The 89,089-nt window shown below is 41.7% G+C and carries 94 protein-coding genes, 1 pseudogene and 4 riboswitches; of the genes and pseudogenes, 63 read left to right on the top strand and 32 right to left on the bottom strand.

From position 1 onward, the window contains the following. Positions 1 to 785 precede the first annotated feature (785 nt). The 8 genes from nikA to ACIQYG_RS03365 all read left to right on the top strand — a co-directional run bounded on the left by nikA (position 786) and on the right by ACIQYG_RS03365 (position 7,927). Complete coding sequence (gene nikA / locus ACIQYG_RS03400) at positions 786 to 2,315, top strand: nickel ABC transporter substrate-binding protein (RefSeq protein ID WP_402835472.1); 1,530 nt, start codon at positions 786 to 788, stop codon at positions 2,313 to 2,315. Next, a complete protein-coding gene (nikB, locus tag ACIQYG_RS03395) occupies positions 2,316 to 3,269 on the top strand; it encodes a nickel ABC transporter permease (protein WP_402835471.1) in 954 nt (317 codons plus the stop codon). A gap of 53 nt (positions 3,270 to 3,322) precedes the next feature. Beyond that, positions 3,323 to 4,099 carry a nickel transporter permease gene (nikC, locus tag ACIQYG_RS03390; RefSeq protein ID WP_402835496.1) on the top strand — a complete coding sequence of 259 codons (777 nt, stop codon included), beginning with the start codon at positions 3,323 to 3,325 and terminating at the stop codon, positions 4,097 to 4,099. After that, on the top strand, positions 4,096 to 4,893 hold the full coding sequence (locus ACIQYG_RS03385) for an ABC transporter ATP-binding protein (RefSeq protein WP_402835470.1): 798 nt from the start codon (positions 4,096 to 4,098) through the stop codon (positions 4,891 to 4,893). The genes nikC and ACIQYG_RS03385 overlap by 4 nt, the downstream gene beginning before the upstream one ends. Next, positions 4,890 to 5,654, top strand: a complete 765-nt coding sequence (locus ACIQYG_RS03380; protein ID WP_402835469.1) for an ABC transporter ATP-binding protein — start codon at positions 4,890 to 4,892, stop codon at positions 5,652 to 5,654. The genes ACIQYG_RS03385 and ACIQYG_RS03380 overlap by 4 nt, the downstream gene beginning before the upstream one ends. A gap of 301 nt (positions 5,655 to 5,955) precedes the next feature. Further along, complete coding sequence (locus tag ACIQYG_RS03375) at positions 5,956 to 6,360, top strand: DoxX family protein (RefSeq protein WP_402835468.1); 405 nt, start codon at positions 5,956 to 5,958, stop codon at positions 6,358 to 6,360. A 4-nt stretch (positions 6,361 to 6,364) separates the two neighbouring features. After that, positions 6,365 to 7,210 (top strand): VOC family protein, encoded by an 846-nt coding sequence (locus ACIQYG_RS03370; RefSeq protein WP_402835467.1) that lies wholly within the window; start codon positions 6,365 to 6,367, stop codon positions 7,208 to 7,210. Between the two features lie 30 nt (positions 7,211 to 7,240). After that, the gene (locus ACIQYG_RS03365; protein ID WP_402835466.1) at positions 7,241 to 7,927 is read left to right on the top strand and encodes an FMN-dependent NADH-azoreductase; all 687 of its coding nucleotides are present in this window, start codon (positions 7,241 to 7,243) and stop codon (positions 7,925 to 7,927) included. Between the two features lie 192 nt (positions 7,928 to 8,119). Here the strand turns inward: ACIQYG_RS03365 and ACIQYG_RS03360 are convergent, their stop codons facing one another. Next, positions 8,120 to 9,532: a sigma-54 interaction domain-containing protein gene (locus tag ACIQYG_RS03360; protein ID WP_402835465.1), complete on the bottom strand. Its 1,413-nt coding sequence runs from the start codon at positions 9,530 to 9,532 to the stop codon at positions 8,120 to 8,122. A gap of 382 nt (positions 9,533 to 9,914) precedes the next feature. On the opposite strand from ACIQYG_RS03360, the gene pruA reads away from it, so the two are divergent. The 18 genes and pseudogenes from pruA (at position 9,915) to ACIQYG_RS03270 (ending at position 28,927) form a co-directional block, all read left to right on the top strand. Further along, on the top strand, positions 9,915 to 11,462 hold the full coding sequence (gene pruA, locus ACIQYG_RS03355) for an L-glutamate gamma-semialdehyde dehydrogenase (RefSeq protein ID WP_402835464.1): 1,548 nt from the start codon (positions 9,915 to 9,917) through the stop codon (positions 11,460 to 11,462). An 18-nt stretch (positions 11,463 to 11,480) separates the two neighbouring features. Then, positions 11,481 to 12,674, top strand: coding sequence for an ornithine--oxo-acid transaminase (locus tag ACIQYG_RS03350; RefSeq protein WP_402835463.1), 1,194 nt, complete (start codon positions 11,481 to 11,483; stop codon positions 12,672 to 12,674). A 22-nt stretch (positions 12,675 to 12,696) separates the two neighbouring features. Continuing rightward, on the top strand, positions 12,697 to 13,962 hold the full coding sequence (locus ACIQYG_RS03345) for a Glu/Leu/Phe/Val family dehydrogenase (RefSeq protein WP_402835462.1): 1,266 nt from the start codon (positions 12,697 to 12,699) through the stop codon (positions 13,960 to 13,962). Positions 13,963 to 13,999: 37 nt separating this feature from the next. Continuing rightward, positions 14,000 to 14,254 carry a biotin/lipoyl attachment domain-containing protein gene (locus ACIQYG_RS03340; RefSeq protein ID WP_076364404.1) on the top strand — a complete coding sequence of 85 codons (255 nt, stop codon included), beginning with the start codon at positions 14,000 to 14,002 and terminating at the stop codon, positions 14,252 to 14,254. A gap of 107 nt (positions 14,255 to 14,361) precedes the next feature. Then, a pseudogene (locus ACIQYG_RS03335) lies at positions 14,362 to 14,606 on the top strand (hypothetical protein); the annotation flags it as partial. Positions 14,607 to 14,986: 380 nt separating this feature from the next. Then, positions 14,987 to 15,658 (top strand): DUF975 family protein, encoded by a 672-nt coding sequence (locus ACIQYG_RS03330; RefSeq protein ID WP_402835461.1) that lies wholly within the window; start codon positions 14,987 to 14,989, stop codon positions 15,656 to 15,658. A 124-nt stretch (positions 15,659 to 15,782) separates the two neighbouring features. Next, entirely contained in the window at positions 15,783 to 15,962 is a 180-nt protein-coding gene (locus ACIQYG_RS03325; protein WP_034309467.1) for a hypothetical protein, read from the top strand. Between the two features lie 516 nt (positions 15,963 to 16,478). Then, positions 16,479 to 17,714, top strand: a complete 1,236-nt coding sequence (locus tag ACIQYG_RS03320) for a cytochrome P450 (RefSeq protein WP_402835495.1) — start codon at positions 16,479 to 16,481, stop codon at positions 17,712 to 17,714. A gap of 290 nt (positions 17,715 to 18,004) precedes the next feature. Next, complete coding sequence (locus tag ACIQYG_RS03315) at positions 18,005 to 18,655, top strand: phosphatase PAP2 family protein (RefSeq protein WP_402835460.1); 651 nt, start codon at positions 18,005 to 18,007, stop codon at positions 18,653 to 18,655. An 82-nt stretch (positions 18,656 to 18,737) separates the two neighbouring features. Next, the gene (locus tag ACIQYG_RS03310) at positions 18,738 to 19,349 is read left to right on the top strand and encodes a DedA family protein (protein ID WP_402835459.1); all 612 of its coding nucleotides are present in this window, start codon (positions 18,738 to 18,740) and stop codon (positions 19,347 to 19,349) included. Positions 19,350 to 19,526: 177 nt separating this feature from the next. Beyond that, positions 19,527 to 21,164 (top strand): spore germination protein, encoded by a 1,638-nt coding sequence (locus tag ACIQYG_RS03305; protein ID WP_402835458.1) that lies wholly within the window; start codon positions 19,527 to 19,529, stop codon positions 21,162 to 21,164. After that, a complete protein-coding gene (locus tag ACIQYG_RS03300; RefSeq protein ID WP_402835457.1) occupies positions 21,154 to 22,380 on the top strand; it encodes a Ger(x)C family spore germination protein in 1,227 nt (408 codons plus the stop codon). Before ACIQYG_RS03305 ends, ACIQYG_RS03300 begins: the two co-directional genes overlap by 11 nt. A gap of 21 nt (positions 22,381 to 22,401) precedes the next feature. After that, positions 22,402 to 23,511, top strand: a complete 1,110-nt coding sequence (locus ACIQYG_RS03295) for a GerAB/ArcD/ProY family transporter (protein WP_402835456.1) — start codon at positions 22,402 to 22,404, stop codon at positions 23,509 to 23,511. Positions 23,512 to 23,538: 27 nt separating this feature from the next. Beyond that, on the top strand, positions 23,539 to 23,769 hold the full coding sequence (locus ACIQYG_RS03290; protein WP_402835455.1) for a YczF family membrane protein: 231 nt from the start codon (positions 23,539 to 23,541) through the stop codon (positions 23,767 to 23,769). 169 nt (positions 23,770 to 23,938) lie between these two features. Continuing rightward, positions 23,939 to 27,148 (top strand): SNF2 helicase associated domain-containing protein, encoded by a 3,210-nt coding sequence (locus ACIQYG_RS03285; protein ID WP_402835454.1) that lies wholly within the window; start codon positions 23,939 to 23,941, stop codon positions 27,146 to 27,148. Positions 27,149 to 27,348: 200 nt separating this feature from the next. Further along, positions 27,349 to 27,831 carry a DUF2975 domain-containing protein gene (locus ACIQYG_RS03280; RefSeq protein WP_402835453.1) on the top strand — a complete coding sequence of 161 codons (483 nt, stop codon included), beginning with the start codon at positions 27,349 to 27,351 and terminating at the stop codon, positions 27,829 to 27,831. A gap of 10 nt (positions 27,832 to 27,841) precedes the next feature. Then, on the top strand, positions 27,842 to 28,063 hold the full coding sequence (locus ACIQYG_RS03275; RefSeq protein WP_402835452.1) for a helix-turn-helix domain-containing protein: 222 nt from the start codon (positions 27,842 to 27,844) through the stop codon (positions 28,061 to 28,063). A gap of 66 nt (positions 28,064 to 28,129) precedes the next feature. After that, the gene (locus ACIQYG_RS03270) at positions 28,130 to 28,927 is read left to right on the top strand and encodes a DUF817 domain-containing protein (RefSeq protein ID WP_402835451.1); all 798 of its coding nucleotides are present in this window, start codon (positions 28,130 to 28,132) and stop codon (positions 28,925 to 28,927) included. Between the two features lie 95 nt (positions 28,928 to 29,022). Here the strand turns inward: ACIQYG_RS03270 and ACIQYG_RS03265 are convergent, their stop codons facing one another. Both ACIQYG_RS03265 and ACIQYG_RS03260 read right to left on the bottom strand, forming a co-directional pair. Next, a complete protein-coding gene (locus tag ACIQYG_RS03265; protein WP_402835450.1) occupies positions 29,023 to 29,337 on the bottom strand; it encodes a DMT family transporter in 315 nt (104 codons plus the stop codon). Next, complete coding sequence (locus ACIQYG_RS03260) at positions 29,337 to 29,678, bottom strand: DMT family transporter (RefSeq protein WP_402835449.1); 342 nt, start codon at positions 29,676 to 29,678, stop codon at positions 29,337 to 29,339. Before ACIQYG_RS03260 ends, ACIQYG_RS03265 begins: the two co-directional genes overlap by 1 nt. Before the next feature lie 72 nt (positions 29,679 to 29,750). Beyond that, positions 29,751 to 29,851: riboswitch (guanidine-I (ykkC/yxkD leader) on the bottom strand. Between the two features lie 784 nt (positions 29,852 to 30,635). Here ACIQYG_RS03260 and ACIQYG_RS03255 point away from each other — a divergent pair. The 4 genes from ACIQYG_RS03255 (at position 30,636) to ACIQYG_RS03240 (ending at position 33,995) form a co-directional block, all read left to right on the top strand. Further along, positions 30,636 to 31,325, top strand: coding sequence for a response regulator transcription factor (locus ACIQYG_RS03255; protein ID WP_063594493.1), 690 nt, complete (start codon positions 30,636 to 30,638; stop codon positions 31,323 to 31,325). Between the two features lie 80 nt (positions 31,326 to 31,405). Further along, entirely contained in the window at positions 31,406 to 32,329 is a 924-nt protein-coding gene (locus ACIQYG_RS03250) for an ABC transporter ATP-binding protein (protein ID WP_402835448.1), read from the top strand. Further along, positions 32,322 to 33,080, top strand: a complete 759-nt coding sequence (locus tag ACIQYG_RS03245) for an ABC transporter permease (protein WP_402835447.1) — start codon at positions 32,322 to 32,324, stop codon at positions 33,078 to 33,080. Before ACIQYG_RS03250 ends, ACIQYG_RS03245 begins: the two co-directional genes overlap by 8 nt. Before the next feature lie 18 nt (positions 33,081 to 33,098). After that, the gene (locus tag ACIQYG_RS03240) at positions 33,099 to 33,995 is read left to right on the top strand and encodes a sensor histidine kinase (RefSeq protein ID WP_402835446.1); all 897 of its coding nucleotides are present in this window, start codon (positions 33,099 to 33,101) and stop codon (positions 33,993 to 33,995) included. Between the two features lie 69 nt (positions 33,996 to 34,064). Here the strand turns inward: ACIQYG_RS03240 and ACIQYG_RS03235 are convergent, their stop codons facing one another. Beyond that, positions 34,065 to 35,036, bottom strand: a complete 972-nt coding sequence (locus ACIQYG_RS03235) for a DMT family transporter (RefSeq protein WP_402835445.1) — start codon at positions 35,034 to 35,036, stop codon at positions 34,065 to 34,067. A 501-nt stretch (positions 35,037 to 35,537) separates the two neighbouring features. Between ACIQYG_RS03235 and ACIQYG_RS03230 the strand changes: the two genes are divergently transcribed. Continuing rightward, positions 35,538 to 35,822, top strand: a complete 285-nt coding sequence (locus ACIQYG_RS03230; protein ID WP_402835444.1) for a transition state genes transcriptional regulator AbrB — start codon at positions 35,538 to 35,540, stop codon at positions 35,820 to 35,822. A 61-nt stretch (positions 35,823 to 35,883) separates the two neighbouring features. Here the strand turns inward: ACIQYG_RS03230 and ACIQYG_RS03225 are convergent, their stop codons facing one another. The 4 genes from ACIQYG_RS03225 to ACIQYG_RS03210 all read right to left on the bottom strand — a co-directional run bounded on the left by ACIQYG_RS03225 (position 35,884) and on the right by ACIQYG_RS03210 (position 40,367). Then, the gene (locus ACIQYG_RS03225; protein WP_402835443.1) at positions 35,884 to 36,321 is read right to left on the bottom strand and encodes a GNAT family N-acetyltransferase; all 438 of its coding nucleotides are present in this window, start codon (positions 36,319 to 36,321) and stop codon (positions 35,884 to 35,886) included. A 336-nt stretch (positions 36,322 to 36,657) separates the two neighbouring features. Further along, positions 36,658 to 37,803 carry a Ger(x)C family spore germination protein gene (locus ACIQYG_RS03220; protein WP_402835442.1) on the bottom strand — a complete coding sequence of 382 codons (1,146 nt, stop codon included), beginning with the start codon at positions 37,801 to 37,803 and terminating at the stop codon, positions 36,658 to 36,660. Between the two features lie 4 nt (positions 37,804 to 37,807). After that, the gene (locus tag ACIQYG_RS03215) at positions 37,808 to 39,292 is read right to left on the bottom strand and encodes a spore germination protein (RefSeq protein WP_402835441.1); all 1,485 of its coding nucleotides are present in this window, start codon (positions 39,290 to 39,292) and stop codon (positions 37,808 to 37,810) included. Next, a complete protein-coding gene (locus tag ACIQYG_RS03210; RefSeq protein WP_402835440.1) occupies positions 39,267 to 40,367 on the bottom strand; it encodes an endospore germination permease in 1,101 nt (366 codons plus the stop codon). Before ACIQYG_RS03210 ends, ACIQYG_RS03215 begins: the two co-directional genes overlap by 26 nt. Before the next feature lie 235 nt (positions 40,368 to 40,602). Between ACIQYG_RS03210 and ACIQYG_RS03205 the strand changes: the two genes are divergently transcribed. The 5 genes from ACIQYG_RS03205 to ACIQYG_RS03185 all read left to right on the top strand — a co-directional run bounded on the left by ACIQYG_RS03205 (position 40,603) and on the right by ACIQYG_RS03185 (position 44,393). Further along, positions 40,603 to 41,121: a YfiT family bacillithiol transferase gene (locus ACIQYG_RS03205; RefSeq protein ID WP_402835439.1), complete on the top strand. Its 519-nt coding sequence runs from the start codon at positions 40,603 to 40,605 to the stop codon at positions 41,119 to 41,121. 34 nt (positions 41,122 to 41,155) lie between these two features. Further along, positions 41,156 to 41,677: a GNAT family N-acetyltransferase gene (locus ACIQYG_RS03200; RefSeq protein WP_402835438.1), complete on the top strand. Its 522-nt coding sequence runs from the start codon at positions 41,156 to 41,158 to the stop codon at positions 41,675 to 41,677. A gap of 17 nt (positions 41,678 to 41,694) precedes the next feature. Continuing rightward, complete coding sequence (locus ACIQYG_RS03195) at positions 41,695 to 42,177, top strand: SRPBCC family protein (RefSeq protein ID WP_402835437.1); 483 nt, start codon at positions 41,695 to 41,697, stop codon at positions 42,175 to 42,177. Between the two features lie 631 nt (positions 42,178 to 42,808). Continuing rightward, the gene (locus ACIQYG_RS03190; protein WP_402835436.1) at positions 42,809 to 44,059 is read left to right on the top strand and encodes an MFS transporter; all 1,251 of its coding nucleotides are present in this window, start codon (positions 42,809 to 42,811) and stop codon (positions 44,057 to 44,059) included. Between the two features lie 136 nt (positions 44,060 to 44,195). Then, complete coding sequence (locus tag ACIQYG_RS03185; protein WP_402835435.1) at positions 44,196 to 44,393, top strand: hypothetical protein; 198 nt, start codon at positions 44,196 to 44,198, stop codon at positions 44,391 to 44,393. Positions 44,394 to 44,468: 75 nt separating this feature from the next. Here the strand turns inward: ACIQYG_RS03185 and ACIQYG_RS03180 are convergent, their stop codons facing one another. Continuing rightward, positions 44,469 to 44,657, bottom strand: coding sequence for a hypothetical protein (locus ACIQYG_RS03180; protein ID WP_402835434.1), 189 nt, complete (start codon positions 44,655 to 44,657; stop codon positions 44,469 to 44,471). A gap of 84 nt (positions 44,658 to 44,741) precedes the next feature. After that, positions 44,742 to 45,137, bottom strand: coding sequence for a winged helix-turn-helix transcriptional regulator (locus ACIQYG_RS03175; RefSeq protein WP_402835433.1), 396 nt, complete (start codon positions 45,135 to 45,137; stop codon positions 44,742 to 44,744). 134 nt (positions 45,138 to 45,271) lie between these two features. Between ACIQYG_RS03175 and ACIQYG_RS03170 the strand changes: the two genes are divergently transcribed. The 3 genes from ACIQYG_RS03170 to ACIQYG_RS03160 all read left to right on the top strand — a co-directional run bounded on the left by ACIQYG_RS03170 (position 45,272) and on the right by ACIQYG_RS03160 (position 50,357). Further along, the gene (locus ACIQYG_RS03170) at positions 45,272 to 45,790 is read left to right on the top strand and encodes a DJ-1/PfpI family protein (protein WP_402835432.1); all 519 of its coding nucleotides are present in this window, start codon (positions 45,272 to 45,274) and stop codon (positions 45,788 to 45,790) included. Between the two features lie 283 nt (positions 45,791 to 46,073). Beyond that, positions 46,074 to 48,161, top strand: a complete 2,088-nt coding sequence (locus ACIQYG_RS03165) for a methyl-accepting chemotaxis protein (protein WP_402835431.1) — start codon at positions 46,074 to 46,076, stop codon at positions 48,159 to 48,161. Positions 48,162 to 49,151: 990 nt separating this feature from the next. Continuing rightward, positions 49,152 to 50,357, top strand: coding sequence for a C40 family peptidase (locus tag ACIQYG_RS03160; RefSeq protein ID WP_402835430.1), 1,206 nt, complete (start codon positions 49,152 to 49,154; stop codon positions 50,355 to 50,357). A 5-nt stretch (positions 50,358 to 50,362) separates the two neighbouring features. Here ACIQYG_RS03160 and ACIQYG_RS03155 read toward each other — a convergent pair whose 3' ends face one another. The 8 genes from ACIQYG_RS03155 to ACIQYG_RS03120 form a co-directional block, all read right to left on the bottom strand. Further along, positions 50,363 to 50,992 carry a poly-gamma-glutamate hydrolase family protein gene (locus tag ACIQYG_RS03155; RefSeq protein WP_402835429.1) on the bottom strand — a complete coding sequence of 210 codons (630 nt, stop codon included), beginning with the start codon at positions 50,990 to 50,992 and terminating at the stop codon, positions 50,363 to 50,365. 84 nt (positions 50,993 to 51,076) lie between these two features. Then, complete coding sequence (locus tag ACIQYG_RS03150) at positions 51,077 to 51,226, bottom strand: CapE family protein (protein ID WP_176474433.1); 150 nt, start codon at positions 51,224 to 51,226, stop codon at positions 51,077 to 51,079. 69 nt (positions 51,227 to 51,295) lie between these two features. Then, entirely contained in the window at positions 51,296 to 52,879 is a 1,584-nt protein-coding gene (locus ACIQYG_RS03145) for a gamma-glutamyltransferase family protein (RefSeq protein ID WP_402835428.1), read from the bottom strand. A gap of 74 nt (positions 52,880 to 52,953) precedes the next feature. After that, positions 52,954 to 54,237, bottom strand: coding sequence for a CapA family protein (locus ACIQYG_RS03140; RefSeq protein WP_402835427.1), 1,284 nt, complete (start codon positions 54,235 to 54,237; stop codon positions 52,954 to 52,956). A gap of 10 nt (positions 54,238 to 54,247) precedes the next feature. Continuing rightward, on the bottom strand, positions 54,248 to 54,697 hold the full coding sequence (gene pgsC, locus ACIQYG_RS03135) for a poly-gamma-glutamate biosynthesis protein PgsC (protein ID WP_048687555.1): 450 nt from the start codon (positions 54,695 to 54,697) through the stop codon (positions 54,248 to 54,250). A gap of 15 nt (positions 54,698 to 54,712) precedes the next feature. Then, positions 54,713 to 55,894: a poly-gamma-glutamate synthase PgsB gene (gene pgsB, locus ACIQYG_RS03130; protein WP_402835426.1), complete on the bottom strand. Its 1,182-nt coding sequence runs from the start codon at positions 55,892 to 55,894 to the stop codon at positions 54,713 to 54,715. 1,056 nt (positions 55,895 to 56,950) lie between these two features. Next, entirely contained in the window at positions 56,951 to 57,166 is a 216-nt protein-coding gene (locus ACIQYG_RS03125) for a hypothetical protein (RefSeq protein WP_214770800.1), read from the bottom strand. Positions 57,167 to 57,610: 444 nt separating this feature from the next. Further along, on the bottom strand, positions 57,611 to 59,290 hold the full coding sequence (locus tag ACIQYG_RS03120; protein ID WP_402835425.1) for a methyl-accepting chemotaxis protein: 1,680 nt from the start codon (positions 59,288 to 59,290) through the stop codon (positions 57,611 to 57,613). Between the two features lie 185 nt (positions 59,291 to 59,475). Then, positions 59,476 to 59,518: riboswitch (PreQ1 riboswitch) on the top strand. Positions 59,519 to 59,573: 55 nt separating this feature from the next. On the opposite strand from ACIQYG_RS03120, the gene queC reads away from it, so the two are divergent. From queC to queE, 3 genes are read left to right on the top strand one after another with little or no spacing between them, the layout of a single operon-like run. Beyond that, entirely contained in the window at positions 59,574 to 60,239 is a 666-nt protein-coding gene (gene queC / locus ACIQYG_RS03115) for a 7-cyano-7-deazaguanine synthase QueC (RefSeq protein WP_402835424.1), read from the top strand. Then, positions 60,239 to 60,709 carry a 6-carboxytetrahydropterin synthase QueD gene (gene queD / locus ACIQYG_RS03110; RefSeq protein WP_076366231.1) on the top strand — a complete coding sequence of 157 codons (471 nt, stop codon included), beginning with the start codon at positions 60,239 to 60,241 and terminating at the stop codon, positions 60,707 to 60,709. Before queC ends, queD begins: the two co-directional genes overlap by 1 nt. Then, complete coding sequence (queE, locus tag ACIQYG_RS03105) at positions 60,702 to 61,430, top strand: 7-carboxy-7-deazaguanine synthase QueE (protein WP_402835423.1); 729 nt, start codon at positions 60,702 to 60,704, stop codon at positions 61,428 to 61,430. Before queD ends, queE begins: the two co-directional genes overlap by 8 nt. 45 nt (positions 61,431 to 61,475) lie before the next feature. Here queE and ACIQYG_RS03100 read toward each other — a convergent pair whose 3' ends face one another. Continuing rightward, positions 61,476 to 61,823 (bottom strand): DUF4260 domain-containing protein, encoded by a 348-nt coding sequence (locus tag ACIQYG_RS03100; RefSeq protein WP_402835422.1) that lies wholly within the window; start codon positions 61,821 to 61,823, stop codon positions 61,476 to 61,478. A 50-nt stretch (positions 61,824 to 61,873) separates the two neighbouring features. Continuing rightward, positions 61,874 to 62,443: a TetR/AcrR family transcriptional regulator gene (locus tag ACIQYG_RS03095; protein ID WP_402835421.1), complete on the bottom strand. Its 570-nt coding sequence runs from the start codon at positions 62,441 to 62,443 to the stop codon at positions 61,874 to 61,876. A gap of 400 nt (positions 62,444 to 62,843) precedes the next feature. Here ACIQYG_RS03095 and ACIQYG_RS03090 point away from each other — a divergent pair, with 400 nt between their 5' ends. Both ACIQYG_RS03090 and ACIQYG_RS03085 read left to right on the top strand, forming a co-directional pair. Continuing rightward, positions 62,844 to 63,128, top strand: a complete 285-nt coding sequence (locus ACIQYG_RS03090; protein ID WP_402835420.1) for a hypothetical protein — start codon at positions 62,844 to 62,846, stop codon at positions 63,126 to 63,128. Positions 63,129 to 63,175: 47 nt separating this feature from the next. Next, positions 63,176 to 64,147 carry an HD domain-containing protein gene (locus tag ACIQYG_RS03085; RefSeq protein WP_402835419.1) on the top strand — a complete coding sequence of 324 codons (972 nt, stop codon included), beginning with the start codon at positions 63,176 to 63,178 and terminating at the stop codon, positions 64,145 to 64,147. 149 nt (positions 64,148 to 64,296) lie between these two features. Here ACIQYG_RS03085 and ACIQYG_RS03080 read toward each other — a convergent pair whose 3' ends face one another. Both ACIQYG_RS03080 and ACIQYG_RS03075 read right to left on the bottom strand, forming a co-directional pair. Further along, positions 64,297 to 64,737, bottom strand: a complete 441-nt coding sequence (locus ACIQYG_RS03080; RefSeq protein ID WP_402835418.1) for an SRPBCC family protein — start codon at positions 64,735 to 64,737, stop codon at positions 64,297 to 64,299. 42 nt (positions 64,738 to 64,779) lie between these two features. Next, on the bottom strand, positions 64,780 to 65,256 hold the full coding sequence (locus ACIQYG_RS03075) for an SRPBCC family protein (RefSeq protein WP_402835417.1): 477 nt from the start codon (positions 65,254 to 65,256) through the stop codon (positions 64,780 to 64,782). 239 nt (positions 65,257 to 65,495) lie between these two features. Next, positions 65,496 to 65,538: riboswitch (PreQ1 riboswitch) on the top strand. Between the two features lie 50 nt (positions 65,539 to 65,588). Between ACIQYG_RS03075 and ACIQYG_RS03070 the strand changes: the two genes are divergently transcribed. Beyond that, entirely contained in the window at positions 65,589 to 66,131 is a 543-nt protein-coding gene (locus ACIQYG_RS03070; protein ID WP_402835416.1) for a VUT family protein, read from the top strand. Positions 66,132 to 66,152: 21 nt separating this feature from the next. After that, the gene (locus ACIQYG_RS03065; RefSeq protein WP_155726451.1) at positions 66,153 to 66,302 is read left to right on the top strand and encodes a hypothetical protein; all 150 of its coding nucleotides are present in this window, start codon (positions 66,153 to 66,155) and stop codon (positions 66,300 to 66,302) included. A gap of 343 nt (positions 66,303 to 66,645) precedes the next feature. Here the strand turns inward: ACIQYG_RS03065 and ACIQYG_RS03060 are convergent, their stop codons facing one another. Beyond that, positions 66,646 to 66,966 carry a PadR family transcriptional regulator gene (locus tag ACIQYG_RS03060; protein ID WP_402835415.1) on the bottom strand — a complete coding sequence of 107 codons (321 nt, stop codon included), beginning with the start codon at positions 66,964 to 66,966 and terminating at the stop codon, positions 66,646 to 66,648. A 310-nt stretch (positions 66,967 to 67,276) separates the two neighbouring features. On the opposite strand from ACIQYG_RS03060, the gene ACIQYG_RS03055 reads away from it, so the two are divergent. Further along, on the top strand, positions 67,277 to 68,023 hold the full coding sequence (locus ACIQYG_RS03055; RefSeq protein ID WP_402835414.1) for an alpha/beta hydrolase: 747 nt from the start codon (positions 67,277 to 67,279) through the stop codon (positions 68,021 to 68,023). 103 nt (positions 68,024 to 68,126) lie between these two features. On the opposite strand, the gene ACIQYG_RS03050 is transcribed toward ACIQYG_RS03055, so the two are convergent. Beyond that, positions 68,127 to 68,831, bottom strand: a complete 705-nt coding sequence (locus ACIQYG_RS03050; RefSeq protein ID WP_402835413.1) for a DUF421 domain-containing protein — start codon at positions 68,829 to 68,831, stop codon at positions 68,127 to 68,129. 215 nt (positions 68,832 to 69,046) lie between these two features. Beyond that, positions 69,047 to 69,147: riboswitch (purine riboswitch) on the top strand. A 174-nt stretch (positions 69,148 to 69,321) separates the two neighbouring features. On the opposite strand from ACIQYG_RS03050, the gene ACIQYG_RS03045 reads away from it, so the two are divergent. Continuing rightward, a complete protein-coding gene (locus ACIQYG_RS03045; protein WP_095394328.1) occupies positions 69,322 to 70,515 on the top strand; it encodes a nucleoside transporter C-terminal domain-containing protein in 1,194 nt (397 codons plus the stop codon). Positions 70,516 to 70,592: 77 nt separating this feature from the next. Here ACIQYG_RS03045 and ACIQYG_RS03040 read toward each other — a convergent pair whose 3' ends face one another. The 3 genes from ACIQYG_RS03040 to ACIQYG_RS03030 all read right to left on the bottom strand — a co-directional run bounded on the left by ACIQYG_RS03040 (position 70,593) and on the right by ACIQYG_RS03030 (position 72,681). Further along, positions 70,593 to 71,744 carry a CAP domain-containing protein gene (locus tag ACIQYG_RS03040; RefSeq protein WP_402835412.1) on the bottom strand — a complete coding sequence of 384 codons (1,152 nt, stop codon included), beginning with the start codon at positions 71,742 to 71,744 and terminating at the stop codon, positions 70,593 to 70,595. Between the two features lie 30 nt (positions 71,745 to 71,774). Then, the gene (locus tag ACIQYG_RS03035) at positions 71,775 to 72,080 is read right to left on the bottom strand and encodes a hypothetical protein (protein ID WP_402835411.1); all 306 of its coding nucleotides are present in this window, start codon (positions 72,078 to 72,080) and stop codon (positions 71,775 to 71,777) included. A gap of 229 nt (positions 72,081 to 72,309) precedes the next feature. Continuing rightward, positions 72,310 to 72,681: a winged helix-turn-helix transcriptional regulator gene (locus ACIQYG_RS03030; protein WP_402835410.1), complete on the bottom strand. Its 372-nt coding sequence runs from the start codon at positions 72,679 to 72,681 to the stop codon at positions 72,310 to 72,312. A gap of 188 nt (positions 72,682 to 72,869) precedes the next feature. Here ACIQYG_RS03030 and ACIQYG_RS03025 point away from each other — a divergent pair, with 188 nt between their 5' ends. The 6 genes from ACIQYG_RS03025 (at position 72,870) to ACIQYG_RS03000 (ending at position 78,625) form a co-directional block, all read left to right on the top strand. Continuing rightward, positions 72,870 to 74,075, top strand: a complete 1,206-nt coding sequence (locus tag ACIQYG_RS03025) for an MFS transporter (RefSeq protein ID WP_402835409.1) — start codon at positions 72,870 to 72,872, stop codon at positions 74,073 to 74,075. A gap of 175 nt (positions 74,076 to 74,250) precedes the next feature. Continuing rightward, the gene (locus ACIQYG_RS03020; protein WP_402835408.1) at positions 74,251 to 75,093 is read left to right on the top strand and encodes an aldo/keto reductase; all 843 of its coding nucleotides are present in this window, start codon (positions 74,251 to 74,253) and stop codon (positions 75,091 to 75,093) included. A gap of 437 nt (positions 75,094 to 75,530) precedes the next feature. Beyond that, entirely contained in the window at positions 75,531 to 76,559 is a 1,029-nt protein-coding gene (locus ACIQYG_RS03015) for an NADH:flavin oxidoreductase/NADH oxidase (RefSeq protein ID WP_402835407.1), read from the top strand. A 155-nt stretch (positions 76,560 to 76,714) separates the two neighbouring features. Continuing rightward, positions 76,715 to 77,026: a rhodanese-like domain-containing protein gene (locus tag ACIQYG_RS03010; RefSeq protein WP_034309364.1), complete on the top strand. Its 312-nt coding sequence runs from the start codon at positions 76,715 to 76,717 to the stop codon at positions 77,024 to 77,026. A gap of 266 nt (positions 77,027 to 77,292) precedes the next feature. Then, on the top strand, positions 77,293 to 78,375 hold the full coding sequence (locus ACIQYG_RS03005) for a tartrate dehydrogenase (protein WP_402835406.1): 1,083 nt from the start codon (positions 77,293 to 77,295) through the stop codon (positions 78,373 to 78,375). Between the two features lie 64 nt (positions 78,376 to 78,439). Further along, positions 78,440 to 78,625: a sporulation protein Cse60 gene (locus ACIQYG_RS03000; protein ID WP_048682016.1), complete on the top strand. Its 186-nt coding sequence runs from the start codon at positions 78,440 to 78,442 to the stop codon at positions 78,623 to 78,625. 114 nt (positions 78,626 to 78,739) lie between these two features. Here the strand turns inward: ACIQYG_RS03000 and ACIQYG_RS02995 are convergent, their stop codons facing one another. After that, positions 78,740 to 79,660, bottom strand: coding sequence for an SDR family oxidoreductase (locus tag ACIQYG_RS02995; RefSeq protein WP_402835405.1), 921 nt, complete (start codon positions 79,658 to 79,660; stop codon positions 78,740 to 78,742). Positions 79,661 to 79,807: 147 nt separating this feature from the next. On the opposite strand from ACIQYG_RS02995, the gene ACIQYG_RS02990 reads away from it, so the two are divergent. From ACIQYG_RS02990 to ACIQYG_RS02980, 3 genes are all read left to right on the top strand, one after another. Beyond that, the gene (locus tag ACIQYG_RS02990; protein WP_402835404.1) at positions 79,808 to 79,978 is read left to right on the top strand and encodes a hypothetical protein; all 171 of its coding nucleotides are present in this window, start codon (positions 79,808 to 79,810) and stop codon (positions 79,976 to 79,978) included. Positions 79,979 to 80,218: 240 nt separating this feature from the next. Beyond that, complete coding sequence (locus tag ACIQYG_RS02985) at positions 80,219 to 80,779, top strand: MEDS domain-containing protein (RefSeq protein WP_402835403.1); 561 nt, start codon at positions 80,219 to 80,221, stop codon at positions 80,777 to 80,779. Positions 80,780 to 80,797: 18 nt separating this feature from the next. After that, positions 80,798 to 81,112 (top strand): MGMT family protein, encoded by a 315-nt coding sequence (locus ACIQYG_RS02980; protein WP_402835402.1) that lies wholly within the window; start codon positions 80,798 to 80,800, stop codon positions 81,110 to 81,112. A gap of 167 nt (positions 81,113 to 81,279) precedes the next feature. On the opposite strand, the gene ACIQYG_RS02975 is transcribed toward ACIQYG_RS02980, so the two are convergent. After that, positions 81,280 to 82,545: a BaiN/RdsA family NAD(P)/FAD-dependent oxidoreductase gene (locus ACIQYG_RS02975; protein WP_402835401.1), complete on the bottom strand. Its 1,266-nt coding sequence runs from the start codon at positions 82,543 to 82,545 to the stop codon at positions 81,280 to 81,282. Positions 82,546 to 82,750: 205 nt separating this feature from the next. Here ACIQYG_RS02975 and ACIQYG_RS02970 point away from each other — a divergent pair, with 205 nt between their 5' ends. Beyond that, positions 82,751 to 84,352, top strand: a complete 1,602-nt coding sequence (locus ACIQYG_RS02970) for a putative polysaccharide biosynthesis protein (protein WP_402835400.1) — start codon at positions 82,751 to 82,753, stop codon at positions 84,350 to 84,352. Between the two features lie 123 nt (positions 84,353 to 84,475). Next, on the top strand, positions 84,476 to 85,198 hold the full coding sequence (locus ACIQYG_RS02965; RefSeq protein WP_402835399.1) for a pseudouridine synthase: 723 nt from the start codon (positions 84,476 to 84,478) through the stop codon (positions 85,196 to 85,198). Between the two features lie 84 nt (positions 85,199 to 85,282). Here the strand turns inward: ACIQYG_RS02965 and ACIQYG_RS02960 are convergent, their stop codons facing one another. Further along, positions 85,283 to 85,504, bottom strand: a complete 222-nt coding sequence (locus tag ACIQYG_RS02960; protein ID WP_034309346.1) for a DeoR family transcriptional regulator — start codon at positions 85,502 to 85,504, stop codon at positions 85,283 to 85,285. Positions 85,505 to 86,029: 525 nt separating this feature from the next. Here ACIQYG_RS02960 and ACIQYG_RS02955 point away from each other — a divergent pair. The 4 genes from ACIQYG_RS02955 to ACIQYG_RS02940 all read left to right on the top strand — a co-directional run bounded on the left by ACIQYG_RS02955 (position 86,030) and on the right by ACIQYG_RS02940 (position 88,406). Next, complete coding sequence (locus tag ACIQYG_RS02955; protein ID WP_402835398.1) at positions 86,030 to 86,380, top strand: hypothetical protein; 351 nt, start codon at positions 86,030 to 86,032, stop codon at positions 86,378 to 86,380. Positions 86,381 to 86,531: 151 nt separating this feature from the next. Further along, entirely contained in the window at positions 86,532 to 87,302 is a 771-nt protein-coding gene (locus ACIQYG_RS02950; protein WP_402835397.1) for an isocitrate lyase/PEP mutase family protein, read from the top strand. 23 nt (positions 87,303 to 87,325) lie between these two features. Next, on the top strand, positions 87,326 to 87,898 hold the full coding sequence (locus ACIQYG_RS02945) for a bifunctional transcriptional activator/DNA repair enzyme AdaA (RefSeq protein WP_402835396.1): 573 nt from the start codon (positions 87,326 to 87,328) through the stop codon (positions 87,896 to 87,898). A gap of 31 nt (positions 87,899 to 87,929) precedes the next feature. Beyond that, positions 87,930 to 88,406 carry a methylated-DNA--[protein]-cysteine S-methyltransferase gene (locus ACIQYG_RS02940; RefSeq protein WP_402835395.1) on the top strand — a complete coding sequence of 159 codons (477 nt, stop codon included), beginning with the start codon at positions 87,930 to 87,932 and terminating at the stop codon, positions 88,404 to 88,406. A gap of 86 nt (positions 88,407 to 88,492) precedes the next feature. Here the strand turns inward: ACIQYG_RS02940 and ACIQYG_RS02935 are convergent, their stop codons facing one another. Continuing rightward, entirely contained in the window at positions 88,493 to 88,744 is a 252-nt protein-coding gene (locus ACIQYG_RS02935; protein WP_402835394.1) for a hypothetical protein, read from the bottom strand. Between the two features lie 116 nt (positions 88,745 to 88,860). Next, positions 88,861 to 89,089 (bottom strand): hypothetical protein (locus ACIQYG_RS02930; RefSeq protein ID WP_402835393.1); only part of this gene is annotated, 229 nt, incomplete at its 5' end.

Genomic DNA, 89,089 nt, shown 5'->3' with positions numbered 1-89,089 from the left:
AAACTACGTCAGACTTAAACTGAACCGCCGTATACCGAACGGTATGTACGGTGGTGTGAGAGGTCGGAGGCTAGGCACCTCCTCCTACTCGATTGTCTGCATCAAGCGCTGAATAAATCTGGAAAAGTGAGATACATTATGTTTGTTTTCTCTTTCGCGACAAAGTTAGCTTTTTCTTTTATTGAATGGGGAATGTACGTACCTTAAGATTAATAGAAGGAACTGGTATCAGATAATCTTTAAAACTCAAAAAAAACCTTGTAAACAGTAATCATGACGTTTTATAATGAAAGACAGTCAAGACTAGAGAGTTTTTTAAAGTATAAATCGTAACCATTTTGATTTGTTTGACAAAAAGGGCTGAAAATATTAGGAATTGCTTGAAGATAGGGGGATTTGTGCAATAAATCGAGAGTTGGGTTCATTTACTTGAAATTTTGGGCTATTGCACGAGATTTAGAGCTGTTACTCACGAGTGTGGAGCAAAAACTCGTGAGTCTGGAGCGAAAACTCGTGAATTCGGAACAAATACTCGTGAGTTTAGCACATTTACTCGTGAATTTGGAGTAAATACTCGTGAATTTGGGACAAATACTCGTGAGTTTGGCACATTTACTCGTGAATACGTGTTTACTCTCGAGGATCCGTACATAGTTTGATTTCGGATAAGCATTCGGCAATGTGTTACGTGGTTTGTCATATGGTAAAGCTGCCATCTAAATCGTAATCAATACGATTTTACGGCAGCCAATTAAAAATAGTTAGGGTAATGGAGGAAATATATCGTGTTCAGAAAATGTAAATCGATTTTTATCGTATGTTTATCATTCTTTCTTTTGGCTGCTTGTTCCACCGAGTCTGCGAAAGATCAAGTGGGAGGGAAGAAGGAAGTGAACTTGCTTTTTAATTTTGCGACAAGCTCGCTTGATCCGAATGTTGATACTAGTTATGTGTCACTAAGGGCTGGGATCACTGAGACATTGGTGCATCTCAATGATGAGGATTTGACGATTGAACCTTGGCTGGCGAAAAGCTGGGATAGTAAGGATGGTCAATTATGGAACTTCGAGTTAAGGGAGGGTGTGACGTTTCAGAATGGAAGGCCGATGGATGGCAAAGCGGTCAAGGCTTCCTTGGAGAGGGCGATGAAAGATAGTCTCGCGATCAAGAATGCTTTGCGCATTGAGTCGATTGAGGCGGACGGGAATGCGCTGACCATTAAGACGGAGGTTCCTTTTCCTGAGTTTCCTTCTGAATTGGTCCATCCAAATACTTCAATTATTGACGTGAAGGAAAGTGACTATATAAACAAGCCAATAGGAACCGGGCCATTTGCCGTTTCGAAATTCATACCAGGTACGGCTGTTGATTTAATACGGTATGAGTCTTACTGGGATGGAGCTGCAAAGCTTGAGGGAGCCAGGTTTTCGTTTAATGAAGATGCCAATGCACGGTCTCTTGCCCTTGAATCGGGAGACGCCGATATTGTTTTCCGTCCAGAAGTAGAAAGCCTGGAGAATTTAAAGGCGATAGATGGTGTGAAGGTTGAATCGACATCGACTTTCCGCGTACATCAAATGACGATGAATTTGGAGCGTAAAGCATTGCAGGACATACACGTCCGAAAGGCGATAGATGCCTTGATCGACCGTTCATCCATAGCGGAAACGATTTTACATGGTCATGCAGAAGTGGCAACAGGGCCATTCCCATCAACTTTCTCTTTTGCTCCGAATTATCCGAAAAAAACGAATGGAATGGAAGCGGCTAAGGGGTTTCTTGATCAGGCGGGATATAAGAAAGTGAATGGTGTCATGCAAAAGGACGGCAAACCGTTAACGTTTACACTGCTTACATACAGTTCACGTGCCGACCTGCCGTTAATTGCCCAAGTTTTTCAATCGGATGCAGGCCAGTTGGGGATTGATGTGAAAATCAAGCAAATTGAAATTCCTGAAGAGTATATGGCAGCAAATCGGGATTGGGATTTAACGACCTACAGCAATTTAACGGCTCCGCGCGGGGATGCCGGCTATTATTTAAATGCTACTTATCATCCAAAGGGAGCCTTGAACTTCAGTGGGGCCGATGATGATCGCCTGACTTCCTTGATTGATAAGCTGAACGTAACGGTCGGACAGGAGGAGCGCTCGGATTTAGCTGAGGAGATTGCGATGTATGTGGATGAAAAGGTGTATAATTCATTCATTTTACATCCGAATACACTTGTTGCTTATGATGCCGATAAAGTTAAAAACTGGATCACTTCGAGAAGCGAATACTACATGCTGACGAATGAATTGGATGTGAAGTGAATGTTTCGCATCTTAGTCCGCCGATTCATTGAGGTCGTGATTTTTGTCCTTGTGATTACATTCATCTCTTTCCTTTTTGTTCGGCTTGCTCCAGGCGACCCGGTTCTCTCGATACTTCAAGTGGATGATGTGTCAATCACAAACGAGCAAGTCAATGAGCTCCGTGAAGAATTGGGGTTCAATGATCCGCTGTTAGTGCAGTATGGCGATTGGTTCGCGGACTTTATCCGATTGGATTTCGGGCATTCCTATCTGACGAATCAGCCTGTGATGGAAATGATCATGAGCGGGCTGCCTGCCACACTTGAGCTGGCGGTTGGCGCATTGCTTGTGATGCTAGTTATAGCCATTCCATTAGGTTCGCTAGCTGCCTTGTACAGGGGAAGCTGGATTGATCAATTCAGCCGTGCCGTTTCTTTATTGGGGGCAGCCATTCCTAGCTTTTGGCTTGGGCTGCTCTTGATAGATTTATTTGCGGTGCGATGGGGAGCCCTTCCAACGATGGGCAGGGACGGATTTCGTTCTTTGATTCTGCCGTCGGTCACGCTGGGGCTGGCCATCACAAGTGTGTACGTCCGTTTGCTGCGTTCGAGTTTGATAGATTCCCTAAGTCATGATTTCATCAGGGCTGCCCGATCAAGGGGGATTTCAGAGATGCGGATATTCTTTGCACATGCATTTCGTTATAGCTTGCCCCCGGTCATTACCGTATTCGGTGTCAGCCTTGGAAGCTTGATCGGCGGTGTAGTCGTGATCGAAGTGATTTTTGCCTATCCAGGGATAGGTAAGATGGTCGTGGACTCGATCCGGTCCCGGGATTATCCAGTTATCCAAGGGTACCTTTTGGTCATGGCCATCATTGTATTCATGGTTAATAGTGCCGTGGATTTATCTTATCGTTATTTAAATCCGGAGCTAAGACTGAAGGAAAGGAAGCATGGAAAATGGAGTTAGCTATCAAAGAAAAATCCAAAAGGCGCTGGAGAATGACCGTCCTATTTACGGTGATGGCTACAGTGCTTGCCGTTGCGGCTTACACCTTTCTTATTCTGAAACATGATCCATCCCTGGTCAATCTGGGAGAAAGGCTATGGCCGGCGAGCATGGAACATCCGTTAGGGACGGATCATCTTGGGCGTGATGTATTGACGCGTCTTCTGCTTGGCGCACAGCAGACGGTTGGCTACGGCCTCTTATCCCTGTTGGCCGCCGTTATCATCGGCGTCCCATTCGGTGTGATTGCCGGTTTTAAAGGAGGTCTGATCGATCGGATCTTCATGCGCATTGCAGACGCTTTTCTTGCATTCCCCGATACGATCGTTGCCATTGTACTTAGTGGCCTATTAGGTCCAGGAATCGAGAATCTCCTGTTGGCGATCGTTCTGGTGAAATGGGTGAATTATGCCCGTCTTGTGCGAAGTACAGTGATCACGGAACGTCAGAAGGATTATGTCACAGCTGCTAAAATCAATGGATTAAGTTCATTTGGGATCATGTGGAAGCATCTATTTCCGCACCTGATCGGGAACGTGCTTGTCCTTTCTAGCCTTGATTTAGGAAAAATCATTTTGCTCATATCTTCCTTATCATATATCGGGCTCGGGGCGCAGCCGCCGGCACCGGAGTGGGGGGCCATGCTGAATGATGCCCGTCCATACTTTCAATCCAATATGTTGCTGATGATTTACCCTGGGCTCGCCATCGTTTTTGTCGTCCTTCTATCCAACATACTCGGTGATTATTTACGCGATGCATTCGATGTGAAAAAGGAGGTGGGATCATGAGCATTTTATCCGTTAGGCAGCTGCATATCATGGGAAAGCAAAATCATATCGTCAAGGATCTTTCATTAGATGTGCAGGAAGGTGAGTGGTTCGCACTTGTCGGACAAAGCGGGAGCGGCAAAAGCATGACGGCCATGGCAATATGTCAACTGCTTGCACCCAATCTCCAAGCGAAGGGGGAAATATGGTACGGGGAAAAGAATCTTTTAACGCTATCTTCCTCTGAAATCAGGAAGATTCGCGGAAAGCGCCTTGCTTATATTTTTCAAGATTACCAGGGTTCTTTCACACCGTTCCTTACCATCGGTCAGCATTTCGACGAATATCAACGGACACATTTGAACCTGTCCAAAAAGGCAAGGCGGCAGCAAGCGGTCAATGCGCTCATTTCGGTGGGCCTGAATGAAGATATCTATGGCAGGTACCCTTTTCAATTAAGCGGTGGGCAGCTTCAACGCGTATCCATTTCAATAGCCCTTTTACTTGAACCTGATATCTTGATAGCGGATGAACCGACTACAGCCTTGGACAGTGTATCTTCCTTTAAGGTATTGCAACTGTTATCAAAGCTCCAAAAAGAAACCGGATGTGCCGTCTTGTTCATTACTCATGATTTACGTCATGTCAGGAAGTATGCGGATCGCATTGCGGTCATGAAAGACGGGGCCATCATTGAGACCGGTGATAAAAATCAGGTTTTGAACCATCCGCAGCATGCTTATACGAAAAAACTGATTCAATCATCGCCATCATTGAGGAGAATTCCAATTAAGCTTGAAGGAGTGTCAGGGTGAGTTTATTAGAAGTACGAAATGTCCATAAAACCTATGATAACGGAGTGGAAATACTAAAGGGCGTGAATTTCAGCATTGAAAGGAAGGAATGCCTCGGGTTAGTGGGGGAGAGCGGCTGCGGAAAAAGCACACTGGCAAGACTCATCCTTCAGATTGAATCCTTTGACAAGGGCAGCATCTTATTTGAAGGAACCGCGCTGCAAAACAAAAGCGAACGCAGTTTAAAACCTTATCGCAAGAACATCCAGGCCGTTTTGCAAAATCCTGCATCTGCCTTGAATCCAAAACTAAGGATTAAAGATTCACTAATGGATCCATATCTTCAATTTGGCAGTCAGGTCAATATGAAATATTTTACGTATACAAGTGAAGCGAACTTTATCGGTCAGCTCCTGGAAAGCGTGGAGCTTCCAAAGAGTTTTGCTGAACGTTACCCGCATGAGCTAAGCGGAGGACAAAAACAGCGGGTGACCATTGCACGCGCGATCAGCATTGAACCGGCCCTTATAATATTGGATGAACCGGCTTCAAGCCTGGACGTCCTTTCTCAAGCGGCGGTGCTGAAATTGTTAGGCGGGCTGCGGGAGACTTTGGACATTTCCTACCTTTTCATTTCTCATGATCTATCGGCAGTACAGGAGATGAGCCAACGGATCATGGTGATGAAGGGAGGTGTTATTGTGGATTCTTTCGAAAACGAACAGCTTTTTTGCAGCGATCGCCATTCATACACAAAAGAACTGATTTCGATGTTTGACTGAATTACCCGCCACTTATCACCTTACGCTCATAAGGGCAGTAATCCTGTAGTTCCTACGTATAGAAGCCTTATGGTTTCATTCATTAGATAGAGTTCTAGGAAGTCGGGAGAACGATTGCCGGATTCCTTCATCATCAATTCAACCATTTAGTACATTTAAATAGAACACCATGGAACGAGTTGCTTCGGCAATTCGTTTTTATTTTGGGGAAAAATGAAATTCCAATAAACTTACTTGACATTATATACTTATTAAAATATAATCACTTACATAAAGTAACCGACAAAAGGAGAGTTCATACATGAATAAAAATGATGCAGCCCAATTTTTTTTAAGGGTAATTTTAGGTCTTACTTTTTTCATTCACGGCGTTTCAAAGTTTCAAGGAGGCATAGGAAATACGGCAGGATTTTTCGATAGCCTTGGCATTCCTGGCTTCATGGCGTACATCGTTGCAGGAATCGAATTGATCGGAGGACTTGCGGTTATACTGGGTTTGGGAACACGAATCGTTTCCGTCCTATTTGCAGTCATTATGGCGGGGGCGATTTTCACGGCTAAATTACCTGCTGGTTTTCTAGGAAACGGGCAAGCGGCGGGTTACGAATTGGACTTGGCACTGCTTGCCATGTCTGTCTATCTAGCGTGTGCAAACCGCACGGTTCTTTCGTTGGATAACGTGATTTTCAATAAAAAAGGGATGTGACAATATGGAAAATTTTCATCAAAAACCAATTACTTTTGTTGGCGAAGTCAGTATAAATGTTTTGGATTTGAATAAGGCCATTCTGTTTTATCAAGAAATCATCGGTCTTCAAGTATTGAAGAAAACGGACCGGCAAGCTGTTTTGACGACAGACGGAAAAACCCCGTTGCTGACTCTTGAGCAGCCTGCGGATGTGATTCCGAAAGAAGGGCGGACGACAGGCTTATATCACTTTGCCCTGTTGCTGCCAAGCCGTGCCGACTTATCGATTTTTTTACGCCATTTACTTCAAACGAAATATCCATTTGGAGCGGCGGATCATAAAGTGAGTGAAGCGCTATACATTACCGATCCGGATGGAAATGGCATCGAAGTATACTCTGACCGGCCATCAACTGATTGGAGATGGGCCGGTGGGGAGGTCGAAATGGGCACGGATCCGTTGGATGGGAATGACCTGCTGAAAGAAAGCGATGGTGAGTGGAGCAAACTGCCTGCAGGTACTTTAATGGGGCATATACATCTGCATGTAGCGGATTTACGTAAAACGGAGGAGTTTTACATGCAAGGTCTTGGGTTTACCGTCGTGAATCGATATGGAGGAGCGCTCTTTACTTCAACCGGCGGATATCACCATCACATCGGATTGAACACTTGGAATGGCGTTGGCGCCCCTGCCCCGAAGGAAAATAGTGTAGGGCTAAACTGGTTTACACTCGTTTTTGCAGATGAAGAAGCGAGAAACAAAGTAACGGAACAACTGAAAGGAATCGGGGCTGCAGTCACGGAAAAAGAACGGTTTTTCGCCGTAACAGATCCATCAGGCAATGAGATTCATTTAGTCGTCTAAATTATAAGAGAAAGCAATGGTGAGAGGATAATGGGATTCTTAAGCAGATTATTTGGAAATAAAGAAACCGCGGCAGAGGAGAATGGGAAAATGACAAAAGTATTATTCGTAAAAGTGAACGATCGTCCTGCAGAACAGGCAATCAGCTCGAAAATGTATGACACATTCTTGCAAACATATAAAGAGACACACCGTGCGGATGAAGTGACTGAGCTGGATTTATTTAAAGAAGAACTTCCTTACTATGGAAATACTGCGATTACCGGGCTTTATAAACGCAACCAAGGTCTTGAACTGACAGCTGAAGAGGAAAATGCGGCCAAACTGGTTGACCAATATTTAAATCAATTCCTGGCCATGGATAAAGTGGTATTCGCTTTCCCTCTATGGAACTCAACGGTTCCTGCACCGTTAATCACATATCTTTCATATTTGGCACAAGCAGGTAAAATGTTCAATTATACGGCGGAAGGTCCTGTCGGGTATGCTGGGGATAAAAAAGTCATGCTATTGAATGCCCGCGGTTCTGATTATGCATTAGAAGGAATGGCTTCTGCTGAAATGGCCGTGAATTTAGTGAAAAATATCATTGGCCTATGGGGAATCAACAATCCAGAGACCGTGGTCATTGAAGGCCATAATCAGTATCCGGACCGGACACAAAAAATCATCGCGGATGGTTTGGAAAACGTTGCGAAAGCCGCTGAAGCATTCTGATGGCGAAGTGAAATGAATAGAAGCAAAAAAGGCTCTCATTATCATGGGGGCCTTCAGACTGTAGACAAATTCGTAGAAAGTGAGTTTGCCTGCAGTTTTTTTATTTGAAAAACGTTCCAGTAGATTTCAGAAAGCCCCTCCCTTTCCGCCGCTAAACTGAAGGCCCTCCATGTAATGGGGGCCTTCTTTGTGCTATTTAACCTGATACTTTTTCAAACGGTATTGAAGACTTTGGCGGCTAATATTCAGGGCCTTGGCTGCTTGGGAGATATTCATGCCATGTTCCTTCAATATCTTCTCCAAGTATTGCTTTTCAGTATTGGCGATATAGTCATCAAGAGATAAGGTCGACTCCTGTAAATCCCCATTTGCATGAGTCTCTTTTCTTTCGGGATGAATGTCTTCCAAATGGGCTTTCTTCCTAAATAGAGCCGGAAGGTGGACGATGGCAATCTTTGTATCGCCAGGTTCCATTAAATTCATGGCACCCTCAATGATATGTTCAAGTTCCCTTACGTTCCCGGGCCAGTCGTAATCATAAAAAAGCGAGTAGACCTCTTCGCTGATCCCTTCTATATTCAATTCGAACAGCGCATTGAATTTCTCGATGAAGGATTGCGCCAGCAAAGGAATATCCTCTTTCCGTTCACGAAGCGGCGGGATGAATAACGAAACGACACTTAATCGGTAGTATAAATCCTTTCGTAAATGATCATTTGAAATGGCATCTATCGGATCTTCATTTATCGTTGCAATGACCCTAACGTCAATTTTTTTATCCTTTGTATCCCCAACACGGCGAATCGTCCTTTCTTGAAGGGCCCGTAATAATTTCGCTTGCATGTTCGGATTTAATGAGTTGATTTCATCTAGCAGGATGGTACCGCCCTGTGCCTGTTCGAATAATCCAGGCCTTTCAATCGATCCGGTGAAGGCGCCTTTCTTTGTGCCGAAGAGTATTCCTTCAATTAGACTATCTGGCAGGGCAGCACAGTTTTGGCTGATGAAAGGATGTGTCGAACGGCTGCTGCCATTATGGATGCTTTGGGCGAAGAGCTCTTTTCCGGTGCCCGTTTCCCCAACGATGAGGATGGAGGATGCCGTTCTGGTCGAGCGCTTGCTCTTTTCTATGACTTCCAGGAAATTTTCACTCGTTCCGATGATGCTGTCAAACGTATATTTGGTATCGCCCTTATTTAAGATGTTATCTTTAATGATTCTTTCCAGATTCGTTATATCCTTTGCCACTTCAATTGCTCCGATGATATTTTGCTTTTGATCCAAAATCGGAAACGTATTATTGATTGTTGTAATTTCCTGACCAAGATTATTGAAGTAGGTCTGCTTCGAGTTCTCGGTTGTCTTACCCGAATGAAGTGCCCTTATTAATGTACTTTCCGTTTCTTCCTTGAATTTAAAGATTTCGTGAATCTTCTTCCCTAACACTTCTTCTGAATCCATTCCTTCAATTTCTGCCATTTTCTTGTTATATACAATGGTCCGCCCTTTTATATCGATTATATGTATCCCTGTATCGATTACATCCACAAGCGAATAGAGGATGGATTGGAAACCATCTATTTTAATGATTTGATCTAAATTCATGAATGCCTCCCGTTTTTCTTCTTTTCTTAGGGCTATTGTAGAGGAATTGAAGCAAAGGCGCAAATAAAATTTGCACAGCAAGATTATTTTGCATGGAAGTGCAAAAATATTTTGCGAAAAAAGTGTAAAAACGCTGTTTTTTATGTTTTTTCTAGTTGGCATGAAATTTGCATTAATAAAAAGTGTAAGGTTTTAGCGACAAAAATAGGGATTAGAGCAAAAAAAAATGGCATACTATGTCAATTTCCCCCTTAAAGTGCTGAATTTCATTGCATTTTTAAAGAAAAAACATTATTTTTTCGAAAAAATGAAAAGTTGGCACGGAACTTGCTTGATTAATAAGGGAGAAGTAAAAACATAAACTTTAGGGAGATGAGACATAATGGTCCAACCATATAAACACGAACCATTTACTAATTTTAAAATCGAAGAAAACAAAAAAGCTTTTCAAGCGGCATTGAATGATGTAGCTAATGATCTAGGGAAGAAATATCCGCTGATCATTAATGGCGAAAAAGTGTTTACTGATGAAGTCATTACCTCTGTAAACCCAGCAAATAAAGAAGAAGTTATTGGAACCGTATCCAAAGCGAATAAAGATCTTGCTGAGCAAGCGATGCAAGCGGCAGATAAGACATTCCAAACTTGGAGAAAAACGAAAGCGGAAGTGCGTGCAAACATTTTATTCAGGGCTGCAGCGATCGTTCGCAGAAGAAAACACTATTTCTCGGCTCTATTGGTTAAAGAAGCAGGAAAGCCTTGGAATGAAGCGGATGCAGATACAGCGGAAGCGATCGACTTCATGGAATACTATGCACGTCAAATGCTGAAGCTTAAAGACGGCATGCCAGTGGAAAGCCGTCCGATTGAACACAATGCTTTCAATTATATTCCACTTGGTGTCGGTGTCATCATCTCACCTTGGAACTTCCCATTTGCGATCATGGCAGGCATGACGACGGCTGCTCTCGTTTCAGGTAATACAGTTTTATTGAAACCGGCCAGTACAACACCTATCATTGCAGCTAAATTCATCGAAGTGTTGGAAGAAGCGGGCTTGCCTGCAGGAGTTGTGAACTTCATTCCAGGAAGCGGTGCCGAAGTAGGAGATTACTTGGTAGATCATCCTCGTACACGTTTCATCAGCTTCACGGGATCTCGTGATGTCGGTATCCGTATTTATGAGCGTGCGTCAAAAGTTCAGGAAGGCCAAATCTGGTTAAAACGTGTCATCGCTGAAATGGGCGGTAAAGATACGATCGTTGTTGATAAAGAGGCTGATCTGGAATTGGCGGCACAATCAATCGTCGCTTCTGCATTCGGATTCTCCGGTCAAAAATGTTCTGCTTGTTCACGTGCCGTCATAGTGGAAGATGTATATGAACAAGTCTTGAATCGTGCCATTGAATTAACGAAAGAAAAAACAATCGGGGAACCAACGGATGTAAACAACTTCATGGGTCCTGTCATCGATCAAGCAGCTTACGACAAAGTCATGAGCTACGTTGAAATCGGTAAAGAAGAAGGGAAAATTGTTGCAGGTGGAGAAGGAGACAATTCAAAAGGTTTCTTCATCCAGCCAACTATCATTGCCGATGTGGATGAGAACGCACGTGTCATGAATGAAGAGATTTTCGGACCGGTGGTTGCATTCTGTAAGGCAAAAGATTTCAATCATGCAATCGAGATTGCCAATAACACGGATTATGGATTAACGGGTGCGGTCATCTCGAACAACATTGAACATATCGAACAAGCGCGTGAGGATTTCCACGTAGGTAACTTGTACTTCAATCGCGGCTGTACTGGTGCCATTGTAGGTTACCAGCCATTTGGCGGATTCAATATGTCAGGTACAGATTCAAAAGCGGGCGGTCCTGATTATTTAGTTCTTCACCTTCAAGGAAAAACAACATCGGAAACGCTATAAATTTTAGGGGGAATCAACATGACAACTTTAACGGAAAAATTAATCGAGCAAACAGAACAATATGGTGCAAACAATTATAATCCACTTCCAATCGTCATTGCGAAGGCAGAAGGAGTTTGGGTGGAAGATCCTGAAGGCAACAAATATATGGATATGCTTAGTGCCTATTCAGCAGTGAACCAAGGCCACAGGCATCCGAAAATCATCGACGAATTAAAAAAACAAGCTGATCGCGTAACATTAACGTCCCGTGCATTCCATAGTGATAAATTAGGACCATGGTATGAAATGGTTTCACGCATTACGCAAAAAGACATGGCACTGCCAATGAATACAGGTGCTGAAGCCGTTGAAACAGCAATCAAAGCTGTTAGACGCTGGGGCTATGATGTTAAGGGAATCGCAGAAAACCAAGCTGAAATCATTGCATGTATCGGAAACTTCCATGGCCGTACGATGGCAGCGGTGTCCTTGTCATCCGATGAGGAATATAGAAGGGGCTTTGGACCGATGCTGCCAGGGATCAAGCTTATCCCTTACGGCGATCTAGATGCATTGAAAGAAGCGATTACACCGCAAACGGCTGGATTTTTAATCGAACCGATTCAAGGTGAAGCGGGAATCATCATACCGCCACAAGGATTCTTAAAAGAAGCTTACGACTTATGTAAAGAAAATAATGTCCTATTCGTTTCCGATGAAATTCAGTCAGGACTTGGACGTTCAGGAAAAATGTTCGCCTCTGACTGGGATGGAGTAGTTCCGGATATGTACATTTTAGGTAAGGCGCTGGGCGGCGGGGTTTTCCCGATCTCTTGCGTAGCTGCAAACCGTGAAATCCTTGGCGTATTCAATCCTGGTTCCCATGGTTCCACATTCGGCGGCAATCCGTTGGCATGTGCGGTTTCCATCGCTTCATTGGAAGTCCTTGAAGAAGAGAAGCTTGCGGAACGTTCATTGGAGCTTGGACAATACTTTATGGATAGTTTAAAAGAAATCAAGAACCCAATGATTAAAGATATCCGCGGCCGAGGCTTATTCATCGGAGTCGAATTAACAGAAGCGGCAAGACCTTATTGTGAGCAGCTTAAAGAAGAAAAACTGCTTTGTAAAGAAACACATGATACAGTTATCCGCTTTGCTCCGCCATTAGTCATTACAAAAGAAGACTTGGATTGGGCAATCGAACGCATAAAAAGAGTTTTATCCTAATATACCTATGAGGTGAATTCCATTGAGTACAACGATCAAAGAAGAAAAAGAAACTGCCAGCTTACTTGATTCAACACAGGTCGTAATCAAGGAGGCGCTGGATAAGCTTGGCTATTCTGAAGAAGTGTTCGAGCTTTTGAAGGAACCTCTTCGGATGCTGACCGTCCGGATTCCAATTAAGATGGATGACAATTCGACGAAGATTTTCACTGGATACCGTGCCCAGCACAACGATGCTGTCGGTCCGACGAAAGGCGGAATCCGTTTTCATCCTGAAGTCGATGAGGAAGAAGTCAAGGCACTTTCAATGTGGATGAGTTTGAAATGCGGAATCGTGAATCTGCCATATGGCGGAGGAAAAGGCGGCATCATCTGTGATCCGCGCCAAATGTCCATCGGTGAATTGGAAAGGCTTAGCCGTGGATACGTTCGGGCAATCAGTCAAATAGTGGGGCCGACGAAAGACATTCCGGCCCCGGATGTTTATACGAATTCACAAATCATGGCATGGATGATGGACGAGTACAGTAGAATAAGAGAACACGATTCTCCTGGCTTCATTACAGGTAAGCCACTTGTACTGGGCGGTTCACACGGCAGGGAAAAGGCGACAGCACAAGGTGTCACCATCTGTATCGAAGAAGCGGCAAAGCGTAAGGGCATAGAATTGAAAGGTGCACGCATCATCGTCCAAGGGTTTGGGAACGCAGGAAGCTTTTTGGCCAAATTCATGCATGATGCAGGTGCGAAAGTGATTGGTATATCGGACGCATATGGTGCCATCTATAAACCGGATGGTCTGGATATCGATTACTTACTTGATAAAAGGGATAGCTTTGGAACGGTAACGACACTATTCGATCATACAATCACCAATCAGGAACTTCTGGAACAAGATTGTGATATTTTAGTGCCTGCTGCCATTTCCAATCAAATCACCAAAGAAAATGCACATCTTATCAAAGCCCAAATTGTCGTTGAGGCAGCGAATGGACCTACCACTTTGGAGGCAACCAAGATCTTGACGGAACGCAATGTGCTTCTCGTACCCGATGTATTGGCAAGTTCAGGCGGTGTGACAGTTTCTTACTTCGAATGGGTTCAAAATAATCAAGGTTATTATTGGGAAGATGCAGAAGTCCAAACCAAATTAAAAGAGTTATTGGTCAATTCATTCAATCAAGTATATGAAATGTCCGAGACAAGAAAAGTGGATATGAGGCTGGCAGCGTATATGGTGGGTGTCAGAAAAATGGCAGAAGCCTCGATATTCCGTGGCTGGGTATAAGCTTTAGTCAAATAATGGAGAGTGGAGGAGTGATTCCGTGTTAAAACCGATTCATACCATCGAGTGTGCTCAGGATGGGACCGTCGAACAAGTTTACGTTCAAAAGAATTCCTATGTTTATGAATGGGAGAGGCTCTTTTTAGTGAAAACGGAGGATGGGAAATTGATTGATGTTTCAATAGGTGCCAGCGGTCACATTACTGAAATTAATGTTTCGGCAGGGGATCCTATAAATAGAAAGCTTCCTTTAGCTTTGCTCCAAGACGATTTTGTTATAACTGGCTCTGATTGATTATAGGAAAGAGGGTATTCCAAAGGCGGAAGCGAATTCTGCTTTGGGATGCTCTTTTTTTTGTTGTGATCATATGGTGATGACAAAGCCAGTTAAAAAGTTTGAAAAGAAAAAACGCTGGCGGTGAGGACTTTACGGCTTTCCGGCAGAAGGCACCCAGCAATTATTTCTTGATAGGAGCTGGGAATAAAGAAAAGGGAATAACCCATCCCCACCATCTTCCGCGTTTTACTTTTGACGAAGATGCCTGGAATGCGGTGTTAACATTTTTATCCAATCTGTTCGAAAGTTTTGGGATAGATTAAATGAGTGGCCCGGTCTATCAGGGAAAAGGAAAAAAGAACTAGATTAACGTTAGGACTTTTAACCAAGATAAATACATGCGCCTTCGCTGGCCGTACGTCTTGACAGACTATGATTTCGCGAAGGATTTTTGATTTGGAAGGGCATATTGTCTTATTCCCTTTCATAAACTGTTATGGAACAAGCAAGCCAGTGTACCAAGGGCAAGAGAGGAGTTGATCGTGGCTGCTCGAAACCGGTTCAACCGCTTGACTCTATCCGTGTGTGCTTTCTAGGAATTTAAGCCCACGACTAGAAGCTATTATGTTAAAATATAAATTGAGATTTAGACATCAAATAAATTGTGGTTTTTCTGAATCTATCCATATTTACAATGAAAAGGAAACATTCAGAATTCCGCCGTTTAAAAGAGAGGAGTTAAATCAGAGTATGAGAATCTCAGAATTAAAGAAGAAAGCCCTTCAGTCATTGGGAGGTAAATGGGGAGTAACTGTTTCGCTTATGTTGCTGTTGTTCTTGATCAACCTCATTTTTCCTTTAATTGTCGAAGTGATCGGAAGCGGTGGGTTTTCACAATGGTTCATGCAGGAGGAAACACCGTTATGGTCTGATATCTTCAGCATGGTCTTTTCCATTGCCTTGATCCCGCTTACCATTTCAACCACTTGGTTCTACCTGAATTTAGTTAGGGATGGAAATCCTGGCATTCCAGAAGTGTTCGCCATCTATAAAGATGGAAAAACCTCTTTCAAGCTTATTGGGGCATCCATCTTACAAGCTATTTTCATTTTTTTATGGTCATTATTATTAATCATTCCGGGTATCATCAAAGCCATCGCCTATTCGCAGTTATTTTTCTTATTGAAGGATCATCCTGAATACACGGTGCTTGAAGCCATTACAGAGAGCAAAAAAAGAATGAAGGGCTTGAAATGGAAGTATTTCCTTATGCACCTAAGCTTCATCGGGTGGGGCATCCTTTGCATGTTCACGCTGGGAATTGGTTTACTATGGTTGATTCCTTATGCAGGAACAACAATGGCAGCATTCTATGACGAATTGATTGTGCCTCAAGATGACGATCAACAAATAGAGGCTTAAATGATCAACCGATAGCAAATGGCTATCGGTTTTTTTATTCCCGATTCCCCTTAAAAGGGTTAAATTGTTCATTTTGCGTGGTGTATAATAGAATATTGAGAATGCGATTTAGGGGGATTACATAGTGAGTGGGTATAATATTGCGGATCTGGTATACCAATTGTTTTGCCTTTTATTTCTAATCCTGATCATCGTTGGGACCGTATCCCTTTTCCGTTCCATCAAGCACCGTAAAACCAGACTGGATATCATGGAAAAGAAAATGGATGATTTGCATGAACTGATTAAAAGGGGCAAAAATTGACCGCAGCATGCAGCCGTTCAAGCTGCAGGTAAACTCGAAGAAAAGCGAGTTTGCCTGCAGTTTTTTTATTTGAAAAACATTCCAGTAAGGGTTTAACAAACTGGACGGCTGGATGTGCAGCCGTTTTCTATGCAGTGGAGGCATTCCGGTTCAAACTCCGGTAATTATAAAAATAATCTATATTGAAATAACTTAGTAAAAAGTGCTGTCTCCGAATTTGAAAAAGAGGATTGGATTTTAGCATCAATTGAGAGACATAAAAAAATAGAAAAAGAAAGGGAATTGTCCAAAATAAGCAGTTTTACATAAGGGTGTTGGGATTGTGGGGCAAATTTCATGTAAGGCCGCTGGTATGGAAGATGCATGGTTTGATACTGTATTTTACCCTATAATGGAATAGATGTGTATTTAAGGATTTTGTGAAAATGTCTCGACCCTATAACAAATCGACGGATGGAAGATGCTGAACATTCGGTACTTTTGTTAGGTAACTTTTGAGAAGTGGGAGGAGTCGGTATCATGAAAGAAGTTATTGCAGTAAAAGAAATTACTAGGTTTAAAACCCGGACGGAGGAATTTAGTCCGTACGCTTGGTGTAAAAGGATGTTAGAAAATGACCCCGTGAGTTATCACGAAGGAACGGATACGTGGAATGTTTTTAAATATGAAGATGTGAAGCGGGTTCTCAGTGATTATAAACATTTTTCGAGTGTTCGTAACCGGACTACGATATCGGTTGGAACGGATAGTGATGAAGGTTCTGTGCCTGAAAAGATCCAAATCACTGAATCGGATCCGCCTGAGCATAGAAAACGCCGTTCATTGCTGGCCGCTGCATTTACACCTAGAAGTCTTCAAAACTGGGAACCTCGCATTCAGGAAATTGCAGATGAATTGATTGGGGAAATGGATGAGGAAACGGAAATCGATATTGTGGAATCATTGGCGAGTCCGCTTCCAATCATTGTCATGGCGGATTTGATGGGTGTTCCCTCGAAAGATCGTTTATTGTTTAAGAAGTGGGTGGATACCTTATTCCTCCCTTTTGATAGAGAAAAGCAAGAAGAAGTAGATAAATTGAAGCAAGTGGCAGCAAAAGAATACTATCAGTATTTGTATCCGATTGTTGTGCAAAAACGATTGAACCCGGCGGATGATATCATCTCAGATCTATTGAAGTCTGAAGTGGATGGGGAAATGTTTACGGATGATGAGGTTGTCCGGACGACCATGCTGATTTTAGGGGCAGGAGTCGAGACAACAAGTCATTTATTGGCCAATAGCTTTTATTCCCTGCTATATGATGACAAAGAAGTTTATCAAGAGTTACATGAAAACCTGGATTTAGTTCCGCAGGCGGTCGAAGAAATGCTCCGTTTCCGATTCAATCTTATTAAATTGGATCGCACCGTAAAGAAAGATAACGATCTATTGGGAGTGGAATTGAAAGAAGGGGATAACGTGGTTGTTTGGATGAGTGCAGCCAATTTGGACGAAGAGATGTTTGAAGACGCCTTCACCCTTAATATCCACCGCCCTAATAATAAGAAACATCTAACCTTTGGAAATGGCCCCCATTTCTGCCTGGGAGCGCCGCTAGCTAGGCTGGAAGCAAAGATTGCGCTTACTGCATTCCTGAAGAAATTCAAGCATATTGAAGCGGTGCCATCGTTCCAGTTAGAAGAGAATCTTACCGATTCAGCGACCGGGCAAACTTTGACATCACTGCCGCTTAAGGCAAGCCGTATTTAAAAAGAAAAAACCTTGTGCCCTAACCTGCATAAGGTTTTTTTCTTTTTAGTAGGGACGAATATGTTCCTGCACTCCTTGAAACGTTCGAAAGGAAATCTTATAGTAACCTGAAGTTGAGGTGACAATGACGAATAGAGTAGTATGGTAAAGTAGAAAATTTTTGTGCCCAGGCATGTTCCCCGGATTAGGTTGGCGGCGATGAAGCAATTACACCCACCATGCAATGAAGAAGATATGATAAAATAGAAATTTCCAGATGAAACAGTTTTAATCAGTGAAAGGATGTTATTATGAAATTAAAGCAGCAATTAACCATTGCCTTTATAATAAGTGTACTTTCTTTAATCGGGTTCAGTTTCATGGCATTTACCATAAGTGCAAATGAATACCTGAAGTTTGATGAAGATGTGATTTCCTTGGTGCAGGGATGGGAGTCCCCTCTGCTGACGGACATCATGAAGTTCTTTACCTACATAGGTTCAACCGCTTCCCTGATCGTCCTTTCCTTGGTCATTTTGCTTTTCTTATATAGGGTTTTGAAGCATCGTTTGGAACTAGTCTTATTCACTGCAGTCATGGTGGGTTCACCTCTTCTAAATTTGATGGTTAAGTTATTCTTTCAACGCGCCCGGCCCGATTTACATCGACTCATCGAAATAGGGGGATACAGTTTCCCTAGTGGACATGCCATGAATGCATTTTCTTTATACGGTATTCTTACATTTCTGCTATGGCGTCACATTACGGCCAGGTGGGCAAGGATCCTATTGATTCTGTTCAGCATGATGATGATCCTCTCGATAGGTATTAGCCGAATATACTTGGGGGTCCATTATCCTAGTGATATCATTGCCGGATATCTGGCGGGTGGTTGTTGGATTGCGATTTCCATTTGGTTTTTCCAAAGGTATCTAGACCGGCGGAAGAACAAAGATCGTTAATGAAGGGAGCAAGGTTATTGCAAGATAAGCAGCCGGCAGGTACAAGCCAGCTGTTGATTCAAGAAAGTTAGGAGCGTATTAAATGGAAAACTGGATTACGGAATTCATGAATGATTTTGGGTATATGGGAATCTTTCTATTAATAGCATTGGAAAATATTTTCCCGCCGATCCCGTCTGAGGTCATTCTTACTTTTGGCGGTTACATGACGACAAAAGCGGATATGACGGTTATCGGCGTCGTGATTGCTGCGACTATAGGGTCAGTGGCAGGAGCAGTCGTCCTTTATGGAATTGGTTTACTTCTTGATGTGAAGGTCATTGAAAAGTTCGTGGAAAGATGGGGCCATATTCTTCGGTTAACGGTATCGGACGTTCATAAGGCAAACTCATGGTTTGACAAATACGGGTCATGGACCGTGTTTTTCTGTAGGCTGGTTCCGCTGATCAGAAGCTTGATCTCGATTCCAGCAGGGATGTCCCATATGAGCTTTTGGCTCTTCCTGCTTTACACAACATCCGGAACATTAATCTGGAACATCATCTTGGTGAATATCGGGGCAGCTGTTGGCTCTTCGTGGGAAGATATTGTAGGGTACATGGACATTTATTCAAACATCGTATATGCGATACTGGCCTTGCTATTGATCGCTTTCGTTGTTTTGATTTTTAGAAGGAATAAAGGCAAAGTATAATCTCAGTTTAGTTGATTGGGCCGGTATCATCGGCATTCATTCCCTAACCGAATATGACCTTTAAAGGCTGTCATTGCGACAGCCTTTTTCTTATTGGAGGAAGAAGGATGAGCCTAGAATAAAGGGGGAATGCTTTGGACAAAATGAGTGAAACGAAAAAGGAATGAGGTTCGGAATATGGCTTCTTTTTTCAAACAAAAGAGACAAGTGAAGCAACGTGAAAAGAAAAAGGAAGATGAAAGTCAATCCAAAAGCAAAACGCCTGATTATATTGAAAGTTCCCTTTCTGCCAATCTGGAAATCGTGAAGAAAAAGACGGGAAAAAGTCCCGACATCATTATCCGAACGTTGAAAATCGGGCAAAACCCGGAGATAAAAACAACTATTTTGTATGTGCAGGGTCTGATTGATAATCCTAGCGTTACGGACTTTATAATTGAATCAATCATGAAAAATCCTCACCTGTCAAAAAACATACTTCCACTGGAAGCATTGGAAATTATCTCTGAGGACGTAGTTTCCCTCGGTGGCGTAGAAAGGGTCACGGACTGGGAAAAGCTATTTTTGACATTATTATCAGGGGACAGCATCATTTTTGTTGATGGAGTAAACGTCGCCCTGGTTGCCAGTACAAGAGGAGGAGAGAAGCGCTCGATTCAGGAGCCAAGCACGCATTTGACTGTCCGGGGATCTAGGGAAGGGTTTACGGAATCGAATGGAACGAACATCGCCATGTTACGCCGGATCATCAATACCCCGGATTTATGGATAGAGTCGATGAAAATAGGCACGGTGACAAAAACGGACGTATCCATCATGTATATAAATGGGATCGTTAAGGAAGGGATCGTCGAGGAGGTCAAGAAGCGCTTAAATCGAATTAACATCGATAGCATTCTTGAATCAGGATATATTGAACAATTGATAGAAGACCAGGTCATGACCCCATTCCCAACCCTTAACCATACAGAAAGACCGGATATGGTTGCAGGAAATCTTCTGGAAGGAAGAGTGGCGATATTCGTTAATGGAACGCCTTTCGTCTTGGTGGCCCCGGCAATATTCGTACAGTTTTTCCAATCTGTCGAAGACTACTATAATCGCTTCGACATTGCTTCTGCCACACGTTTTTTACGGATCATCGTTTTCATTATTTCTATAGTCGGACCGGCTGTCTATGTTGCGGCCACGACTTTTCATCAGGAAATGATTCCAACGAAGCTGCTGGTCATTGTAGCAGCCCAAAGGGAAACGGTTCCTTTGCCTGCCGTCGTTGAAGCGCTTCTCATGGAAATGACCTTTGAAATATTAAGGGAAGCAAGTCTTAGGATGCCAAAGGCTGTCGGTTCGACCATGTCCATTGTCGGGGCATTGGTCATTGGGCAGGCGGCCGTCCAGGCTGGTATCGTATCGCCGGCAATGGTCATCATCGTCTCGATCACGGCGATTGCCAGTTTTGCAACCCCTTCTTATGCCATAGCGATTTCTGCCCGCATTGTGCGGTTCGGATTCATTATTTGTGCCGGCACCTTAGGTTTTTATGGGATGATTTTAGCCTTTATCATCCTTATTGTCCATTTATGCAGCCTGCGTTCACTTGGAGTTCCTTATATGACACCGCTCGCCCCTCTGAATCCGAAAGGGTTGGGCGACACATTCTTCAGAAGACCTATATGGGCATTCAAGGAAAGGCCGCAATTTTTGACCAATGAAAATAATCTGATCAGGGAAGGCGATAATCAAAGACCGCTGCCTCCTGAATCGCGTGGAATGAAAACTTCTGACGGGAAAAAAGGTGAAGGCAATGAATCGTAAAAGATTAATTCTGCTCTTAATGATGTTGACTGCCGCCACATTCACCACAGGCTGCTGGGATAAAACAGAGTTAAACGAAATGGCCATCGTCTCGGCGGTCGGACTCGATAGAAATAAAGAAGGAAAGTTAGTGGGAACTTTCCAAACCATTAATCCAGGAAATGTAGCCGGAGCTCTTCAGGGCGGCGGCGGAACGAATCCACCGATTTCCATTTATAGGGCAACCGGAGATAATGTGCTTGAACTGGATAGCATCGTTTCAACCAAGATTTCACGAGATATGTATTTTGCCCATGCAAACCTGATTGTCATAGGTGAGGAATTAGCAAGAGAAGAAGGCCTCAACGATATTTTCGATGCGTTTGAGCGCTCACCGGAATTCAGGGCAACTACGAGGCTCGTGATTGCCCGGGGTGTAAAAGCTAAGGATATTGTCGAAACGTTAACGGCAATCGATAAGGTATCAGCCGAGAAAGTCATTAAGACGATTGAAACCACTGAAAAAACCCAGGGGAAAAGTATTAGCATCAATCTTCAAGAGGTGATCAAGAATCTGCTTAGTACCGGAAAAGAACCGATAATAAGCGGTTTTACCGTGAGAGGAAACACAGGTAAAGAGGATAAAATGGAGAATACCATGTCCTCGGATATTGAGGCAAACCCTAATGCAGCAGGCATAGGTGTTTTTAAAGATGGCAAATTGATTGACTGGCTTGATGGTGATAAGGCAATAGGATCAATGTGGGTATTGGATAGAATCGAAAATACCAATTTAAACCTTGATTGGGAGGGTAAAAAAGACGCAGTCACCTATTCAGTTATTCGCCAAAAAACCAACATCGGGGCAAAAATGGTAAACGGCAAACCTAAAATATCGGTAAAGGTCCGTGCGGAAGGGGATATCCGGGAAGCGAATGTTCCTTTGAATCTAACCGATACGCATGTTCTGATAGATATTGAAAAGAAGTTAGCAAAAGACCTGAAGAAGGAGATGGAAGATGCGATCGTTCGGGCACAAAAAAATAAATCCGATATTTTTGGATTTGGTGAAATCTTGCATGAATCCCATCCTAGAGAGTGGAAGAAGTTGGAACAAAATTGGGACAATGATTCTTTTCCTAAGCTCGAAGTAGAAGTACAGGCAGAAACTTTCATTCGCCGTACCGGATTACGTAATAAGCCGTTTCTTTCAAATTTAAAAAAGAAAGATCAATAATGGAAAGGAAGTGGCATCCTCATGGAAAAGGCAAATATCAGCGGCTACCAGCTGTTCGTCCTTATTTTCCTGTTTGAAATGGGCAGTGCACTTTTGGTTCCGCTTGCAGGTGAAGCCAAGCAGGCTGCCTGGCTGGTCATCCTTATTGCAATGATAGGCGGATTTTTATTATTTTTGATTTATTATGGCCTTTTTCATTACTACCCTGATCAGCTGTTAACGGAATTTGTACAAACTATATTGGGGAATTTTCTAGGAAGGATCATAGCTTTTCTATACATCCTTTATTTCACCTATCTTGCTGCAAGGGTGCTGAGGGATTTCGGAGAAACACTGCTCACTTTTGCCTATCCTCATGTTCCGTTATTTGTTGCGAACGCTGCATTCATTTTAGCCGTGGTGTATACGGTCCGTAAAGGGATAGAAGTATTGACGAGGACGGGGGAACTATTCTTTATCCTGGAGAATTTACTTTTAATGACCTTCTTTCTTTTGATAGTCGCTTCAGGCATGATTCATTTAAACAACTTAAAACCCATTTTTGAAATCAGCGGAGCAGCGATGGTCAAAATGGGTTTGACTAAAACGATATTCTTTCCATTTGGCGAAATCATTGTCTTTTTAATGATTTTTCCTTATTTGAACGAACCTAAGCGATTAAAAAAAATTGGGTTAAGTAGCATGGCGGCAGCTGGTATTTTTCTCGCGATAATTATGGCTGTGAATATTGCTGTACTTGGAGTGGACCTAACGACACGTTCGCAATACCCTCTTCTTACCCTCATTCAGTCCATAGAGGTCGCAGGCTTTCTCGAACGTCTCGATGTGTACTTCTTGTTTTTGTTGATGATTGGCGGGTTCATCAAGATAAGTGTATTTACTTATGTGGTGGTAACGGGTACGGCGAATGTTTTCAATGTTAAACAGCCCTCCAGACTTGCATACCCTGTTGGCTTTGTCATTTTACTGATTTCCATCATAATAGCAAGCAGCTATACGGAACATATCCATGAAGGGCTAGGAGCCGTACCGATATACATCCACCTCCCATTTCAGGTGATCATTCCATTGCTTCTCTTGATCATTGCCTTTTTTAAGAATCGAAAAAAAGAAAGGCCAGCACCAAAATAAGTTCCTGAAAGGTGGAGTTCATCAAAAATGAAATTCTTCGGTATTACGCTTTTGATTCTGATCCCTTTAGTGGTCATATCATTAGGTATGGATATTCTATTGGGATTCGATTTGGATAATTCAATCAAACATGCTTTTAACCCTTTTTTGGTGAAGGACCCCGCTGAACTTATCCTTTTCATCATTCTTCTTGTACTTCTTGTGTTCAGCTTCTTTTATCGTAAAAAAAAGAAAGGCAACACGAAAGGACAACAATGATGTTGCATATTCCCGGCTGAAACAGAGATGAACTCCGAATGGGGAGTTTGTCTTTTTGCTTTTTTACAACCCCTGTAATCCCATTTCATAGTATGATGATAAAATGAGCTTATTTTTCAGCGGAATGTAAAATCACTCAACAAAAAAACCCCTGGAGGAGGACGGCAATTTGGATATCAAATTGAATCAAAAAATCATAAAGGACATGTGCGGGGCCGTCTCCTTCAAAAGAGGGGAAGCTTTTCATCGTGCCAATAAAGTGACATTTGAAAGCTACAGTCATGATGGTTGTGAAGCATCTGTTAAAGGAAAGGAAGACTTCCATGTCACGATTGAAGTGGATGCAGTCGGCGGATTTCAGGCGAAATGCAGCTGTCCTGCCCTAGCTTCCTTCCATAGGGATTGCCAGCATATTGCAGCCGTCCTGCTATCGGTTTACGACCATCAGCGAGATGGAACGATTCCTGAAGGTCTACATGCAACCGGTTCTGATTCTACAGCCAATAAGAAGTTGTCAGAGGGCTTGATGACCCTTTTCAATAATCAGCCTGTACGCAAAAGCGGTCATCAGCGCCATTTTGAAAAAAGAAAGATGCTTGAAGCGGAATTTACATGTAAACCAGTATGGATGGGAACGGAACAATATATGTTAGGACTGGAAATGAAAATCGGTCCTTTCAATGTGTCGAATGTCAGGGATTTCCTGAAGCGAGTTAAAGAAGGAAAGCCTGCCCAAGTGGCCCCTTCATTTATATATGACCCGGTGCTGCATTGTTTTCAGAATGAAATTGATTTCGTGCTTCAGGAGCTCATTACAGTTATATCGGATGAAAAAGTCTATGTTGACGCCATGACGGATAAATCTGAATATACATTGGACGATCACTTATTACTTTTGCCTCCATCTTCTTTTCGAAGGCTTGTCCCCCTCCTTGAAGCAGCGCCAGTGGTGAAGCTTGCTTATGGCGGCCTCACATTCAATGGCTTTCGTGTATCAAACGGACCGCTTCCTTTACAGTTTGCCTTTACCGAAAGCGAGGTCAAAGGTTATCGACTGAATATTAAAAGGCTGCACGAGATGATTGTCATGAATGCATACACATTGGTCCTATTTGAGGGGAAATTGGTTCAGCTCGAAAATGGGGATTTCCAACGCCTTTCAGAGTTAAAGCAAATGATGGAGGATTCCGGGATGAATCAAATTCCAATCCATCATGACCAGCTGGAATTATTCCTGGACAAAGTGGTGCCAGGTTTGAAAAGACTCGGTGAAGTCCATATAGCAAGGTCCATCACCGAATTGTTTTTGAAGACCCCGCTGGTTGCAAAGCTATTCTTGGATCGAGTGAAAAACAGGCTGCTTGCTGGGCTGGAATTCCATTATGAAAATATCGTGATCAACCCTTTGGAAAAACAGGAATTCAAGGTTATAAGGGATGTTGAGAAGGAGGCGGAGATACTAAAGCTGATGGAGAATAGCCAGTTTGCCAAGACGGACGGCGGCTATTTCTTGCATAATGAAGAGCTGGAGTATGAGTTTTTGTACCACATCGTCCCGAAACTCCAAAAGTTTGTACAAATCTATGCCACGACCGCTGTAAGAAACCGGATTTCCCGTGGGAATACTGCACCGCGAATTAAGGTGAAAATAAAAAAAGAGCGTACTAATTGGCTCGAATTCAAATTTGAAATGGATGATATCCCAGATAAACAAATACGTGAGATTTTAGCAGCGCTTGAAGAAAAAAGGAAATACTACCGTTTAAGGAATGGATCGCTGCTTTCCCTTGAAACAAGGGAATACGAGGAAATCAATCGTTTTCTGAATGCACTGCCAGTACAGGAAGTAGACCTTGAAAGCACGCTGAACATGCCAATCGTAAAAGGGCTCCAGCTTCTTGATTCCGTTAATGACAGCCAGACATTCACAATGGAAGAATCATTCCGGAATTTTTTGGATAACATCAGGAATCCGGGGGCCTTGGAGTTCGTGGTGCCAAATAGTCTGGAGCCGATCTTGCGCGATTATCAAAAAAACGGCTACAAATGGATGAAAATGCTTGCCCAATACGGTTTTGGCGGGATTCTTGCTGATGATATGGGTCTGGGGAAAACACTGCAAAGCATCACGTTCATTTTATCCGAACTTCCTGACATCCGTAAGAAAAGGGTTCCGGCGCTTATTGTCTGCCCATCATCATTGACCTACAATTGGCTGAGTGAATTCACTAAATTCGCCCCTGATATACAAGCCGTCGTCGTGGATGGAGACAAGATGGAAAGGTCGAGGCTGCTTAAAGAAGTGAAGGACGTGGATGTAGTGATCACCTCTTATCCATTGCTTCGGAAAGACATCAAGTCGTTTGAAAAAGAGGACTTCCATACGGTGTTTTTCGATGAGGCACAGGCCTTTAAGAACCCGGGGACTCAAACGGCACGAGCGGCCAAGAAGATAAAAGCGGCACATCGCTTCGCGTTGACTGGTACGCCCATCGAGAATTCACTAGAAGAGCTGTGGTCCCTTTTCCACGTCGTATTCCCTGAACTATTCATGGGGTTAAAGGAGTATAGCAACCTCTCAAGGAAGCAGATATCCCGCAGGATCCGTCCATTTTTGCTGCGGAGAATGAAAGAAGACGTACTAGCGGAATTACCGGAAAAAATCGAGTCGCTGGAATCGATGGAACTGCTTCCCGATCAGAAGAAACTATACGGCGCCTATCTGGCCAAGCTGCGGCATGATACGCTGAAACACCTGGACAAGGACACCCTCCGCAAAAACCGGATCAGGATCCTTGCAGGCTTGACCCGGCTTCGGCAAATATGCTGTCACCCGGCCTTGTTTGTGGACGGATATAAAGGAAGTTCAGCAAAATTTGAACAACTGATGCAAATTGTCGAGGATTCGAAGCATTCTGGAAGACGGGTGCTGATTTTCTCGCAATTTACAAAAATGCTTACAATTATCGGCAGGGATTTGACCATGAAAGGACAACCCTTTTTCTACCTGGATGGACAAACCCCATCAAAGGAACGTGTGGAAATCTGCAATCGGTTTAATGCAGGAGAACGGGATATATTCCTCATTTCGTTGAAAGCGGGCGGTACGGGTCTCAATCTGACGGGTGCCGATACAGTCATTCTATATGACCTTTGGTGGAATCCGGCAGTTGAAGAACAAGCTGCGGACCGTGCCCACCGGATGGGGCAGAAAAATGAGGTTCAAGTCATCAAACTTATTGCCCGTGGGACAATCGAAGAAAAAATGAATGAACTCCAAGAGAAAAAGAGACATCTTATTGAAGAAATCATCGACCCTGGAGACAAGTCGCCATCTGCACTTACAGAAGAGGATATCAGGGAAATCCTGATGATATAAGGGTTCAGCCGAAGGTGATAAATTAATGGTTCATGGAGCATTCCTTTGAAGTGAGGAATGCTTTTTTTTATTTTAAAAAAAGAATAGGATATTTCGGTAACAATAATAATATAATTAAAAACAACAATATTTTATTGTAAAACGATAAAACCTGTGGTAAATTAAAATTAAATGGACAATAAATAAGTGAGGTGCTTTTTATGAAACTAGGAACAACACTCTTTTTAAAGATAGCTGTTATTTTTATTGGAATTCCAGTTCTTGCTTTGTGCATCTTCTTGGTGCCTGAGATAGCGAATTTTGCAGCAGAATTATATCCGGATATGGCGTATTTGAAATATCTTGTTTTAATCGATATGTATGCATCGGCGATACCCTTTTACTTTGCTCTATATCAAGCCTTTAAACTTTTAAGCTATATTGACAAGAACAAAGCTTTCTCGGAATTATCTGTAAGAGCTTTAAAGACTATCAAAAATTGTGCAATCACAATAAGTAGCTTGTATGTTGCAGGCATGCCGCTCTTTTATCTCATGGCGGAAATGGACGACGCCCCAGGTATCATATTAATCGGAATGGTCGTTATTTTTGCTTCAATGGTGATTGCAGTCTTTGCTGCTGTTCTTCAAAGGCTTTTACAAGAAGCCATCGATATAAAATCAGAAAATGACTTAATAGTCTGAGGTGAATAACTTGGCAATTATAATCAATATTGATGTGATGCTGGCTAAAAGGAAAATGAGTGTTACAGAACTTTCCGAGAGGGTTGGAATAACGATGGCTAATCTTTCCATATTGAAAAACGGCAAGGCAAAAGCGATTCGATTAACAACTTTGGATGCGATTTGTAAGGCTTTAGAATGTCAACCCGGAGATATTTTAGAATACAGAAATGATGAAGACACCCAAGATTGAAAAAGAAAGGTTTCATCAAATGGGAGTTACTCATGAATTTAACCAAAAAAAATGGAGGCAACAATCATGAGAGCACTAAAACAACTCATTCGTTTTGGTTGGGAGCAGGCCCTATCATGCTTGTTTCCTGCCGTTATTTTTGCCTCTTTGGCTTTGACAAAATTCATGCCGCTTCCCTTTTTGCCACGGTATGACTGGCTGCTCATCATCTGCCTTCTCATGCAGTGGTGGATGCTGCGTTCCGGGCTTGAAACACGGGATGAACTAAAGGTCATCACATTGTTCCACCTTATTGGACTTGCTCTTGAACTTTTCAAGGTACACATGGGCTCCTGGACATACCCAGAGGAAGGGTATTTCAAGATTTTTGGGGTGCCTCTATATAGCGGATTCATGTACGCAAGTGTAGCGAGTTACCTTTGCCAGGCGTGGAGGAGGTTAAAGGTTGAACTGGTCAAGTGGCCGCCGTTTTTTGTCGTTGTCCCTCTTGCAGCTGCGATTTATTTGAATTTTTTCACCCACCATTATTGGATTGATGTTCGTTGGTGGTTATCTGGACTTGTCATCATCGTCTTTTGGCGGGCATGGGTCACATACGAAGTTGGTGGAACTCGTTATCGTATGCCAATTGCACTTTCTTTTGTACTCATCGGATTTTTTATATGGATAGCCGAAAATATCGCAACGTTCTTTGGAGCTTGGGAATATCCAAACCAAACCGATGCATGGAGTCTCGTTCATCTAGGAAAGGTAAGCTCATGGCTCTTATTAGTGATTGTCAGCTTTCTTATAGTAGCGACGCTAAAACAGGTTAAGGGGAAAGATTCCGCTGTGATGGATGCTGGTTCAATTTTCATAAAATGATTTCACGCAAGAAAATAAATAAGTAAAGACGACACATTGAGGGGATATATCTAAATTGTGCCGTCTTTGTTTTTCTCTATGCTTTTATATCATTCCTATGAAACAAGTTTTAATCCCACTGCTGCGCCAAGGACCATGGCTATAAAAACGACCCTGCGCCAATCTTTGGATTCCCCGTATAAGAGCATCCCGATTATCGCTCCGCCTGATGCGCCGATCCCTGTCCAGATCGCGTAAGCCGTCCCCATCGGCAAGGTTTTCATGGCATAAGCAAGAAAAAGGAAACTTGCTCCAAATCCGATGAATAACAGCAGCAAGGATTGCCAATTCCGGTCTTTGTGCAATTTATTTATCATCGCAACCCCAAACATCTCAAATAGCCCCGCAAAGATTAAAGAGACCCAAGCCATTATGATTCATCCCCTTTCTCCGCCTTATCATCCGTCACTAGCTTCAAGCCGATCACCCCTGATAATAAGAGGAGGATCAATAGCGTTTTGCTCAGCTTGAAGGATTCGCCAAACAAAATGATTTCGGAAAAAACGGTCCCGGCTGTACCCATCCCGACAAAAACGGCATATACCGTTCCGACAGGAAGCTTCCTGCCAGCCATTATCATCAAGTAAAAACTGATGATGATCGAAATGACCGTTCCAGACCAAGTCCAATAGTCATCTGCATGTTTTAAGCCAATCACCCAAAATACTTCAAAAAAAGCTGCAATGAATACTTTAATCCAGTTTGTGTTCATGAAATAACGCACCTCCGATTTTATTTCTTTACAAAAAAACAAAAAAAGCCCAAGAGATAACCGTTAAACAGTTTCTCCCAGGCTTTTATCCTTCCGTGACACAGCATGCTGTGAGTTTTCTCTCGGACCAGACCAGTAATAAGACGCACTGCGGAACCCTAGAAAACCTTTGACATATGCAATTACTTTTCATTATACATACTTTTTGAACTTACTCAAGGTAAAAGTTTTGCCAAGTGCCATGCCGATTTTAGCCTCATATCCGGATATGTGCCGGAACGTTTGCAGCTTGGGAGATTAAACATAACATCAAAAAAATGCACTTCATCTGAATACAGCAGAGTGCAGTGAGTTGCACTGCGTCAATTTTATCGAGGGACATGATCTTAAAGCAAGACTTGGTAATCCTTCATGAATTTTCACTTATATATATGGAATGAAATCATTGGAACGTTTTTTGAGGGTTTGTTAATCTGATCGTTGATTTCCCAGGCACTCACTTTCCGCGGGCGTTCCGCCCTCGGCGCTCGCCTGCGGGGTCTCCCTTGGACACGCTTTTCCCGCAGGAGTCACTATAGGCAAACTGGCTTTTCTTCGAATTTGAATATAGTCCGGAGGGGTTCGGAATGGCCTCTTCCCGAACCATGATTATAAAATGGACTAGGTTATTCTTCATGATTTTATATTGTTTTTATGCAACCCTCATTGGTTTAAAAATTTGCGACAACAAACTGACTAGCCGAGTGCGCGGAGAGGAATCTGAAACAACTGAACGGTTTTTAAAAACAATATCTTCCAGTTTATGTTTTGCCAGGTAACGAACATCGATATAATGAAAGAATAGATATGTTAGTGTAAACGGATGAGGAATATGCGAGGGGATCCAGATCAATTTTTCGGACCTTTACAAAGAATGCTAATATAAAATAGATTGCAGTGGGAAAGTAGGTGGCTCTTATGGAGAAACAGGTACATATTTTAATTGTTGAAGATGATAATGATATTAGTGGATTGCTTTGCAATATGATGAAAAAAAGTGGATATGTCCCTCAGCCGGCATTTTCAGGGACGGAAGCAATATTGTACGTAGAGAAGAAGAAATGGGATATGGTGTTGTTGGATTTAATGCTGCCAGGAATGGACGGGGAGGAAGTTCTTCGTAAAATCAGGGAGCATCATCATGTCCCTGTTTTGATTATTTCCGCAAAAGGAGAACAGCAAACGAAAATAAATGGTTTGCGTGCAGGGGCAGATGACTTCATTACGAAGCCATTTGATATTGAAGAAGTAATGGCAAGAATAGATGCCCATTTAAGAAGATCTTCAACCATGAAAAGAATAGAGGAAAAGAACCAGCTTACGTATAGAGGCATTACAGTGGATACTGATACGAAAATAGTTATCGTAAATGACTTGAAGGTAATACTAACGGCAAGAGAGTACGCCATTTTAGAATTACTTATTTCCTATCCTCAAAAAATATTTTCAAAAGCAAATGTGTTTGAAGCGGTTTGGGGAGATGATTATTTAAGGGATGAGAATACGGTGAACGTCCATATGAGTAATCTGAGAAGTAAATTGGCTAAAGCGAGCCCAAATGAAGAGTATATTGAAACCATTTGGGGAATGGGATATCGCTTAAAATAACTTAAGGTTTTCTTAAGGTTTTCTTTATAATCCCTTATGATTTTCATTTTATGATGAATCACAGATAAGGGAGGAAAAAAATGAGCGAATATATATTAAGGACATCCGGTTTATCAAAAAAATATAAACATACCACTGCATTAAATAACGTGAATCTATCTATCAAAAAAGGTGCCATATATGGCTTCATTGGTCAAAATGGAGCAGGGAAGTCAACCTTCATTAAACTTGTGGCAGGATTAGCCTTTGCAAGTGAGGGAAGCATTGAACTATTTGGCGAAATCGATCCAAAAAAATTGATTGAAGCAAGAAAAAGAGTCGGAACCATTATTGAAGGGCCAGCTTTATTTCCTCATATGACTGCTAAGCAAAACCTGGAAGTCCATCGAGTGCAAAGAGGCATTCCCGGAAAAGAATGCATCGAAAAAACGTTAGCGCTTGTAGGGCTGCAGCATACAGGAAAGAAAAAAACGAGAAATTTTTCATTAGGTATGAAACAAAGGTTAGGACTGGCGATGGCGTTGCTGTCAGAGCCTGAATTTCTTATTTTGGATGAACCGATAAACGGCTTAGATCCAATGGGAGTAGTCGAAATCCGTGAGTTGCTATTAAAGTTAAACCGTGAGAAAGGAATTACGATTCTTATTTCCAGTCATATCTTAAGCGAATTGAATTTATTGGCAACTCATTATGGAATCATTCACGATGGGAAATTATTAGAGGAGTTAACAGCGAAAGATTTACAAGAAAAATGTCAGCATTATTTACACATAAAAGTAGACAAGCCACATCAAGGAGTAGCAGTGCTGGAAGAAGAATTAGGTACGAAAGAATTTGAAGTAATGCCTGATGGAGTCATCAAATTATATAAGTATGTAGGTGAACCAGGCCTTGTTTCCACAACATTAGCAGTGAATGGGGCAGTGATTGAGCAGTTTATGCCAATGGGGGAAGATTTAGAAGAATACTTTACAAAGCTTATTGGGGGCGGCAACGATGAATAATCTTATAAAAGCGGAATTGTATAAGCTAAAACATGATCGCTCCTTCTGGGCTATTACATTAACCATTATATTAATAGGAATTCTTGCTCCCAGTGAGATGCTGGTTAGGGGTACTAGTGGAGAGATGAAAGGAATAGACGTTGTGATAGCGTTTATTAATCAGAATGAACTTGTATTGAAATATGCCCCGTGTATTTTGGCTGGATTTTTTATTTCAAGTGATTATTCAACAGGTGTGATGAAAAATATGATATCCGGTGGAAATAAAAGAATGGAAATCGTTCTTGCAAAACTGTCAGTCTTCACGATCGGTGCAATCATTATTTCTATCTTATTCCCACTTGTCCTTTGGATAGTGTCCACTGTATTTTTTGGATCAGGGTCGCATTTATTCCCTAATATGTCCGTAATGGAAAGTATTGTTCCAATGATAGGATTTCTTGCTTTGTATGGGGCGGCATTTGCTTCGTTTATGACACTCATAGGACTCATCTTTACAGATAGTGGAAAGACCATTTCATTTTTATTTGTGTTCACTTTCGGACTGGAGGTTGCATTTTCAATATTCTCGAAAAACTCCCCCATCATTCAAACGATATATGATCATAGCATCATTAAATTAACAAAAGATATCCCTAATGCCATACTTGAACAAACAGAGTTATTTACGATGCTTATTGTTCCAATTTTAACTTTTGCCGTATGTGCAATAGGATGCTGCTTTGTATTTTCCCGCAAAGAAATCAAGTAAGAAAAAAGGGGGAGGCAAATGATCCATTTAACAGCACTATGTATGTTCATAGCGATTGTTTTTCTCTTTCGGCTTTTTTCCATGAAGCGAGAAATGAAAAGAATGACGAAACAGCTTCAAGCTTATCGTTATCGATATACAGAAAAGAAATTGGATATTGAATATTTTGATCGGGATATCGAAAAACTGGCGGTGGAAATCAATGGCTATTTTGATTCCATGATGGAGATGAAGGTGGAACAAAAGCGAACGGAAGAGACATTGAAGCAGGCGATTGCCAATATGTCGCATGATTTGCGAACGCCACTAACTTCCATTTTAGGTTATATTCAGCTGTTGGAAGATGAGCACTTAACTTTAGATGAAAGAGCAGAGTATATTGGAATTGTCAAAAGGCGAACGAAAAGATTACAAGATTTGCTCAATGAATTTTTCGAATTATCTATAGTGGAATCCATGGACTATGAGCTGCAATTTCAAACATTCCATCTTAATCAGAGTATTTGGGAAGTGCTCATGAACTACTATGATGCGTTTCATGAGCGACAGTTACAAGTGGATATCGACATGCCTGATGAAGAGATAATGTTATATGCAGATCCATCAGCAGTAATAAGAGTTGTTGAAAATTTAGTGAGTAATGTTCTTAAACATGCAAGTGGTGCGGTAGAGATATCATTAAAGGAAGAATCATCTTCCATTGTCTTTACTATTCGTAACAAAACAGATGTGATGACTGAACAAGATGTTGAGAGAATCTTTGATAGGTTTTATACAGGGGATACAGCAAGAACTAAAAAAGGAATGGGACTAGGGTTATCCATTGCAAAAAGTTTAATGAAAAAAATGAATGGTGAGCTTTTTGCCACTCTAAAAAATCATCAATTTATCATGACCTGTCAATGGAAAAAATGAACGTAATCAGGTTCTGTTTTCAGATCAAAAAAGCCCCGAAACCTTATCCGGGGCTTTTTGACTTGCTATTTAGGCACTCACTGTCCGTTTCCGGGATGGACCTTCTTTTTTATGTGATACATAGCTATGCAGGATCATTCCCATGATGACGATAAAGATGCCAAACCACGATAACGGAGAAGGAATCGGTAAAGATAGGAATAGTAATTCACCAGCAAGGGCAAAAAGGACTTCCATCGATTGTGTAGCTTCAACTGAAGCTAATTTCTGCATATTTCCGCGTACCAAATCGGTCGCCTTGAAAAAAAGGACTGTGGCGATGACTCCAGAAAATAGTGCCACCAAAAGGGATTGAAAACTCTGCATCTTCGTCGGCGCACCTACTGTAAAGAAACCGTACAAGGAAAGCAAAAACCAGAATGGCAGACTCGCCAAAGTCATTCCCAAAACCCGCTGATAAGCATCCAAACGTCCTTCGGATACTTCCATCATTTTGCGATTTCCCAAAGGGTATGCAAACGAAGCGATGACGATTGGAATAACTCCCAGCCAAAGATTGGCCATTGAAATGTGTTTGGTATGTTCCAGTTGCATCAGGATGATCCCAAGCAGAATGATCATGGACATGAGGAGGCCTTTCACGGAAACCTTGCCTCTTTGCCTTTCGATCCCATCTTTCGTTTGGACATTTTCAAAAAACAGCGGCGCAAGTAAAGCACCTGAAATGATCGTGATTTGCCAAGTGCCGGCGATCAGCCAGCCAGGTGAGTAGGCGGACGCAAAGCATAAAGGAGCATAAAATAACCCAAATCCGACAAAACTCCAAAGCAGCCAAGGACCCGGCTTTTCTCTCATCACTTGTAAAAGGGGACGCAGGTTTTTTCTGCTCAATACGATACACAACAGAAATGGCACCATAAAGATATAACGCAGCGAAGCACTCCAAATCCAACTTCCGCCAGACAACTCCATGGCCTGATTTAATACAAACGTAAATGCAAAAAAGAAAGCAGAACAAATACCTATTATTATCGGACGCAATTGACTCACCTCAATCTGTTTTATGAGTCAGTAAGACTCTGGAAGGATGGCAATCGTTTCGGCTTTCTGAAAAAAATTTCAGATATATCCACTGTTTCAAAAGCGGAATGAATTTTCGGAATATTATAAGCGATCAATTTAAATTGTCCTTCAAAAGCAAAAGAAAATCAACAGGATTCTTTTAGGCTCGTGAAATTCATTCTCCATGATTCGACATGAAATGAAAAGAATGCTTGTTGGAATTGAATGTAGGCGTTTCCATTTTAGTATCCAAATTAACAATATGTACCAACTAAATGACGAGAAACGTTGTCATGACGCGTGTTATGAAGGAATTACTAATGTTTTATATAGAAATCATATAGAGGCAGATAATATATGAAGATACGAGAATTGACGAATATGGTAGGTAGTGGTATCTTAATAGAAGTGCAAATAATGTCGAATGGTGACGAAATAAATAAATGCAACATTCGCAAGAAAGTTAGTGGGGTAAATTAAATGAAATCTACAGGTATTGTACGTAAAGTTGACGAATTAGGGCGGGTAGTCATTCCAATTGAACTACGCCGAACATTAGGAATTAATGAGAAAGACGCTCTAGAGATTTATGTAGAACAAGAGCGCATCATCCTTCAAAAATATAAACCAAACATGACTTGTCAGGTTACAGGTGAAGTTTCCGATGACAATATGAAACTTGCTGAAGGTAAATTAATACTTAGCCCTGAAGGTGCCGAACTTCTAATTAAAGAAATTCAAGCCAGCATGGCATCTGCTAAATAATTGATATACTAGATAAATAGCATCCAAGTGTAGGGAAGGTTTTCCCTACACTTTTTTTTTATTAAATGGTGAAATAATAAAAATGATTCGTTTCACGGGCGAAGCCAATCTTTTCATAAAGTTTCTGTGCTTTTACATTATCCTTGCCTGTCTCCAGTGAAACCCCTTTAGCACCTGTTTCGCGTGCAAAAGCGATGGCCGCGTTCAATAACTCCTCGCCAAAACCCTTTTTGCGGGCGGACTCCTTCACGAATAAATCATTCAATACCCATGACCGCATCATACTCACAGACGAAAAAGAAGGATATAATTGTACAAAACCAATTGGATTTCCTTCATCAAAGGCCATAAAAACCACAGACTCCCCATTTGTCAGCCTTTCCCTTAAAAAATCCCTTGCACGACCGAGATCAGAGGTTTGCTCATAAAACACTCTGTATAAATCAAAAAGTTCCGTCAGTGATTCCAGCTCATGTAATGTTGCCTTCTGTATGCTCATAAATGGACCCCCAAATGTTAGAATACTCTAAATTTACCATTTAATCATGCAATCCGACAATTCCGGGCTACATTTTCCAGTCCAAAAAACCAGGATGGAGCTCAAAAGGCACCATCCTGGTTTTTTCAACATGTAGAGGGCTATTAAACCTGAGATTAACAGCAACCCCATGAGATAGAAGCGTTTATCCATGGATGCAGCAGCAAACTCACATATAAGGCGTTTACTCGTGAGTTTGAAGCAAATACTCGTGAATTTGGGTGATTTACTCGTGAATCTAACATTATCAAATAATATTGGGCACTATAAATTCCAAACCAAATCCTCTTTTCTTCATTACTGCAGTGGTTTGGCTTCTAAAGCACCTGTGTTAAGGATATGTACCTTTACGTTTATATCATGTATTGAATTCTTATCTAAATAATCCTTAGGCTCTTTTATCTGATTCTTTTGCCAGTATTTTGTTTCTTTGATATAAAGGGTTTTGCCTAGGTTTAAAGGGTCTGCGTTCTTTTGGAGCCCTGTTTTAAACGTTGATAGGATTTCCTTTTTTATTTGGCTTTCGAATTTACGTTTTATTTTCCCGATATCGATTTGGGTATCAAGCCCCAGTATTTTGCCGGATACGTCAATTTCAATATCGAATTTGTACTTGCCATCCTTGAGAACAGGTTTTACTTTATGAGCCGGATGGGAAAAAGAGGCATAGATGTCTTGCTTATTCATGGTGATGTTCACTGGAGTTTTGTTGGTCCTTTTAGTGAACCAGCGTACACCGCTCAGTTCTTTTTCAGAGAACCAGGGCTGGGACACTTTATTGTAAATGGTAAATGCACCATCCATATAGAGGCTTTTTCGCTTTTTATCTTTTTCCTTCCAAACTTTATCGTTCCAGGAAATGGAGGGTAATATGGTTGTAGATGCTTTTTCCTGCTGGGAAGAATAATACCTTTGGACCGTAATGGGTTGGATGAATGATCTAATCCGGTATACATCATCCGGAAAATATAATGTCGTGTATAAAGGTGACAAATTAAAAAAGCCGTTAATGGAGAAAAGCTGTTCCATGGAATTTTTTGTGGCAAAGATATTGGCTGAGTATCTGAGTAATTGGTTTCTGTATATATAATCCACTATTTCTGCGCTTTGCCGGTTCAAAACATTTTCACTGATTACAAATGTGGATACATGCCCTATATAGAGAGACTGTTGAGTATTGCGCATTAGTTTATTAATGGCGATCGAAATGGATCGTCCTTTTTGTTTCCCTACATATACGGGAGGGGCTTGCGTCGGCTTTGCCTCCGTTTTAGCTACCGCAGCGAAGTCTACAAGTTGGGTATAAACTATGTATTCCCCATCTTTGAAATCTATCCCGATGGCCGTTATATAATGAAAGTCCTGGATCGTTTTTTCATCCCAACAGCCTGAAAGTAATAGGATTAAATGTAGGGTCAACCAAATTTTACAGATGCGGAACATGGCCTTACTGCCCCTTTCTGGTCTTATCATTAGCTGCCATGGATCGTTTGCTCATGGAATTCCATGGCACCTTTATGAATGAATACAGGGTTTTTGTGATCCTTGGCGGGTTCATTCCGCCAATATATGAAACCCCGAATGAATCAAGCCTGGATAGTAAAGTGACAATGGAAAGGAAACCGATTATCAAGCCGTAGATTCCATAAATGCAGCTTAGTAACAGCACAAACATTCGCAGAACGGTAACGGCACCTGTTAAAGACTGGTTTACAAGTGTATAAGATGCAACTGAGGTTACGGCAGTGACCACAAGCATGGTTTGTGAAGTCAGTCCAGCCCTTATCGCCGCATCACCGACAATTAGGCCTCCTACAACGGCAACTGTCTGCCCAACCGCTTTAGGTAACCTGACCCCGGATTCACGGAATAATTCAAATAAAACGAGCATGAGAATGAATTCCATCGTGGCAGATAAGGGAAGTCCCAGCCTTGAAAGGGTTATGGTGGCTAGTAACGGGAACGGCACCTGTTCAATATTGAAAGCGGAAAGGGATATCCAAAACCCCGGCAATAAAACGGTAATGCCAAGCCCCATAAAGCGAAGAAGTCGCTCAAGGCTTACAAATAGATAAGGAAGATTCGAATCTTCTGCGGTTTTTATTTGCAATAGTAAGGTAGAAGGGGCCACGATTATCGTTGGCATGCCGTCCACGATTAGTATGAATCTTCCTTGATTGAGTGCTTCGACTACAAAATCAGGGCGACTCGTATAATGAGTGAGTGGAAATATACTATATTTACTGTTAGTGATCAATTCCTCCAATTGTTGGCTGCTCACCAATATATCTATATCAAGGGAGTTGATTTTCGATCTTACATTTTTAATGAGTTCTTTATTGATGATGTCATCCATGTACATCAGTCCGACTTTCGTTTGACTGCGCCTGCCAACGATAAAGTCTTCATAGGCGAGCGATTTTGTTTTTAGCCGCTTTCTGATTAAAGCAGTATTGATGGATATGTCTTCGACAAACCCATCTCTTGGACCTCTTACCGAGACCTCAAAAGAAGACTCCTCGGGCTGCCGGTTCGGCACGTTGGACAATTCTATTGAAAATAACTGTTGGACTGAGGGTATGAATAATAAGGCATACCCAGAGAAAATCAGTTGTTGGACGCTATTGAATTCACTATCGATGGTTACTTTCCTGAGGTCTATCAAGGGTTTTAACTTGTTGATTGATTCTTCAGCATCGATACTCTCACCCAACTCCATCATTTTGTTTAACTTTTCCAAAATACCCTCGTTTAGTAAACTGATGTCGGCCATACCCGAGCAATAAAAAATAAGGACAGGAATGGGTCTTTCGGTTTCTCCGATATAAATCGTGTCAAACATGATATCTGAGCTTGAACTGAATAACTCCCGAAATGTCTCCTCCGTTAATTCTGAGAGGGGTGGCTCATTTTTGGATCGTTTCATTCGCATGTTGCTTACCCTCCTTAGATCTGATGAAAGTGCCGATAAACAAAAAGGCGGACAGAAGTAACAGGAAATAAAAAGCGCCAGGATAGTAGAATGTCTGGCTTACATGCAAGAACTTGAAATTACTGAATGGTACGATGGAGATGACGACCATAAGAAAGCCTACAGCGAAAAGAATTCCAAGCTTCATATTATTAGTTTTTCCTTTAAAGACTTCCATTATTAAGAATAACGCCAGTGAAACGCGGATATAGGCACCAGCAAGCCATTGGTAAATGGAAAAGAAGTCTGTATGTTCAATATATTTACCAATTGTCAGCAGACGCCATTGTTCATAGGCGGGGTACCTCATAGCTTCGGCTAAGTTCGGCCCGAATTCGGCGAGTGCTGCTGTTAATGGGCCAAGAAGTAAAAACATTAGTCCGAGGCATAAGAATACTAATACCTTTAGATTGAGCTGATCCGAAAGTTTTTCTTGAAAAAAAACGATTAAAATCAGTTCGGCAAGGCCATAACCAGAATATTGAAGGGTTTTAATGCCATGAAAATAGCCATTCTCGAAAAGGGGAAGGAGGTGGCTGTAGTCTTTTGTCGGTATATTTCCTGTCGCAACGAAAATGCCAAGAATGACGACAATCGGCAATAATACAGAAGAGCAAATGGCTATGGAACGCATGCCCGAATGGGCAAGAAAAATGCATAGCAGCGTAAACGGAATGATAATCGCTAAACTTGGGGTTTCAAAAAGAAAGCTTGTAGTTATCCAATCAATCGTTTCCTTTGTAGTGGCCAAAACAAGGCTGATCAGATAAATCACGATAAAGAATAAAGCGATATTTTTAATGTGTTTTCCAAATCTATTTTCAAGCCAATCCGTCAGGGATTGATTATCCATATTCTTGATTATTCTCGATAATATGTAGACCCAAATCGGTATCAATCCAATATTTAGGCTAGAAAAAAACCAAGCATCCCTTCCGCCAGTGGATAGGAGGAAAGGGATCAAAATAACGTGATTAAGAAGGCCGATTGATAAAAAGAAGATGCTAAGGGTTTGTATCGAACTGATTTTCTTCAAGGTGATCCTATCCCCATTTCCATTGTTTAAAGATTGGATTGATGCACATGCCATTCATTTGTTTATGGTTGCTAAATGTGGAAATAGTATACGTGCTAATGATATGGATTAAATTTCCTGATGGTTAATGATAAGCCAGGAGAGCAAGGCAAAGTATACGGGCAAAAAGGATTTGTCTTAATCGATAAAGAATATATATAGATGCATTTTTTATTGATCATCAGGGGGAATGAAGATGGATTTAAGATACCCGATTGGAAAGTTTCAGTTTGACGGGGAAATTACTAGTGCTGTAGCCGAGGGGTGGCTCAACGAGATTAAAGCTTTGCCTCGGATGCTGCGTGAAGCGGTAGGTAACATGGATGATGAAAAGCTTGATACGGCTTATCGGCCTGGAGGATGGACGGTCCGCCAGGTGGTGCATCATGTTGCTGATAGTCATATGAATGCGTATATTCGCTTCAAATTGGCCCTTACGGAAGAAAGTCCTGTCATTAAACCGTACGAGGAGGGGCAATGGGCTGAGCTGCCTGATTATGGTTTGCCGATTGAAGTTTCTCTATCACTGCTCGAAAGTATACATATCCGAATGTATAAACTTTTATCGGGCCTTCATGCGGATGACCTAAGCCGAACATTCATCCATCCTGATTCAGGAAAGGTGACTGTCGGTGAAAATATAGGCATTTATGCTTGGCACGGACGACATCATCTGGCTCATATTACTTCTTTATCAAAGCGCCAGGGATGGTGAATATGATTATATCTTCTGAAAGGTTGTGATTACTGTGAATGCCGATGTGAAAATCGTACAATTAACATCAATCGAATCCCATCTTAATGAACTTTGCGACCTTTTGGTACAAGTGGTGGATGATGGCGCGTCCATAGGTTTTTTACCTCCCATGAAACAGTCTGAGGCCATTGATTACTGGGGTAGTGCCATAAATCCTGATGTGATTCTGTTTGTCGCTAAATTACAGGGTGAGATAGTCGGGAGCGTGCAGCTACATTTAAGTTCAAAGCAAAACGGCGGCCATCGTGCGGAAATCGCAAAATTAATGACGCATACTGGTTATAGAAGAAACGGCATAGGACGTTCACTCATGTTAGAGGCTGAGAAGAGGGCCAAGCAAGAGGGACGGACATTATTGGTCCTGGATACAAGGGAAGGGGATCCTTCTAACTCCCTGTATACTTCATTGGGATATATTCAGGCAGGCAGGATTCCTGATTATGCGAAATCTGCCAATGGTGAATTCCATCCGACCATTTTTTATTATAAAAAATCAGATCGGGTAACGAATTGAATGGGGGGGGAATCCTAGTGCAAGCTGTAATCGAAAAAGAAGGTAATGGGATAATCGCAAGATTCGATCGCCTGCTCAATCATTCGGTGGAAAAGGTATGGGGTGCATTAACGGAGAATGATAAGCTGGAAAAGTGGATGTCCAACCTGGAAATGAAGGACCTTAGAAAAGACGGGACCATAAAATTCAATTTCAATGATGGGTCAGGGAAATCTTTTGATATGAAGATCAGGGACTTCCAAGAATCTGCCGTTTTAGATTTTGAATGGGGGGACGGCTGGGTTCGTTTCGAGGTATCCCCTAAAAAGGATGGATGCTCATTAGTATTGAAAGAATCCATCACGCCAGTTAATGATCATACAGCAAAAGATTTGGCAGGCTGGCATATTTGCCTTGATATGTTTAGTGATTTACTTGATGGTCATCGTCAGGATTTCCCAATGGATGAATGGGAGAAATGGCATAAGGAATATACGGCCGCCGTCAAACGAATGGATTAAATGGAATATGTGACATTCATCTGGATACATAAGGAAGCGGAAGAACAAAGCCGAAGTGATGCTTTGCCATGAAGGAAGTTTTTTATTGATATTCCAGTTGATACCATGTTAAGATGACTTTAACTTTTAAGAAATGGAGGTTTTCCTTGTGACATTTATCAGACTGCGTTTCCAATCTTTGAACCGTTAATTGAATACGTTCAAGAGCTCTGCATGTCCGCAGGGTAAATGGGAATGGTCTGTCTATTTTTAAGGGAACCTTCATTTTAAGATTTTGTGGGAAAAGGGACGATTTCAACCTCTTTTTTTACTGTCCAGCTGAAGCCGGGGCAACCTTTGTGATCAAAGGTTTTCACGATTCCAGTTGACTTTAAAATAGAAGAATGATTAAGGGGAGAATTACTTACCTATCCAAGGGGTCATTTTGGATATATGTAAAGTGGTTGATTCTCCATTGTATTGACCAAACCGAAGGCCAGTGGGAGATTAATTTTTTATCGTGAAAATAGTCATCCACTCAGGTTTCTTTAGATAGGTTCTGATCCATTTACTCTAAACACAGGCAGATAGCCTGTGTTTTTTTTTAGGGCATTAAGAAAAAATATTGAAAATAGAATGAGGTGTTTAAGAGATGAAATCATTAAATGAACAAGTAAAGGACAATTGGAAAAAGAATATCACTCTTTTTCTAGGCAGTCAGACGATATCCCTCTTTGGTTCGTCCTTGGTTCAGTATGCCATCATGTGGTATATCACGTTGAATACACAGTCGGGTGTCATGATGACGATATCCATCGTTTGTGGTTTCGTGCCCACCTTTATACTCTCCCCCATCGCGGGGGTATGGGCAGACCGCTATAATCGGAAATTGCTGATCATTCTTTCGGATTCATTGATTGCCATTTCAACGCTGATATTGGCCATCTTGTTTCTAATCGGCTACGATGAGCTTTGGCTGCTTTTCGTCATGTCCGCTGTCCGGGCGATCGGAACTGGAATCCAGACTCCAGCAGTCGGGGCCATTCTTCCGCAACTCGTGCCAGAGGATAAGCTTACGAAGGTGAACGGGACAAATGGAAGCATTCAAGCGCTAGTGATGCTCGTTTCCCCCATGGTGAGCGGCGCGCTGCTCACCATGGCTTCAATCGAAACCATTTTCTTCATTGATGTGATTACAGCTGCAATTGCCATCTTCACATTGCTGGCATTTTTGAAAATTCCAGCACATGCTAAGGCATTACAAAAGCAAACAACCAGCTATTTCACCGATTTGCAAGAAGGATTCAATTATATCAGGAATCACGACTTTCTTAAGAAGTTCTTTATGTTTTTCGCATTTTTCTTCGTGCTTGCCGCACCTGTTGCATTTCTTACACCGCTTCAGGTCACACGTTCTTTCGGGAACGATGTTTGGCGGTTGACTGCGATAGAAATCACCTTTGCCATCGGTATGATGCTAGGCGGGATTTTCATGGCTTCCTGGGGAGGCTTTAAAAACAAGATCCATACGATGACACTTGCAAGCCTTATAATTGGTGCCTGTACTTTCGCACTTGGAATCATCCCCGTTTTTTGGATTTACTTGATCATCATGGGGGTAGTAGGATTGGCGATGCCCATCTTTAATACGCCGTCCACGGTCTTGTTACAGGAGAAGGTCGAGGGTGATCTTCTTGGGAGGGTATTTGGTGTTTTAGGAATGATCTCGACTTCAATGATGCCCCTGGGAATGCTTGTATTCGGCCCGATATCCGACATCATTAAAATAGAATGGCTGCTTATAGGAACTGGTTTATTGCTGTTCATTCAAGGTTTTTTCCTACTGGGCAGTAAAGTGTTGATCGAAGCCGGAAAACCGATTTCCAAAGATGCTTCCGAGTAATGGTACACGGAACGCCATGTCAAGATGAAGGTCATGGAGCCTGAAGGGAATTGGATTTTTTCAGCATGCACGTTATTTATTCTTGTAGAAAGATGATACCATGAAAGTCATCATTTGATTGGCAAAGGAGGAAAAGATGGATTTTTTGGGAAAACTATTTAATTGGATGGTAGTTATCGGAATGATTCTACTTATAGGACGATTGATTACGATGGCGTTCTTATTTCTGGAAATTCCATTTACGACCTTTTTTAAGGACTACAGTCTCATTTCGATCATCATATTAATAATAGGTGCAATTGGTCAGCAATTCACCAAGCCTCGTAAAAAGTAAAATGAGTTATCACCTTTCCTTTTCATGAAAAGGATCAGCTTCGAATTAACTAGACCGAGATATTCTAATTTCGGTCTAGTTTTTATTTGAAAAATGTTCCAGCCGATTACAGAAATCCGCTCCCTTTCCGCCGGCTGTCTGCCAAGCCGCATCAAAGCAAGCGCCTGCGGTGTCTCGTCCAGCCAGTTTTTCGGCAGGAGTGTCGCAAACAAAGTTGATTTGGAGCGGATGCTGCTTAGAAAAGCGCTCCAAGGGAGACCTCACAGGCGCCAAGACCGCCTGTGGAAAGCGAGTGCCTGGAGGCAACGTTCACATTTTACAATTGGCTTCGTTTTTTCGGGTCAGGCATTATTTATTCGCATCATTTTCACTGACAGGCATTTCTTGTTTAATTTGATTCATCCTGTTTTTTCCCCACTCATACATCATTTCAACGATCGGCAGCAAGGTCATTCCAAGGTCAGTCATCGAATATTCGACTTTTGGAGGGATCTCGGGATATACCTCCCGATGGACGATGCCGTCTTCCATTAGTTCACGTAACTGATTCGTTAAGATTTTATGGGATATTTTCGGGAAAAGCCTTTGAAGTTCACTGAATCTGTGTGGGCCTTCTACACCTAGATGCCATAGAATGACGATTTTCCATTTGCCGCTGAATATGGATAAAGTAAGTTCCTTTTCGCAATTATAATAGCCGTTTAGGATCTTTTCTTTGATTTCATCTCTTAATGTTTCTGACATGGACATTAGCTCCTTTTTTATTTTACCAGTAACCTTAAGGTAACCTCCGCACATTAAAGTGCATTCTTCACAGCGCCGATTACCAGCGTTACAATTTGAGTAGATCAGACAATTCAATTCAGGAGGCAATATATATGAGTAAAAAAGCATTACTAATTATACCACCAGAACGTTTTAATGAAGATGAATTATTTCAGCCGAAAGAAGTATTGGAAAATGCAGGAGTGGCAGTAACGATAGCTAGTACGAAAACAGGTGAAATAACAGGTGACTTTCAAGGCAAGGCTTTGGCAGAGGTGATCTTTTCTGAAGTTTCAGCCAGTGATTATGATGCAGTTGCAGTGATTGGGGGATCGGGTACGAACGATCATCTATGGGGTAACCAAGAATTGCAAAGTTTTTTGAAACAGGCGCATGAGCAAAAAGTTCTTGTAACGGGAATTTGTGCAGGTTCTGTTACTGTAGCGAAAACGGGTTTACTTTCTGGACGTAAAGCTGCTTGTTACCCAGTTGATGTTCAAATTGACGAATTGAAAGCCAATTCCGTTGAATATGCAAAACAGCATGTCGTTGCGCATGATGATATCATAACAGGTGATGGTCCGGATGGCGCAAAAGAATTCGGAGAAAGCTTAGCCGCAGCGTTACGCTAAATCTTATTTTACTGCTGACCCTAATATTCCCCATGTGAAACCCTTGGATTCTATACAATCCAAGGGTTTTTTTATTTGAAAAAGGAATGCGAACTTTAGACCCATAAATTTATCATTCGTTGGTGATTGACAAGGGGTGTATAGGTCTATAGTATGTTTATGTGGAAAAATAAAGTAAGTAATCGTAATTTAGGAAGGATCGATTTTGAGTATAGATTGAATCTTTGTTTTCACACATGTTAGCGAGAGTATTTACAGGTCAAATAAAAGGGGGAAATTATTGATGGGAAGTTCATCGATTGACAAGAAAGAAAAAGTAAAGAGAAGGATATCGCTCCGGATAAAATGGTTACTATTTATATGTACATCCATTTTTCTCGCGATAGTCGTATCCGTTTCGATAATGGGGGTAAAGGTGACTTCCATTTTTAAAGAAGATAGTACGTCCATCAACAAAAGCTCGGCCCAAAATGCAGCGGTACAAATCAATTTGAGCATGGCAACGTATGAAAATTCGCTAGAGCAATTATCACAGCTGGTTTCCAATCAGATAAAGAAGGGTGATTCAATCAAGGATATCCAAAAAACGTTAGAGGCTTTTCAAAAGAACAATGAGGATTTAATTTCCGTTTATTATATGGATGGATCGGATGGTTCCTTGTATGCTTCGCCCCAAATGGATTTCAATCAGGATGCTAGGGAGACTAAGACTTATACGCAGCTGACCGAAAGACCAGAAACGAAATGGATGGATGTGTATAAGGATGGAGTTTCGGGAATGATCATGACTTCCGTTGTCACGCCCGTTTTATCGGACGGGAAAATGGCAGGGGCCCTTGGTTATGATATCGACCTTGCGACAATCGGGAAAATGAGGTCAACCATCGAAAAGGGTTCTACCAGCAATCTGGTGATATTGGATTCACAAGGTTTTATCGTGAGTTCATTCATGAAGGATATGGACGGGAAGAATATGAATCCTGACAAAAGCGGCCTGGAAGAAGGTGTGGAGGATTTCATGACGGACACTGACCGATTCAATTCAGAGTTCAAGTGGGTGACCGACATGTATAATGGGGGCGACAAGGCGAATCAATCCTTGACGTTGGATGGTGAAGATTATACAGGTGAATTGAGTACGGTCCCTGAAGTGAACTGGAAGGTGTTGGCGCTCACTCCGGACAAAATATTGCAATCCAAGCTGGATGGCATTAATAGAATCGTAGTGATATCAGGTATTTTAGGTCTCTTACTCGGGATGGTATGTGCTCTTTATCTAGCAGGAAAGTTAACGAAAATCATGGCCGACTTCCAAAAAATCATAGAAAAGACGGCGAATGGGGATTTAGTGACCGAATTTGCCATTAAATCCAATGATGAGATTGGGGACTTAAGCAAAAGCTATAACTCGATGCTTGGGAAACTAAGAAGATTGGTTGAGAAGGTAAACGGCAATGCGGAATCGGTGACAAATGCCAATGCCGGTTTATGCCAAATAGCTGCTGAAAATAGTGCGGCCATTACAGATGTTTCACGCGCGATAGAAGAGATTGCAGCGGGTGCATCGAATCAATCTGAACAAGTGGAGCATGGTGCGGGCACGATCCAGGTCCTTAGTGGAGAAATCGATGGGTTATCAAAAAAATCGAAGGAAACCCAATCCGTATTGGAACTTGCATCTGAAAAAATAGAGTCAGGGAAACAAGAGGTAAGTGGTTTGGAAGCGTCATACTCTAAATTAGAAATGGCGTTTTCTGCAGTCACCAGCATGAGCTTAAGACTAGTGGAAAAATCAAAAACCATTTCCGATGTCACGAATGCCATTTCGAAAATATCGGAACAAACCAATTTGTTATCTTTGAATGCATCTATAGAAGCTGCAAGGGCAGGCGAGTCCGGCAAAGGTTTTGCTGTCGTGGCGAATGAAGTAAGGAGTTTGGCTGATGATTCAAAGGAAGCTACAAAAAACATCCAAGCAATCATCCAAAGCATTCTGTCAGATACAGAGGAATTGCTGAAAACGACCAATGAAACGAATCAAATCAGCAAGGACCAGAAAAATGCCGTGAACACGGTAAGTGAAGCCATGAAAGAGCTGGAGGAGTCCGTCGGGAAAATATCCAATTCGATTCAGGAAGAAACACGATCCATTGAAAGCATCAATCAACAAAAAGAAACGGTTATTAAAGTGATAGAAGAAATCACCGCCGTATCGCAGCAAACGACAGCTTCATCAGAAGAAATTGCATCATCGATGGAGGAACAAGCTGCTTCATCCAATGAACTTGCTCAATATACACAGCAGCTTACACAGTTAATAAATGATTTGGAGCATACGCTGGGGGAATTCCAGATAGAGAATAGGGAATAACAAGCGTTGCAAAAAGGGAGGCCATTACAGTGGTTTCCCTTTTTTGTTAGATTGCCATTTTTGAAGGGTGAATAGTTGAACGGGGTATCCCTCTTTAGTGGACAAAATCAATAGAAGTACAAAAGTACAATTTAGAGGAACGGGTCAATTGTCCATGCTTTTTTTACGAAGGGGAATAATATATAGGAATGGGACAAGTAGCACGGATATTCTAATGTTGTTCAATGGACAGCAGTTTTTGTTATTTCCAATGCTGCATGTCCAAAGATTCAATCTGAAACTAGAATAATGATCCTATGGAGCCTGCCTAGATGGAAAACGTGGACGATTGGATTGGTTAACGACAGCCAATGGATAATGTATTTAGAAGCTTGCACATTATTTTATGCGATAGATTCATAGAAACGAGGGGAATGCCATTTAGCTTTCCCCTTATTTACTTCTGCTAGATGATGGGTGATACCAATGGATTCAGGCTCCTAATCAAAAATCCATCGCCTTCGTAATCAATTTCCGTTTGTTCTGTGGGAGTCCGATGGGTCGATCAAAATTTTTATATCATGTAAAACGAGAATATCCTCGTGCTCATTTTTTGAGCTTGCCAAACTAAATGTGTTCTGTTTATGCCAAACCTCAAATACGTTTCCCCTCCCAAACTATGCTGCATATTTTTAATTGCCTGCAGGGCTTTATCTGTCATTTATATCCGGGATTCCTCTAATCTACCTTTACCCATTCTGCACAAAACAATAAAACTCTCTAGCGGCATAGGAATAATGATTTACGTTTAAGGTGTTTTATTGAATCGGACTGATGGTTTTTTTACAAAAACAGGCTAAAGGTTTCATTATTTTTACCGATAATATCGCTGTGGTGAGTACTAAGGCTCATTTATTTGAGTGGGTGATAGGATAGAAGATTCATATGATGGAATTTACTTGAACATCGTAAATAAATAAAAATATTTCAGCGTATAAAGGAAGGGTTAAAATGTTTAATGGAAAAATAATAAGCTGTATGATACTTACATTGGTATTCATGGTTAGTTTCACTTTTTTAGCCGGCTTAAAGGCCGAGGCAGCAGATCCTGTGCATACTGTACTTACTGGCGAGACGGTAGAATCGATTGCCAAGACATATGATATATCGGCTGAGCAATTGATGAAAACGAATGGTTTACCGGATGAAAAGTTATTTGCGGGCCAAAAGTTGACAATCATTCAAACGGCGTATACTCCTTCCATCTATCAATGGTCGGAGAGAGGTAAAAAAATTGCAAACTATGCGAAATCTTTTATAGGGTTTAAAAAGACAGCTGGAGAGGAGACGCCTGAAAAAGGATTTGATTCGAGCGGATTGATTCATTGGGTGCTTTCCCGGCAAAATGTGGCGGTCGACCGTTTGACAGTAGATGGTTTTTATAAGCAAGGGATGGATACAGACACTCCGAAAACAGGGGATATTATATTCTTTCTGGAAAAAGACAGCTTAAAAGTCGTGACTGCGGGTATTTATGTCGGCGAAAACCAATTTGTCAATTCTGGATATGGTGCAGAAACGGTTCAGGTGAGATCCACTACAGAAGATTACTTTGCAAAATACCAAGTGGCGTACAAAACATACACGCCTAAAGGAGAGCATATCGTCCAAGCGGGAGAAACGCTTAATAGTATATCGGAGAATTACAGCATTTCCATGAGTACGATCAAAAGCCGTAACGCTTTAAGGACGGATGAGTTGATGCAAGGGCAGTATCTTCAACTATACAGCAACCCGTTATATCCGTTTTATGTAAACCAGGAGGCTGCATATGATAAAGCATATGATGTCATCAAGTATGCATATACTTTACGCGGATTCACCTATGTTTTCGGGGGAGAAGATCCAATGACCGGAATGGATTGCAGCGGCTTCATTTATTGGGTCATGAAGGAGCAGGGCCTATCTGTAAAACGAGATTCCGCAGCGGATTACTTCTCATTGGTGCCCAAAATCGAAAATCCAAAAGCAGGGGATTTGGTATTTTTTAGGGACACAGGAACAAGGCTAGGTGTGACCCATGTAGGAATTTATCTGGGTGATGGCCGTTTTCTCAATACAACGGAAAACACCGGCGTTCATATTTCCAACCTTTCGTCAGGTTATTTTGCCGAGAAATTCGAAAGCTTCGGTCAAGCTGAAAGCCTCATCGAATAAGAAGGTCATTCAGCCTGTTTATATGCAAGCGTCGCTTTTTCAATGGCAGTAACGAACCGTTTAAACAGATCACAGTGATTGACCCTGTTCTTACTGGTAAAGTCATCCCCTTTGAAAAAGCTTTTTCTAAGCTTTGTGGAAAGTTCCAATTGCACGCCTGCACCCGTTTTGGATGTGTTGGTGATGTTGTTTCCGCTCATGCCTGAAAGGTGCTGCGGTGCATGTTCAGTTTGGAATCCAGCTTTGTTGAGGCATTGCTGAATAAGGTTCTTATATCGTTCGTTCCTTCCGCCAATGTAAACCAGCGCATTATGTACGTCGTAGTGGCCATGGATCGAAAGGGCGGTCTGAGCGTTCGCTGCCATTGAAACGCCGTTCGGTTCATTGAACAAGCGGGATGTTATATGGAGGACCTGGTTGCCCCTTGGTTTTAGGCCTTCGAATAGGTAGGTGCTTGCACAAAGTCTCTCTCCAAGTGCGGCTGCAACTTCGCTCGTACCTGGTTCGATATTCCCGCCATGAATGGCTAGAACTGCAATATAAGGATTCCTGTGATGAACGATGATGCGGTAATCAAGGTATTCTTGTTCATTTTCCTGTAGTTCAAAAAAATCAGTATAGCTATTTTCAATCATGGTTATCCTCCGTATCTGCAGTGTATTTAATCTTCCATACCCGTTGACGGCAAAATAAAAAAAGCGGGGATGCCCCAGCTTTTTTTATTCTTCGACAGTCGTATATTGTTCTATTTTCTTTTGCTCGTCGGGTGTTAACGTTTCTGTCCGTTTAAACGTATTCATTGTCACAAGCAGGGCCGCTACAAGAAGAACAGGTATAACCCAGCTTGTTATTTTTTTTACGATATTCATATTCAAAATCCCCTTATACATCGCTAAAATTCATATGATATTTAGAAAAGGAGGAACTGGACGGCCTGTTTATTGCTGAGCTTTCCAGCTTCCATTTCTTCTTTTATCCCCAGCTCCGGATATTTGTCCACTTTTCTCGTTTTTAACGAGTGCTTGAACCCCGCCATAATACATGGGGGAAATCTTCTGAATGACTTCATATCCTGAATCTTCCAAGTCGGATATTATCTCATCCGAAAGCCTGGATTCTGTATAAATCTTCTTTCCATCAAAGACGAACCGATTACGGTCGACGATATCCTGTAATGAGCCTTCATTTTCTGTATAAGAATAAAGAACCTGCATCAATACTTGTGGAATCCTATCACCGCCTGGTGAGCCGATCCCAATCGATTCCCGCCCTGGTTTCTTGAGAATGGTCGGAGCGGTGAAAGTTCTTGACCGTTTATATGCCTCTTGAGAGTTCAGGCCGGACCGGAAATTTTTCAATTGATCGTTAAGGAAAAATCCATTCGTATAATCCCCAGATCCGAAAAAGTTACTGAGCGTATTTGTTGCGGAAACGACAGTGCCATTCTTGTCCATTATCACAAAGTGTGTCGTACTTTCATGTTCTTCGGAACCATTCGATTCTTTATCTTCCCATTTTTCACTTTTGATCTTATTTTTAAGATTATCCAAATGAATGGGGGAGAGCAATTTTTCCGCCTTGGAGTGACTTATTCCATCTCCAACATGGGCGGTCCGATCTTGATAAGCAGTATCCGTGATGCCCCCCAAGACTTTCATAGAAGCTGATTTGCTTGAAGAATCACCCAGGTTCATTTCCTCGGCTAGCTTTAGCATTTCAAGAACTGTAATTCCTGAAAAGGGCGGAGGGGCGGTAAAAACATCATAACCGGCAAATGTTCCTTGGACCGGCTTACGTTCTTTCACCTCATAGCGCTTTAAATCCATCAAGTCGATATCTGATTCTCTTTTAATATCCCGCGCAATTTCCCCTTTATAAAAACCTTCAGGACCTTCCTTTTGAATCTGCTTCAATGTTTCAGCGAGTCTTTCTTGTACGAGGGTTTTGCCTGGTTCAATGGCATCACCATCAGGATAAAAAAGTGAAGTCGCATCGGAAGATATCCTTGGCTGAGCCGCTTTTAAGCGTGATGATAACGATTCGTCGACTTCAAATCCGCCTTCAGCCAAATCTATCGCCGGCTGAAGAAGATCTGCCATTGGTACGCTCCCATACTTATCACTAATAACCTGCATGCCGGCCACCAAGCCAGGAATCCCTGTATCGTGTCTTGAACTCGGGTCTTCTGGAGAGGATTCACGATAATCGATAAACTCGGGATCGCCGGATTCAGGGGCAATCAGCATACCGCCGCCGCCACCCACGCCAGATCCATAAGGTTCAACTACACCCAATACATAAGATACGGCAATGGCGGCATCCGCCGCCGTTCCGCCGTTTTTCAATATATCCATACCGACATCTATTGCGATTGGGTTCGAAGAACTGACCCCATATGATTGTTCCGTATTACTCTTTATCGGATCATTCGTGTCAGAAATAGGGGGTGTCTTCGAACATCCAGCAATATATATGAGTATGCTAAGGGATATGAGCACTTTTCTCGTCATACGGTTAATCATCGGTTGTTCCCCCTTTTCGTTGAGCTTCTAAGTTGTGTGTCTTCATTCTTCTAAAAGTAGTGACAAAGCGTTCCTTACTGAATGGGGTGTATTTCCTGTTGGTTAGCTTGGACTGCCTTTTTCTCTTGTGCAGCTTTCTTCTCTTGTGCAGCTTTCTTTTCCATTGCTGCCTTTTCCTCTAGTTCACGTTGTGCCTTATGGTCGATTACCTTCTTGTGATCCAAGGTAATCTCGATGCGATCCTCTTTTTTCGACCACTGGACTTTTTCACTCGTTTCCTTCGTCAATTGCCGGTAAACACGTGATTTGTCAATTGAAGAGGTAGCTGGCCTTGGTGTTGCTTCTTCAATTTGCAATGGTACAACATCGATTGTAGCTTTTCCGTCTTCCGCTAAATGGTATTGAACCATGGCTGAATCCTTTGTGCGTGTCCAGCCTTGATCGAATATGAAATTTCCTAAGCTATAGAAAATGATTCCATCTTTATAAACATCAAACGATTGAAGAACGTGGGGGTGATGGCCGATGATGATGTCAGCCCCCGCATCGATGATAGCTTTAGCCAAGTCTGTTTGACGGGCGGTTGTAGATGTCGAATACTCCTGTCCCCAGTGCATATTCACCACAACCAAGTCTGCGTTGCCTTGCTTGGCACCTTTTGCTTTGCCGATCATTTCAAATAATAAATCAGGATTGGAGTTTAATAGTCCGGCTTTATCATTTTTTGACACGGCATCCTTACCGTAAACATCTGTGAAGCCAAGTGTTGCGACACGTACCCCATTAACATCCGCATAGTGGATGCTGTTTTTTGCTTCCGCAGAGTTCGAACCAACACCAACATAGTGCATATCCGCACTTTTGAATTCATCAATCGTGTCAAGAAGACCTTGTTCTTCATAGTCCATCATATGGTTATTGGCCAAAGACACCACAGAGAAGCCGGCATCTTTAACGGCTTTCACACCACTGGTATTCGAGTTTAACCGGATGGGTGTATCTGCTTCCTTGTAGTTAGATACATCTTCTTTTAAAGCGGTATGTTCATAGTTCCCACTGACATAATCCGAATTGGAAAAATAGGGCTTCATATACCGGAAGAGGTATTCGTACCCGTGCTTTTCCGTCACTTCTTCAACATAACGTCCCATCATCACATCACCGACCATTGTCATCGTAAATGGTTGATCGGAATTCAATTCGACTGTTTTCACTTCCTCAGCCCGTCCCATCCATGTGGTAATGACTAAAGCGATTAGTAATATAGGTAGTATGATTCCAGTGTATTTAAGATTCTTTTTCTTGGTGCGTTTAATAAAGATAAGTGTTTTTTCTTTTGCATTTAAAGTCCGTTTCATTTTTTGCACCTCAGAATAGGTAGTACACGTTCATTAAACCGAAAGTTAATCCGGATAATAAAAGCGTGCTGCCAAGTGTCAATGGCATTCCTTGTCTTTGTATGGTATTCGCAATCAATCCAGGTACGATTATACCGATTCCCCGAAACTCGAATATTTCAAAGGGCATGACGGGGTAGACTAAGTCCAATAGGAGTTTCAAGCAAATCCCGGTCACCATCATGGCGGCGAATTTTCTTCTTCCATATAAAATCACCCATCTTGAAAGGCCGTGAGTGACGATTAAATAAGTTACGACACTAATGATCAAAATGGTCAGCATGATTTCCCATTGATCAAATACTAATGCCAAATAACCTGGCACGATAAGTCCTGCGGGTACGACACCCGTCTTTTCTGAAAATATAAGGCTAAGCGTTACTCCCAGTACTAGGGCTACATATAAATCCGATCCAAACATTAAGGTTCCTCCTACTTAACTTGCTTTTTGCTTTGTTTTAGATTTCATGAATGCTTCAATTAATGGTTCCGCAGCACCGTGAATATTCCCGACACCGTAGACGATGCGATTTTTCATCAATGGGCGGAGACGGGACACGATTTCTTCAGTTGACCAGTTTTCTAAATCCCAATATTCTTTAGTATCCAATTTCCCTTGCTCGAATACCCTTGTAATCGGTGATGTGGTTTCACCAATGGCAATGACGATTTCAGATTTTATGTAAGGCAATACATCTCTAGCAAACTGCTCGGTACGGTCCACACGATCGGCACGGCAATTCATGATGACGATAGGAGGTTCTGTGCTGTATCCGAACGTTTTGACACGTTCCCATATGTTCAGCGTCGATGACGCATCATTTGCAGCAAAGCCATTGACAAAGAAAGTTGGCTGGATGGGATCTCCGAATTTGGTGATCCGCATGGCACCTGGATCGGGATGCGCATTCAACATGCCGCGAAAAGCCGTTTTTTCATCAATGCCCAAAGCTTCAGCAACGGCCAAGGCCAGTGATGCATTATCCGGAAATACCATATAGTCGAATTCACGCAGGAAGTCTTCCGATATTCTGGAATTGTCTGCAACGATCACTTTTGTGTTGCGTTCTTTGGCAATTTGCTTGAAAAAGTCCAAATATTCACTTTCGATGGTTATTAAGTGACCATTATGGGGAATGGTAGCAGTGAAGGCTTCAGCAACCTCATCCAAAGTCGGTCCCATGACATCCATATGGTCTTCCAATACATTCACGATGACCCCGATGTTTGCCTGGATCATTTTGTTTTGGAAGATTAGTTGATAGTCAGGCTGTACGGCCATGCACTCACAAACCAGTGCTTCCGTGCCTAAGTCGGCAACTTCTTTAACTACACGCCGTTGTTCTCCTATGTTGGGTCCTTCAGGGCGGCGTACAATCGGTTTTTCCTTGTCGGTAAACCAATAGATCATCCTTGCCGATGTTCCGGTTGTTTTACCTACTGTTTTGTATTTTGCTTCCTGGATCACACCTGTAATTAGACGCGTTACAGTCGATTTCCCTCGAATCCCATTCACATTCACACGTACTGGAATGGAGTCGAGACGCTTCTGATGGCGTTTTTGTTCAAAAATGCCATAACCAAGCAAAAAGATCGCACAAATAAATATTGGTGCCATTTTTTAACCTCTCTTTTTTTCAAATATTTGAATTACTGAATACACACTACATGATTTTAAACTTAATAGGCAAGAGCGAATTATTCTATTGTAATATAGTTATACTTAGCTTTTTCAAATAAATGTATATTGGGGTGTAATAGTATCTAATGGGATAAAATATTTTATGAGTACAAAGATATGGGGGGGAATCGAAGGAATCCATATTTTTTTTACACTAAATTATGGAAAGTTTAATAAAAACCCATTTTGGTCAGAATCAAAGTAGTTTTGTGAGCAATTGAACCTAATTCATAGCGACTATATTTGAATAATAATTATTTATAAAAAGTGATGTTTATTACAGTTTATTAATTGTTTATACCCATTGTTTGACATAAACTTAATAATTTTTATGCATTTGTCATTCAATGTGAAATATTGCATCTAATGACTCAATTAGTTGAACTCTTTTGAATTGGATAAAGATGAGTAAAAGAACACATCTCTTTTTTTTGATATTATCCAGTTTTTCTCTTAGTAAATACCCATGGGCCTATAATTGAACTTTTACCTAAAACATGAAATAAACTAAAGTTAACCCATTTCTTTTAAAAAATACCTAGTTTCTTCTATAGATATAGTGTTTATATAAGAAAAAATAAAAAAGCCCAGAAGCATATCTGAGCTTTCGGACTGTATCTTTCTCTTTAAAAACGTTCCAGTTGATTTCAGAAATACGCTCCCTTTCCGCCGATTGTCTGCCAAGCCTCATTAAAGGAAGCCACTGCAGTGTCGCGGCTAGCCAGTTATTCGGTAGGAGTGTCATAAATTTCTTCATTCCAATAAGGATTACAGTAAAAACATGAAAGATAATCTAATCTTGTTTAAAAACATGGCTGGGATAAGACCGTACCGCCCCCGTTTGTCGACAAACCGAAAGCTCAGAAGCATCTGAGCTTTCGGCTTATATGTTGTAAATGAATGGAATGGTGACGATTCTCTGTATATCTAGGAGCTTTAACGTTTGTGGTTCTTGAGCTACAGCAGGGGTAGCTGATTACGGAAGGAAGCAGGTTAACTGGATTTCTTTCTGTCAGAAATCTCAAGGTTGGAGCCCTTTTTACCGCCATCAATCACATAAAGTCTAGGAGCTAATCTCCTTCTTTTTCCTTGATTGTCAGGATTCATCTTCATATAATTTTCGTATTCTTTGCGAAAGAATTCTTCGGTTTCCCGTTCCAGTGCTTTTCTTTCGTTAAAATCTGCGATGAATTTGAAAAAACGTTTCATATGAATTCCTCCTTATGGGGTTAAAAGGTCTTAGTTTAATAGTAACATATCATTGGTTGATTTTAACCTTTTTTTACAAATTTGGAGTGAAAATTATGTTCTTGTGTGAATAAAGTTGTGAATGGTTTGATTCGAGAGAATGCATGCAATCGATATTTACTGAGCATATGGGCCCATGCATGGTGTTGAAAGGAAAGGTAAGGATTTGTTGGTATTGGAAGTATTCATTACTTTAGTTAAAATATTCCTTTAATTATATTCATTATACACTAAATATTCTGAAAACAAAGGAAAATTATCAATTCCAGCCGCTTTTAATAGATTTTCTTTTTAATGCTTCATTATTGTGTATAGTTATTTATTACCCGAATATACGAAAATGAAACAACCCTTTAGGAGAAAAAAAGCAATTTCCCGCATTCACGTATCGGGAAATTGCTAATGTCATAATTGGAACTTCTTAACCTGTTCAGTCAGCAATTCCGCCGAAGATGCAAGTTCACTGGCATGATTCGTGATTTCATCCATCGAAGAGCTGGATTGCTGGGCGGAGGCGGAGACTTGTTCGATTCCTGCCGCAGACTCTTCAGAAACGGCTGCGATATCTTCGATAGCCTGATTGATTTTTTTACTATTTGTGAAGATATAGTTCAATTCTTCTGTAATTTGCTGTATTTTCATTTCTACATTCCCGACAGAGTGATTGATTGTTTCAAAGGTTCGGCCAGTGAGCGTGATCTGTTTCGTGCCTTCATCAACTTGTGTATAACCATCTTCCAGGGAGTGGACGACTGTTTTTGAACGCGTTTGAATGGCGGAGACAATATTGGTGATATCCCCGACGGAGTGTGTGACCTCTTCAGCGAGTTTCCGCACTTCATCGGCGACGACGGCAAAGCCCTTGCCATGTTCACCAGCACGAGCGGCTTCTATGGCTGCATTCAGCGCCAATAGATTGGTTTGATTGGATATATCCTTGATGACCTGCACAAGCTGCGAAATTTGCTGTGATTGAGAATCGAGCCCTTTCACTTGCTCTACGGCACTTTTGACAATCACATCAATACTTTGCATCTGTTGGACCGAACTGCGCATTAAAGCGGTGCCCTCCTTGGTCAAGGAAAGGATTTCGGTTGAACTTTTAGCTACATCCACTCCTTCTAGGTGGGCCAAATCGATCCTGCCGGTGAAATCATCCATCATGCGAACCATTTCAGCTGCCCGGTTGGCTTGTGACTCCGAACCTTCGGAAAGTTCATACATTGTAGTCGCTATTTGCTTGCTGCCCTGCCGCACTTCATTTGCTGATTGAGTCAGCTCCTCGCTTTGGTTGGAAACGGATTGCGAAACAACGAGCATTTTTTCAATCGTATCACGAAGGTTTTGCTGCATTTGGTTGGCGGAGACCGTTAATTCGCCCAGTTCATCATATGACTTTTGCTCCAGGGGCTCATGATTCAGTTCTCCGTCAGCCACCATTTTCATCCTGTCCCTGATTTTAAGGAGAGGGGTGGTAATGAGGTTAGCAGTAACAAGCGCCAGCACAAGGCCGATAAGGACAGCCGCAATGGACATGATGATACTTGTCGTCTTGACCGATTTCCCGCTTTCGATTACGGTTTCACCTGAAGCGACAATCAATTCCTCGCGTTTTGAAGCAAGCTCCTTGAAACCCTCCATTACTTCATTGCTGATTGGCGCCACTTCATTTTTGAGTATTTCTTTAGCGCGTTCTTCATTTCCTTTTTCATATTGCGTAAATACCCGCTCTACAATCATCGTCCTCCAATCCACGCTTTTCTCGATCAATCCCTTTGCTTTATCAGAATCGCTTAAGGCTAGGAGTTCCTCCTGGATGACCTGGCTTTCTTCAGTATATTGTAAGAACCTTTCTTTATAACTCTCGTCGCCATATAAAATATAGGCTCGGGCGAATGCGGTTCTTTGTGCTAGATTATATAGCAGCTTTTCGTCTTGGATAAGAAGCGGAAGTTCCCTTTCGATGATACCCTGGGAATAAACCAGTGACTTGTTGCTGCTATAAATGTTGAATGCTCCTAAGATGACACATAAGGATATGATGAGTGAAAATGCCACCAATACCTTTGCTTTAATGCTTTTCAAATTAATGGACCCCTTTATCGATATTTTATTCACTCTTTTTTATCGGATATTCAATGGTATTTTTAAGCAATGAAAAGTTAACCAAATTTTCCATCAGGTCTAATGTTCACTTTATATAAACATCTTGATTTCTAATCATTTTCAAGTTACTATTGACTTGGAAAAATATAATATTCCGCGTTAAGGCGGAAGAGGTTCTAGCTACCCTCTCAAAAAAACTAAGGAGAAACAGTGCTCTATTCTTAGGGTGCTGTTTTTTTCCGTAAAAAGGAGTTTTATAGAAATGAAGAAGAAAGAAAAGGCAGTGGTTGTGTTTAGCGGAGGTCAGGACAGTACGACGTGCCTGTTCTGGGCATTGGAGAGATTTGAGGAAGTGGAAGCGGTGACGTTCGATTATAATCAGCGGCATAGCTTGGAAATCGAATGCGCTCAAAACATTGCAAAGGAATTGGGCGTGAACCATCATATCCTTGACATGTCGCTGCTGAACCAACTGGCACCGAATGCATTGACGAGAAGTGATATCGCAGTGGCGGACGGAGAAGAAGGGGAGCTGCCGTCGACGTTCGTACCAGGGAGGAATTTGCTGTTCCTTTCGTTTGCCGGAGTGCTGGCGAGTCAGATTGGCGCTAAACATATTGTCACCGGTGTCTGTGAAACGGATTTCAGCGGATATCCAGACTGCCGCGATGTATTCATTAAATCGTTGAATGTGACCTTGAACTTGTCCATGGACCAGTCATTCGTGATTGATACGCCGCTAATGTGGCTTAATAAAGAGGAAACATGGGAGCTTGCTGACCAGCTTGGCGCGTTCGACTTTGTCCGCGAAAAGACCCTGACTTGCTATAACGGAATCATCTCCGATGGCTGTGGAGATTGTCCGGCTTGTAATCTGCGGAAAAAAGGACTGGATGACTATGAAAGCAGACGGAAGGTGCTTTCATGATGTACGGTTTTACGATAGTGGATAAACTCCAAAAAATAGATGAAGATATTCAGCGCAGCCAATTGAAGTATACAAACAAGAGGGTCCTCGTGAGTAAGGAATTCACCTTTGACGCGGCGCACCATCTGCATGACTATGAAGGGAAATGCAAGAACCTCCATGGCCACACGTATAAGGTCATTTTCGGATTGAGCGGGTATACAGATTCACGCGGGTTGATGATAGATTTTGGGGACATCAAGGATATATGGAAAAATGAAATCGAAATTCACCTGGATCACCGTTATTTGAATGAAACCCTGCCGCTCATGAATACAACAGCTGAAAATATGGTTGTCTGGATTTATGAAAAAATGGCCGAAGCCCTTTCATTAAAAGAATATGAGGGTGCTAGAGTCGAATTCGTTCGACTGTACGAAACGCCGACAAGCTATGCCGAAGCCAGACGGGAGTGGATGGAAAGTGAGTAAACTCCCGGTTATGGAAATCTTCGGTCCGACCATCCAAGGAGAGGGAATGGTCATTGGTCAAAAAACGATGTTCGTTCGGACGGCCGGCTGCGATTATTCGTGTTCCTGGTGTGATTCCGCATTTACTTGGGATGGCACCGGTAAGGAAGATACCGTCCAGATGACTGCCGAAGAAATATGGGATGAGCTGAAGCGAATTGGGGGTTCCGGTTTTTCCTTCGTGACGATATCGGGCGGAAACCCGGCTCTGCTGAAAAACCTAAACGGCTTGATAGCGATCTTACATGAAAATAAAATGAAAATAGGTGTCGAAACACAAGGGAGCCGATGGCAGGATTGGCTTCTTGATATTGATGAACTGACTATTTCACCTAAGCCGCCGAGCTCTGGAATGAACACGGACTTTACGGTGCTTGACCAAATCATCTCGAACCTTGGCGATCGAAATCCTGAATACCATGTCTCATTGAAGATTGTCGTCTTTAACGAGGAAGACTATCAATATGCCAAACATGTACATGGGCGTTACCCGGATATTCCTTTTTATCTGCAGGTCGGCAATGACGACAGCAGGACGGCGGATGATCGTCAACTGATCAGCGGCCTATTGAAGAAGTACGAAGAGTTAATTGATAAAGTGATAGCAGATGATGAATTGAATGATGTGAAAGTCCTGCCCCAGCTGCATACCTATGTATGGGGTAACAAGCGGGGCGTGTAAAGTAAAGGCAGTGTGATGTTTAAATCACACTGCCTTTTAAGTTTATTACAACCTTTGCATGTGTGTAGCTTTGAAGGATGATGTGTATTTAAGGCCATATCCAAATAAGCGGTCCATTCCTATATGCGCGGTCCATATTAAACCAATCATCATCATTGCATCCAACTTTAGAAAAATGGCTAACAAAATCATGAAGATGGACAGGAAATAAGTATGGAATAAGTTATAAACCTTTGCTCCAATCCGATCATTGATCAGATAGGCCAGCATGGAAACATCAGGAGATAAAATCAACAAAAGGAAAATCCACCAGCTGAATTCATATAACGAATAGATGTAAAGCACCGCTAAAAGTGCCATAAGTCCTTCAATATGAAGGAATTTCTTCACCATTTTAAAACCTCCAAAGTTTAATTGGCCATTGGTCAATAATATTTAAAAAATTATATGATATTCTTGGTGATATTTTTTACATGAAAATAAGCTAAACCTTTTACATCTTGATAAGATAGTTCAGAATTAATATAAAAAGTTATGAATCCGTGAAGAGAAAGAAAAATCGACCAAATGGATGCAGGATTCAGTTTGTTGTCAGTTAGGTCCGTCAGGGACTGGATTAGCTTTTCGTATGTTTTATTAGAATCGAATTGAAGTAACTGCTGAATTTCTTTTTCCTTCGATAAGAACATGATGGAATAATGATTCTGTTGGGTTAAACCGAACTCCAGGAAGCACAATAAAATCTTTTCCATTTTTACAGGAGGGTCATTTTCCGACATGATGATATCATCGATTAAATTATTTAAAACGGAAAAATCCGTTTTCACCAAACTATAAAATATTTCCGCCTTATTTTTAAAATGATAATAAATGGCTCCATGGCTGCAATCCAACGATTTAGCCAATTGCCTCATTGAGACATTCGAATACCCTAACGTTGCAAAAAGGTTTCTAGCTTCATTCAAAACCATGTCCCTGGACAATTCTTTACCTGCCGATTTCCTTGGCGACATCCTGTCACCTCCTTATTTATTGACCACTGGTTAATTAGGATGATAACTCACTGATTTTAAAATGTCAATTATTAGACAAAATTATAAAGTGCTGTTTTTTAAGTTGAATTTTTCCATTTGATCAAAAGAGGGCAAAGATGGGGATGCAGGACATTGCCGATGGATTATTTCCCCGCAACCAGTTAGCTTAAATACTAGTGGGCATGACTTTTCCCATATCCATAGCAACTCAAGAAACAGGAATTTACAGCTATTTTAAAGGGTGAAATCATAGGAAATATGAATGTCCTGTAATAGAAAAAGGGAACCAACCATATATACGCTTGATTTATTTTTATACCACCAATGCCCTGATATGGTATTATAAGGGTATTGGTGAAGCGTTGGAGGGAATCGATAAATGAAAAAGAAATTCGGTATTTTGGCATCAATTTTCATAGTCTTGACCGGCTATTTTTTATTAACTAAACCGTATAAAGATAAAACAAAACCTGTGGAAGACTTTATAAAAGTGAATCCACGAGATCAGGTAATAATAAATGAAATGATAATCATAGAGGGCATTGATGAGGTCAATCCAGGTGATATCGATTTGAATGATGAAGAGGAAATAAAAAAATTGGCAAAAAAGCAATATGAGGAAAATGAAAAGGGGGAAATAATTTTTACAAAAGAAAATCAGTGAAATTACCTACCTGTAATGAGTAAACTAATGGGGGGAGCCGGCAGTTATTGATAGTTTTGGATAGTATCTATGGGAAACACATTGTAGAGGGAGTTCTTGAAGAGCTGATAGTAAGCAAACCTGTCCAAAGGTTGAAGGGGATACATCAAGGCGGGGCAAGTTATTTAGTTAATGAGAAGTGGGATGTCACACGATTTGACCATTCAATTGGTGTGATGCTTTTAATAAAAGCGCTTGGGGGTTCATTAGAGGAACAAATCGCTGGCTTGCTGCATGACATATCCCACACTGCATTTTCACATGTTATTGATTTCGTTCTGGATTGTAAGGATGAAGATTATCATGAAAAGATATATGATCAAGTCATTATGGAATCCGAAATCCCATTTATACTGAAGGAATATGGATATGATTGTAACGTCATTTTTCAATCAAAATGGGAATTGCTTGAACAGCCAGCACCTGAGTTATGTGCTGATCGGGTAGATTATACTCTCAGGGATATGTATCAATATGGACATATCACACTGGAATCCGTTCATGAATTTCTAAACCATGTAATTAATATAAATGGAAGGATGTATCTGGATAATATTGAATCGGCGGAATGGTTTGTGAAAACGTATTACAGCGAAGTTATTGATTTTTTCATGAATCCACTAAATATATATGGCTATGATGTCTTGGCAAAGACCTTAAAATTGGCTTTAACTAAAAAACTGATCAGCCTTGATGACCTACTCGGTACAGATGAAGAAGTCATGTCCTTGTTAAGCTCCACTGAAGACCATGAAGTGCAAAACCTGGTAAAACGGATCCATGGTAACGTAAAGGTGAAAGAAGATCAAATGGAATACGATATACATCTTAAAAATAAAATGCGCCTGATGGATCCTTCCGTCATTCAAGGAACCCAATCAGTAAGAGCATCCAGTTTATCTGAAAAAGTCAAGAAAATGGGAATTGAAGCCTATAAAAAAGCTTCGAAGGGCATATATCTAAAAGTGATTTCCGATTGAATTTCATGTCAAAGATTCATCGAAAGATCTAAGTCTCCTCCAGTATAAAAATTTAGTTGATTTTTATAGACAATCGGCATCTAGAAGGCGATTGATTAACGGGTGCCTTATCAAAAGGACACAAAATCCGAACCAGCACCCTTTAATAATTAAAAAACTAATGATGCTCTCAAAGTAGTAACACCATTTTCTAAATAACCCTTTAAACAGGTTAATGTATATACCCAACCTTCTTTTTGTCCGATCATTTTGTTAATTATTTCAGGGTCGTCTTCACTCAATCCAGATTCGTTTACTTCAATGATTGTACTCGTTTTATCCAACTCTTTTAGTGTAATTGTAACGACCGTTTCTTGATCATTTCCGCCCCACGTAAACACGATTTTCCTATTTTCCTCTACTTCCAATACATGAATGACCACTTCAGCATCGTATTCGTTATATCTCAATGTTGGCGTCCGGCCTTGTTCCCATCTTTCCGAACTCGATGAGAACCAGAAATTCCCGATTTTTTCAGGATTCACAATGGCTTCAAACACTTCACTCGTTGGCTTGACGATCTTGAATTTCGTGATTATTTGGGTATCCATACTAACTCAACTCTCTTTCAATGTGTTTTTTATAGTTTCCGTTTAATTATCCCAGTCTACTGATATGGGCGGCAGGGTCCGTCCCGTTTCAAACAAGCTCTTCAAGTTACTTAGAATGGCTGGCCATCCATTATTCAAGCCTTCAAAGGTATTGTCATCGTTTACGAAATCTGTCTCCAAAAGCTCCTCATGCCTAAGCGTTAACTTCACAGTTGAATCGTCCATTTTCTGTAATTCAAAAGTGACCCGTGTAGGCTGCTCGCGAGGTGTTTCGTCTCCTGCCATGATCCATGTAAACGAGAGGAGGTGCAGCGGCTCGCATTTAAGTACATTCCCATGATCAGTAATCCGCCCATCTTCCAGCAAATATTTAACGGCTGACCCTTCCTGCCAGTCAGACTGTACTTGCAATCCGAAGTGGTATTTCTTCGTGACTTCACCACTCGTCAAGGCTTCCCAAAGCTTCCCTGGTGTGGTTGCGATATAAATAGGATAGACAAATGTAGTTTTTTTCATCATTCTTTTTCCCCCTCGCCAAATAAGGTACATGACTCTATCTTTGATTTTCGGCTTTCATATACAGCCGGTCAAGCAGTTTTATGCGACAGAAATCGGCAAAAGGGGGGACAGGGCCATTGAAGTAAATGGCTAAATCAATAGGTATCCGCGCATACATACTAAAATCGACGGTATGGAAACTTCTTGATTTCCAATCGCTTTCAAGCTACGATGAATAAGGAAAATGATAATCCGCCCGGGCGGAAGAGGTTCTAGCTACCCTCTCAAAAAAACTAAGGAGAACAGGGCTCTTTCTTAGGGTGCTGTTTTTTCTGTATAAGGAGAATTAAGAAATGTTAAGAATTTTATTGTATTTAGTATCCATCATCACGGCGAATGTGGTTACAGCAGCTTTTGCGCCATTACATTTTGGCATGTTCATCATCCCGATGGGTACACTGCTCATCGGGGGAACCTTCATCTTCCGAGATCTGGTCCAGAATAAATTCGGCCGCGCGAAGACCTATATATGCATCGTCACTGCACTTATTTTATCTGCATGTGTATCATTTTTATTAGGGGATACGTTACTGATTGTGTTTGCTTCCGCATTATCCTTCGTGGTCGCAGAAACAGCGGATACGGAAATTTATACCCGTTTAAAGCTCCCTATGAGTTGGAGGGTGTTTTACAGCGGGATCGTTGGAGGATTTTTCGATTCGGTGATATTTGTCGTGGTTGGCCTAAGTCCTCTGGGTGCCAATATATTGCCATGGGAAGCAGTACCCGCTGCGGTCATCGGCCAAATCATCGTTAAAACTATCATTCAGTCCATTGGTGCCGTATTGTTGGGAAGAATCAACGTAGAACTGGAGAAACGTTTAGTCTCCAGTTAAATGCCAGGAGGGATGCACTCGATGGATGGAACCAAAAAAGAAGAAGATAAATGCTATTGCCTCGAGGCCTTTCGTGAAAAATATGGCCCGCATGTTCAAGGGGAATGCATGAAGCTCTCCTGCGCCAATTATCGCAAGCATAAAGGAATAGACAAAAAAGGACCAAATTAGGTCCTTTTTTTGCTTGATTGAAGTAATTCACTTGTTAACCTGCGAATTAACGAGTGTAGCGCGAATTCATGAGTGCCGTACGAATTCACGAGTAAAAGTGCAAAACTCACGAGTAAACGGTGCAAATTCACGAGTAAAAGTGCAAAACTCACGAGTAAACAGCCCAAATTCACGAGTGAAAGTGTAAAACTCACGAGTAAACAGTGTCGAAATCATGATTGCAGTACGAATTTTACGTTTAAACAGTGCGAAATTAAGTGTGCAGCACGCTTTTACGAGTAAAACAGCAAAAAAGCTTCCTGCGCCGTTCCATTAATGGGTGCAGGAAGCTTTTTTATTTGGTTTAGAATTGCTCTGCGCTTTTCCGAACTAACTTTTCCAGGAAGAAAAAGCATTCGCGTTTCCGCTCAAGTTCGGTTTGGCCATTTTCGGTGACATGATAATATTTCCTGCGGCCTGATTCGGACTCTTTCCAATGGCCTTTTATGAATTCTTTACTTTCTAATCGTTTAAGGGCGGGGTAGAGGGTGCCTTCGCCTATTTCATATTTGCCCATGCTCATTTGCTTCAAGATCTTCGTGATTTCATAGCCGTATAGGTTTTTTTGTGAAAGAAGTGAGAGCAAAAGGAGGTCAATGCTTCCCTTCATTAATTCTTTATCCAAATAAAATCTCCTCCTTTTCATTTTTAAAGTGTAATACGTTGTACATCGTATCACAAGGTGCATTTTACTTTTCTTTAAAAAAATGGTTAAATGACGATTGCTAAATTAATTTAATCATAGTAAAATGTGCTTCGGAACGGATGAGTTGTGAAGAGTGTGGTAAGTATACTATATACATGATTTAATTGTTTTAATGAAAATTCGGAATAGGATAGAAGAATCCCTACTCAAGGGGTATTAATTGATTTTTTTTCGAAAATCATTTAGATTCTATTTATCATCAAGAGCAAAGAAAGAAGGTCCTAGATAGATGAAAGTGAAAGCACCTGAGTCATTCACATTTATAGGTGGAAAGAGAGCAGTTCTTCTGCTTCACGGGTTTACCGGAAGTACAGGAGATATGAAGAAATTAGGGAAATACTTGAATGATCTCGACTATACTTGCCACGGACCTCTTTATAGAGGGCACGGAGTATCAGCAGAGGAACTTGCTAAAACAGGTCCAAAGGAATGGTGGGAAGATGTAGTTAATGGCTATAATTTCCTTAAAGAAGAAGGTTATAAGGAAATTGCAGTTGTAGGAATTTCTTTAGGAGGAGTTTTCTCATTAAAAGTGGGAATTGAATTGCCTGTAAAAGGTGTAGTTTCAATGTGTGCTCCGACGCAAGGAAAAAGTATCGATCGGCAAAAGAACCGCTTGCTCAATTATGCACAGGCTTATAAGAAGTTTGAGGGCAAAGATGCAGATCAAATTGCTGCAGAAGTGAAGCTGCTTGAAGAAGAGCCTATGCCTCAACTAAAAGATGTGTTGAACATTATAAATGAGACAGGTGAAAATTTAGATTTAATCACATCACCAACTCTTGTTCTGCAAGGGCGTTTGGATGATCCCGACTATACGGAGAGTGCTACAGCGATTTTCAATGAAGTCGATACGCAGCATAAACACTTGATATGGTATGAAAAATCGGGCCATATTATCACATTGGGCAAGGAACGTGAACAGGTGTATGAAGATGTGTATAAGTTCTTAAATACACTGAATTGGTCGGAGTAATAAGTGATATATTTGATCCCCTTTAAGTTGAACGTGCAAAAAGCCTACATTCATATGTAGGCTTTAACACTATACTTGAGGGGATTTTATTTTGGCTGAAAATCTATTTGTAGAAAAAGACCTTTAAGGTATCGTTATTATCAAGAGTTGCCAATAAAATATCGTTCACTTCGGCATTAAATGTTATTTTGATTCTGTTTTTCAGCCATACTTCGTCTTTACCACCCCGATTCAATTCTTTAGAATCAATCTTTCCCTCTTTAATAATCGTTTTAGGAAAAGTGAAGGCATTTGTTGCAAGGTGCATATCTGCAGGGGTTACTGCTTCATATTGGGGATCTAAAAACAATGAAATGGTACCGCCGGGTTCCCATAGTGCGAGGGATACTTTTTGAATATCTTCGACTTTTTCTTTTCTTAATTCCGATAATAAAACATCGATGGAGATTCGGGCCCTTGCTAAGCTTTTGTAAAGGATTTGTCCATTTTCGATAAGCGGAAAGGGGGCAGAGTCAAAAAACCTTCGGAGTTTGCTCCACTTAAGGACCGCAAACACACTAATTATATATAAAATGACCAATACACTGGTTGTTATCATTGAGCCCTTCAAACCTAACTTTTCGTCAGATAAAGGGTGGGCAAGAATGTTCCCAATAATTAATGCCATTATGAAATCGAGTAATCTTAACTGCGATATGGACCGTTGCCCCATCAATTTAACCGAAAAAAGTAAGAAGAAGAAAGAAATAATGGCTCTTAAAACCCATTGGATTGCAGTAAGAGTTTCCTGGCTATTAAAAAAATCCACGAAATTTCACGTCCTTATTTCTATTGGGAAGCTTATTTAAAGACCTCTTTAGATGGGGCCGTTTATAGTTTTAGCCAGCTTCTTCATAAGTATTACCCAACATTGGCCCTTTGGAGACTTCCTTCATTGTTTTCGAAAAATTTATATTAATATAACAACTTTAAAACGTATTGTAATTAAAAATAAACTGATTTAAAATGATATCTTTCCTGAGAAATTTATTTAAAAAATATCCTTGTATAATATCAGTGACAATGGTCTGATAGTTTCTACCTGGCAGCCGTAATGCCGGACTACAAGGAAGTATGAAAATAGAAGAGATGAACAGATTTATGTTGGTTCGCTTGAAAAAAGCTTGATCCATTTAATATGTTTCATGAAGGCTCTCACTTTTTCACACTTTCTTGCTGCGGCTGAAGGTGTAAAAAGGTGAGGGCTTTTTATATAAAAAAAACGAATGGGAAATGATATAGACAAAGGGGATGAAAGCATGTATTTCTTATTGAATATACTAGGTGTTTTAGTTGTAATGGGCATCGTTTACCTTTGTTCACCTAATAAAAGGAACGTTAAGTGGAAAGCCATTCTTACCTTGCTGGTTCTTGAATTGCTTATCACATGGTTCATGCTATCAACAAAAATAGGGGCGTGGGTCATCAATCTGATCGCTTCATTCTTCACCTGGTTGATTGAATGTGCGAATGAAGGGATTTCTTTTGTCTTTCCTTCGCTCATGGCAAATGAACAAGTGGATTTCTTTTTCAGCGCATTGATGCCAATTATCTTCATTATCACGTTTTTTGATGTCTTATCGTATTTCGGTATACTTACCTGGATCATCGATAAAGTGGGATGGCTCATCTCAAAAGTTTCCGGTTTGCCGAAACTTGAGAGTTTCTTTTCGATTCAGATGATGTTCCTGGGAAATACCGAGGCACTTGCCGTACTCCGCCTTCAGCTCAGTGCGATTAAGGATCAGCGTCTATTGACATTTGGAATCATGAGTATGAGCAGCATCAGCGGTTCAATCATTGGAGCCTACCTGTCCATGGTACCGGCAACCTATGTTTTTGTAGCGATACCTTTGAACTGCTTAAATGCATTGCTGATAGCTAACATGCTGAATCCCGTCGATGTCAGTAAAGAAGAAGACGTCGTTTATGTACCTTCTAAAGAGGAACGTAAAGATTTCTTTTCCACCATTTCCAACAGTATGTTGGTTGGGGCCAAAATGGTCTTCGTCATCATGGCAATGGTTATCGGCTATGTGGCGTTAACGGCCAGCGTAAACGGCATTTTCGGCTTCTTCGTGGATGGATTGACCATTCAAAAGATTTTCTCCGTCATTTTTAGTCCATTTGCATTCCTGCTTGGATTAACTGGACATGATGCCATGTATGTCGCACAATTGATGGGAATCAAGCTTGCAACGAATGAGTTCGTTGCCTTGCTCGATTTAAAGGATAAAGTCAGTACACTGCCTCCGCATACAGTCGCTGTGGCTGTCACTTATTTGACGTCATTTGCCAACTTCAGTACAGTGGGCATGATCTATGGAACATTCAATTCCATCCTCAATGATGAGAAATCGAACATCATCGGAAGGAATGTTTGGAAGCTGTTGGTTAGCGGGATGGCTGTTTCCTTGCTAAGTGCCATGGTCGTTGGATTATTCGTTTGGTGATTTAAAACATGGGCGTCCATTTGGATGTCCTATCTGAAAAAAGCTGTGCAGGATTTTCCCATGCACAGCTTTTTCGTTTATTTCGTCAAATAGTTCTCCGTATAATACGGTTTATCCTCCTCATCGAAGGCAACTCCGACACCGAGGGATTCAAAATCTTTCTGTAATTTGTTTTCCCTGTGTCCAATGGAATTCATTAAACCTTCATGGGCAAAGATACTGCTATTTTGACCGGCAGCCAGGTTTTCCCCCGCCATTCGAAAATTGATTTTGTCATCTTCCATCCGGTCGAAAGGGGATTCTCCTTCAAGGTTTGTATGGTTGAAGTATTGATTCACGGCCATATCTGCACTATGATCCTGTGCAGTGACCTTCACTCGTTTATCCCATGATAGCACGGATAGATCATGATTGACCCGTGATGCATTGGTCAAATCGAATAATTGATATTCAAAGCCCTTCTTTAATCCGGGGCCGGCTTCTGCAAAATAGCCGCTCTTTTGCTTTTCGAGTTTTGCGTCGATGATTTGGATTGCCGTGACTGTATTTTTCTCATGTTTGTCATAAAAAATGGTCACATAGCTATTATCCATTTCAAACATATCGTATTCGCCGCTGTCATTGCGAATCTGGTAATAGACGTTTCCTTTAAGCAGTTTCGTTACAGGCTCCCCCATTTTCCCGGTCACGGTTTCTTTAGGAGTGCCGCGTTTAATGCCTTCCTTTGAGGAAATCAAATCTTGGTTCGTATATAACCCAACAACTTTATTGTCGTTATCGTAGGCAACCATGAAGAAGTTTTGATAATTTTCGTGATAGGCAAACCAGTCCACGCCATATTCATTCAGCGTATTCCGCTTAGCATCACCAGTCAACTTTTCCACATCATCCTTCGTGTCGCCAATTTCGATATTTCGGACTGAGAAGGATGCATCAGCAGGTGCTTCCAGTGCTGGTTTTTTCACTTTTTCCGTTTCCTGCGATTCTTTTTCAGAAGCGTTATCCAATGTTTCCGTCAGCGAGCCAATCAGGCTGCTGACCCCAGTGCTTAGTTTTTCCAAGGCTGTCGTAACCTCGGGCCCGTTAATAAATGAACGAACATCTGATGCAAAGGCACTAACCCCCGCTTTGAATCCAGACTCCTGAATATCTTTACCATATCCATACCATAATCCAGAGAGTAGGAGTATGAGGACCACAATATTAAACAATTTCCGCAAATCGTTCACTCCTGCTCTATCCAGGATATAGAATCCCGATTAATGAAAGATCATCTGCAGCACACTTAAAACAGGTGGGGCACATAACAAAAATAGTGAACACATAATGATTACTTGTGAGGCCATTTTTGGAAGCTTTTCCTTCGCTTTTCCCGAATACCAGCCACTGAACTGAAGTTTATTTCTATACCAGACGAATAATAAAAGCAGTATCGCAATATAGCCTAGCCAGCCATACTGATTCACTCCTATGTTTATATATATGCCGTTTACAATGTTCGAAATGATTGTTCCGGCTATCCCGAATATTAATATGATGCGTATCAATTCTAATAAGACCCTCATATGTCACTCCTTGGTTAGACCATTATACTTCTTCGATTACAAAATAAAAAATTTAAATGATTTGGCATTACATATTATACCAAAAATAAAGAGGGGAATAAAACAGGTGCCTCCTACGAAGGTTAAATTAAAGGGGATTTGGGACTAGCTTTGATTATTAGTTAAATCAGGAGAATTCTTTATAAACAAAAAAAAGATTAGCCATTACGCTAATCTTTTTCATTTGGGATTACTTTAATTGATCATTCAATACACTTTCCTCGAGAACGGAAAACTTATCACCATACACTCTGGTTATATGGTTTTCCCCCCATGTACATAGTGCGGAAAGGATACTTTCCAGGCTTTTTCCATACTCGCTAAGTTCATATTCCACTTTCGGGGGGACTTGGTTGTAAACGATCCGATTGATGACTCCGTCCTTTTCCAACTCCCTCAACTGTTGGGTCAACATTTTTTGGGTGATGTTCGGCATAAGGCGCTTCAATTCACTAGTCCGCTTTTTCCCGTGGGTCAGATGGCAGAGGATAACGCATTTCCATTTTCCGCCCATTACTTCAAGTGTAGCTTCAACGGATATATTGTATTTCTTTTTTTGCATGATTTGCATACTCTCCTTATTTTATAGGTACTAAAAGGTGCCTATATCACTTTAAAGTACGTACTGTTTTTTATTTGTATTATATCTCATAATAACATTTGCACACCGAATTCCACTGTACCATTTATAAAAAAAGTTGCTCAGGCAATTTCAATGATAGTACAAAATGACAAGAAGGAGAAGAGGATATGATTTCAAATAAAAATAGAAGTACATGGGCATTGCTGGCTTTAGCGATCAGTGCCTTTGCGATTGGAACAACAGAGTTCATCAGCGTGGGGTTATTACCACTCATTTCCAAAGATTTACACATTACAGTGACAACGGCGGGATTGACGGTGTCCTTATACGCCTTGGGGGTCATGTTCGGGGCACCTATCCTGACATCACTGACATCGAATATGTCGCGAAAGACTTTATTGCTTTGGATAATGGTCGTGTTCATTGCCGGAAATGCATTAGCGGCTTCTGCAACCACGGTCGGTGTATTATTGATCGCACGTGTCATTTCAGCGCTTGCACATGGTATCTTCATGTCAATCGGCGCTACGATTGCCGCTGATTTGGTCCCTGAAAACCGCAGGGCGAGTGCCATCGCCATCATGTTTACAGGTCTGACGGTGGCAACGGTGACCGGGGTTCCTTTTGGAACCTTCATCGGTCAGCAATTCGGCTGGAGATTCGCTTTCATCATCATTGTGGCAATCGGCTTGATCGCTTTCATCGGAAACGGCATCCTAGTCCCATCAGATTTAAGAAAAGCAGCACGGACCACTTTCCGAGACCAACTCAAATTGGTGACGAATGGGCGTTTGCTGTTAGTATTCATCATTACAGCGTTAGGGTATGGAGGTACATTCGTTGTCTTCACGTACCTGTCGCCGTTACTTCAGGAAGTAACAGGGTTTAAAGAAGGAACTGTGGCCTTGATTTTGTTAATATATGGAGTGGCCATAGCGATAGGAAATACCCTTGGCGGGAAATTCGCCAATCGCAATCCTATTAATGCCCTATTCTATATGTTTCTTATTCAGGCCATTGTACTTGTGGTGTTGACTTTCACGGCACCGTTCAAGGTAGCTGGTTTAATTACGATCATTTTAATGGGATTGTTTGCATTCATGAATGTTCCGGGGCTTCAAGTGTATGTCGTCATGTTAGCGGAGCGTTTCGTGCCGAGTGCAGTGGACGTGGCGTCAGCCATCAATATTGCCGCCTTCAATGCGGGTATCGCCATTGGTGCCTACTTAGGAGGGGTGATTACGGATTCGATCGGGTTGATCCATACAGCGTGGATAGGTGGAGTCATGGTGTTTGCAGCAGTGATTTTAACAGGCTGGAGCCGGGCCATGGAAAGTAAAGACCGTACCAAGGGAACGGACAAAATAGCATAGGATTAAAAAAGTGATGCATCTTAGAAAAAGCATGCTATGCGTATAGAGTATCAATAATATAAGTATCATTGCATCCCTTCAGCGAATGATGGAAGGTTCCTTGAAGGGATGTAATGATACTGATACTTAAAGCGCATTACAATCTATAAAAACAATCATTTGGAGGTAGAATATAATGGTGAAAAACTTACAAGATACAACTACATTGCATAACGGCGTCGAAATGCCTTGGTTTGGATTGGGCGTATTTAAGGTAGAAGAAGGACCGGAGCTGGTAAATGCAGTTAAAGTGGCCATTAAACATGGTTATCGCAGCATCGATACGGCTGCCATTTATGAAAATGAAGAAGGGGTTGGACAAGGGATCCGTGAGGGCTTAAAAGAAGCTGGAATCTCAAGGGAAGACTTATTCGTAACATCAAAAGTCTGGAATGCCGATTTAGGCTATGAATCGACAATTGCAGCTTACGAAAAAAGCTTAAAGAAACTTGGCTTGGAGTACCTGGATTTATATCTTATCCATTGGCCAGTGGAAGGAAAATATAAAGAAGCCTGGAGAGCGCTGGAAACTCTATATAAAGAAGGAAAAGTGAAAGCGATCGGTGTGAGCAATTTCCAGATTCACCATCTAAAAGATTTAATGGAAGATGCAGAAGTGAAGCCGATGGTCAATCAAGTGGAATGCCATCCGCGTTTAACTCAAAAAGAAGTTCAGGCATTCTGTAAGGAACAAGGAATACAACTTGAAGCATGGTCTCCTTTGATGCAAGGTGAACTTCTTGATAATGACGTTTTACAAGCTATTGCAACCAAGCATGGCAAATCAGTTGCACAAGTCATTTTACGCTGGGATTTACAAAATGGGATTGTAACGATTCCAAAATCCACTAAAGAACATCGTATTGTCGAAAACTCAACTGTATTCGATTTCGAATTGACGGAAGAGGAAATGAACCAAATTGATGGATTGAATCAGAATCACCGTGTTGGTCCAGATCCTGATAATTTCGACTTTTAATTAGGTAGGAAGGCAGGAGAGGGACGGGATACCTGTCTGAGTTTGTAGTCAAAAGGGGTTCCATCTGAATTCTTAAGCAAAGTTGATTGGAACGGAGCGCGTCCAAGGGAGACCCCACAGGCGTAGAGCGCCGAGGAGGCTCCCGGACCGCCCGCGGAAAGCGAGTGCCTGGAGTGGAAATCAACGTTCATATTTTACACTCTCTCAAAAAAAATGCAGGCAATCTTAATTATTCCAGTTTGTCTATAGTCAGGGGGACGGGATACCCGTCTTTCTCTTTTTTTATTGGATCTTCGCATTGGTGGGGATGGAAATGCCGTATCAACAGACGATGGCGTTTACAATGACAGCTTCAGGAATCTGATTAGTTGACACAGTTTTACTGGGATGATATAAATGCATGTGCATGCATTATATAAAAAAGGAGATAAAAAATTATGAATGATTTATTTTCACCTTATCGCATAAAACAACTTGAACTTAAAAATAGGATCGTCATGCCGCCGATGTGCCAATACTCCGTCGAAGCTGAAGATGGTATACCAACGAACTGGCACCAACAGCATTATGTAAGCAGGGCAGTTGGCGGCACAGGGTTAATTATAGTGGAAATGACAGATGTGGAGCCTGATGGTCGCATTTCGGATCGCGATCTTGGATTATGGTCAGACGATCAAATTGGGGCATTCTCCAACATCGTTAAGGAAGTTCATCAATATGGTGCAAAAATCGGGGTGCAAATTGCCCATGCAGGCCGTAAAGCGGAGGATGCGGAAACGCCGGTGGCACCATCAGCCATTGCGTTTGATGAAACGTATAAAACACCAAGGGCTTTAGAAACGGAAGAAGTGAAAGAAATGGTCGATAAATTCCGGGCATCGGCCAGAAGGGCAGTTCAAGCAGGATTTGACGTAATCGAATTACATGGTGCCCACGGGTATTTAATCCACCAATTCACATCACCGCTTACGAATAAACGTGATGACGAATATGGAAGGGACCTGACTAAATTCGGAGTGGAAGTCATTAAAGCAGTGAAAAGCGAAATGCCTGCCGACATGCCTTTAATCATGCGCATTTCTGCAAAGGAATACGTTGACGGCGGATATGGTATTGAAGAAAGCATTGCATTTTCACAAGTCTTTAAAGAAGCAGGCGTCGATATGTTCCATGTAAGCTCTGGAGGAGAAGGCCCGATTGGAGCAGACGGAAGACCTGGTACGCATGCCAGCTATCAAACTCCGTTGGCCAGGGAAATCAAAAAAGCTTTGGATATTCCGGTAATTGCTGTAGGTCGATTAGATGATCCGATTCTTGCAAATTCAATCATTGGTAATGAAGAAGCGGATTTGGTCGCCGTCGGCAGAGGAATGCTGCGAAACCCTTATTGGGCACTTGAAGCATCTAAAGCTTTGAATATAAAAACGGAGATTCCTAAACAATATCAACTGGGATTCAAGCATTGATACGGATTTTTAAACGCCGGCGAATATTATATTCGCCGGCGTTTTTTCATTCAGTGCATGGGAGAATTTGATACGCGAATCCATTACGTGATGTTTACCTGGAAATTTTGCTATAATGAAAAAGATAAATCAAACGATAATTCGAGGTGCTAATTATGGAAGAAATCAAAATCATTACAACTGAAGAAGTGGAAGCTAAGCTTGAGGCAGGCGAAGCGATGGAACTTGTCGATGTTCGTGAAGACGAAGAAGTGCAAGAGGGGATGATCGAAGGCGCGAAACATATTCGCATGAATGATATCCCGGCGAACCTTGACTATTTTGATAAAGAAAAAGAATATATTTTTATCTGCCGTTCAGGACGCCGCAGTGAAAATGTATGCCATTATCTTCAGGAACAAGGATATAAAGTGGCAAACATGGTTGGCGGAATGCTTGAATGGGACGGCGAAGTCATCGTTAAGTGAAGTTCTTCAAAAAGACCTGTTACATTTGTAAGCGTAAATCCAAGAATGTGACGGCTTATTTGAATGAAGAAAGAAAAAAGATCATGGTTTGTTCACAATGCCGTGAATATGCGGAAAGACGCGCATATTTGAAGGCATGAAAAAAGGGTCCTTTCATCTGAAAGGGCCCTTTTTTCTGTATGGACCTCTCCTTACGGGAATGCAAAAGTTATATGTTAAAATTAGGGTGCTGAAGTCAGAAAATAAAGAAAAAGGAGAGTTGAATAATGAATGTTCATAAAATAGCGGTCATTGCGGGTGACGGGATTGGCCCTGAGGTGATTAATGAGGGTGTAAAGGTCCTTAAAGAAGTGGCGGCAATTGCCGGGGATTTTTCTTTCCAGTTCACCTATTTTCCATGGGGCTGTGAATATTACCTTGAGCACGGCAAAATGCTCCCCGACGACGGACTGGAACAACTGATGAAATTTGACGCCGTGTATCTTGGGGCTGTCGGTTATCCTGGTGTCCCGGACCATATTTCCTTACGTGAACTTCTGCTGAAGATCAGAAAGGGATTTGACCAATATGTGAATGTTCGGCCCATTAAATTGCTTCAAGGTGCACCCTGTCCATTAAAAGACGTGACTCGTGACCAAATCGATATGGTTGTCATCCGTGAAAACAGTGAAGGGGAATATTCCGGTGCCGGTGATTGGCTTTTTAAAGGCAAGCCGGAAGAAGTCGTCCTCCAGACGGGGGTCTTTTCACGAAAAGGAACCGAAAGGATCATCCGTTATGCTTATGAACTGGCGCGTAAGACGGGAAGGACGCTAACGAGCATAAGCAAGGCGAACGCATTGAATTATTCAATGGTTTTTTGGGATCAGGTTTTTGAAGAAATTGGACGGGAGTATCAGGAAGTGGAAACGAATTCCTATCTGGTCGATGCAGCAAGCATGTATTTTGTCAAACAGCCCGAACGGTTTCAAATCGTTGTCACCTCCAATTTGTTTGGTGATATCATAACTGATTTGGGTGCTGCCATTGCAGGCGGGATGGGACTGGCGGCCGGTGCCAACTTAAACCCGGAACGGATTTATCCTTCGATGTTCGAACCGATTCATGGTTCAGCCCCGGATATAGCACATCAAGGCATCGCCAATCCACTTGCGGCCATATGGTCCGCCAGTCAGATTCTCGATTTCTTCGGACATGAAGTTTGGGGTGCAAAAGTGTTGGACGTGATCGAACAGGCGATGGTCGATAAAAAGGCCCTGACTCCTGATATGGGCGGGGCAGCTTCCACAGAAGAAGTCGGGGATGAAGTGGTTAAAATATTATCCGCTTTACAAACAAATCAAGTATAAAAATCAAGAAAAAAGGGCATCCTGCACAATAACTATCATTATAGTAAAAGGGCGGGGAGAGCCGATGATACAAGTCAAATTATTTGATTATGAGCATGAAAAGGATCTAGAGGATGAAATGAACTTTTTCCTGGAAGACATTCGTGATAATCAAATCGTCGATATCAAATATAATGTCGCCACTACAGGTGAAGAGGAAGAGGAACAGATCTACTGTTTCAGTGCAATGATCATTTATAAAAAAAAATAAAGGCCGGCTGGCCCTATAATCAATAATGGACTACCTCCTTGCGTGCAGGCGGGCAATCAAAGGTAGTCTTTTTATCGTCTTGACTTCCTGGGAAGGGGGCATATTCTGTGGAAATCAGGACGATGTCGCCTCCCCGCCGTTGACATGAAGTGTTTGTCCTGTCACAAAACGGGAATCATCAGAGGCGAGATAGACAAAGGTGGGAGCCAGTTCAAATGGCTGGCCTTGACGCTCCATCGGATTATCGACTTGCGTCACTTCGTCTGCCGAGAAACTTGCCGGGATGAGGGGTGTCCAAAACCTTCCGGGCGCAACGGCGTTTACCGGGATGCCTTGATCGACAAGGCTGTTTGCCAAGGCACGGGTAAAACCAATGTTGGCCCCTTTAGTCGCCGTATAATCAATTAGTTGCTTATTCCCATTAAACGTCACGACAGAAGATGTATTAATGATGGAGGACCCAGCTGGAAGGGCAGCACGTGTCGTATAGAAGTGGGAATAGATATTCACTTTAAAGGTATCATCGAATTGCTCATCCGTGATATCAAGCAAGCTTAATTGCTGAAATTGAATACCCACGTGGTTACAAAGAATATCGAGCTTTCCAAATGTTTCGATGGTGTCTTCCACGATATTGATGCATTGCTGCTTATCCCTTAAGTCCCCAGGCAGCAGTAAGCAACGTTGCCCAAGCTCTTCAATTCTCGTTTTAGTCCGATTGGCATCCTCATGTTCATCCAAATAAGCGATGGAAACATCTGCGCCTTCCTTAGCAAAAGCGATGGCAGCCGCAGCACCAATCCCACTGTCTCCGCCAGTTATCAATGCGACTCTACCTGTTAATTTCCCGCTGCCCCTATAATTTGGATTTTCGATGATGGGCCTTGGCACCATTAATTTTTCTACACCGGGTTGGCGAAATTGGCGTTGCTCCGGAACTGTGATGGGAACGTCTTGATAACGAGTCATCTTCCCATAATTCGGCTGCATGGGATAGCTTTTACCGGATGAATTCTTTTTCTTATCTTCTGCCATGAGGGGTCCTCCCAAAAAAGAATTTAGTCGGATTACTTTATGATGATCAGGCATCTGCCGTGCATGAAGAACATGTATGAGGACGGGCTCGTTGCCGTACGGCTCGAATATGCTGAAGGGTAGAAAAAAGTTTTTGGAGGCCTCTATATGCCATATTATTATAGCGAAGAAGTGAAGATGTTATTGGTCGATCAATCGGATGAAAAGGTGGAGTTGTTATATGACTCCAACCCCAATACCTTTGAATTGCCGCTTATTGGACCGAGACCGCCATATTATTATAACCCGCGCTATGTGCCGTATTATCCCGTGATTTAAGGGGTGAACATCAAAAGGGAAAATGCATGAAGAACGGAGTCTATTGAATTTGGCTGCCTTGGTCTTTCTATGAGGGGACTAAAAAGCAGCCTCAATTCGACTCAACGAAATTCCAGATCATAACATGACATTAGGAAAAACTGATTATATTTTTCTATGAATTTTACAAACACGGAGATAATGGGTAAAGTTATACTTAATACATAGTGCGGACTGGTGTATTTAAAGGAGAGATCCATTTTGGATATAAAAATGAAACAACTAATAGAAAATATACAGCAATCGGATGGTGGACATATTTTATACTGTTTTAATGAATTGGAAAGATACATTGAAAATGAGGCAACTTTCATCATTGCCGGTGTCGAACAGGGAGACCATATCCTGGTTGTCGAAAATGACCGTATCTTTCCTTTCGTGTACAAGAAATTGCAGCTTCATTTAAATGAGGAGCAATTGGAGCAAGTGCATCTTATGAATAATTTTGATTTTTATTGTTTTCATGGAGACTTCCATCCTTCGACGATGGTTAATTATTTCTTGGAAAATATCGATACATACACTGAACGCAATCAGCACGTGCGGACTTGGGGCCATGTTGAATGGGGCCATGACGATCAAGTCAGCTTAGCGATAGGGGAATATGAAAAAGGGATCGACAAACTGATCAAGGAACGAGGGTTGATTTCTGTTTGTGCATACGATGACTGCAGAGTGCCTGCCGAGCTTAAAAGAAATTTGATCAAGCATCATGGGTTCCTGATAACCGATGAAAAAATCACGATTTTAGCAAACGGATAGAATAAAGGGGAGAGTTATTTGGAAAGTTTTACTGAACGGGTAATTAATATCATACAACGGATCCCTTCCGGTAAAGTGATGACATATGGTCAAATTGGACAGCTCGCCGGAAGTCCGCGCGGTGCAAGGCAGGTCGTAAGGATCCTTCATTCAAGCAGCAAAAAACATGACCTTCCTTGGCACCGGGTGATCAATGCCAAAGGTGAAATCGGCATAAAAGCGGAGGGCGCCGCAGAACACCAGAAGGCGATGCTCGAGAGTGAAGGCATCACATTCACGAAACGGAATATCATTGATCTCGAAGCATTTCTCCATCATCCAGAAATATTTTAACATAAACGCCGGATAATAGAGGCGCGCGGGTACGGACGAAAAAGTACGGTGAAGGCCAAAAAAACAGCACCTACGCCAGAATCAAAGCCTAACAAACACCGAGTGGATAAATAGACTTGCGAAATCGCATGAAAAGAGGCTGATCCAAGCGGATCAGCCTCTTATGATTAAGAACGGGCATACATGGCAGCATTCATTCCGGCGAGCCTTCCGGTTACTAATGCCGATGTGATATTGTAACCGCCTGTATATCCGTGTATATCCAGAATTTCACCGCAGAAATAAAGTCCGTCCATTAGCTTGGATGCCATTTCTTTTGGATGTATTTCTTTGACGGATACGCCGCCGCCCGTTACGAAGGCTTTTTCTAGCGGCTGGGTGCCATGCACCCCGAATTGGAAGTCCTTGCATAATTCTGCAAAGCGGCGGATTTTTTCATTTGATATCGTCGCTCCTTGTTCTTGAAGGTCGATGCCGCTTCGTTCAAGCAGGAAGTGAAGGTATCGTTCAGGAACTAAACCTTTTAAGGTGTTTTTAATGGCTTTTTTCGGTTCGGCTTTGATTTCCTTCATGATGTCTTGAAAAACCTCTTCCTTGTTTCGGTCCGGCAGGGCATCGAGTTTCATGGTCACTTCCGACAGGCTCCATTTTTTCATCGCTTTCACGACGAATTGGCTGCATCTTAGAACAGCTGGACCGGAGACGCCAAAATGGGTGAAGAGCATATCCATTCTGTGTGTGATCAGGGCCTTGCCTTTTGGGTTAAGGACACTTAATGAAACATCTCGAAGTGCGAGACCTTGAAGTGACCGATTTTTAATGAATGTTTCATGGCTAAGTACGGGAACTTCAGTTGGGAACAGCTCGGTAATCGTATGCCCCGCCTTTTTAGCCCATGCGTAGCCGTCTCCGGTTGAACCGGTGTGGGGAACAGATTTTCCGCCGACTGCTATCACGACTGCATCCGTGTCAATGACCTGTCCATCTTTTAACCGGACACCGCTTGTTTTTCCATGTTCATAGAGAACTTCCGCAACTGGAGAGTTCTTATAGATCGTTACTTTTAAATTCGATAGGCGCGTCAGAAGGGCATCCACGACACTTTGCGCTTTATCGTTGACAGGGAACATCCGGCCATGGTCCTCTTCTTTAAGAGCCACGCCCAATTTTTCAAAGAATTGAATAATGTCTTCATTATTGAACTCTGAGAAAGCACTGTATAGAAATCGCCCGTTTCCAGGGATATGCTGAATGATTTCATCGATTGAGAGCCTGTTCGTCACGTTGCAGCGTCCGCCGCCCGAGATGGCAAGTTTTCTTCCAAGTTTCTCGCCTTTATCCACTAACAATACATGGGCACCTTTTTCCCCGGCAGCTATTGCTGCCATCAATCCGGAAGGACCGCCGCCAATTACCACTACATCATATTTCAAATTGATCACCACTTTATCATTTTCAGTCCCTTCATTATATAGCAATAGCCCGTCAGATTGCGAATGTAGAAAAAAAGGAATTATTTGTTTGTGTATTATCTTCGAAAACGATAAACTTGAATGTAGTTTTCTATAGAAAAAATACTTTAATATGATAAGATAAAGAGCGTGTGAAACGTAACTGACAGAGGCAGGAAGGGATTAGATGTCATCTAAGTTTTTAAAAGGGGCTTTTATATTAACGCTGGGAGCGATCATTTCCAAGGTTCTTGGTTTATTTTACGTCATCCCATTTGAACATATGGTTGGGAATAAAGGTGCTACCCTCTATCAATATGGGTACGTTCCATATACCATTTTCATTAGCTTTGCAACGGCAGGCATGCCGCTTGCAGTTTCTAAATTCATCTCGAAGTATAATGCGCTCGAGGAGTACGCCGTCGGTGAGAAGTTATTTAAATCAAGCCTGAAATTAATGGTTATCACCGGTTTTCTCGCTTTTTTGATTCTTTATACGATGGCACCGATGTTTACTGGAGTCTTTGGAGTCAAGGAGGAAGATGTCGCGGATGTCACGGAGATCATACGGGCAGTCAGCTTCGCCTTGATTTTTGTACCGTTCATGAGCATCATCCGCGGCTTCTTTCAAGGTCATGAAGCGATGGAACCAACGGCCATCTCTCAGGTTGTCGAACAAATTGTCCGCATCGTGTTCCTTCTGGCCGGTGTGTATGTTGTTTTGAATGTCATTGATGGAGAGTTAGTGAGAGCCATCCAAATAGCTACCTTCGCGGCGACGGTCGGGGCTGTCGGCGGTTTAGTGGTGTTGTTTTGGTATTGGAAAAAACAAAAACCCTATTTGGACAGCTTGATGAAAAAAGACCGGGGGACGATGGAAATTTCCCTGAAGGAGATCTATAAAGAAATCTTTCTTTCGTCGATTCCATTCATCTTTGTCGGAATCGCGATGCCAATGTTTCAATTGGCTGACTTGCTGTCTTTCAATAAGGCGATGTCGTCCATCGGGCTGCAGCATGTTGCTGAGGATGCACTTGGGGTGTTGAATGTTTATGCCCAGAAGCTTGTCTTGATTCCGATGACGCTTGCAACCGGGTTTTCGATGGCGCTTCTTCCTTCGGTGACGAAGGCATATGTAAGCGAGGATTCAAAAGAGTTCAACCGTCAGCTGAACCAAGCCTTCCAAATTTTGTTGTTCATTACGATTCCAGCGGTCGTTGGCATGTCGGTGCTAGCCGATCCAATCTATAGTGCCTTTTACAGCCATGATCCACTTGGAATCAGTGTCCTGAAGGCATATGCGCCCGTTTCGATCTTGTTTGCGCTTTTTTCCGTTTCGGCGGCTGTATTACAAGGGATCAATCAGCAAAAATATACGGTGCTCAGCCTGCTTGTTGGTTTTTTAATCAAATTGAGCTTGAATATCCCGTTGATCAAGTTGTTTGAAACGGAAGGATCCGTTTATGCCACGGCATTCGGCTACTTGGCTGCTGTGCTGCTGAATTTGTATGTCATTACCTACTTTACTGGATATCGTTATAGCCTTACCATCAAAAGATCTGTTTTGATCACAGTTTTTTCAATAATAATGGGACTGGCTGCCTGGGGAATGAACGGTTTATTATCGCTATGGCTTACAACGGAAGGGCGCTTCCAGGCGATTTTGATCGTGGCCGTTTGTGCAATATTTGGAGCGCTCATTTATGCGGCGCTTTCCTTGAAAAGCAAACTTGCCCATCGTTTATTCGGTGCCCGGATCGATCGGTTAAAAGCTAAATTAGGATTATAAGCTGGAAGTTTGATGTGTAAAAAAAAGGGTATTGAATGGTGAATCCCCGATTAAAATATATTGGCCTTGCCTGTCATTAAAGTGGGCAAGGCTTTTTACTGAAAAAGGCTTTAGGAGGAAACGATGAGAATAGATAAGATTTTATCCAATATTGGTTATGGCAGCAGGAAAGAAGTGAAAAAGCTCCTGAAATCCGGCGCCGTCAAGGTCAATGAAAGGCTGATTAAGGACCCGAAGGAACAGGTGGACCCTGATGCGGAAATCGTGACGGTTCATGGTGAACGGGTTGAATACAGGGAATTCATCTATTTAATGATGAATAAACCTCCGGGCGTATTGTCGGCAACGGAAGATAACTACCAAGAAACGGTCATCGATATCCTGGAGCCGGAAGATTCGGTATTCGAGCCATTTCCTGTAGGCCGTCTTGATAAGGACACAGAAGGTTTATTGCTGATCACGAATGACGGAAAGCTTGCCCACCAGCTGCTTTCCCCAAAGAAACATGTCCCTAAAACATATTTTGCGGTTATTGATGGCGAAGTGACGGAACGGGATATCGAGGCATTCCGCAACGGCGTGACCTTGGATGATGGATACGAAACAAAACCAGGAGAATTGAACATTTTAAAATCAGGTCTTACATCGGATATCGAGCTAACGATCATGGAAGGGAAGTTCCATCAAGTGAAGCGGATGTTTGAGGCTGTTGGCAAACGTGTCGTCTACCTAAAGCGTCTTTCCATGGGAAGTTTACAGCTTGATGAGGAACTTGAGCTTGGTGAATACCGTGAGTTGACAGCGGAAGAGCTTGAACAGTTAAAGGCAGGCCAGCCGGCTGAATGATATATGGATACAAAAAATGAGGCGGACAATATTGTCCGCCTCAAAGTATTTTACATATCGATCTTGTTCGGGTGGTCGTTCTTTTTACGATGACATCTTCACCTTTTTACTTGTTGTCGTCCAAAGGCCTCGGCTTGGGCTTTGAACAAGGTCATTGTATGCTAAGACATTTAAATCGCGCTGCACAGTTCGAGGAGTGATGCCAAATTCTTCTACAAGCTCTTGAGTAGAAACCGTACCGTTATTACTAATGAACATATAAACGGATTTAATACGGGTTAACATGCGATTTGTTGAAGGTTTCAAAAAATCACTCCTTATTCTTTTCATTGTTATTTTGAACAAATGAAAACAACCGATATGTCGGACAGCATTTCAGCTGTCACTATGTACTTGCTATACCCACCCTATAACTCCTCGGAAACATTAGAAAAAATAAGATGTCATTAGCTTCATTCTACCCCTTTGCAAAAGCAAATTCTAGGAAAAGATACTAATTGACTAAATATTACATTTATTATATCAAATTTTAACAAAATTATTCTCTTTACCTATACAAAATTAATAAAGAGCTGTTCCATTTGTTCATGTTCATATTTTGCCAATAAAGGATGCTTACTATGCACACAACATGGTTGTTGACTTTTAAGGCATATACATGTTATTTTACTTAAAGTGATCTATAAATCGTAACGATTACGTTTTATCGATTGGTACAGGAATTGCTTGATGGCTTGCAGTTACGATGTCATAATGAGTTATTGGGCAGTATAGACTTTTCATACATATATCTAAAAGGATTTAAATATAAACCATTCGAGGTAGAGCCATATGAACGAAAGATTAATGGAGTTTTTATTACGCGACGAAGTGACCAGACTTTCTGGCGTCAAAAAACAAGTGTATGAATTCATCGTGAACGAAGAAGATTATCTTGCATCGAAGGCGGACACGGTCGATCAATTCATGAGATTGCTGGTAAAGCATTCTCCGCCCAGGCTCGCAGCCCGTCATTTCAATATGCCTTATGGGGAAATCATTCGTTTCATGAATGAAATAGAAGATGAACTGAATGAGAGATTAGAGGAAAGATGCAAGAAAGTGAAGTGGATGGACTACACGGAAAAGGACCAGCAGGCATTTGAGGAATATCATAAGAAGTTATATCTTTTCGTAAATTAATAAATTGGATCCTGAAAATGCCCTCGGTATGAAAGGGCATTTTTTTATTTGCCCGGATCCGTCTGACAGGACCATAAGAGCAAGAATGAGGACGAATTGGAGCTGGGTTGATTGTTAAAATGAGTACAAATAAATTTTAGGAGCAACTATAATGACTAACATTAAGGAATTCAATGACCTACACTTTTCGAAGGACCTGTTAATATTGGGGAATGCCTGGGATCTATTATCGGCCTTGATCCTCGAGAAATCAGGATTCAAGGCGATTGGAACGACAAGCTGGGGGATTGCCAGCTCCCTGGGTTATTCTGATGGTGAATTGATTGATTTTGAAAGACATTTAGGTATCATTAAACTAATTGCGGATAATGTGAAAATTCCCGTCACCGCGGACATTGAAGCAGGCTATGGTGAAACCGCAGAAAAGATTGTCGATAATGTGTTAAGGACGGCAGATGTCGGTGTAGCGGGGATCAATATTGAGGATTCGTTCAAAAAACAAAAAGGGCTAAGAGATATATCCCAACACTGCAGCCTACTATTAAAAATAAGGGAAACGTTGGATTATAATGGGTATGAAGGTTTTTACATCAATGCCAGAACAGATACTTATTTTCAAAAAGAAAATCCTTTCCTTGAAACAGTTGAACGGGCAAAAGCGTATGTGGAGAGTGGTGCCAGCGGAATATTCGTCCCTGGGTTAATGAACTATGATGAAATAAAGGAAATCACTTTGAACATAGGCGCTCCCCTAAATGTATTATCTTTGCCCGGATTAACGAATGGTAAGGAGCTAGAAGATTTAGGCGTGAAACGTCTCAGTTTCGGCAATGCCCTATCCGATAAAGTCATTGCATTGTTAGAGCGAGATACAGCACGAATAGTAGAGCTGAATGACACCTCACATTTATATGGGAACTAAAACCTGAAAGGATGCGGAGTATAATGGCTGTTGTTATAAATCTTTCTTTTGAAGAAATGTGGGAGAAGATCATTGCTTGCGACCCTAAATATGACGGATTATTCTTTACGGCAGTAAAGACAACTAAAATATACTGCCGCCCTTCCTGCAGGTCAAGGAAGCCGAAAAAAATAAATGTGAAATTCTATCATGACATCGATGAAGTCGAGAAGGCTGGTTTCCGTGCTTGCAAAAGATGCCAACCGGAAGTTGATGATTCCCCTCAGTTGGGACTTGTAAGAGATATCATCGCTTTCTTGGTAAATCAGTATAATCAAAAAGTTGAATTAAAGGATATTGCCAATCATGTCGGTGTAAGCTCCTATTATCTGGAGCGGCTATTCAAAAAGGAAACATTAGAAACCCCCCGTTCCTACTTGGAAAAAATCAGAGTGGATAAAGCTTCATACCTTCTAACAAGCACAAGTCTAACGAATCTTGAGATTTGCCTTGAAGTGGGCTTCCAAAGCCCTTCAAACTTTTATAAGGTATTTCGCCGTTTGAAAAATTGTTCTCCCAGCGAATATCGCAACATGAATCTTAAGAAACGAGTGTAATCCACATATACAGAAATGGAGAGATCCTTATATGAGTGAATTATATAAATTAGATTATGAATCGCCGATTGGAGTTATCGAGATATCAGGAACGAATGAGGCCATCTGTTCCATAATGTTCGCTGAAAGGGATACAAAGATAAATATTATGCAAGATCAAACACCCAAGGTTTTGGTGGAGTGCTTGAGTCAGTTTGATGAGTATTTCAAAGGTGAACGCAGGGAATTTACATTTCCTTATATACTTGAAGGGACCATCTTCCAAAAAAACGTGTGGAACGCTTTAACAGGAATCCTCTACGCTAACACGGGTTCCTATAAAGACATCGCCGTTTCAATCGGTAATGAAAAAGCCATTAGGGCAGTAGGGAGCGCTAATGGCAGAAATAAGTTAAGCATCGTGATTCCTTGTCATCGAATAATAGGTTCAAATGGGAAATTAACTGGTTATGCGGGTGGCTTATGGAGAAAGGAATGGCTCCTACAGCATGAAAGGAATTTTAATTGAGGTACTAGGCTCAACTTTATGAGAATCACCGGGCCACTCTCCATTGATGGAGGACACAGTTTTTTTATTTCAAGTTCCAGTTGATTTCAGAAACCCGCTCCCTTTCCGCCGACTGTCTGCCAAGCCTCCTCGCCGGTAAACGGCTGCGGGGTCTCGGCTAGCCCGTTATTCGGCAGGAGTGTCGCAAATTTCTTCCATCCATTAAGGAGTACAGGAAAAAGACATGAAGGATAAACTAGTCTTAAACATGGTTCGAGATGAGACCGGCCTGCAGTTTTTTCTTTTAAGATTCCAGTTGATTTCAGAAACCCGCTCCCTTTCCGCCGACTGTCTGCCAAGCCTCCTCGACGTAAACGTCTCCGGTGTCTCGGCTAGCCAGTTATTCGGCAGGAGTGTCGCAAATTTCTTCCATCCAATAAGGATTACAGGAAAAAACATGAAGGATAAACTAGTCTTAAATATGGTTCGGAATAAGACCAACCTGTAGTTTTTCTTTTAAAAACGTCCAGTTGATTGGAACGGAAGGTACGAGACTCCTGCGGGAAAAGCGTGGCAAGGGAGACCCCGCAGGCGTGCCGAGGAGGCTCCCGCCCGCCCGCGGAAAGCGAGTGCCTGAAGTGGAAATCAACGTTCCCATTTTACAAACCCACAAAAAAGCTGTCTGCAAATAATTATTATCTAGT

It is taken from the genome of Peribacillus sp. NPDC096622 (genome assembly GCF_044762665.1).
Classification (GTDB): domain Bacteria; phylum Bacillota; class Bacilli; order Bacillales; family DSM-1321; genus Peribacillus; species Peribacillus frigoritolerans_B.
This window is presented reverse-complemented; position numbering and strand designations above follow the sequence as displayed.

Excerpts from the sequence above, each read along its gene's own strand:
- nikB (WP_402835471.1), top strand. The coding sequence starts at position 2,316 with ATGTTTCGCATCTTAGTCCGCCGATTCATTGAGGTCGTGATTTTTGTC.
- nikC (WP_402835496.1), top strand. The coding sequence starts at position 3,323 with ATGGCTACAGTGCTTGCCGTTGCGGCTTACACCTTTCTTATTCTGAAA.
- ACIQYG_RS03385 (WP_402835470.1), top strand. The coding sequence starts at position 4,096 with ATGAGCATTTTATCCGTTAGGCAGCTGCATATCATGGGAAAGCAAAAT.
- ACIQYG_RS03375 (WP_402835468.1), top strand. The coding sequence starts at position 5,956 with ATGAATAAAAATGATGCAGCCCAATTTTTTTTAAGGGTAATTTTAGGT.
- ACIQYG_RS03370 (WP_402835467.1), top strand. The coding sequence starts at position 6,365 with ATGGAAAATTTTCATCAAAAACCAATTACTTTTGTTGGCGAAGTCAGT.
- ACIQYG_RS03365 (WP_402835466.1), top strand. The coding sequence starts at position 7,241 with ATGGGATTCTTAAGCAGATTATTTGGAAATAAAGAAACCGCGGCAGAG.
- ACIQYG_RS03360 (WP_402835465.1), bottom strand. The coding sequence starts at position 9,532 with ATGAATTTAGATCAAATCATTAAAATAGATGGTTTCCAATCCATCCTC.
- pruA (WP_402835464.1), top strand. The coding sequence starts at position 9,915 with ATGGTCCAACCATATAAACACGAACCATTTACTAATTTTAAAATCGAA.
- ACIQYG_RS03350 (WP_402835463.1), top strand. The coding sequence starts at position 11,481 with ATGACAACTTTAACGGAAAAATTAATCGAGCAAACAGAACAATATGGT.
- ACIQYG_RS03330 (WP_402835461.1), top strand. The coding sequence starts at position 14,987 with ATGAGAATCTCAGAATTAAAGAAGAAAGCCCTTCAGTCATTGGGAGGT.
- ACIQYG_RS03315 (WP_402835460.1), top strand. The coding sequence starts at position 18,005 with ATGAAATTAAAGCAGCAATTAACCATTGCCTTTATAATAAGTGTACTT.
- ACIQYG_RS03310 (WP_402835459.1), top strand. The coding sequence starts at position 18,738 with ATGGAAAACTGGATTACGGAATTCATGAATGATTTTGGGTATATGGGA.
- ACIQYG_RS03305 (WP_402835458.1), top strand. The coding sequence starts at position 19,527 with ATGGCTTCTTTTTTCAAACAAAAGAGACAAGTGAAGCAACGTGAAAAG.
- ACIQYG_RS03300 (WP_402835457.1), top strand. The coding sequence starts at position 21,154 with ATGAATCGTAAAAGATTAATTCTGCTCTTAATGATGTTGACTGCCGCC.
- ACIQYG_RS03295 (WP_402835456.1), top strand. The coding sequence starts at position 22,402 with ATGGAAAAGGCAAATATCAGCGGCTACCAGCTGTTCGTCCTTATTTTC.
- ACIQYG_RS03290 (WP_402835455.1), top strand. The coding sequence starts at position 23,539 with ATGAAATTCTTCGGTATTACGCTTTTGATTCTGATCCCTTTAGTGGTC.
- ACIQYG_RS03280 (WP_402835453.1), top strand. The coding sequence starts at position 27,349 with ATGAAACTAGGAACAACACTCTTTTTAAAGATAGCTGTTATTTTTATT.
- ACIQYG_RS03270 (WP_402835451.1), top strand. The coding sequence starts at position 28,130 with ATGAGAGCACTAAAACAACTCATTCGTTTTGGTTGGGAGCAGGCCCTA.
- ACIQYG_RS03265 (WP_402835450.1), bottom strand. The coding sequence starts at position 29,337 with ATGGCTTGGGTCTCTTTAATCTTTGCGGGGCTATTTGAGATGTTTGGG.
- ACIQYG_RS03260 (WP_402835449.1), bottom strand. The coding sequence starts at position 29,678 with ATGAACACAAACTGGATTAAAGTATTCATTGCAGCTTTTTTTGAAGTA.
- ACIQYG_RS03255 (WP_063594493.1), top strand. The coding sequence starts at position 30,636 with ATGGAGAAACAGGTACATATTTTAATTGTTGAAGATGATAATGATATT.
- ACIQYG_RS03250 (WP_402835448.1), top strand. The coding sequence starts at position 31,406 with ATGAGCGAATATATATTAAGGACATCCGGTTTATCAAAAAAATATAAA.
- ACIQYG_RS03245 (WP_402835447.1), top strand. The coding sequence starts at position 32,322 with ATGAATAATCTTATAAAAGCGGAATTGTATAAGCTAAAACATGATCGC.
- ACIQYG_RS03240 (WP_402835446.1), top strand. The coding sequence starts at position 33,099 with ATGATCCATTTAACAGCACTATGTATGTTCATAGCGATTGTTTTTCTC.
- ACIQYG_RS03230 (WP_402835444.1), top strand. The coding sequence starts at position 35,538 with ATGAAATCTACAGGTATTGTACGTAAAGTTGACGAATTAGGGCGGGTA.
- ACIQYG_RS03225 (WP_402835443.1), bottom strand. The coding sequence starts at position 36,321 with ATGAGCATACAGAAGGCAACATTACATGAGCTGGAATCACTGACGGAA.
- ACIQYG_RS03220 (WP_402835442.1), bottom strand. The coding sequence starts at position 37,803 with ATGTTCCGCATCTGTAAAATTTGGTTGACCCTACATTTAATCCTATTA.
- ACIQYG_RS03215 (WP_402835441.1), bottom strand. The coding sequence starts at position 39,292 with ATGCGAATGAAACGATCCAAAAATGAGCCACCCCTCTCAGAATTAACG.
- ACIQYG_RS03205 (WP_402835439.1), top strand. The coding sequence starts at position 40,603 with ATGGATTTAAGATACCCGATTGGAAAGTTTCAGTTTGACGGGGAAATT.
- ACIQYG_RS03190 (WP_402835436.1), top strand. The coding sequence starts at position 42,809 with ATGAAATCATTAAATGAACAAGTAAAGGACAATTGGAAAAAGAATATC.
- ACIQYG_RS03185 (WP_402835435.1), top strand. The coding sequence starts at position 44,196 with ATGGATTTTTTGGGAAAACTATTTAATTGGATGGTAGTTATCGGAATG.
- ACIQYG_RS03175 (WP_402835433.1), bottom strand. The coding sequence starts at position 45,137 with ATGTCAGAAACATTAAGAGATGAAATCAAAGAAAAGATCCTAAACGGC.
- ACIQYG_RS03170 (WP_402835432.1), top strand. The coding sequence starts at position 45,272 with ATGAGTAAAAAAGCATTACTAATTATACCACCAGAACGTTTTAATGAA.
- ACIQYG_RS03165 (WP_402835431.1), top strand. The coding sequence starts at position 46,074 with ATGGGAAGTTCATCGATTGACAAGAAAGAAAAAGTAAAGAGAAGGATA.
- ACIQYG_RS03160 (WP_402835430.1), top strand. The coding sequence starts at position 49,152 with ATGTTTAATGGAAAAATAATAAGCTGTATGATACTTACATTGGTATTC.
- ACIQYG_RS03155 (WP_402835429.1), bottom strand. The coding sequence starts at position 50,992 with ATGATTGAAAATAGCTATACTGATTTTTTTGAACTACAGGAAAATGAA.
- ACIQYG_RS03150 (WP_176474433.1), bottom strand. The coding sequence starts at position 51,226 with ATGAATATCGTAAAAAAAATAACAAGCTGGGTTATACCTGTTCTTCTT.
- ACIQYG_RS03145 (WP_402835428.1), bottom strand. The coding sequence starts at position 52,879 with ATGATTAACCGTATGACGAGAAAAGTGCTCATATCCCTTAGCATACTC.
- ACIQYG_RS03140 (WP_402835427.1), bottom strand. The coding sequence starts at position 54,237 with ATGAAACGGACTTTAAATGCAAAAGAAAAAACACTTATCTTTATTAAA.
- pgsC (WP_048687555.1), bottom strand. The coding sequence starts at position 54,697 with ATGTTTGGATCGGATTTATATGTAGCCCTAGTACTGGGAGTAACGCTT.
- pgsB (WP_402835426.1), bottom strand. The coding sequence starts at position 55,894 with ATGGCACCAATATTTATTTGTGCGATCTTTTTGCTTGGTTATGGCATT.
- ACIQYG_RS03125 (WP_214770800.1), bottom strand. The coding sequence starts at position 57,166 with ATGAAACGTTTTTTCAAATTCATCGCAGATTTTAACGAAAGAAAAGCA.
- queC (WP_402835424.1), top strand. The coding sequence starts at position 59,574 with ATGAAGAAGAAAGAAAAGGCAGTGGTTGTGTTTAGCGGAGGTCAGGAC.
- queD (WP_076366231.1), top strand. The coding sequence starts at position 60,239 with ATGTACGGTTTTACGATAGTGGATAAACTCCAAAAAATAGATGAAGAT.
- ACIQYG_RS03100 (WP_402835422.1), bottom strand. The coding sequence starts at position 61,823 with ATGGTGAAGAAATTCCTTCATATTGAAGGACTTATGGCACTTTTAGCG.
- ACIQYG_RS03095 (WP_402835421.1), bottom strand. The coding sequence starts at position 62,443 with ATGTCGCCAAGGAAATCGGCAGGTAAAGAATTGTCCAGGGACATGGTT.
- ACIQYG_RS03090 (WP_402835420.1), top strand. The coding sequence starts at position 62,844 with ATGAAAAAGAAATTCGGTATTTTGGCATCAATTTTCATAGTCTTGACC.
- ACIQYG_RS03080 (WP_402835418.1), bottom strand. The coding sequence starts at position 64,737 with ATGGATACCCAAATAATCACGAAATTCAAGATCGTCAAGCCAACGAGT.
- ACIQYG_RS03075 (WP_402835417.1), bottom strand. The coding sequence starts at position 65,256 with ATGATGAAAAAAACTACATTTGTCTATCCTATTTATATCGCAACCACA.
- ACIQYG_RS03070 (WP_402835416.1), top strand. The coding sequence starts at position 65,589 with ATGTTAAGAATTTTATTGTATTTAGTATCCATCATCACGGCGAATGTG.
- ACIQYG_RS03065 (WP_155726451.1), top strand. The coding sequence starts at position 66,153 with ATGGATGGAACCAAAAAAGAAGAAGATAAATGCTATTGCCTCGAGGCC.
- ACIQYG_RS03055 (WP_402835414.1), top strand. The coding sequence starts at position 67,277 with ATGAAAGTGAAAGCACCTGAGTCATTCACATTTATAGGTGGAAAGAGA.
- ACIQYG_RS03045 (WP_095394328.1), top strand. The coding sequence starts at position 69,322 with ATGTATTTCTTATTGAATATACTAGGTGTTTTAGTTGTAATGGGCATC.
- ACIQYG_RS03035 (WP_402835411.1), bottom strand. The coding sequence starts at position 72,080 with ATGAGGGTCTTATTAGAATTGATACGCATCATATTAATATTCGGGATA.
- ACIQYG_RS03030 (WP_402835410.1), bottom strand. The coding sequence starts at position 72,681 with ATGCAAAAAAAGAAATACAATATATCCGTTGAAGCTACACTTGAAGTA.
- ACIQYG_RS03025 (WP_402835409.1), top strand. The coding sequence starts at position 72,870 with ATGATTTCAAATAAAAATAGAAGTACATGGGCATTGCTGGCTTTAGCG.
- ACIQYG_RS03020 (WP_402835408.1), top strand. The coding sequence starts at position 74,251 with ATGGTGAAAAACTTACAAGATACAACTACATTGCATAACGGCGTCGAA.
- ACIQYG_RS03015 (WP_402835407.1), top strand. The coding sequence starts at position 75,531 with ATGAATGATTTATTTTCACCTTATCGCATAAAACAACTTGAACTTAAA.
- ACIQYG_RS03010 (WP_034309364.1), top strand. The coding sequence starts at position 76,715 with ATGGAAGAAATCAAAATCATTACAACTGAAGAAGTGGAAGCTAAGCTT.
- ACIQYG_RS03005 (WP_402835406.1), top strand. The coding sequence starts at position 77,293 with ATGAATGTTCATAAAATAGCGGTCATTGCGGGTGACGGGATTGGCCCT.
- ACIQYG_RS03000 (WP_048682016.1), top strand. The coding sequence starts at position 78,440 with ATGATACAAGTCAAATTATTTGATTATGAGCATGAAAAGGATCTAGAG.
- ACIQYG_RS02995 (WP_402835405.1), bottom strand. The coding sequence starts at position 79,660 with ATGGCAGAAGATAAGAAAAAGAATTCATCCGGTAAAAGCTATCCCATG.
- ACIQYG_RS02990 (WP_402835404.1), top strand. The coding sequence starts at position 79,808 with ATGCCATATTATTATAGCGAAGAAGTGAAGATGTTATTGGTCGATCAA.
- ACIQYG_RS02970 (WP_402835400.1), top strand. The coding sequence starts at position 82,751 with ATGTCATCTAAGTTTTTAAAAGGGGCTTTTATATTAACGCTGGGAGCG.
- ACIQYG_RS02965 (WP_402835399.1), top strand. The coding sequence starts at position 84,476 with ATGAGAATAGATAAGATTTTATCCAATATTGGTTATGGCAGCAGGAAA.
- ACIQYG_RS02955 (WP_402835398.1), top strand. The coding sequence starts at position 86,030 with ATGAACGAAAGATTAATGGAGTTTTTATTACGCGACGAAGTGACCAGA.
- ACIQYG_RS02950 (WP_402835397.1), top strand. The coding sequence starts at position 86,532 with ATGACTAACATTAAGGAATTCAATGACCTACACTTTTCGAAGGACCTG.
- ACIQYG_RS02945 (WP_402835396.1), top strand. The coding sequence starts at position 87,326 with ATGGCTGTTGTTATAAATCTTTCTTTTGAAGAAATGTGGGAGAAGATC.
- ACIQYG_RS02940 (WP_402835395.1), top strand. The coding sequence starts at position 87,930 with ATGAGTGAATTATATAAATTAGATTATGAATCGCCGATTGGAGTTATC.